This is a genomic window from Pseudomonas resinovorans NBRC 106553 (assembly GCF_000412695.1).
Classification (GTDB): domain Bacteria; phylum Pseudomonadota; class Gammaproteobacteria; order Pseudomonadales; family Pseudomonadaceae; genus Metapseudomonas; species Metapseudomonas resinovorans_A.
In genome coordinates this window covers 280489-393545 of sequence record NC_021499.1, presented here as the reverse complement: position 1 = coordinate 393545, position 113057 = coordinate 280489, and the positions used below count along the sequence as shown (strand labels likewise).

Sequence of the window (113057 nt, the reverse complement as noted above, 5' to 3'; positions counted from 1 at the left end):
AGCCCAACCTGGCCTTCTCCCACGACGTCGACGGCTACGGCCCGACCTTCAACGAAGGCAACAAATCGGTGAGCGTCGGCCTGGATGCCGACTATCTGTCCACCTACACCGCCAGCCTGAGTTACACCGACTTCTTCGGCGGCGACTTCAACACCAACACCGACCGCGACTTCCTCGCCTTCAGCGTCGGCGTGAGCTTCTGAGGCCCTTGCACATGAGAACGACCATGATCGATTCACGACTCCTGCGCGCCGGCTGCATCGGCCTCGGCCTGCTCGCCACCCAGGCGCTGGCCGCCGTGCCGGCCGACCAGGTCGCGCGCCTTGGCGCCGACCTCACCCCGATGGGCGCCGAACGGGCCGGCAACGCCGATGGCAGCATCCCTGCCTGGACCGGCGGCCTGGCCAAGGACGCCGGCCAGCGTGACGCCGACGGCTTCCTTGAAGACCCCTTCGCCGCCGACCAGCCGCTGTTCACCATCACCGCGCAGAACGCCGAGCAGTACAAGGACAAGCTCACCCCCGGCCAGCTCGCCCTGTTCAAGCGCTACCCGGACAGCTACCGCATCCCGGTCTACCCCACCCGCCGCTCCATTGGCCTGCCCCAGGGCTACCTGGACCTCACCCGCGAGAACGCCGCCAACACCCAACTGGTGGAAAACGGCAACGGCCTGCAGCACTACAAGAGCGGCGGCCTGCCGTTCGCCATCCCGCAGAATGGCCTGGAAGTGATCTGGAACCACATCGGGCGCTATCGCGGCCTGTCCTACCAGCGCATGGTGGTCCAGGCCTCGCCACAGGCCAACGGCGCCTACACGCCAAGCCTGATCAAGCAGCAACTGGCCTACCCGGTGGACCTCTCCGACTACGCCCCGCAGGAGATGGCGAACCTTCTCTACTTCTACCGCGAGGAGTTCCTCTCACCGGCGCGCCTGGCCGGCGGCGTGCTGCTGGTCCACGAGACCATCAACCAGGTGACGGAGCCGCGCATGGCCTGGCAATACAACGCCGGCCAGCGCCGCGTGCGCCGGGCCCCGCAGATCGCCTACGACAGCCCCGGCGCCGAAGGCATGCGTACCCTGGATGACTTCGACATGTTCAACGGCGCGCCGGACCGCTTCGACTGGAAGCTGGTGGGCAAGCAGGAGCTGTACATCCCCTACAACGCCTACAAGCTGGGCTCGCCCAAGCTGAAATACAGCGACATCATCAAGCCCGGCCACCTCAACCCCGAGCACACCCGCTACGAGCTGCACCGGGTCTGGCACGTGACCGCGACCCTGAAGCCAGGCCAGCGCCACATCTACTCACGGCGCGACCTGTACATCGACGAAGACAGCTGGCAGGCCGCCGAAGCCGACGCCTATGACGGTCGCGGCAACCTCTGGCGCGTTTCCGAAGGCCACACCAGTTTCTTCTACGACCAGCAGGTGCCGCTGTTCAACGCCGAGACCCACTACGACGTGCTGTCCGGGCGCTACGCGGTGAACGCGCTGTACAACGAACAGAAGAACGCCTACCAGTTCGACCTCGGCTACAGCCGCAAGCAGTTCACCCCCAGCGCCCTGCGCGCCACGGGCATTCGCTGACAACACCGGTCGCGCTCCAACTTGGCGGCCTTCGGGCCGCCTTTTTTCCTAGTCCTAGGTCCTGCGGTTCGCACAACCCGTAGGATGGGTTGAGCCTGCGATACCCATCAATCCGAACCGCATGGGTATCGCTCCGCTCAACCCATCCTACGATCCGTTGGGCCGTCCTTTCTCCGCACGGACGACCGCTCCGTCTGCCTCTGCAACTTCTCTTTACAGCAACAGGCCCGCTTCTTGCCTTACAGTCGGCCCCACCAGCGAACTCATCCGGGCCCGTACATGAAGTTGCACCAGCTCCGCGCCATAGTCGCGATCTGCGAAAGTGGCAGCATCCAGGAAGCCTCGCGGCTGCTGCACATCTCCCAGCCCGCCCTGTCCAAGGGCATCAAGGAACTCGAGACCGAGCTGGGCGTCCCCCTGCTGGTGCGCTCCAATCGCGGCATCACCCTGACCGAATACGGCGAGCGCCTGGTGCGACGCGCCCGGCTGATCCTCGAAGAAGTGCGCCGCGCCCGCGACGAGATCGAAACCCTCAAGGGGGTGATGGACGGCAAGGTGTCCATCGGCGTCTCGCCGGTGACCCCGGGCGCCCAGTTCATCACCAGCCTCAACCGCTACCGCAAGCGCTACCCCAAGGTGCAGGTGCAGATCCACGAGCTGCGCCCGTCGAAGCTGATGGAGGGCCTGCGCGAAGGCCAACTGGACCTGGTACTCACCTCGCTGCCGGCCAACCGCAGCAGCGACGGCTTCCACTGGACCGAGCTGTACGCCCAACCCACGGTGCTGGCGGTGCGCAAGGGCCATCCGCTGCGCCATGCCCGCTCCCTCGTCGAGCTGCGCGACCAGGAGTGGCTGCTGCAGGATTCCCTGGAGCAATCGCGGGTCGGCTGGATGTTCGAGACCTACCAGGTGGAGCCGCCGGAGCGGGTCATCGAGTGCGCCTCGGTGGTGCTGTTCTCCGAACTGGCGCTGAACACCGACGCGGTGAGCTACTGGTCGCTGCGGGTGCTCGAACACGTACGCAAGCTCGGCCAGGAGCTGGACATCGTCGACCTGGTGGAACAGATCCCGCCGATGAACATCTCCCTGGTCTGCCGTGACCAGGAGTTGATGACCCGCGAAGCCAAGGCGCTCACCGACGAGTTCATCTACGCCTACAAGAACCCCCAGGCCCAGCGCCTCTCCGCTTCCTGACCCCGCCAGCCCACGCCGCGCGGCACTCTCACGGGTGCGCGGCGGGTGCATAACCAAAGCTGATACGCATACCAAGAGGTGATTATCCCGCGCGCCTGGGCTCCGGCATGCTGCGCCCCATCCTGATCACGACAACAAGGGCAAACCATGCAGCTGATCCCGGAGATCCTGGCCTGGCAGGAGGAGTTCTCGCAGATTCGCCGTCAGATCCACCAGCACCCTGAACTGGGTTTCGAAGAATCCGCCACCGCCGCGCTGGTGGCCGGCTATCTGCGCCAGTGGGGCTACGAAGTCCATGAACGTATCGGCGGCACCGGCGTGGTGGGTGTGCTGCGGCAGGGCGACAGCCCGCGCAGCATCGGCATCCGCGCCGACATGGACGCCCTGCCGATAGCCGAGGAAAGCGGCGTTCCCCACGCCAGCCGCAACGCCGGCAAGATGCACGCCTGCGGCCATGACGGCCACACCGCCATCCTGCTCAGCGCCGCCCGCTACCTGGCCGAGACCCGCCGCTTCGATGGCACCCTGAACCTGATCTTCCAGCCCGCCGAGGAAACCCTCCAGGGCGCGCGGCGGATGATCGAGGACGGCCTGTTCGAGCGCTTCCCCTGCGACGCGGTGTACGCCCTGCACAACATGCCGGGGCTGCCGGTGGGGATGTTCGTCAGCCAGCCGGGAGCCATGAGCGCCTCCTCCGACGTGGCGACCATCCGCCTGGTCGGCGTCGGCGGCCACGGCGCCATGCCGCACAAGGCCCGCGACCCGATAGTCGCCGCCGCCGAGCTGGTGCTGGCCCTGCAGAGCATAGTCGCGCGCAACCTGCCGGCCGGCGAAGTGGGCGTGGTCACGGTCGGCGCGATCCACGCCGGCGACGCCCCCAACGTGATCCCGGATGTTGCCACCCTCAAGCTCAGCGTGCGCGCCACCAACCCGGACATCCGCGCGCTGCTGCGCCGGCGCATCAGCGAGATCAGCCAGGGCGTGGCCCTGGCCCACGGCATCGAACTGGGCCTCGACTACGACGAGCGCATCGGCGTGCTGGTCAACACCCCGGCGGAAACCGCCTTGCTGCAGCAGGTGGCGCGCGGCCTGGTGGGCGATAGGGCGGTGCTCACCAGCGTGCCCTCGGGCTACCTGGGCAGCGAGGACTTCGCCTCCATGCTGGAGGTGCGCCCCGGCTGCTACATGGTGCTCGGCAATGGCAACAGCGGCCCGAGCGGCTGCATGGTCCACAACCCCGGCTACGACTTCAACGACTCCGCCATCCCCTTCGGCGCCAGCCTCTGGGCGCGCCTGGTGGAAACCTACCTGAACGAGGCCTGAGCCATGAATGCCCCTTCCGACAACCGCCGCCCGCTGGTGGTTGCCCTGCTGATGGCCGTGATGGTCATCAGCGTGCTCGACAAGAGCATCTTCGCCTTCGCCGGCCCGCAGATCATCGACGAGCTGAAGCTTTCGCCCGAGCAGTTCGGCTTCATCGGCAGCGCCTTCTTCTTCCTCTACTCCCTCTCCGGGGTGCTGGTGGGTTTTCTCGCCAACCGCCTGCCGAGCCGCCACATCCTCGCCGGCATGTCCCTGGTGTGGATGGTCGCCCAACTGCTGACTGCGCTATCCAGCAGCTTCTTCGCCCTGGTGGCCAGCCGCATGCTGCTCGGCGCCGGCTGCGGACCGGGCACCGCGGTGACCCAGCACGCCTGCTTCAAGTGGTACGCGCCGCGCGAGCGGGTGCTGCCCTCGGCCTTGATCCAGGTGGCGCTGATGCTCGGTGCCATAGCCGGCGCCCTGTCGCTGCCGCTGCTGATCGAGCACCTGGGCTGGCGCATGGGCTACCTGCTCCTCGCCGCCATCGGCCTGGTCTGGCTGCTCCTGTGGCGGGTCTACGGCCGCGAGGGGGAACATGACGACGCCGAAGGCGAAACCGGCGGCGGCAACGCGCCCTACCGCCAGTTGCTGCTCAACCGCACCTTCGTCTTCATCACCCTGGCCGGTTTCTGCTGCTACCTGCCCACCGCGCTGATCTTCAGCTGGGTACCGGTGTACCTGCAGAAGGGCATGGCACTGACGCCGATGCAGTCCGGCTACGTGGTGATGGCCGCCACCGTCGGCGTGATCATCCTCAACCTGCTGGTTTCCGGCCTTTCCCAACGCGCCCTCAAGCGCGGCGCCAGCGTGCGCCTGGCGATGGTCATGCCGCCCATGCTGGCCTGCCTGGGCGCCGGCGTCGCCATGAGCCTGATGGGCTTCCTCGAGCAGGGCCTGGGCGCGACCCTGGCGCTGTACGTGGTGGGCGGCATCCTGGTGAACCTGCTGCCGACCTTCGCCAACAGTATCGTCGCCTTCATCGCCCCACCCCGTCAGCGCGGCAGCATGCTGGCCATCCACATCGGCCTGATGACCAGCGCCGGCATGCTCGCTCCCCATGTGGTCGGCCAGGCCATCGGCTGGGCAGGCGGCGACATCGCCAAGGGCTTCGAGCTGGCCGTCGGCCTGTTCGGCCTGGCCCTGATCGCCGGCGGCGCCCTCGGCCTGCGCCTGATCGACCCGGAACGCAGCCGCGCCCAACTCGCTTCCCACACCACCGAATCCGTCAACGCACCGGCCCCGAGCCAGGCCTGAGTCAGGAAATCCGCCCCATGCACAAACGCGTCCCCTCGCCCCAGCAGCGCCCCGAATCCATCGGCCTGCAACCAACCTGGCGCAACGCCGATGTCGAAGACGGCTTCTGCGTGGTCGCCGTCGGCGACATCATCATCACCCACGGCATCCGCGACAAACTCGCGCGCAAGTCGCCGGAGCTGCTCGAGATCCTCAAACGCGGCGACGCCGTGGTGGGCAACTACGAATGCACCGCCATCGACTTCAACACCTACGACGGCTACCCCGAGGCACTGTCCGGCTTCTCCTGGCTGATCAGCGATGCCGACGCCCCGGCGGACCTGGCCAGCATCGGTTTCAACCTGATGTCCCGGGCCAACAACCATGCCCTGGACTGGGGCGCGGCCGGCCTGCGCATGACCGACAGGCTGCTCGATGAAGCCGGCATCGCCCACGCCGGCACCGGTAACAGCCTCGCCGCCGCGCGGGCACCGGCCTTCATCAACACCGACAAGGCGCGGGTGTCGCTGATCTCCTATGCCACCACCTTCGAAGCCAATGCCCCGGCGGCCGACGGACTCGGCGTGGTGCCGCCGCGCCCCGGCCTGAACCCGTTGCGTACCACGCCCCACCGCCTGGTATCGGCGGAAGACTTCGCCGTACTCAAGCGCCTCAATGCCCAGGAGGCCTTCCAGGACCACTACCTGCTCAGGACCCTGCATGGCGAACACAGCGTGCACCTGGGGATGGCCCTGCACTACCGCGTCGACCCAAGCGCCGCGCCGGGCACCGTGCGCATCCACTACGAGTGCGACAAGCTCGATTCGGCCGACATCCTGCGCAACCTGCGCCAGGCCAAGCAGAGCAGCGACTTCACCATCGTCGCGCAGCACACCCACGAGCCGGACAACCAGTGCGTCGAGGTGCCCAACTACCTGCCGGCCCTGGCCCGCCAGCTGGTGGACAATGGCGCCGACATGCTCTGCGGCCACGGCCCGCACCAGATCCGCGGCATCGAGGTCTACAACGGCAAGCCGCTGCTCTACTCCCTGGGCAACTTCTGCTTCATGGACAACAGCATGCAGGTGATGCCCGCAGACAAGTGGGAAAGTCGCGAGTGGATGGCCGCCGAGGCCTTCGTCGGGCCCAAGGGCATCACGAACCCGCGCCTGACCACCCCGGCCGAGTTCCTCGAATGGAAGCGCGTGGTGGGCATCTTCAGCGAGCCAGTGTGGTTCGAGAGCGTGGTCGCCGAATGCCGCTTCAAGGCCGACGGCCGCCTCAAGGAATTGCTGCTGCACCCCATCGAACTGGGCTTCGACGGACGTGACGCCGAGCGCGGCATCCCGCGCCTGGCCTTCGACAACGACGACAACCAGCAGCAGGCCCGGCGCATCCTCGAACGCCTGCAGGCGCTGTCCGCCGAGTTCGGCACGCGGATCGAAATCGACACCCTGGAGATCGGCCAGCGTGTCAGCAGCGTCGGCCGGGTCGTGCTCGCCGACGCCTGATCGCCCCGCGCCGACCGGCGCCCGGCGCGGCAGCCCACCCGGCAGTCGCGCCCTCCTCGAACCTGATCCGTCGCCAGGCACCGGCCACAAGCCGGCGCTCGGGCACGGCCGCGACCGTGATTCGCCACGGGCGCCCCAGATGGAACCTGAACATGGACCTGAACTGCTTCTCCCACGACTACGCCGAAGCCCGCGGCAAGTTCCTCGAAATCTGTGGCCAGCGCGGCCTGGCCGTGGAATCCCACCTGCACCCGCTGCCAGGTCGAGACAACGAACAGCTGGCGCTGGATGCGGCCTTCAGCGGCCGGCCGGACGCCGCCAACCTGCTGGTGCTCAGCAGCGGCTGCCACGGCATCGAGGGCTTCTGCGGCTCGGCGGTCCAGATCGACCGCCTGCGCGACCAGGCCTGGGCCGAGCGCTGCGAGCGCGACGACCTCGCCGTCCTCTACCTCCACGCGCTCAATCCCTACGGCTTCTCCTGGTGGCGCCGAGTGAACGAGGACAACGTGGACCTGAACCGCAACTTCCTCGATTTCGACCAGCCCCTGGCGGACAACCCCGACTACCGCGCGGTGGCGCCCTGGCTGCTGCAGCCGGGCCCGCTGAACAACCTGCGCCTGCTCGGTTACGCCCTGCGCCACGGCAAGATGAGCCTGCAGGCGGCGATTTCCCGTGGCCAGCACAGCGACCCCCATGGGCTGTTCTTCGCCGGCACCCGGCCGACCTGGAGCAACACCACCTTGCGCGGCATCCTGCGCGAGCACGGCCAGCGCTGCCGGCGCATAGCCTGGATCGACGTGCACACCGGGCTTGGTCCCCATGGCGTCGGCGAGCTCATCTACAAGGGCTACCAGCGCCCCGAAGACATCGCCCGTGCCCGCCGCTGGTGGGGCCAGGAGGTGACCAACAGCGCCGAGGGCAACTCATCCTCCGCCAAGCTCAACGGCACCCTCGACCATCTGGTGATGGGTGAGTGCGCCCAGGCCGAGTACAACGGCCTGACCCTGGAGTACGGCACCCTGCCGGGGCGCAAGGTGTTGTCCGCACTGCGTGAGGAGCAGTGGCTGCAGAACCACCCGGACAGCGCGGCGCCGGTGCGCCAGCGCATCAAGCGGCGCCTGCGCGATGCCTTCTATCCGCAGCAGCAGGGCTGGAAGAAACAGGTACTGGAACAGGCCCGCGAGGTACTGGACCAGGCGCTGGCCGGACTGGCCAGTCCGCTGACCTGAGGAGCCGTGTCGACGCCGTCGCCCCGCCAACCGGGCGACGGCCATCACATCCCTCGATATTGGACTTTCCGCTGACTATCCATCCTGCCGGCCACCACGTTAATCTGGCCACATGCCATCATTGCGGATTCTCCTCATCGCCCTGCTCGCCTGCCTCGGCCCCGCCGCGCAGGCCGAACCGCTGCGCATCGTCAGCGAGCCCTGGGCGCCCTACATCTTCGAGGAGAACGGCCAGCCCCGGGGCCAGGATTACGAAGCCAGCGTTATCGTCTTCAAGCGCCTGGGCATCGACGTGCAATGGAGCCTGCTGCCCTGGAAGCGCTGCCTGGTGGAGCTGGAAAGCGGCCAGGCCGACGCGGTGCTGGACATCTTCCATACCCGCGAACGTGAAACCCGGATGGTTTTCCCGGCGGAACCGCTGTCGGAGGTGGAGTTCGTGCTCTTCCACGCCCGCCAGCGACCCTATCCCTTCGAGCGCCTGTCCGACCTGCGGGGCCTCAAGGTGGGCGTCTCGCCGGGCTACTGGTACGCGGACAAGGCCTTCCGCACCTCCCCGCTGTTCTTCCGCGAACCGGCGCCTACCCACGAGGCCAACCTCGGCAAGCTGGTGCGCGACCGCGTCGATCTGGTGGTCAACGACCGCCGCGCCGGTCGCTACCTGGTTCGCCAGATGGGGCTCGAAGCCGAGGTCGGCCAGCACCCGAAGGTGCTCAGCCGCGACCACCTGTACCTGGCGTTCCGCCGCCAGCCCGACCTCGAAAACCTGGCCCGGCGCTTCAGCGACGAGCTGCGGCGCTTCAAGCGGGAACCGGCTTACGCCGAGCTCCAGGCGCGCTACGCCGAACCGTCCGACGACAACTCTGGTAACCGTTGAGCACTGCAAGGGCTGTACATTGGCGCGGAGCTGTTATACTCGGCGCTTCGTCAGGCATACGCCCGGACGCTGAGCCACCCCTAGGCCAGCAGGACCGGTCGGGATCGCGCGCCAACGCCGCGATTTGAGTCAGACACGATCCCCCATCGGGCCAGCCCCTTAGAACTACACAGGATCTCCCATGTCCTTTGCTTCCCTCGGTCTCTCCGAGGCATTGGTCGGCGCCGTCGAAGCTGCCGGCTACGCCCAGCCCACTCCCGTGCAACAGCGGGCGATTCCCGCCGTGTTGCAAGGTCGCGACCTGATGGTTGCGGCCCAGACCGGTACCGGCAAGACCGCCGGTTTCGCCTTGCCCGTTCTGGAACTGCTGTTCCCCAACGGCCATCGCGACAAGTCCCAGCGCCATGGCCCACGCCAGCCGCGGGTACTGGTCCTGACTCCGACCCGCGAACTGGCGGCCCAGGTACACGACAGCTTCAAGCTCTACGCCCGTGACCTCGGCCTCATCAGCACCTGCATCTTCGGTGGGGTCGGCATGAATCCCCAGGTCCAGGCCCTTGCCAAGGGCGTGGACCTGCTGGTGGCCTGCCCCGGCCGCCTGCTCGACCTGGCCGGCCAGGGTAGCGTCGACCTCTCCCACGTGGAGATCCTGGTACTCGACGAAGCCGACCGGATGCTCGACATGGGCTTCATTCACGATGTGAAGAAGGTCCTCGCCCGACTCCCGGCCAAGCGCCAGAACCTGCTGTTCTCGGCGACCTTCTCGAAAGACATCGTCGACCTCGCCAACAAGCTGCTGCACGATCCCGAACGCATCGAAGTGACGCCGCCGAACACCACGGTCGAGCGTATCGAACAGCGCGTGTTCCACCTCCCGGCCAGCCACAAGCGGGCCCTGCTGGCGCACCTGATCACCGTCGGTGCCTGGGAACAGGTGCTGGTCTTCACCCGGACCAAGCACGGCGCCAACCGCCTGGCCGAGTACCTGACCAAGCACGGCCTGGCCGCCGCCGCGATTCACGGCAACAAGAGCCAGAACGCGCGCACCAAGGCCCTGGCGGACTTCAAGGCCAACGACGTACGCATCCTGGTGGCCACCGACATCGCCGCCCGCGGCCTGGACATCGACCAGTTGCCCCACGTGGTCAACTTCGAGCTGCCCAACGTCGAGGAAGACTACGTACACCGCATCGGCCGTACCGGTCGTGCCGGTCGTAGCGGTGAAGCCATCTCCCTGGTGGCGCCGGACGAAGAGAAGCTGCTCAAGGCCATCGAGCGCCTGACCAAGCAACGCATCCCGGACGGTGATACCCAGGGCTTCGACCCGGCCACCGTCGAGGCCGAGCGTCCCGAGGCGCGTCCGCCGCGTCCGGAGCGCCAGCCCCGCGCCGACAAGCCCAAGCGCGAATCCAGGGCCGCCGCGCCCCAGGCCTCTGGCGAAGCCAAGGAAGCCCGGGAACCCGCTGCCGAAGGCGCCGAAGACAAACCGCGCAAGAGCCGCAATCGCCGCCGTGGCAAGGGCAAAGGCACGGGCCAGGAAGGCCAACAGGGCCAACAGGGCCAACAGGGCCAGCAAGCCGGTGGCCCGCGCCAGTCGCAGCAACCGCAACAGCCCAAGCAACCGAAACAGGCCCGCCCGCCGCAACCAGCGCCAGATCGGGACCCTGAAGAGTTCCTCGATGACGACGTGGACAACTTCGGCAATCGCGCTGACTACGTCAGCCCCTACCCGCCCAAGGGCCAGGGCCGCAATCAGCGGCGCGGTGGCCAGGGCCAGGGTCAGTCCCAAGGTCAGGGTCAGCGTCAGCAAGGCCAGGGCCAACCGAGCCAGGGCCGCAGCGGCGGTGGCGAGAAAGGCCGCGGCCAGGGTGGCAACGGCCAAGGTCGTCAGGGTGGCCAGGGCGGTCAGAAGCAGGGCCAACAGCGCCAGGGCAAACCGTCGGCCAAGGGCCGTGGCAATGGCCAGCGCCGTGAAGACCAGCTGGTTTCCCGTGGCCGCGACGAGCCTGCGGTGCAAGATCCGCGCGCCAGCAACAAGCCGGCGCCGAAGATCATCATGAAAGAGTCCCGCACCGACCGTTACCCGACGCCGGAGCAGTTGGACGAGCTGCAACAGAGCAACCGCCCGCGCGGCGAGAAACCGGCATTGCTGACCCGCAATCGCTGAGTGCTCCGCTCAAGAAAACGCCGGCCCAGTGCCGGCGTTTTCGTTTCCGCTCGCAGGAACCCGCGCCCGCGATGGCTGGACGTCAGTCCGCCTACCGCTCGGGTAGGGTGAGCCACACCCTGTGGTCCATGCCAAGGCCTTGCGGGCAGAAAGCAGAACGCCGGCTCATGGCCGGCGTTCTGGGTACCGCTGGAAGGTGCGCTTAGGAGCGCACACCCTCGAAGGAGATGATCAGCTCGGCTTCCTGGGAAGCCGGGCCGAGGTCCTTCTGAATGTCGAAGTCCTTCAGCTTGATGCTGGTGGTGCCTTCGAAGCCGGCGCGGTAGCCGCCCCAGGGATCGTCGCCCTGGCCAACGAACTTGGCCTTGATCACGACCGGCTTGGTCACGCCGTTCAGGGTCAGGTTGCCGGTCACGTCGGCGGTACCCTGGCCGGTGGACTTGACCGCGGTGGACTCGAAGGTCGCGGTGGGGTTCTTGGCGACGTTCAGGAAGTCGCCGCTCTTGATGTGCTTGTCGCGCTCGGCATGGTTGGTGTCGACGCTGGCGGTCTTCAGGGTCACCTTGATCTTGCTGGCCTCGGGATTCTTCTCGTCGAAGCTGAAGGTGCCGTCGAAGTCCTTGAAGGTGCCGTAGATGTAGCTGTAGCCCAGGTGGCTGATCTTGAAGTTGACGAAGGCGTGCTGGCCTTCCTTGTCGATCACGAAATCGGCGGCCATGGCTTGGCCCGCGAACAGGGCGGCGCCCAGGGTCAGCGCAGCGAAGGTTTTCTTCAGCATCGGTGAATCTCCTTGTTGAGAGGTTGCAGCGTTATTTGGCGGCACGGCCCAGCATGCGGGTCAGGGTCGCGTCGCGGTCTATGAAGTGGTGTTTGAGCGCAGCCAGCGCGTGGATGCCGGCGAAGATCAACAGGCCCCAGGCGAGGTATTCGTGAATGGCGCCGGCGACATCTTCCTGGTCGGGGATGCTGGTCAGGCTGGCCGGCACCTCGAACAGGCCGAACACGGAAATGCCACGGCCATCGGCGGTGGAGATCAGGTAACCGGAAATCATCAGGGCGAACAGGCCGGCGTAGAGCGCCAGGTGGCCCAGCTTGGAGCCCAGGCGGGTCAGAGCGCCGTGATTGGGCAGGGCCGGCGGCGGCGGGCTGATGAAACGCCAGGCCAGGCGCGCCAGCATCACCAGGAAGAGCAGGATGCCGATGCCCTTGTGGATGTCCGGGGCGGTCTTGTACCAGCCGCTGTAGTAGTTCAGCCCGACCATCCACCAGCCGAGGGCGAACAGGCCGACGAAGACCAGTGCCACTCCCCAATGCAGAACGATACTGACCAGACCGAAACGGGAGGGGGAATTGCGCCATTGCATGCAGATAGATCCTGGAAAGAGGCGAGTGCCTGAAATGCGATTGATAAAGCCTAGCGGCAAATCTATCGAATTAAAGCGGAATTTTTCGCTTTGAAATATCGGGCAATACGATACTTATAACGAATCGGACTTTGCAGAATTTGGTCGAAGGAGGTGTCTGAAACTTCGTTTGACGCGGCCGAATGGCGCTTCGGAGGGTAACCGACGGCGAGAAACTCGCCGTCGGTGGGGGCTCAGTCGAGCAGGCGGGAGAAGAAGCCCTTCTTCTCGCCCTTGGTGGACGCCTCGGGCGCCGCCACGGGCTTGGCCTCGGCGACCGACTCGACCGGGCCAACGGTCTTGCCGGCCTTGAGGTCGATCACCTGTGCGGCCGCGCGCTGGCCGCTGCGCAGCGCGCCTTCCAGGGTGCCTGGGTAGAGCGCATCGGTGTGCTCGCCGGCGAATACCACGCGGCCCAGGGGCTGCTCCCACAGGCGCCAGTACAGGCTGATCTCGCCAGGGCCATAGGCCAGGTAGGCGCCGCCAGCCAGGGCGTCCTTGCCATAGCGACGCAGCTCGTAGCCCTTGAATTGCTCACGAGCGCCGGGGAAGTGCTTGTCGAAGCGGATCAGCACCTGGTCGACCACCTGGCGGTCGCCGAAGGCCTGCATCAGGCGCGCGTTGTCGCCGGAGAGGTTGATCAGCAGGTTGGCGCCGCCCTTGAGGGCCGGCTCGACCCAGAGCATGCCCAGCCCCTGGTCGCTGTAGACCTCGCCGGAAAGGCGGCTCTTGCCCCAGACCGGCTTCTTGAACTGCAGCAGCATCTGGTCGCGCCAGCCGTAGTTGATGTCCTTCAGGGCGCGCAATTGCAGGGCCGAAAGGGACGGGGCCAGGCTGATCTTGCCGAGTGCCGGCAGCGGCACGGCGAGCACCACGAAGTCGGCGCTGTAGCGGGTGTCGCCCACCTTCACGGTGACGCCGTCCTTTTCCTGCACGATGGCGGAAACGCGGGCGTTGGTCTTGATGGTCTTGACCTGCTTGGCCATGGCCTGGGCCAGGCCCTGGCTGCCGCCGGGCAGGCGCGCGGCGCGCATCTCGGTATCCGGCAGGCCACGGTAGACGCGGGCCTGCTGGGCGAGGTAGAGCAGCGACAGGCGCGAGGGCTCGTCATAGCGGGAGCGGATGCGCTGGTCCACCAGGGCCTTGGCGGTGGGCGGCAGGTTCAGCTTTTCCAGCCAGCGCGCCACGCTGATCGAGTCCAGGGTCTGCAGGGTGTGGTTGGCCAGCGGTTTGAGCGGGTCATCGATGGAGGCGGCCAGGTCGTCCAGGCTCTTGTCGAAGCGTTTCAGGCCCTCGACGGTGCTGGGCGCTTCTTTCTGCAGGTCGGCCTCGGAGAAGTAGCGGCCGTTCACCAGGTAGCCCGGGTTGCGCACGTAGTCCGGCGCGGGCACGGCCTTGAGCTTGTACTGGTCCAGGTAGTGGTAGAGCGTGGGCTGCAGCTTGGCGCTGCCGACCCACTCGCTGGCCGCGAGGCCGGAACGCCCGCCAATGCTCGGTTTGGCCTCCAGCAGGGTGACCTGCCAGCCCTTCGCCTGCAGTTCAACGGCCGACGTCAGGCCGGCCATGCCGCCGCCGATGACGATGGCCGTCGGCTGCTTGTCCTTGGCCAGCGCCGTCGCGCTGAGCCCCCCAACAATGATCAGCGCCAAGGCGCGCCAGGTTGCGGTCATGATGAATCTCCCCGGTGAAGCGGCATCGTTCGAAATTGGCGCGCAGGATACGCCAGCCCCGACAGCCGGGCCAGACGTGCCTTCCAAGCGGCCGGGGGCGTCCCGCTTGTCCGGGCTGGCCGCATTGCTTAGGCTTCGCCGATCGCTACTGGAGAACGACTCATGGGCCTCAACGCCGACTGGATGCAACGCGACCTTTCCGTGCTCTGGCACCCCTGCACCCAGATGAAGGATCACGAACGCCTGCCGGTGGTCCCCATCCGCCGTGGCGAGGGCGTCTGGCTGGAAGACTTCGAGGGCAAGCGCTACCTGGACGCCGTCAGCTCCTGGTGGGTCAACGTCTTCGGCCACGCCAACCCGCGCATCAACCAGCGCATCAAGGACCAGGTCGACCAGCTGGAACACGTGATCCTCGCCGGCTTCAGCCATGCGCCTGTCATCGAGCTGTCCGAGCGTCTGGTCAGCATCACGCCCAAGGGCCTGGACCGGGTGTTCTACGCCGACAACGGCTCGTCCGGCATCGAAGTGGCGCTGAAGATGAGCTACCACTTCTGGCGCAACCAGGGCCTGGAGCGCAAGAAGCGCTTCGTCACCCTGACCAACAGCTACCACGGCGAAACCGTGGCGGCGATGTCGGTGGGCGACGTCGCCCTCTTCACCGAAACCTACAAGTCGCTGCTGCTGGACACCCTCAAGGTGCCGAGCCCGGACTGCTACCTGCGCCCCGAGGGCATGTGCTGGGAAGAACATTCCCGCGCCATGTTCGCCCACATGGAGCGCACCCTGGCCGAGCACCACCAGGAGGTGGCGGCGGTGATAGTCGAGCCGCTGATCCAGGGCGCCGGCGGCATGCGCATGTACCACCCGGTGTACCTCAAGCTGCTGCGCGAGGCCTGCGACCGCTACGGCGTACACCTGATCCATGATGAGATCGCCGTGGGCTTCGGCCGCACCGGCACGATGTTCGCCTGCGAGCAGGCGGGCATCGCCCCGGACTTCCTGGTGCTGTCCAAGGCACTCACCGGCGGCTACCTGCCGATGGCTGCGGTGCTCACCTCCGATGCCATCTACCAGGGCTTCTACGACGACTACCAGACCCTGCGCGCCTTCCTCCACTCCCACACCTACACCGGAAACCCGCTGGCCTGCGCCGCCGCCCTGGCGACCCTGGACATCTTCGAAGAGGACCGCGTGATCGAGGCCAACCGCAAGCTGGCCATGCGCATGGCCACGGCCAGCGCGCACCTGGCGGACCATCCCCATGTGTCCGAAGTGCGCCAGACCGGCATGGTCCTGGCCATCGAGATGGTCCAGGACAAGGCCGGCAAGACGCCCTACCCCTGGCAGGAGCGCCGTGGCCTGAAGGTCTTCCAGCACGCCCTGGAGCGCGGCGCGCTGCTGCGGCCGCTGGGCAACGTGGTGTACTTCCTGCCGCCCTACGTGATCACCGAGGAGCAGATCGACTTCCTCGCCGAGGTGGCCAGCGAAGGCATCGATATCGCCACCCGCGATTCGGTCAGCGTGCAGGTGGCCACGGACCTGCACCCGAACCACCGCGATCCGGGCTGACGGGTACCACGGACGGCGCGCCAGGCCTTAAACTGCGCGCCTGTCCTCCCTTTGTCCGAATGCCCATGCGCCTCTCCCGCTTCTTCATCGACGCCCCCCTCACCCTCGGCCAGCAAGAGCTGCCCGAAGCCCAGGCCCACTACATCGGCCGCGTGCTGCGCCTGGCCGCCGGCGACGCCGTGCAGCTGTTCGACGGTTCCGGCCAGGAATTCCTCGGCGAACTGGTCGAGGTGGGCAAGAAGGCCGTGCGGGTCGAGCTGCGCGAAGCCTTCGCCGGGATGGCCGAGTCGCCCCTGCGGGTGCACCTGGGTCAGGGTCTGTCGCGGGGCGAGCGCATGGACTGGGCGATCCAGAAGGCCACCGAGCTGGGTGTGGCCGAGATCAGCCCCATCGTCAGCGAACGCTGCGAAGTGCGCCTTAAGGATGAGCGCGCCGACAAGCGCCTGGCCCACTGGCGCCAGGTGGCCAGCAGCGCCTGCGAACAGTGCGGCCGTTCGGTGCTGCCGGTGATCCACCCGCCAGTCACCCTGGCCGACTGGCAGCGCCAGGTCGAGGCCGACCTCAAGCTGGTCCTGCACCCGGTGGCCGGGCCCCTGGCCAGCCACGCCAAGCCGGGCAGCCTGGCCTTCCTGATCGGGCCCGAGGGTGGCCTGTCCGACACCGAGGTGGAGGCCGCAAAGGCCGCCGGCTTCCACGCCGCGCGCCTGGGTCCACGGGTGCTGCGCACCGAGACGGCGCCGGTGGTGGCGCTGACAGTGGCGCAGCAGTTGTGGGGAGATTTCTGACGCTTTACCTGCGAGGCGATGGGTTTCGCTTCGCTCTACCCATCCTACGGGAGCACCGTACCTCGTAGGATGCGGCGGGCGGAGTTCCGTTGAGCTTGCGATACCCATCGGCGGTAGTGGTTGGGGCGTGTCAGATCAGCCCGGCATCCGCCAGCAGCTGCTCCAGTGCCACCAGGTCGGGAACCTTGGCCACTTCCGTGCCCAGTTGCACCGCGTCCAGCTCCAGCGCCGACAGCGGCGCATCGGCCCGTCGCAGATCCTCTTCCACCCGCAGCGAGCGCGGGATGCCCTGCAGCACCAGGGCGATGAACTTGACGTGGGGACGGCCGCCCAGGGCGTTGAGCACGGCCACCCGCGCGCCGGAACCCACCTTGGCCTCGCCACCCGCGGCCGCCTCGAAGGACAGCAACGGCAGGCGCAGGTCACGCCAGGCCACCTGGCCCAGCAGCCACTCGGGCAGGCCGGACGCGGCCTGGGGCGCACGGTAGGGGATGAGTTCGGCCAGCGCCACGTTGGGCACCAACAAGGTACGGTCGGACAACGGCAGCAGCAGCCCGGTGAGGCTGCTGGTGTTGTTCTGGGTGGTAACGGCTTGGCTCATGGGTATTCCTGGGCTAATTGCACTGCGCGGCCAGATGCTCGACCAGCTTCGCCGCCAGTTCGCGCGGGTCGCCACTGAAACTGCTGTAGCCGCCTTCGCGCAGGCTGTCGGGCATGCTCGGGCAGACGCAGCTGGTGGCGCTCTGGGTCCAGATCAGGCCGCCCTGGCGGCGCAGGTAGGCGGCGGCGGCACTGCCGTCGCTGCCCATGCCGCTGAAGGCGATGACGCCGCATTGGGCGCCGAAATGCTGGGCCAGGTTGAGCATCGCCTGGTCGATGGACGGGCTGTAGGGTTCGGGCCAGGGGCGCTCGCCCACCAGCATGTTGCCGTCGTCGGCAAAACCGAGTTCACGGGCGATGGGCACCACCACCACTTCGCCGCAGCGCACGCAGTCGCCCGGACGCACCGGGTTGACGTGCCACTGGCTGTGGCGGCCCACGGCCTGGGGCAGCACCGACTCGAAGCTGGGGTCGATGTGCTGTGCATAGATGAAACCGATCGGCAGGCCGCCGGGCAGGGCATCCAGGAAGGCCTTGACCGCCGCCGGGCCACCCAGGGAAGCGGCCAGCAACCAGACCTGGCGAGCCGGCTCACCGGCCACCAGCGGGGTATCGGCAAGCGCCCGTGGCAGTTCCAGGCGAGCCGGACGTTGGGCTTCGGCGAGGAGAGTCTCGAGGCTCGGGCCGACGGCCACCGCCGGGTCGCCCACCAGCTTCTTCAGCTTGCCGAACAGGCGCCGTTCCCAGCGCGGGTAATGCTCGGAGTGGCGTTCCGGGGCATGCCCCTCACCGAACAGCACCGGAGCGCTGGCGTGTTCCAGCAGGCTGTCCACCAGGGGGGAGTCCTCGGACAGCGCCAGGTCCACCAGCCAGAGGTCCGCCGCGCAGGCCGCCAGGGCCTCTTCGTCCAGGCGGGCCGGGTCGCTGTTGAGTACCACCTGGTAACCATTGCCGGTCAGCGCCTGCTGCAGCACATGGCGCTGCAGCGAGGTATCGGCGAGCACGGCGATGCGTGCGGAAGTCTTCTCTGTCATGTCCGTTTGACCAGATGCTGGATGGTTTCGAGCAGCAGGGACTCCTGGTAGGGCTTGCCCAGGTAGTCATTGACGCCGATGGCCATGGCGCGCTCGCGGTGTTTCTCGCCGGTACGCGAGGTGATCATGATGATCGGCAGGTCCTTCAGGCGCTCGTCGTGGCGCACCAGGGTGGCCACTTCGAAGCCGTCCATGCGCGGCATCTCGATGTCGAGCAGCATGATGTCCGGGCGCTGCTCCTGCAGGAGGGTGATGGCATCCACCCCGTCCTTGGCGGTGAGCACGTTCATGCCGTTGCGTTCCAGCAGGCGGCTGGTGACCTTGCGCACGGTCACCGAATCGTCCACCACCATCACCAGCGGCGGACGCTCCACGTCCACTTCGGCCGGCAGCAGGTTGGCGCTGGCCGAGCGCAGCTGGGGCAGCGCCAGGTGTGCGTGGCGCGAACGGATGGTCGCCAGCAGGTCGAGGATCACCACGACGCGGCCGTCACCGAGGATGGTGGCGCCGGAGATGCCGTGGACCCCGGCGAACTGCGGGCCGAGGCTCTTCACCACGATCTCGCGGGAGCCCACCAGGGAGTCCACCTGGACGGCGACGGCGTGCTCGCTGGAGCGCACCAGGATCACCGGCAGCGGCAGGCTCTGGCCCACCAGCTTGGGATGCTGGCCGTTGTCCAGCAGGTCGCCAAGGTACTTCAGCTCGTAGTTCTGCCCGGCGTACTCGAAGCGCGGGGCGTCCGGCTGGTAGTAGGTCTCCAGCTCGTAGGGGGAAACCCGCACGATGCCTTCGATGGTGTTCAGCGGGATGGCGTAGAGGTCTTCGCCCGAGAGCACCATCAACGCGCGGTTCACCGACACGGTGAAGGGCAGGCGGATGAGGAAGCGGCTGCCCTCGCCCGGCGTGGAGTCGATGCTCATGGTGCCGCCGAGCTGCTTCACCTCGGAGTGCACCACGTCCATGCCGACGCCACGACCGGAGATCTGCGTGACCTTGTCGGCGGTGGAGAAGCCCGGCTCGAGGATGAACTGCAGCACTTCGTGATCCGACAGGTCGGAGTCGGCGTCCATCATGCCGCGCTCGATGGCCTTGCGGCGCACCGCTTCGAGCTTGATGCCGGCGCCGTCGTCGGCCAGGGTGAGGACGATGTCGCCGCCCTCGCGGCCGAGGTTCAGGCGGATGGTGCCGCTCGAAGGCTTGCCGGCCACGCGGCGCGCCTCGGGGCTCTCGACGCCGTGGTCGACCGCGTTGCGCAGCATGTGCTCCAGCGGCGCCACCATGCGTTCGAGCACGGTGCGGTCCATTTCGCCTTCAGCGTTGCCGACGACGAATTCCACTTGTTTTTCCAGCTCACTGGCCACCTGCCGGACGATCCGGCGCAGGCGCGGCACCAGGCGGTCGAAGGGCACCATGCGCGTGCGCATCAGGCCTTCCTGCAGCTCGGTGTTCACCCGTGCCTGTTGCAGCAGCAGGGTTTCCGCGTCGCGGTTCTTCGCCGCCAGGGTTTCCTTGAGGTCGAGCAAGTCGGAAGCGGACTCGAAGAGTGCCCGCGACAACTGCTGCAACTGCGAGTGGCGGTCCATCTCCAGCGGGTCGAAGTCCTCGTAGCCGGCACGCTCGGCCTCGGCCTGGTAACGGCTGAGGATCTGCGCCTGGGTCTCGGTGTCGAGGCGGCGCAGCTGATCGCGGACCCGCTCGATGGTGGCTTCCATCTCGCTGAGGGTGAAGCTGAAGTCGCTGACCTGCTGTTCCACACGGCCACGGAAGATCGAGGTTTCACCGGCCAGGTTGACCAGGCCTTCCAGCAGCTCCGCCGGCACCTTCACCAACTCCTGCGGCGCACGGCGGGCGGCGGCCTCATGGGCGGCTTCCTGGGCGCGGCGGACGAACGGCAGCACGCGTTCTTCGGCAACGCTGAGCGGCCGCACGCTGGCGGCGACAATGGGGCTGGCCAGCTGCGGCAGCTCCGGCTGGCTCGGCGCCGGGGGCGGCGTCGGCACGTCGTCGGCCAGGCTCTGGTCAAGCTGCTGGCGCAGTTCTTCCAGCTCGGCCTGCAGGCCTTCGTAGCCGGACTGCACGTCGAGGAACAGGCTTTCCGGCCAGGGTGCGCCCTGCTGCTGGGCCTCGATCAGGTGTTGTTCAAGATCATGGGCGAGATCGCCCAGGCGCTTCTGGCCAGCGAGGCGAGCACCGCCCTTGAGGGTGTGCAGCACCCGCAGCAGTTCGTCGATGTGGGCACCGTCCTCGCGCACTTCCTCCCAGCGGCCGATCGCGGCCTCCATGGATTCGAGCAGGTCGTCGGCTTCTTCCAGGAAGATATCGAGGATGTCGGCCTCGGCCACGGCGTCCAGGTCATCCTCGAGCGCCGGCTGCAAGCGCACGGCACTGGGCATGCTCAGCTGTTCGTTGGGATTGGCGCGCCAGCGCTGGATCGCCTCGATCAGCGCCTGGCCATCGGGCAGCGCCCGGCGCGCGCGCACCGCGTCGAGCATTTCGCTCAGGCGGTCCTGGCAGGCCTGGAGCAGGCCGAAGAGCGCCGGGCTGGCGCGCAGGCGGCCACCGCACAGGCCTTCATAGAGGAATTCCAGCTCATGGGCCAGGTCGCCGATGGGGCCGATCTCGGCCATCCGCGCACCGCCCTTGAGGGTGTGCAGATCCCGTTGCAGGGCTTCGAGTTCGAGGCTGTTGTCCGGGTCTTCGGTCCAGCGCTGCAGGGCGGCGCCGGCGCTGTCGAGGATGTCGAACCCTTCCTCGAGGAAGATTTCCACCAGCTCCGGGTCCTGGTCGCTATCGAAGGCCTGGATCTCGGGCATGGCATAGCCGGCCGGCTCTTCGGCGGCACCCATGTCGAGCATCTCGGCCAGGGGTAGTTCGGCGTAGGTTTCCACCGTGACGGGCGCCTGCACCGGGTCCTCGACCACCTGGGCGTCGTTGCTGGCGTCCAGCGGGGCATCGAGATCGAAGGAGGGCTCGTCGTCCTCCTCTTCCAACTCGGGAAGCGGCTGTACCACGGCGGCGGACAGGCTCTGCGCGCCACCCTGGCGGAAACCACGGATGTCCTGGATCAGTTGCAGCGGATCGGCCAGTGCGCGGCGCGCCTGGAGCTGTTCCAGCAACGCGGCCAGGCAATCGTGGCTCGCCTGCAGCAGGCCGGCGAGGCGCGGCGTGTAGTGATAGCGCCGGTCCACCAGGCCTTCGTAAAGGGATTCCAGCTCATGGGCGAGGTCGCCGATGGGGCGGATTTCGGCCATGCGCGCGCCGCCCTTGAGGGTGTGCAGGTCGCGCTGCAGGGCCAGCAGGGCCGGATTGTTGTCCGGCTCACCGAGCCAGCGCTCCAGGGCTTTGCCCGAGCTTTCCAGGATGTCCACCGCCTCTTCGAGGAAGATGGCCACCATCTCTTCGTCCAGGGTCTCCGGGACTTCATCCAGGTCGGACAGCTCGTCCGAGGCCAGGGCGCTGAGCTCCGGCAACTGGACTTCCTGCAACGCCGGGGGCTCTTCCACCAGCTCCGGCAGCGGCGGTACGGCCTCGACGTCGGCCGGCTTCCAGTCGAAGTCCGCGGCGTCCAGCTCCTCGATCTCCAGGTCGGGCGCGGCGTCCGGCTCGAGCAGGGCCAGGGCGGCCGGGTCGACGACTTCCTGCATCAGGTCGAGCAGGGCCCGCGCACGTTCCGGCTGGGGTGTCACTTCGAGCGCGGCGGCGACCTGGTCCATCATGCCGATCAGGGCTTCGTGGGCCGCCTCGGCCTCGCTGAAGAAGCGCTCGCTGACTGGCAGGCTGCCTTCGTCCACGGCGCCGTAGACGTCCAGCAGGGCTTCGCAGAGCTCTTCGATCTGCGGCAGTTCGGCCATCTCGGCGCCACGGCCGAGGGTGCTCAGTTCTTCCAGCAGCGCGCCCAGTTCCTGGCGTTCGGCCGGGTGCTCACGCCAGCGGCGCAGCAGGTCCTCGGCGTCCAGCAGGATATCCATGCCCTCGGCGAGGAACAGCGAGATCATCTGCGGATCGCGGGATTCGCCCTTGTCGTCGCGGCGGGCGGCGCTGGCGGCATCCAGACGGTCCTGGTGCAGCTGGGCGATGCGCTCCAGCAGCGCCTCGGTGCCGGCGATCGGCGCCAGCGGCGTGCTGTCCAGCTGGGCCACGCCGTGGCGCAGCTGGTTCAACGCCTCGCGCAGCAGTTCGGCCTCGGAAAGGTCGATGCTGAGCAGGTTGGTCTTGTATTCCTTGGCCAGTTTCTCCAGGGGTGTGGCGATCTCGGCGATCGGCAGGATGCCGGCCATGTGCGCGCTGCCCTTGAGGGTGTGCAGGGCGCGCTGCAGATCGTCATTGATCGACTGGGGCAGCTCCTGGTCGCAGGCCTTGAGGAAGCCCGCGAGGGTGTCCAGGTGCAGCTCGGCCTCGTTGCGGAAGATCTCCAGCAACTGCGGGTCCAGCGCTTCGCCGGACTCGGTGATGACGGCAATGTGCGGCTCGCCCGCGGGCTCGACGGCCTGTTCTGAACCCGGGGCTTCAGATTTTGGGAGGTTCAAGCCCTTGGCCAGGGCATGGGCCGTGGCGGCCAGTTGGTCGACGTCGTCACGCTGGCGCTGGGCCTTGGCGGCGTATTCCTCCACCAGTTCCGGCAGCAGCTCGACAACGTCCAGGACCACCTGGTGCACCGGCTCGTTGGCTTCGATGCTGCGGTCGATCACGCGGTTGAGCAGGTTTTCCACCGACCAGCTGAGCTCGCCGATGATCAGGGCACGGACCATGCGGCCGCTGCCCTTGAGGGTGTGGAAGGCGCGGCGCACTTCGCCCAGGGCATCGCGGTCGTTGCTGTCGGCCTGCCAACGCGGCAGGTACTGCCCGAGGGTTTCCAGCACTTCGCCGGCTTCCTCGATGAAGACTTCCTGCAGTTCGTCGTCGATCGGCTCTTCGTCGGCGGGCGGCGGCAGCAGGCTCGGCGGCACGTCACGGGCCGGCGGATTGAAGGCGGGGACCGGCGCCGCCATGACCTCGGCCAGGGACAATGGCCGCTCGACCACGGCCTCCGCGACCGGCTCCGGCGCACCGGGCAGTTCCACTTCCGGCAGGCCGAGTTCGGCCAGGGCCGCTTCGTCCCATTCCAGGGGCGCCGGCAGGTCTTCCAGGTTCAGCGCTTGCGGCTCGACGACCGGCGCGGCCTGCAGCTCCTCGAAGTCCAGGCTGGGCAGCGCTTCGAAGGCCTCCAGCGGCATGTCGAGGGCGGGCTGGTCGCCCGGCAGGGCCGGTGGCAGTTCTTCCAGGTCGGCCAGGTCGAAGCTCGGCAAGGGCTGGCCGTCGTCGAATTCCAGCGGCGCCTCGAGGCTGAGGTCGAGCAGTTCGCCATCGGCCGCCAACAGCATTTCGCTTTCCGGCGGCAGGCCCTCCAGTTCAGTCAGGTCGAGGCTGGGCAGGGAGTCGCCGTCAGCCGGCAGCAGTTCGGGCTGCGGTTCCAGCGGTAGCGCGGTGTCGAGCTCCAGCGGCGCATCCAGGCTGAGGTCGATGGACTCGGCAGGCGCCTCGATTTCCAGCTCGCCCAGGTTCCAGTTGTCGTCGGAGACCAGCAGCTCGCCCTCTTCGGCCGCAGCCTCGGGGGCGGCAACCGTCAGCGGCGCGTCCAGGCTGAGGTCGATGGATTCGGCAGGCGCAGCGATTTCCAGCTCGCCCAGGTTCCAGTTGCCGTCGGAGACGAGCAGTTCGCCCTCTTCGGCCGCAGCCTCGGGGGCGGCGACCGTCAGCGGCGCGTCCAGGCTGAGGTCGATGGACTCGGCGGGCGCCTCGATTTCCAGCTCGCCGAGGTTCCAGTTGTCGTCGGAGACGAGCAGCTCGCCCTCTTCGGCCAAGGCCTCAGGTGCCGCGACCGCCAGCGGCGCGTCCAGGCTTAGCTCGATGGGCTCGGCGGGCGTCTCGATTTGCAGCTCGTCCAGGCTCCAGCCATCGTCGGGCAGCAGCAGCTCGCCGTCAGCGGCGGCGGCAGTGGGTGCGGCCGCCAGCGGCGCATCCAGGCCGAGGTCGATGGACTCGGCAAACGGCCGGGCTTGCAGTTCGTCCAGGCTCCAATCGTCGTTGGCTACCAGCAGTTCGCCGTCATCGGCCAGCGCCACGGGGGCCACTGCAGGTTCCAGCGATGCGCCGAGGTCGAGATCGATGGGCTCGGCGGCGGATTCGAACTCGGGCATCAGCGCTTGCGGCTGGTCGTCCGGATCGAGGTGCTGCTGCAGCTCCGATTCCTCGGCGGCCAGCACTTCGATTTCCTGCAGCGGGTCCACCAGCAGGGCCGGCGCCTCGTCCTCGTCCACGCGGTCGAGGATGGAGGGCTTTTCCTGCAGCGGATAGCCCAGTGCGGCCAGGCTTTCCTCGGCCACGTCGAGGATCAGGTCGCCCTGGGAGGCATGGTCTTCTGAGAGGCGCTCGAGGTAGTACTCTACGCTGGTGATGGCATCGGCCAGGGTGTCCAGGCTCTGCCAGTTGGGTACGGCCTTGCGCGCCAGCAGTTGCTCCAGGATGTAGCGATTGCACGCGCCCAGCAGGGCAGCGGCGCGGGGCAGCGGGATCATCGCCAGGCCGCCACGGGCCTGGGTCAGCAGCTCGGGCACGCGGGCCAGGTGCTCGTGGTTCCACTGCGAAGCGATGAACTCGATGATGGCGTCCTTGGCCTGTTCCAGGCCATTGCGCGCCTCCTTGATCACCAGCTGGTGGATCTGCGCCACGTCGGTGGTGGGCAGGTGGCTCTCTTCCGCCCCGCCCTCGTCCGCCGGGCCGACCATGCCGGCCAGGGTGGCTTCGACGTAGAGCAGCGCGCCGGCCACGTCCATCAGCACAGCGTCGCTCGGCTCGCGCTGGCCGAGGGAGAGGCCGTGGATCACGTCGATCTGGTCGAGGATCACCTTGCGCGGCTGGCCGAAGCCGAGCACCGCCAGGGTGTCGGCGATCTGCTTGAGCGGCGCCAGCAGGGAATCCAGTTCGGCCACGCCGCTGCGGTCGCTGCGCACGAAGAGGTCAAGGCTGTCCTTGACCCGTACCAGCTCCTCGCACAGGGCGGTGACCACCGAGCGCATGGCGTCGCGGTCGGGGCCGGCGAGGCGGGCGCGCTCCTCGTCCACCACGGCGGTGTCGGGCAGCGCCTCGTCAAGGCGATAACGCTCCTTCAGGGCACGGATACGCGGCGACTGGGCCGGCGCCTTGGCCACGTAGAACAGCAGGTTCTTCACCAGGTCTTCCGGGGCCGCCTGGTTGAAGCCCTCGGCGCCCTGCTCCAGCAGGCGCTTGAGTTCCTTGTCCACCTGGCGCAGCAGATTGCGCACGGAGGAGCCATTGACCACCGAGCCGTTGGCCAGGCCTTCCACGAGGCCGGAGGCGATCTGCCAGAGCGGGCCGAGCGGCGCATCCTGGCAGAGGGATTCCAGGCGTGCGAAGACCCGCGCCATGTAGCCGAGGTTGGTGGCCAGGTCCTGGTTGCGGATGACCCCCACCAGCGCGGTCTGCAGCATCTGCCGCAGCTTGCGCAGCAGCACCGGCAGATCGGCGGTGCTCATGCGCGCCAGGCTGTCCATGGAGAGTGCCGGCATCACGCTGGAGAGGTCGGGGGCGAACAGGCTGGTTTCCGACAGCAGGTTGTCGCCGCGCGCGGCGCGCAGGTCGTTGAGCAGCGGCAGCAGGACCATCGGCAGGTCGCGGCGGGCGCTCTGGATGCGGTCGAGGTAGGGCGGCAGCTGCAGGATGGCCTGCATCAGCACTTCCATGGCCTCGCCACGGTTGGCCACGCGCCCCTCCATCAGGGCCTGGGCCAGACGCTCCATCTCTTCGGCGAGCAGGGCCGCGCCGTAGAACTCGACCATCTGCAGCGTGCCCTGGACCTGGTGGATATAGGTCAGGCAAAAACGCATGCGCGTCGGGTCCTGCGGGTTCTCGACGAAATCCTCAAGCGCTTGCCGCGCCTGCTTCAGGGTTTCCGCGATCTCGCCCTTGACCCACTCGAGGGCCACGTAGTCGTGCCGATCAGTCATAGCCGTCTGCTATCCCTTCCGGGTGAATGCCAGAACCTGTTCATTGGCCACCGGCTCGAGGTCCGGATGCTGCCAACCCACTACTTCACCTACGCCCAGTACCATCAGGCCTCCCGGTGCCAGGCGCTCGGCCAGGCGATTGAGGATTTCCCGGCGGCGCCAGCGGCGAAAATAGATCAACAGGTTCTGACAGAAAATTACGTCCATGCCGGACATTGGCGCCTTGGCCAGTTCCAGCACATTGAGCCGTGCGCAGCACACTCGCGCGGCGAGGCTCGGCAGCACCTTGTAACGACCATCGTCCTGGACCTGGAAGTAGCGTTCGGCGAGTTCCGCCTCCAGCTGTTCCAGGCGCCGGGCGCCATACAGGCCCTCGCGGGCCTTGGCCAGGGCGCTGAGGCTGATATCGGTGCCGGTCACGCCGAAGTAGTCCGGCTGCCCGGCATCGCTCAGGATCTGCGCCGCCAACATGGCCAGCGAATAGGGTTCTTCACCGCTGGAGCAACCGACGCTCCAGATCTCCAGAGGCCGCTCCAGACCCGCTCCGATACGCCCGCGCAGGTAGTCGGCGAGCAGCTCGAAGGAGGCCGGATGACGGAAGAAACGGGTCTCCTGCACGGTCAGCCGGTCCAGCAGGGTCGACCACTCCACCAGCCCACGCGGGCCATCGGTGACCTGGCGGTAGTAGCTGGCGTAGTCCTGTACCCCCAGCTCGCGCATGCGCGCGCTGAGGTTGGTCTGGAGGAAGGAACGGCGCTGGTCGTTGACCACCACGCCGGTGCGTTCCTCGAGCAGCTTCTGCCAGTCGTGGAATTCCGCCGTCGTCATGTCGGCCAGGGGTTTCAAGGCCCAGACGCCGCTCGGCTGCATGCTGTCGTCTCGCCCTTGATTCATGGCCGTCGTGCCGCGACCTCAGGCCGCGGCGCCTCCCCTGGTCAGGCTATGTCCTGGGCTTCCGGCAGCTTGAAGCCGGAAACCGACTTGCGCATCTCGCTGGCCATCTTCGCCAGGTTGCCGATGCTCTTCGCGGTGGCGGTGGTACCGGCGGAGGTCTGCGAGGTGATCTCCTGGATCACGTTCATGGTGTTGGAGATGTGACCGGCCGAGGACGCTTGCTGACGAGCGGCGTTGGAGATGTTCTGGATAAGGGCCGCGAGGGTCTTGGATACCTTCTCGATCTCTTCCAGGGCCACACCGGCGTCCTGGGCCAGGCGCGCACCGCGGACCACTTCGGAGGTGGTCTGCTCCATGGAGATCACCGCCTCGTTGGTGTCGGTCTGAATGGTCTTCACCAGGGCCTCGATCTGCTTGGTCGCGGCGGAGGAACGTTCCGCAAGGCGCTGTACCTCGTCCGCTACCACGGCGAAGCCACGGCCCGCGTCACCGGCCATGGACGCCTGGATCGCGGCGTTCAGGGCGAGGATGTTGGTCTGGTCGGCGATGTCGTTGATCAGGCTCACGATGTCACCGATCTCCTGGGACGATTCACCGAGGCGCTTGATCCGCTTCGAGGTGTCCTGGATCTGCTCACGGATGTTATCCATGCCGGTGATGGTGTTGTGCACCACTTCGTTGCCCTTGTTGGCGATGGCTACGGAACGTTCCGCTACCGCCGAGGACTCGGAGGCGTTCGCCGATACCTGGTCAATGGACACGGCCATTTCGTTGATCGCGGCGGAAGCGCCGGCGATTTCCTGGGCCTGGTGCTCGGAAGCCTCGGCCAGGTGCATGGCGGTGGCCTGGGTTTCCTGGGCGGCGGCGGCCACCTGCACGGCGGTCAGGTTGATGGTTTCAACCAGTTCGCGGAGCTGGTCGATGGAGTAGTTGATGGAGTCCGCGATGGCACCGGTGAAGTCCTCGGTCACGGTCGCGGCCACGGTCAGGTCACCGTCGGCGAGGTCGGCGATTTCGTCGAGCAGACGCAGGATCGCCGCCTGGTTACGTTCGTTCTTCTCGGCGGTTTCAGCCAGTCGGCTGCGGGTGCTCTGCACCATCACCAGGCCGATGAGCAGGACCGCGGCGAGTGCCAGGGCACCCAGCACGTAGCCGGCCAGGGTGTTCAGGCCACGGCCGCCGGCCAGGTTCTCGAAACCGGTGGTCAGGCCGGAGGCCTTGTCCAGCAGGGTCTGGGAGCCGGAGAAGATGGTGTTGGCGGATTCACGGACCTGAAACAGTTCGGGCGAGGTTTCGAGAATTTCGTCCACCGAGCCGGAGACGAATTCGAACAGTTCGGAAATCTCCTGCAGGCGCTCCAGGGCTTCGGTGTTGGTAACCTTGCTGATCTCCATCGCCGCGTTGCCTTCGAGCATGGCGTTCAGTACGCGGCCGAACAGGCTGGCGTCGCGGCCGAACATGTCGGCGGCCTGCACGGAGTCTTCGTCACCGGCCAGCACCTTGTTCACCGAGCCGAGGATACGTTCGGCCAGCAGCGACTGGCGCTGGGCCACGGAAACCTGGCTGGCGGGCGCGCCGCTTTCCAGGAGGATGTCGACCACTTCCTCGTACTCGACCTGCAGCTGCGGAATGGTCTCGGCCAGGGTGGCGGCTACCTGGTGCAGGGAGAGTACGGTCTGTTCGCTGGCCAGGATGGCGTCGGCGTTCTTGCGCAGGCTGTCCCAGTCCTTCTGCACGGCGTCCATCTCGACCTTCACGGCGGCGGGTGCCGGCGGCAGGCCAGTGGCGGCGTCACCTTTGAGCAGGTAGTTCCAGCGCGTCTCGAAGTCGTTGCGCGCGTCCTTCAGCAGGGCGAAGGCTTCGGCCTTGCCGGCCGCGGCTTCACTGGAGTTCTTGGCGATACGCTGGGACAGCACGCGCAGCTCGCCGGCGTGGCTGATGTATTCCTTGTCATAGTTCGCCTGGGTGTTGAGGTACGCGAAGTTCGCGAACAACAGCACGATGGCGATGATCAGGACTACGAAGAGCCCTGCGATCAGCGACGTACTGCGCACCCCGGAAAACAGATTGCCTGCGTTCAGTCTTTTCATTATCGGGCCCCCGCCTGGACCAACCACTTATTCCCATGTAACGCCAAAGGGCCGGCAAGAAGCCGGCCCAACCTTGAAGCCCGGGCCCGGGGATTTCCGCCCCGGTGACCGCCACGGAACGCCTCGCGTCCCGCGTAGAACCTAGACCGCCACCTCGAGGAACGCCTGGTGCTGGGCCAGCGCATGGGGGCTGAACACCAGCCAGGGCTGCTCGCGGTGGAAAACACCATGGATGAACGGCTGGATGCTGGCCTCCAGCGGAGGCAGCTCCTCGCTGAAGGCATCCACCAGGAAATGCTGCATGCCGAACACTTCGTCGACGATCAGACCGGCGAAGATCTCCTGGTGGTCCACCACCAGTACCCGGCGCTGCTTGCGCAAGGGCGACAGTTCGCCGCCGAAGAAACCGCACAGGTCCATGATCGGCAGCAGGCGGCCACGGACGTTGGACACGCCCTTGACCCACCCTTTCACGCCGGGCAAGGAGGTTTGGCGCGGCTCGTGGAGCACTTCGCTGACCTCGCCCATGGGCGCCACGAACAAGCGCTCGCCCATGCGGAAGCCGATACCGCTCCAGCTCTGCACCACCTCTTGCTGCGCAGGCAGGCCCGCCGCCAGCGCACGACAGCGCTGGTCGATCTCGAAGAGAAGCTGGAAGGGAGTCTGCGAATCCGACATGGCGACCGGCCTTGGCCTTTTCTAATAGTTATGCATCGGGGGTCCGGCGCGGCATTCAGCCGGCCAGAACCGAGTTCAGCGTCTTGAGCAGCGTGTCTTCTTCGATCGGTTTGGTCAGGTAGTCCTTGGCGCCCTGGCGCTTGCCCCAGACCTTGTCGGTTTCCTGATCCTTGGTGGTGACGATGATCACCGGAATGTGGCTGGTTTCGGCGTCCTTGGTCAGTTGACGGGTCGCCTGGAAGCCATTGAGGCCGGGCATGACGATGTCCATGAGGACGGCGTCCGGCTTCTCCTGGCGGGCCAGGGCCACGCCATCGGCGCCATTCTCGGCCTTGAGTACCTGGTGGCCGTGCTTCTCGAGCATGGCGGTCAGCTTGTACATCTCGGTCGGCGAGTCATCAACAATCAGAATACGAGCCATTGTGTTCCCCATACGGAAAGGCTTCACCGGCCTTCAGGCCGGACTTCAGGAGGCTTGCTCCACCGGGGTGAAATCGGGGACGTGAGTCTTGATCGCGCCGAGCAGCTCTTCCTTGCTGAAGGGCTTGGTGAGGTACTGATCGGAACCGACGATGCGACCCTTGGCCTTGTCGAACAGGCCGTCCTTGGAGGACAGCATGATCACCGGGGTGGACTTGAAAGCACTGTTGTTCTTGATCAGGGCGCAGGTCTGATAACCGTCCAGGCGCGGCATCATGATGTCGACGAAGATGATGTTCGGGTGGGAATCGGCGATCTTGGCCAGGGCATCGAAACCATCGACGGCAGTGATGACCTCGCACCCTACTTTCTTGAGCAGTGTCTCGGCGGTACGACGAATCGTTTTCGAATCGTCGATCACCATGACCTTCAAACCCTCGGAATGCTGTTCCATGTTCGCCCTACCATCGCCTCGGTGAGTCGTTATTCTGCTTTATATATGTGCCTGAGGCCCTGTAATCGACGGGCTGCGACCCAATCGTCGGGCCTTTTTAGCACAGTCTCCAGACGCAAGCTACACGGCCCCTGCATCTGCGATTCTTCCCATTCTCGGGAAGGTTTTTTCCTTGACCGCGATCAATGCCGGCGCCACCCTGAGCGCCTTATCCAACCGGCGCGCCACTGCTGGCGCGCCTCTTTGAAACCTGTTGCGGAGACCCCCCATGAGCGTTCGCCTCGGGATCGTCATGGACCCCATCGAGCAAATCTCCTTCAAGAAGGACAGCTCCCTGGCCATGCTGCTGGCTGCCCAGGAACGCGGCTGGTCGCTGTTCTACATGGAGCAGCAGGACCTCTACCAGAAAAACGGTGACGCTCGCGCTCGCATGCGTCCCCTGAAGGTTTTCCTCGACCCCGAACACTGGTTCGAGCTGGAAGACGAAACCGACGCCCCGCTGGCCGAGCTGGACGTGATCCTCATGCGCAAGGATCCGCCGTTCGACAACGAGTTCGTCTACTCCACCTATCTGCTGGAGCAGGCCGAGCGGGCCGGTGTGCTGGTGGTCAATCGCCCGCAGAGCCTTCGCGACTGCAACGAGAAATTCTTCGCCACCCTGTTCCCCCAGTGCACACCACCCACCGTGGTCACTCGACGAGCGGACATTCTGCGCGAGTTTGCCGAAGAACAGCGTGACATCATTCTCAAACCCCTTGATGGCATGGGTGGTTCCTCGATTTTCCGCCATCGCGCCGGCGACCCGAACCTTTCGGTGATCCTCGAGACCCTGACCCTGCACGGTCGCCAGCAGATCATGGCGCAGCGCTACCTGCCCGCGATCAAGGACGGCGACAAGCGCATCCTGATGATCGACGGCGAGCCGGTGCCCTATTGCCTGGCGCGCATTCCGGCCCAGGGCGAGACCCGTGGCAACCTGGCCGCCGGCGGCCGGGGCGAGGCCCGCCCGCTGTCCGAGCGCGACCGCGAGATCGCCGCCATCGTCGGCCCGACCCTGCGGGAGAAGGGCCTGCTGTTCGTCGGCCTGGATGTGATCGGCGAGCACCTCACCGAGATCAACGTCACCAGCCCCACCTGCATCCGCGAGATCGACAACGCCTATGACACCCGCATCGGCGCTCGCCTGATGGAGGCCATCGACGGCAAGCTGAAAGCGGCAGGTCGCAAGCGCCAAGCTTGACGCAGCTAACAGCTTGGCGCTTGCAGCTTGCAGGCTGCCGTCCCAGTTCGGCAGACTGCGCGGCTATCTGAGGCAAGCTGACTGGCGATGAACGCAGCCGTGAACTCCACTACCCTACCGTCCGCCGGCGTCCGCCCGGCGGACCGGCTGGGCTTTACCCTGTTTCTCGCCGCCGTGCTGCACGTGGCGCTGATCCTCGGGGTCGGCTTCACCGTTGCCGACCCGCAGCAGATCAGCAAGACCCTGGAAATCACCCTGGCCACCTTCAAGAGCGAGGAGCCGCCCAAGAAGGCCGACTTCCTCGCCCAGGCCAACCAGCAGGGCAGCGGCACCCTGGAACACAAGGCCAAGCCCAAGACCACCGAGCAGCCCCCCTTCCAGGACAAGGAAATCCGCAAGGCCACGCCGCCCGCCACACCGCCCCAAGCCCCCAGGAAGGAAGCGCCCAAGGCCGCCGTGGCGACCAAGAGCCCGCAACCGCAGAAAACCACCGTCAAGCGTGAGCAGACCCGGCCGCAGCCCGACGCCACGCCATCCACCACATTCGACAGCTCGCAGCTCTCCGCCGAAATCGCCAGCCTCGAGGCTGAACTCGACAAGGAGCGCCAGCTCTACGCCAAGCGCCCGCGCATCCACCGCCTCAACGCGGCCTCGACCATGCGCGACAAAGGCGCCTGGTACAAGGAAGAGTGGCGCAAGAAGATCGAGCGCGTCGGCAACCTCAACTACCCCGACGAGGCCCGCCGCCAGCGCATCTACGGCAACCTGCGACTGCTGGTGTCGATCAACCGCGACGGCACCCTGTACGAAGTGCAGGTCCTGGAATCCTCCGGCCAGCAGGTCCTGGACCAGGGCGCCATGCGCATCGTCCGCCTCGCCGCGCCCTTCGCCCCCTTCACCGGCGACCTGGCGGACATCGATCGCCTGGAAATCATCCGCACCTGGCGCTTCGAACGCGGCGACCGTCTGTCGAGCAATTGAAATCCCGCTCGCGGCCCCGTGAACCTGGCCGAGATGGCTGGGGGCGCGGGATGCACACGCTGCCAGCCTGCCGTCCACGGTCATTTTCATTGCCGTTTTTCCGACCCGCCGCAGATCGCCTGCCGGTTCCGGGAGCGGCAAGCGGGGATAGGCTCTAGGCTTCAAGCGTGGGCCGGCGAGCTGTTCAGCCACGGGTCAGCCTTGCCGCTTGAAGCCTGCCGTCTTAAGCCTGAAACTAGCCGACATGAAAAGCGCACCGAGCTACCTCAAGCACCACTTCCTGATCGCCATGCCGCACATGGCCGATCCCAATTTCGCCCAGACCGTCACCTACCTGGTGGAGCACAACGAGCAGGGCGCGATGGGCCTGGTGATCAACCGCCCCAATGGCCTCTCCCTGAGCGACGTACTCGAACAGCTGCGCCCGGACTACATGCCCCCGGCGCGCTGCCAGGGCCTGCCGATCTACGCCGGCGGCCCGGTACAGACCGACCGCGGCTTCGTCCTGCACCCGGCCGGCCACAGCTTCCAGGCCACCCTGGAACTGGGCGATCTGGCGCTCTCCACTTCCCAGGACGTGCTCTTCGCCATTGCCGATGGCAGCGGCCCGCAGCAAAGCCTGGTTGCCCTGGGCTATGCCGGCTGGGATGCGGGCCAGCTGGAAACCGAGTTGAGCGACAACGCCTGGCTGACCTGCCCGGCCGACCTGTCGATCCTCTTCGATACCCCGACCGAGCAACGCCTCTCGGCTGCGGCCGCACGCCTGGGGGTCAACCTCAGCCTGCTCACCGCCCAGGCCGGGCACGCCTGATGGCCGAGCCCAAACCGCTGCGCCTGCTGCTCGGCTTCGACTACGGCACCAAACAGATCGGCGTCGCCGTCGGCCAGGCGATCACCGGCCAGGCCCGCGAACTCAAGGTGCTCAAGGCCCAGAACGGCGTACCGGACTGGCAGCAGGTGGAAGCCCTGATCCGCGAATGGCAGCCCGACGCCATCGTGGTCGGCCTGCCGCTGAACATGGATGGCACGCCCAGCGACATGAGCGCCCGCGCGGAGAAATTCGCCCGCCGCCTGAACGGCCGCTTCAATATCCAGGTGTTCACCCACGACGAACGCCTGACCACCTTCGAGGCCAAGGGCCAACGCCTGGCCCAGGGCCAGCGCGACGGTTACCGCGAGCGCCCGGTGGACGCCCTGGCCGCCGCCCTGCTCCTTGAGGGCTGGCTGGCCGAGAACCCCTGATTCCAGAAAGCGAGGACCGCCGATGAACCTGCCCAATCCCGCCGAGCTGCTGCCGAGGATGGCCAGCGACCTGCAAGCCCACCTCAAGGCCCGCGCCATCACCGAGCCACGCTTCGTCGGCATCCGTACCGGCGGCGTCTGGGTCGCCCAGGCCCTGCTGGAGCAGCTGGGCGAGTCGGCACCCCTGGGCATACTCGACGTCTCCTTCTACCGCGACGACTTCACCCAGAACGGCCTGCACCCGCAGGTGCGCCCCTCCGAGCTGCCCTTCGAGATCGAAGGCCAGCATCTGGTGCTGATCGACGACGTGCTGATGAGCGGACGCACCGTGCGCGCCGCCCTCAACGAACTCTTCGACTATGGCCGCCCGGCCAGCGTGACCCTGGTGTGCCTGCTCGACCTCAACGCCCGCGAGCTGCCGGTGCGCCCCGACGTGGTTGGCGCAACCCTGTCCCTGGAGGCCAGGGAACGGGTAAAATTGCTCGGCCCCGCGCCGCTCACCCTTGAGCGCCAGGACCTCGCGTCACCCGCCTGATCCTTCCGAATTCCCGCAACCTTTCAGGGCCTGCCCCCATGCCGACAGACGCCAAGCGCCCGCTGCAGCTCAACGACCAGGGCCAGCTGCGCCACTTCCTCTCGCTCGACGGTCTGCCCCGCGAGCTGCTGACGGAAATCCTCGACACCGCCGATTCCTTCCTCGAAGTCGGCGCCCGTGCGGTGAAGAAAGTCCCGCTGCTGCGCGGCAAGACGGTGTGCAACGTGTTCTTCGAGAACTCCACCCGCACCCGCACCACCTTCGAGCTGGCGGCCCAGCGGCTGTCCGCCGACGTCATCACCCTCAACGTCTCCACCTCCTCCACCAGCAAGGGCGAGACGCTGTTCGATACCCTGCGCAACCTGGAGGCGATGGCCGCCGACATGTTCGTGGTGCGCCACGCCGACTCCGGCGCCGCCCACTTCATCGCCGAGCACGTGTGCCCGGACGTGGCCATCATCAACGGCGGCGACGGCCGCCACGCGCACCCGACCCAGGGCATGCTCGACATGCTCACCATCCGCCGCCACAAGGGCAGCTTCGAGAACCTCTCGGTGGCCATCGTCGGCGACATCCTGCATTCGCGGGTGGCACGCTCGAACATGCTCGCCCTGCGCACCCTCGGCTGCCCGGACATCCGCGTGATCGGGCCCAAGACCCTGATCCCGGTGGGCGTCGAGCAGTATGGCGTGAAGGTCTACACCGACCTCGCCGAAGGCCTGAAGGGCGTCGACGTGATCATCATGCTGCGCCTGCAGCGCGAGCGCATGCAGGGCGGGCTGCTGCCCAGCGAGGGCGAGTTCTACAAGCTCTACGGCCTCAGCACCCAGCGCATGGCGCTGGCCAAGCCGGACGCCATCGTCATGCACCCGGGCCCGATCAACCGCGGTGTGGAAATCGAATCCGCGGTGGCCGACGGCGCCCAGTCGGTGATCCTCAACCAGGTCACCTATGGCATCGCCGTGCGCATGGCCGTGCTTTCCATGGCCATGAGCGGCCAGGCCGCGCAACGCCAACTGAACCAGGAAGCCGAGGAGCTGAACTGATGCGTACCCATATCCTCGGCGCCCGCCTGATCGATCCGGCCAGCGGCCACGACCAGGTCACCGACCTCTTCCTCGAAGGCGGCAAGGTCAGCGCCATCGGCCAGGCGCCGGCTGGCTTCCATGCGGACAAGACCCTCGACGCCAAGGGCCTGGTGGCCGCCCCAGGCCTGGTGGACCTGTCCGTCGCCCTGCGCGAGCCGGGCTACAGCCGCAAGGGCACTATCGCCAGCGAAACCCTGGCGGCCGTGAGCGGCGGCGTCACCAGCCTGTGCTGCCCGCCCCTGACCCGCCCGGCGCTGGACACCCCGGCCGTGGCCGAGCTGATCCTCGACCGCGCCCAGGAAGCCGGCCATGCCAAGGTCTTCCCCATCGGCGCCCTGACCAAGGGCCTGGCGGGCGAACAGCTGTCCGAGCTGGTGGCCCTGCGTGACGTGGGCTGCGTGGCCTTCGGCAACGGCCTCGCCAGCTTCGCCAGCAACCGGGTGCAGCGCCGCGCCCTGGAATACGCGGCGACCTTCGACCTGACCGTGGTATTCCACTCCCTGGACGCCTCGCTCGCCGAAGGCGGCCTCGCCCACGAAGGCGCCACCGCCAGCTTCCTCGGCCTGGCCGGCATCCCGGAGAGCGCCGAAACCGTCGCGCTCGCCCGTGACCTGCTGCTGGTGGAGCAAAGCGGCGTGCGCGCCCACTTCAGCCAGATCACCAGCGCCCGCGCCGCCGAGATGATCGCCCAAGCACAGGCACGCGGCCTGCCGGTGACCGCCGACGTGGCCATGTACCAGCTGATCCTCACCGACGAAGCCCTGATGGACTTCTCCAGCCTCTACCACGTGCAGCCGCCGCTGCGCACCCGCGCCGACCGCGACGGCCTGCGTGAAGCGGTCAAGAGCGGCGTAATCTCGGCCATCGCCAGCCACCACCAGCCCCATGAGCCGGACGCCAAGCTCGCCCCCTTCGGTGCCACCGAGCCGGGCATCAGCAGCGTGGAACTGCTGCTGCCGCTGGCCATGACCCTGATGCAGGACGGCCTGCTCGACCTGCCCACCCTGCTCGCCCGCCTCACCGCCGGCCCGGCCCGCGCCCTGCGCCTGCCCGCCGGACGCCTGGCCGTGGGCGCCCCGGCCGACCTGGTGCTGTTCGACCCCGAGGCCTCCACCCTGGCCGGCGAGACCTGGAAGTCCAAGGGCGACAACTGCCCCTTCATTGGCCACTGCCTGCCGGGCCGGGTTCGCTATACCCTGGTGGACGGCCGGACCATCTTCCAGGCCTGACCCCCGCCCACGAAAAAGCCCGCCATTTGGCGGGCTTTTTTGTTGGTGGCCAGGAGCCGACCTTGGGGAAATCGCCATTCCCGGACACGCCACTCAGCAGGACTCTACGCAATTGCGCCGCTGCTTGGCGCGGTACAGGCCGTCGTCCAGGCGCTTGAGCAGGGGCCCGATCTCTTCCCCGGCACGCATCGCCGCCACCGAGAAGCTCGCGCTGAGCGCCTCGGGCAGTTCCGCATCGGCGCCCGCCACCAACAGTCGTAGCCGCTCCGCCAGGTGAGCGGCCGCCGCCAGGTCGGTATCGGGCAGCAGCACGATGAACTCCTCGCCGCCCCAGCGAGCGAAGCAGTCCTCCTCGCGCAACGCCGCCCGCAGGCTGCGGGCCACGGCTGCCAGGGCGCGATCGCCGACTGGGTGGCCGTGGTTGTCGTTGATCCGCTTGAAGTGATCCAGGTCGAACATCAACAGCGCGGTGGCATGGCCGTGGCGCTGGAAGCGCTGCCATTCGCCGTGCAGGTTGCGCTCGAAGTGACGGCGGTTGGACAGCTGGGTCAGGGGATCGGTCTCGCTCAGCCGGGTGGCCGCCTCCACCTGCTGGGCGAGGGCCTCGTTGGCCTGGCGCAGGGCTTCGGTACGCGCCGCCACCAGGTCCTCCAGGGTGCGGTTGAGGGCCAGCAGCTCTTCGTTCTTGCGCTGCAGTTCCAGGCTGGCCATCTTGCGCTGGTGGATATTGCGGTGGGCACCGATCATCCGGGTCGGCTGGCCGGTTTCGTCGAATTCGACGAAGCGGCCATGGTCGCTGACCCACAGGTAATTGCCGTCACGGCTGCGGCAGCGGTAGTCCTCGGCGTAGATCAGGCTGTCGCCGTCCAGGTAGGCCTGGAAGTTGCGCATCACCCGCTCGTAGTCGCCAGGGTGAATCACCGATTTCCAGGTATCCACGTCCTCCGGCAGGCTGTCGGGCGGGTAGCCGAGCATGGAGTACCAGCCGGGGCTGCGTTTGACGTGGTTGGTACGGATATTCCAATCCCAGATGCCGTCGCTGACGATATCCAGGGCGTAGCGCAGCGTGCGCTCGATTTCTTCGCGTGTGGTGCCGTAGTCCTGCATCTCGAGCTTGTCCATAAGCTTCCTGCGGGTCGGGGACCCGGTTGGGACTTGCGACGCCACGAACGCTTGCCCGTGGCTCAGGCCTGGATGGTCGCCGCCGGGTTGATCACGCGGCCGAGGCCGAGGTTGCGCAGGGCCAGGTGCAGCGAGCTGTGGATAACCTGCGGGTTATCGATGGTCATCAGCTGGGCGAGCAGCTCCTTGGCCTTGCTCATGGTGATCTGGCGCAGCAGCCACTTCACCTTGGGCAGGTTGGTGGCGTTCATCGACAGGCTGTCGAAGCCCATGGCCAGGAGCAGCACGGCGGCGGCGGGGTCACCGGCCATCTCGCCGCAGATGCTCACCGGCTTGCCTTCGGCGTGGGCGTCGTCCACCACCTTCTTCAGCGCCTGCAGCACCGCCGGGTGCAGGTAGTCGTAGAGATCGGCCACTCGTGGGTTGTTGCGGTCCACCGCCAGCAGGTACTGGGTGAGGTCGTTGGAGCCCACCGAGAGGAAATCCACCTGGCGCGACAGCTCCTTGGTCTGGTAGACCGCGGCGGGGATCTCGATCATCACGCCCACCGGGGGCATGGGGATGTCCACGCCTTCGTCGCGCACCTCGCCCCAGGCACGGTGGATCAGGTGCAGGGCTTCTTCGGTTTCATGGGTGCCGGAAATCATCGGCAACAGGATGCGCAGGTTGTCCAGGCCCTCGCTGGCCTTGAGCATGGCGCGTACCTGGACCAGGAAGATCTCCGGGTGGTCGAGGGTAACGCGGATGCCGCGCCAGCCGAGGAAGGGGTTGCTTTCCTTGATCGGGAAATAGGACAGCGCCTTGTCGCCGCCGATGTCCAGGGTACGCATGGTCACCGGCAGCGGATGGAAGGCGGCGAGCTGCTCGCGGTAGATGGCGAGCTGCTCCTTTTCGCTGGGGAAGCGCTCATTGATCATGAACGGCACTTCGGTGCGGTACAGGCCGACGCCCTCGGCGCCGCGCTCCTGGGCACGGGTCACGTCAGCCAGCAGGCCGGTGTTCACCCAGAGCGGCATGCGCTGGCCATCGAGGGTTTCGCAGGGCAGGCTGCGCAGCGCGTCCAGGCCCTTGACCAGCTGGCGCTCTTCCTCGACCACTTCGCTGTACTGCTTGCGCAGCAGGGCCGAGGGGTTGGTGAAGACTTCGCCGTGGTAGCCGTCGACGATCAACTCGATGCCGTCGACCTTCGAATAGGGCAGGTCGACCACGCCCATCACGGTCGGGATACCCATGGCGCGGGCGAGGATGGCGACGTGGGAGTTGCCTGAGCCCAGTACCGAGATCAGGCCCACCAGCTTGCCTTCCGGCACCTCGCCAAGCATCGCCGGGGACAGCTCCTCGCTGACCAGGATGGTGTTCTCCTGGTAGACCAGGTTCTGCTTGCGCTCTTCCTGCAGGTAGGCGAGCAGGCGGCGGCCGAGATCCTTGACGTCGGAGGCGCGCTCGCGCAGGTAGGCGTCGTCCATCAGCTCGAAGCGGGTGACGTGCTCCATCACCACCTGGCGCAGGGCGCCCTGGGCCCACTGGCCGGTGCGGATCACGCGCTTGACCTCCATGCCGATGGAGGCGTCGTCGAGCATCATCAGGTAGACATCGAAGAGCGCACGCTCTTCAGGGCGCAGCTGGGTCTCGAGCTTGCTGGACAGCCGACGCATGTCTTCGCGCACCGCCTCCAGGGCCTGCTTGAAACGCTCGACCTCGGCCTCGATGTCATCCACCGTGCGGTCGGGCACCACGTCCAGGTCGGCCGGCGGCAGCACCACCACGGCGGTGCCCACGGCGGCGCCGGGTGCGCCTGGCACACCGACGAACTTGGCTTCCTGGGTGCCCTTGCCCTGGCGGCCCAGGCCGCGGATCGAGCCGGTAGCCTCGGCGTGGGCGATAACGCCGGCGAGCTGCGCGCTCATGGTGACGAGGAAGGCTTCCTCGCCCTCATCGAACTGGCGGCGCTCCTTTTGCTGCACCACCAGTACGCCCATCACCCGACGGTGGTGGATGATCGGGGCGCCGAGGAAGGAAGCGAAGCGCTCTTCGCCGGTTTCGGCGAAGTAGCGGTAACGGGGGTGGTCGGCGGCGTGCTCGAGGTTCAGCGGCTCTTCGCGGGTGCCCACCAGGCCGACGAGGCCTTCGTTGGGGGCCATGCTGACCTTGCCGATGGAGCGCTTGTTCAGGCCCTCGGTGGCCATGAGCACGAAACGGTTGGATTCCGGGTCCAGCAGGTAGACCGAGCAGACCTGGCTGCCCATGGCCTCCTTGACCCGCTGCACGATGATCGCCAACGCCGCCTTCAGATCCTTGGCGGCGTTCACTTCCTGGACGATCTTGCGCAGCGTGTTGAGCATGGCTAGGCAGCCTTTCTTCGGGTCAGTCTTGCGCCAGGAGGCGCGGTGCTAGTTCCTTGAGGGCCCGGCGATAGACTTCACGCTTGAAGGTCACCACCTGGCCCAACGGGTACCAGTAACTGACCCAGCGCCAGCCATCGAACTCGGGCTTGCCGGTCAGGTCCATCCGTACCTTGTTCTCCTCCGACTGCAAGCGCAGCAGGAACCACTTCTGCTTCTGGCCAATGCACAGCGGCTGGCTGTTGGTACGCACCAATCGCTGGGGCAGACGATAGCGCAACCAGCCCCGGGTGCAGGCAAGAATCTTCACATCCTGCTGTTCCAGGCCGACTTCTTCGTTCAACTCGCGGAAAAGCGCCTCTTCGGGCGTCTCCCTCGGGTTGATGCCGCCCTGCGGGAACTGCCAGGCATCCTGGTTGATTCGCCGGGCCCAAAGCACCTGCCCGACATCATTGGCGAGAATGATGCCGACATTCGGGCGGAAACCATCGGAATCGATCACGGCACTCAACCTCGCAAACGCATGTTACGGCATTGTTCCATAAAGCCCGTAAATGCAGCAATGCGAGCCTTTCTCGCAATGGGCAGCCCAGGTGAAAGCCGCTATCCTGCCCGCCCCTATAGCCCGCCCGCAAGGAACCACGACGTGCGCCTGGCCCTCTTCGACCTCGACAACACCCTGCTGGCTGGCGATAGCGACCATGCCTGGGGCGACTACCTGTGCGAACGCGGCATTCTCGACCGGATTGCCTACAAGGCGCGCAACGATGAGTTCTACCAGGACTACCTGGCGGGCCGGCTGAACATCCAGGACTACCTGAATTTCAGCCTGGAGATCCTCGGCCGCACCGACATGGCGCAACTCGACCAATGGCACCGCGAGTTCATGCGCGACTGCATCGAGCCCATCGTCCTGCCCAGGGCCGAGGCCCTGCTGGCCGAACACCGCGCCGCCGGCGACAAGCTGCTGATCATCACCGCCACCAACCGCTTCGTCACCGCCCCCATCGCCGCACGCCTCGGGGTGGAAACGCTGCTGGCCACCGAGTGTGAAATGCACGATGGCCGCTACACCGGCCGCACTACCGACGTGCCCTGCTTCCGCGAAGGCAAGGTGACCCGCCTCGATCGCTGGCTCGCGGAAACCGGCCACGACCTGGACGGCAGCAGCTTCTATAGCGATTCGCTGAACGACCTGCCCCTGCTGGAGCAGGTGAGCCACCCGGTGGCGGTGGACCCGGACCCGAAGCTGCGCGCCGAAGCGGAGAAACGCGGCTGGCCGGTGATTTCCCTGCGTTGATCACAGCGCGCCCCTTGCCGGAGGGGGCCAGGACTGTAGGAGCGATTTCAATCGCGAAAGCAGGTCGAAGACCTGCCTGCCAAGGCGATCGCGAATGAATTCGCTCCTACCCGCCAGTACAAACCGCCTTAGAGCGGCTTGACCACCATCAGCACGAAGACGGCCACCAGCAAACCCAACGCCAGTTCCGCCAGGCGGAAGCGCCAAGCCATCTGCCCCGCCAGCTCGGCGTTGCGGCCCTCGCGCAGGGCCTGGCGCGCTTGGTTGCGGATACGCACCTGCAACCAGAGCAGCGGTAGCCAGCACAGCGCCGCCAGCAGATAGAGTCCCAGGCTCCACAGCAGCCAGCGCTGCCCCAGGGGCCAACCGCCCACCTTGGCCAGGGCCAGCCCGCTCACGGGCAGCAACAGGGCGGAACTGGCGACGAACCAGAGCTCCAGCCGCACCAGGGAGGTGAAGGTTGTGGCGATCTGCTGGAGGTCGCCGCTCTTCCAGGCCCGTCGGGCGAAGAACAGCCCGCCCAGCGCCGTGCCGAGGAGCACGGCGGCCAGCAGGCCATGGAGGGACTTGAGCAGGAGATAGAGCGTCATGCCCGGTACGCGCAGCCCGTCAGAGCGGCTTGACCAGCATCAGCGACAGCACTGCCAGGAACAACAGCAGGCCGACCAGGCCATAGGCGGCGCCAAACTTCAGGCTGCGGCGCACCGGCGCCGCGCTTGGTCCGGCTTCCGCCAGGACCTGTTCGCGCAGCCGCGCGACCCGGCCGAACAGCAGCAGCCAGGCGATGCAGCCGAACAGATAGAGGATCGCCCCGCCCAGCAGCCAGGTCTGGCCCAGCGGCAAGCCGGCCAGGTTGACCATCCACCAGCCACTGACCGGCAGCGAGACGGCGGCGACTATCAACAGCGGCACGCCGATCAGCAGGATGCGGCGCAGGCTCGAGCCGATCAGCGCGGCGTCGCCGGAACGGAAGTTGCGCCAGCCGTACCAGGCCAGGCCCGTCAGGCCGCCGAAGAACAGCAGCGTGGCCAGGCCGTGGAGGATGCGGAAGGTCAGGTAGTTTTCCATGGAACAGGTCCTTGTCAGCGTGGACGGCTGCCGGAAAGCCTAGCAGCCGCCCGTGTCCATAGCCTTCAGCCCAGGAACAGCTGGTAAGCCGGGTTGTCGCTCTCGTTCCAGTAGGGGTAGCCGATCGCATCCAGCGCTTCGCACACCTGCGGGCGCTCCTCGATCGGCACCTGCAGGCCGGCGACCACGCGGCCGTCGGCGGCGCCGTGGTTGCGGTAGTGGAACATGGTGATGTTCCAGCGCCCCCCCAGCTTGTTGAGGAAGTTGAACAGCGCACCCGGCCGCTCGGGGAACTCGAAACGGAACACCATCTCATCGCTGATGCGTGCCGCGTGGCCGCCAACCATGTGGCGGATGTGCAGCTTGGCCAGCTCGTTGTCGGTCAGGTCCAGCACCGGGAAGCCCTGGCTGCGCAGGTTTTCCACCAGCACCGCGCGCGGGTCGGTTTCCGGGTGGGTCTGCACGCCGACGAAGATGTGCGCCTCGGCGTCGGTGTTGTAGCGGTAGTTGAACTCGGTGATCTGGCGCTTGCCGATGGCCTCGCAGAAGGCCTTGAAGCTGCCCGGGCGTTCCGGAATGGTGACCGCGATGATCGCCTCGCGCTGCTCGCCCAGTTCGGCACGCTCGGCCACATGGCGCAGACGGTCGAAGTTGATGTTGGCGCCCGAATCGATGGCCACCAGGGTGTGCCCGCGCAGGCCTTCACGCTCGACGTAGCGCTTGATGCCGGCCACGGCCAGGGCACCGGCGGGTTCGGTGATGGAGCGGGTATCGTCGTAGATGTCCTTGATCGCCGCGCAGATCTCGTCGGTGCTGACGGTGATCACCTCGTCCACATGCTGCTTGCAGATATCGAAGGTGTGCTGGCCGATCTGGGCCACGGCGACACCGTCGGCGAACAGCCCGACCTGGCCCAGCACCACGCGCTCACCGGCGGCCATGGCGGCTTGCAGGCAGTTGGAATCGTCCGGCTCGACGCCGATCACCTTGACCTCGGGGCGCAGGTATTTGACGAAGGCGGCGATGCCCGCCACCAGCCCGCCGCCGCCCACCGGCACGAAGATGGCGTCCAGGCGTCCCGGGTGCTGGCGCAGGATTTCCATGGCCACGGTGCCCTGGCCGGCGATCACTTCCGGGTCGTCGTAGGGGTGGATGTAGACATAGCCCTTCTCGTCCACCAGCTTCAGCGAGTGGGCCAGGGCCTCGGGGAAGGCGTCGCCATGCAGCACCACCTTGCCGCCACGGGCGCGCACGCCCTGCACCTTCAGCTCGGGGGTGGTGCGCGGCATCACGATGGTGGCCTTGATGCCCAGCTCGCGGGCGGCCAGGGCCACGCCCTGGGCGTGGTTGCCGGCCGACGCGGTGACCACGCCACGCGCCAGTTCCTCGGGAGACAGCTGGGCCATCTTGTTGTAGGCGCCGCGAATCTTGAACGAGTAGACCGGCTGCAGGTCCTCACGCTTGAGGAGGATCTGGTTACCCAGCCGCTCGGTGAGCTGGCGGGCGGGCTGCAGCGGGGTTTCCACGGCGACGTCGTAGACGCGCGAGGTGAGGGTCTTCTTAACGTATTCTTCGAGCATCACGGCTTCACTGGCGGGCATTCCACGGATGGCCGGAGTCTACCGCACGGATTCGTCGGGCGACCACATGGTTCGCGGGGTTTAGCGGCTATAATCCGCGGCCTCGACACTCCTCCACTCGGACCTCCCCAGCATGACCCAGGACCAGCTCAAGCAGGCCGTCGCCCAGGCCGCCATCGACGTCATACTCCCCAAGCTCGATGAGAAGAGCATCATCGGCGTCGGCACCGGCTCCACCGCCAATTTCTTCATCGACCTGCTGGCCCAGCACAAGATGGCCTTCGACGGCGCCGTCGCCAGCTCCGAGGCCACCGCCCAGCGCCTGAAGGGCCACGGCATCCCGGTGTACGACCTGAACAGCGTCAGCGACCTCGAGTTCTACGTCGACGGCGCCGACGAGAGCAACGAGCGCCTCGAGCTGATCAAGGGCGGCGGTGCCGCGCTGACTCGCGAGAAGATCGTCGCGGCGGTAGCCAAGACCTTCATCTGCATCGCCGACGAGAGCAAGCTGGTGCCCCTGCTCGGCGCCTTCCCGCTGCCGGTGGAAGTCATCCCCATGGCCCGCAGCCATGTAGCCCGCCAGCTGGTCAAGCTGGGCGGCGACCCGGTCTACCGTGAAGGCGTGCTGACCGACAACGGCAACATCATCCTCGACGTCTACAACCTGCGGATCGACAGCCCGACCAAGCTGGAAGAGCAGATCAACAACATCGTCGGCGTGGTCACCAACGGCCTGTTCGCCGCCCGCCCGGCCGACCTGCTGCTGCTGGGCACCAAGGACGGCGTCAAGCGCATCAGCCTCTGAAGTCGCCTCCCGGCCTGCGGCAAACCGTCTAGATTTGTTGGCACGGCGCCTCTTGGCGCCGTTCACTGCCATCAACCAGGAGGTGCCCCATGGCTGGGAAGTTCCATCTGAAGAAGGCCAACGACGGCCAGTACCACTTCAACCTGAACGCCGGCAACGGCGAGACCATCCTCACCAGCGAGCTGTACAAGGCCAAGGATTCCGCCTTGAACGGCATCGAGTCGGTGCGCAAGAACGCCGTTCGCGAAGGCGCCTTCGAGAGCAAGACCGCCAGCAACGGCAAGTTCTACTTCGTGCTCAAGGCCACCAATGGCCAGGTCATCGGCCAGAGCCAGATGTACGCCAGCGCCGCAAGCGCCAGCGCGGGCATCGACTCGGTGAAAAGCAACGCCCCCGGCGCCAACCTCAACGACGAGAGCTGATCAGTCGCGAGCGTCCTTCTTGAACACATAGAAGAGGTTCGGCTCGCTGACCATGTAGAGGTTGCCGTCGTTGTCCATGGCCACCCCTTCGGCCTGCGGCACCGCCCGCTGCAGGCCATGCATGCCGCGCAACAGCGACAGGCTGCTGATCGGCCGGCCGTCGGAGTTCAGCTCCAGCACCAGCCGCGATTCGTCCGACAACGCCAGCAGGTGTCCGCTGCGGTCGTCGAACTGCAGGCTGGACAGATCGCGGACGAAAAGCCGCGCGTCGCGCTTGGGGTCGTCCACGACGTGCACGGCGAACGGCTTGTCCGGATTGGTATGGGGAAATCCGTGGATCTCGTAGATGCGCACCGGGTCGCGCTCCTTGGCCACGAACAGGCGCTTGCCTTCGGTGTCGTAGGCCAGCCCCTCGAAGCCCTTGTTACCGGACAGGCCGATGCCCAGGGACAGTTGCTGGGAGTCGGCGGCGTCGATGAAGGTCGTGTCCTCGTCCAGCCGCACCTTGACCAGGCGTTGCAGGCGCTCGTCGGTGATCACGTAGACGCCGGGGCTGATGTACTCGATGGCCTCCGGGTCGCCGAAGCCCACCAGCGGCACACGCCGGATCAGGTGGCCGTCCAGGGACAGCTCGACGATCTCCGGATGCTGGTTGGTGACGGTGAACAGGCTGTGGCGGTCCGGATCGTAGGTCAGCGCCGAGACGTCGTCGTCGAGCCCCTCGATGGCTTTGGCCTCGATCACCACCCGATAGTCGGGCAGCCAGATGGAACGATCCCGCCATTCGGAGGCGTGGCGCCATTCTTGCAGGCTGAACAGACCCCGCTCGAAGAGCCGGAACTGCTGCGCGACGACGCCGAGCACCACCAGCAGCAGCAACAGGAAGGCGGCAAGCAGCCGCCGCGGGGTCAGGAATGCACGCATCGTTCAGGACTCGGGGATTCAAGGTGCGACGAAGGATACAGAGCGCACCGGGGTTCTACCTGAATTGAAGCTTAAAGCCCGGGAACAGGGCATGGCAGGCGTTACAAAAAGGGACGGAACATGGCCACCTCGCTGCTACCGGAAGAACGCGCACTCACCACCCTGCACACCATCGCCCTGGCGGTGACCAATCTGGACCACGGCGGCACCGATCGCGAGCGCCTGCTGGAGGGCAGCGGCGTCGCCTGCGCCGACCTCGACACCCCCGACAAGCTGATCAGCCACGCCCAGGAGCTCCGGGTCTTCGCCAACGCCCTGGCCGCCACCCGCGATCCGGCGCTGGGCCTGTCGCTCGGCCTGCGCATGCACGTTTCGGCCTACGGCATCCTCGGCTACACCATGCTCGCCAGCCGTACCCTGCGCGATGCCCTGGTCCTCGCCCTCGGCCACTCGGCGCTGCTCGGCACCTACTTCAAGCTGAGCCTGGAGGTCGAGGGCCCGGAGGCACGCCTGGTGGCCGCCGGCTACCGCTACGCGCCGGAGCTGACGGTGTTCAATAGCGAGCTCTGCCTGACCTCGCTGCTCACCGTGCTGCAAGACCTGCTCGGCAGCCTGATCCGCCCGACGCGGGTGTGCCTGTCCTATCGACCGCCGCTGCACGCCGCCAGCTACGAACAGATGCTCGGCTGCCCGGTGGAGTTCGGCGCCTCCAGCAACGCCCTGTGCTTCGACGCCGCGCTGCTCGAGCGCGGCCTGCCCCTGGCCGACCCGGTGACCTGCCACTACGGCCTGCAGCAGTGCCTGAAGCTCGACGCCCAGCTCAACAGCCGCCACGACGTGCTGGACCAGATCCGCCAGCACCTGGCCGGCAACCTGCGCGAGTCCTGCGACCTGGACAGCGTGGCGCGCCAGCTGCACCGCTCCGAGCGCACCCTGCGCCGCCACCTGCAGCGCCTCAACACCAGCTTCCAGCGCCTGCTGGACGAGGTGCGCTACGACAAGGCGCGCCAGCTGCTGGTGCAGACCGACCTGCCCATCTACCTGATCGCCGAACAGCTCGGCTACAGCGAGACCGCCAGCTTCCGCCACGCCTTCCAGCGCTGGAGCGGGCAGTCGCCGAGCCTGTATCGCCGTTAGCCCTTGCCCATCGCCCCGTCACCACCGCCCCACAACTTGGCCGCAATTGTCTCCTTTTGACCTGATCTATCGTTCTTCTATGCTCCGAGCTACTGACAGAATCTGGGCAAACAAGGGCCTTTTCCCCTGAAGAAAGAAAAGCCCAATAAGAACAAACCCTTAGAGCTTGTGATCAGCATGACTAGCGCGATCAGTGTCGACCGTGTGTGCATGGAGTTCGGCGATCCGGGGCAGGGCGTGAAAGCCCTCGACGATGTTTCCCTGGAAATTCGCGCCAACGAGTTCTTCACCCTCCTCGGCCCGTCCGGCTGCGGCAAGACCACCCTCTTGCGGCTCATCGCCGGCTTCGAGCAGCCCAGCTCCGGCGCCATCCGCCTCTACGGCGAACCCATGCAGGGCCTCCCGCCCTTCCGCCGGCCGGTCAATACCGTGTTCCAGAGCTACGCCCTGTTCCCCCACATGACGGTGGCGCAGAACATCGCCTTCGGCCTGGAGATGCGCGGCCAGGGCCGTGACGAGATCGAACAGACGGTCAAGCGCATGCTGGAGCTGGTGAAGCTGCCGGATGTGGGCCGGCGCCGCGCCGACCAGCTCTCCGGCGGCCAGCAGCAGCGCATCGCCCTGGCCCGCGCCCTGGCCAACAAGCCCAAGGTGCTGTTGCTGGACGAATCCCTCTCGGCGCTGGACCAGAAGCTGCGCAAGGACATGCAGATCGAGCTCAAGCGCCTGCAGCACGAGACCGGCATCACCTTCATCTTCGTCACCCACGACCAGGAAGAAGCCCTGACCATGTCCGACCGCATCGCGGTGATGGATAAGGGCCGCATCCTCCAGGTCGGCACCCCCACGGAAATCTACGAGGCACCGCTGAACCGCACGGTGGCCGACTTCATCGGCGAAACCAACTTCCTCGAAGGCGAGGCGCTGGAACGTGGCGTGCTGCTGGCGGACGGGCAGTTGCTCAGCGCCTTCAGCCCCCGCAGCGGCGCCGTGACCCTGGCGATCCGCCCGGAACGCACCAGCCTCGACGAGCAGGGCAACCTGGTGGGCGAGATCGAGAACGTGGTCTATGTCGGCACCGACACCGTCTATCACCTGAACATCGCCGGCCAGAGCGGTTTCCGTGTCCGCCACCAGAACCGCAATGGCGCGTTGCAGGCCTACGCCGCCGGCGAGAAGGTACGGGTGCGGGTGCCGAGCGAAGCCATCCGGGTGCTCGCCGAATGAGCACCCTGCGCGCCCTGGCGGAACGCCGCCAACTGCGCCGACGCCTGCTGCTGACCAGCCCGGCCATGCTCTGCCTGTTGCTGTTCCTGGTACTGCCCCTGGGGATCATGTTCCTGGTGTCGGTGCTGGTGCCCGGCGACTACGGCGGCGTGAAGTGGGGGCAGTATTCGCTGGAGGCCTACCTCAACTTCCTCTACGAGCGTGATCTGGATGACGCGCTGGTGTTCAACACCGACTACCTGCAGATCTTCCAGCGCTCCTTCTGGCTCTCGGTACTGACCACCGTCGGCTGCCTGCTGATCGGCTTCCCCACCGCGCTCTACCTTGCGCTGCAGAGCGAACGCAAACGCAACCTGCTGCTGTTCCTGGTCACCGTGCCCTTCTGGACCAACCTGCTGGTGCGGGTCTACGCCTGGATCCTGCTGCTGCGCAACGGCGGTCTGGTGGATAGCGGCCTCGGCATCTTCGGCCTGTCCGACGGCGCCCTGGGCCTGCTCTACACCGACGTGGCGGTGGTGATCGGCCTGCTCTACACCTTCCTGCCCTTCATGGTGCTGCCCATCTACACCAGCCTGGAAAAGCTCGACTGGCGCCTGGTGGAGGCCGCCTTCGACCTCGGCGCCAACCGCTTCCAGGCGCTGAAGCGGATCATCGTGCCGCTGGCCATGCCGGGCATAGTCGCCGGCGCGATCCTGGTGTTCATCCCTTCGCTCGGCAACTACATCATTCCCGAGCTGCTCGGGGGCGGTAAGTCGCTGATGATCGGCAACCTGATCCAGCTGCAGTTCGGCGCCTCCCACAACTGGCCGCTGGGCGCGGCGCTGTCCTTCGCCCTGCTCGGCTTCGTGCTGCTGGCGATGCTGCTCTACAGCCTGCGCTTCAAGCAGGCCGCCGGCGGAGGCCACCCATGAATACGCAGAACCCGCTCTGGCGCTTCACCGGCGTACGCCCCACCGCCTGGCTGTTCTTCGCCTTCCTCTATGTGCCGATCCTGGTGCTGGTGGTGCTGAGCTTCAACGGCGGGCAATCGGCGACCATCTGGGAGAGCTTCAGCCTGAAGTGGTATTCAGTGGTGGCCAACGACCCGGAAATCGTCCGTGCGGCGAAGAACTCGCTGATCGTCGCCACCTTCGCCACCCTGATCGCCACGTCCCTGGCCACCCTGGCCGCCCTGGGCATGCGCGGTCGCGCCTTCCGCGGGCAGACGCTGATGAGCGGGGTGCTCGGCCTGCCGCTGCTGGTGCCGGAAATCGTCACGGCCGTGGCCACCCTGATGTTCTTCGCCTTCATTGGCCTGAAGCTCTCGCTGTTCACCATCCTCATCGCCCACGTGGTCTTCTGCATCCCCTTCGCCTACCTGCCGATCCGCGCCCGCCTGGAAGGCATGGACCCACGCCTGGCCGAGGCCGCCGCCGACCTCTACGCATCCCCCTGGAAGGCCTTCTGGAAGGTCACCTTCCCCTTGCTGATGCCGGGCATCCTCTCCGGCGCCATGCTCGCCTTCATCATTTCCATGGACGACTTCGTCATCACCTACTTCGTCGCCGGGGCCGGCGCAACCACCCTGCCGGTGTACATCTTCAGCTCCATCAGGATGGGCATCTCGCCGAAGATCAACGCCATATCCTCGATCATCCTCGTCATTTCCATAGCGTTCGTTGCATTGTCCTACTACGTCGGGCAGCGCAAGCGCTGACCCGAACCCGACCAGCAAGGAGCTTGACCATGACCCGTCGTACCCCGCTCGCGCTCGCCGTACTGCTCGCCACCGGCCTGGCCGGTTCAGCCCAGGCCGCAGGGACCCTGCACTTCGCCAACTGGTCGGACTACTACCCGCCGGAACTGCTGAAGAAATTCGAGCAGGACACCGGCATCAAGGCCACCCTGGACGCCTACGACAGCAACGAAACCCTGCTGGCCAAGCTCAAGGCCGGCGGCGGCGCCTACGACGTGGTGGTGCCGTCCGACAGTTTCATCCAGATCATGGTGCAGGACGGCCTGCTGCAGAAGTTCGACCACAGCAAGCTGCCCAACCTGAAGAACCTCAAGCCCAACTTCCAGAACCTCGACTTCGACCCCGGCCACGACTACAGCGTGCCGTACCTCTGGGGCACCACCGGCTACAGCTACGACAGCAAGCAGGTACCCGGCGGCACCCTCGAGGAGAGCTGGAAGCCCTTCTTCGAGCCGCCGGCCGAGCTGAAGGGCAAGGTGGTGGCGCTCAACTCCATCGAAGACCTGTACATCGCCGCCTCCCACTACCTGTCCATCGACCAGTGCACCGAGGACCCGAAGGACGCGAAGAAGATCCAGGACCTGCTGCTGCAGCAGAAGCCGCTGCTGGCCATGTACAACAGCGACGGCACCATCGAGCGCATGGCCGCCGGCGAAGTGGCCATGCACATGCAGTGGAACGGCGCCTTCCACCGCGCCCACGCTCAGCGGCCGAGCCTGGTCTACGTCTATCCGAAGGAAGGCATCCACGTCTTCATCGACAACCTGGTGATCCCCAAGGACGCCGTGAACGTGGCGGAGGCCCATACCTTCATCAACTGGATGATGCAGCCGGAGAACATCGCCGCCGCGTCCAACTTCGCCAAGTACAACAACGCCGTCGCCGGCTCGGACCAGTTCATGGAGAAGGAGCTGTTCGACGACCCGGCCATCAACACCCCGCAGGACAAGCTGGACCGCCTGCGGACCTTCAAGCTCTGCTCGCCCAAGGCCCTGAACCTGCGCAGCAAGGTGTGGACCAAGCTGAAGAAATGACCTCCACGCAGGATGGCTCGGGCGGCGATCCGCGAGCCCGCGATACCCATCGGGCCGGGCTGATGGGTATCGCTTCGCTCAACGCCATCCTACGAACAGCTCATCAATCCATTTGTCAGAAACGGGCCACATCGGCCATTGAAGTTGGCCATTTCGATCCCTTATTGACCCTTTGCAGGGTTCTGCCCCGGCCCCCCCGCTGACAGAATCGAAGCGCATGCCACTAGCGGGCGCCCCACAGGCGGGCGCCGATCCAACAAAAACAACGGCTAGAGAGATATGAAGATGTCCCGTGCAGATGCGCTTCACCCCGCCCTTCCCCGTTCCGTCCAGCGGACACCCCGACCCTCCCCTTACTGACTGCCCGCGCACAGCCGGATGCGCAACGGACCCGGCCTCGCACGCGCAGGGATGGCAAGCCTCGCGCCCCAGGCGCCGCCCAGCGGCGCGCAGTAACCCGGAGAGAACAACAATGTCCACCCCCACCCTCGGCAGCAGCCTGCCCGACGATTTCACCCACAGCGCCCAGGGCACGACCCTGCGCCGGATACTCGGGCTGCCCGCCCTGGTGTTCTTCGGCCTGGTCTACATGGTGCCGCTGACCATCTTCACCACCTACGGCGTGGTCACCGAGATCACCGGCGGGCGGACCGCCCTGGCCTACGTGGTGACCCTGCTGGCGATGATCTTCACCGCCCTGTCCTACAGCTTCATGGTCCGCCGCTACCCCATCGCCGGCTCGGCCTACTCCTACACCAGCCTGAGCTTCGGCCCCGGCGTGGGCTTCCTGGCCGGCTGGTGCCTGCTGCTGGATTACCTGTTCCTGCCGATGATCAACTACCTGGTGATCGGCCTGTTCCTCAATATCGCCTTCCCCGAGGTGCCCGCCTGGGTCTTCGTGGTCGGCTTCGTCACCCTGGTGACGGTGCTGAACATCCTCGGCATCAGTTCGGTGTCGGGCATGAGCAACCTGATCGTGGTTGCCCAGCTGATCTTCGTCCTGGTGTTCCTGGCCATGACCGGCAAGAGCCTGCTGGGTGGGCCGGTGGACTTCAGCGCGCCCCTCATCGGTGACGGCAGCCAACCGGGGCTGGCCCCCCTGATGGCCGGCGCGGCGGTGCTCTGCCTGTCCTTCCTGGGCTTCGACGCCGTGTCCACCCTGGCCGAGGAAGCCCGTGATCCGAAGCGCGACATCCCGCGTGCCATCGTCATCACCACCCTCAGCGCCGGCGTGCTGTTCTTCGTCCTGGCGTACCTGGCGCAGCTGGTGTTCCCCGGCAGCCAGTTCAAGGACGCCGACGCCGCCGCCAACGAGGTGATGCTCCAGGCCGGCGGCCAGTTCCTCTCCGCCTTCTTCACCGCCGCCTACGTGGCCGGCGCGGCGGGCTCGGCCCTGGCGTCCCAGGCCTCGGTGTCGCGCATCCTCTACAGCATGGGCCGCGACGGCATCCTGCCGCGTCGCCTGTTCGGCACCCTCTCGGAGCGTTTCCACACCCCGGTGGTGGCCATCCTGATCATCTCCCTGGTGTCCCTGCTGGCGGTGGTCATCGACCTCGCCACCCTGGCCTCGATGATCAGCTTCGGCGCCCTGGTGGCCTTCTCCGCGGTGAACCTGGCGGTGATCCGCACCTACCTGTTCAGCGGCCGCCCGCGCCAGCGGGGCGACCTCGCGCGCTACGGCCTGGTCCCGCTGATCGGCTTCGCCCTGATCGCCTGGCTGTGGACCAGCCTCTCGGGCCTGACCCTGGCCATTGGCCTCGGCTGGTTCGCCGTGGGCCTGGCCTACCTTGCGGTGCAGACCGGCGGTTTCCGTCGCCCCGCGCCCCAGGTGCAGTTTTCCGAACACGAATGAGCCATTGACCCGCGAGCCGAAAGGAGACGCTGATGCTGACCATCTACACCGACGACCACCACCTGCACCACGGCAAGCACGAGCTGATCGGTGGGCAGTTCACCCCCTGCTTCGAGAAGCCGAGCCGCGCCGACATGGTGCTGGACCGCGCCAAGGCGGTGAAACTCGGCGCGATCCAGGCGCCGACCGACTTCGGCCTGTCCCCGATCCTGAGGGTGCATAGCGAGGGCTTCGTGAACTTCCTGCAGAACGCCTGGAGCGACTGGCAGGCCAAGGGCCGCAGCCACGACATGCTGCCCATCGCCTGGCCGACCCGGCGCCTGCGTCAGGTGGAGCCCACCGATATCGACGGCCGCCTGGGTTACTACTCCTTCGACGCCGGCGCCCCCATCACCGCCGGCACCTGGCAGGCCATCACCAGCTCGGCCAACGTCGCCCTCTCGGGCCAGGCCGAGCTGCGCAAGGGCGCGCGCGGCATCTTCTCGCTGTGCCGGCCGCCGGGCCACCACGCCGCGGCCGACTACATGGGCGGCTACTGCTACCTGAACAACGCCGCCATCGCCGTGCAGGCGATGCTCGACGCCGGCGCCAAGCGCGTCGCCGTGCTGGACGTGGACTACCACCACGGCAACGGCACCCAGGACATCTTCTACGACCGCGCCGACGTGCTCTTCACCTCGATCCACGGCGACCCGCGCTTCGAGTACCCCTACTACCTCGGCTTCGCCGACGAGAAGGGCCTGGGTGCCGGCGCCGGCTTCAACTTCAACTACCCACTGGCCTCGGGTAGCGACTGGTCGGCCTGGAGCCTGGCCCTGCTCGACGCCTGCCGGCAGATCGCCGAATACGCGCCGGACGCCCTGGTGGTGTCGCTGGGGGTGGATACCTTCAAGGAGGACCCCATCTCGCAGTTCAAGCTGGACAGCCCGGACTACCTGCGCATGGGCGAGATCATCGGCAAGCTCTGCCTGCAGACGCTCTTCGTGATGGAGGGGGGTTACGCGGTGGAGGAGATCGGCATCAACGCGATCAATGTGCTGCAGGGCTTCGATAGCGTGGCCTGAGAGCGCTTTCTTGTAGGGGCGAATTCATTCGCCATGCAGACCGAAGGTCTGCCGGGAATCCCGCAGGGGGCTGCATTGCAGCCCTTGGCGAATATATTCGCCCCTACAGGTTCCGGGCCAACCGGTCAGTTCACCCGCTCGACGAACTCCACGTCGACCTCGCGGCCCATCAGGTCGCGGTCCACTTCGCCGGTGAGCTTGACGGTGGCCTTGTCGTCGATGGACATGGGCGGCCAGTCTTCGTCGTCGATCTCCACCTTCATGGTGCCGGTGGCGTCCTTGAACTCGTAGATATCGCCCTTGATGCGGCGGACGATCTGGCCCTGCAGCACCACAGGCGCGTCATCGGCGGCTTCCATGGCGGCGGCGACGGTGCTGATCTGGGTGGTGGCGCCGGGGCCGGTGTAGCTATTGGCCAGAACGGCGGTGGAAAACAGCGGAGCGGCCAGCAGGGCAAGGTATTTGGCTTTCATGGAAGTGATCCCGTTGATTGGTTGACGGGATCAGGCTACGACCGCTGGCTGAATCGAGGCTTAAAGGCGCCTTAAGCGAAGCTTAAAGAGGCGAACGCGTGTGTCGGGCCGGGTCGGCACTGGCCACCAGGTCCTTGCGGAACACGTAGAACAGGTTCGGCTCGCTGACCATGTAGATATCGCCGCTCTCGTCCATGGCCACACCCTCGGCGCGGGGGATGCGCCGGTCCAGGCCATTCATCCCGCCAAGCAGGCTGATGAAGCTCACCGGGTCGCCTTTCTCGTCCAGCTCCAGCAACAGGTTGGATTGGGCCGAGAGCACCAGCAGGTGGCCGGTGCGCGGGTCGATGCTCAGCGCCGAGAGATTGCGCATGCCCAGGCCATAGCTGGGCAGCGGACTCAGCATGTCGCCGAGGTTGTCGCTGCCATCGCTGCCGAGGCTGAACAGGGCCACCGGGCCACGCTCCTTGCCAAGGATCAGGCGACCCTTGGTCGGGTCCCAGGCGATGCCTTCGAAGCCCTTGTTGCCCGAGTCGGGGAAGCCCAGGTCGAATTCCGGCGTGCTGCCGGCGCGCAGTTCGCGGGTCTGCGGGTCCAGCTCGAAGATCGACAGGGTGCGGCGGCGCTCGTCGGTCACGGCCACATGGCCACCTTCCAGCACGGCCACGCCTTCGGGGTTGGAGAAACCCTTCAGCGGAATCTTGCGCAGTACATCGCCTTCGCGGCTCAGCTCGACCAGGGTCGGCGACTTGCCGGTGACGGTGAACAGGGTGCCGGTGACCGGATTGAAGGCCAGATCCGACGTCTCGCCCTCCTCCAGCCCCTCCAGTGGCTTGCGCTGCAGCACGGCGGTGTAACCCGGCAACCAGATGGCCTCGGCGCGTTGTTCCTGGCTCAGCTGCTGTTCACCCAGCCAGAGCAGGGCGCGGTCGTCCCAGTGCATGTAGCGGGTCAGCAGGGTGATGCCGGCAAGGGCGAACGCCAGGCCGAGCAGCGTTCGGCGGCGACGGAGGAAGGACGGGCGGTGGAACGGCATCGGTTACTACTCGACGATGAGGCCGATAAAGATATCCGGATGCCGGTGAAAGTTCCGTGAAACGCCCGGTTTCGGCTTGCCGGGTCAGATGACCCGGCTGTCGAAGGCGCTGTGGCCCACCAGTTCCAGCACCAGCTGGTCGCCCTGGTTCAGCGGGCCGACGCCCACCGGGGTGCCGGTGAGGATGACATCGCCCGGCTGCAGGCTGAAATGCCCGGCCATGTGCTGGATCAGCGGCAGGATGGGGTTGAGCATGTCGCGGCTGTTGCCGTCCTGGCGCACTTCGCCGTTGATGGTCAGGCGAATGCCGATATCGTCGAGCTGCTCCGGGGCGTCGCCGGGCACGAAGGGCGCCAGCACGCAGGCACCGTCGAAGCTCTTGGCGATTTCCCAGGGCAGGCCCTTCTCCTTCAGCTTGGCCTGCACGTCGCGCAGGGTCAGGTCAAGGGCCGGGGCGAAGCCGGAGATGGCGTCACGCACTTCTTCCTCGTCGGGACGGCGCGACAGCGGCTTGCCGATCAGCACGGCGATTTCCGCCTCGTAGTGCACCGAACCACGGTCCAGCGGAATGCTGAAGCCGCCGACCAGCGGCACGGTGCAGGAACCGGGCTTGATGAACAGCAGCGGCTCGGTGGGGACCGGGTTGTTCAGTTCCTTGGCGTGCTCGGCGTAGTTGCGACCGACGCAGACCACCTTGCCCAGGGAAAAGTGGATCGGGGTGCCATCGACGTACTGGTGCTGGTAGCTCATTGACCGACTCCTGAACGGTTCCATGCGAAACAGGCGGTGGATCGCTCCACCGCCTGCCTGCTCAATTGAAGATCTTGCCGGGGTTCATGATGCCGTTGGGATCGAACACGGCCTTGATCGCTCTCATCACCGCGATCTCGGGCTCGGAGCGGCTGTAGCCGAGGTAGTCGCGCTTGGTCATGCCCACGCCGTGTTCGGCGGAGATCGAGCCGTTGTACTTCTGCACGGTCTCGAACACCCACTTGTTCACGGTGGCGCACTTGGCGAAGAACTCGTCCTTGGACAGGTTGTCGGGCTTGAGGATGTTCAGGTGCAGGTTGCCGTCGCCGATATGGCCGAACCAGACCACTTCGAAGTCCGGGTAGTTGGATTCGACGATGGCATCGATGTCGTGGAGGAAGGCCGGCACCTTGGAAACCGTGACCGAGATGTCGTTCTTGTACGGCGTCCAGTGGGAGATGGTCTCGGAGATGTACTCGCGCAGCTTCCAGAGGTTCTGCAGCTGCTGCTCGCTCTGGCTCATCACGCCGTCCAGCACCCAGCCCTGCTCCACGCAGTGCTCGAAGGTGGCCAGGGCGTCGTTGGCGATTTCTTCCGAGGCGGCCTCGAACTCCAGCAGGGCGTAGAAGGGGCAGTCGGTCTCGAACGGGGCCGGCACGTCGCCACGGGCCAGGACCTTGGCCATGGCCTTGTCGGAGAAGAACTCGAAAGCGGTCAGGTCCAGCTTGCTCTGGAAGGCATGCAGCACCGGCATGATGGAGTCCAGGTCGGGGGAGCCGAGGACCATGGCGGTGAGGTTCTTCGGCGCGCGATCCAGGCGCATGGTGGCCTCGACCACGAAGCCCAGGGTGCCTTCGGCGCCGATGAACAGCTGGCGCATGTCGTAGCCGGTGGCGTTCTTGATCAGGTCGCGGTTCAGTTCCAGCAGGTCGCCGGCGCCGGTCACCACCTTCATGCCGGCTACCCAGTTACGGGTCATGCCGTAGCGAATCACCTTGATACCGCCGGCATTGGTGCCGATATTGCCGCCAATCTGGCTGGAACCGGCGGAAGCGAAGTCCACCGGGTAGTACAGGCCCTTTTCCTCGGCGAAGTTCTGCAGCTGCTCGGTGATCACGCCCGGCTGGCAGACCACGGTGCGGTCGAACTCGTTGAACTCGAGAATCTGGTTCATGTAGTCGAAGGCCACCACCACCTCGCCATTGGCCGCCACGGCGGCGGCGGAGAGGCCGGTACGACCGCCGGACGGAACCAGCGCCACCTTGTGCTGGTTGGCCCAGCGGACGATGGCCTGCACCTGCTCGATGCTCTTGGGGAAGACGATGGCGCTGGGGGCCGGGGCGAAATGCTTGGTCCAGTCCTTGCCGTAGGCCTCCAGGGACGGGGCGTCGGTCAGGACCTTGCCGGGTTCAACCAGGGTCTTCAGCTCTTCGATCAGGGCAGCGTTGGTCATCAGCGGAACTCTCAAATCATTCATGGTCGCCCTGAGAACGTTTCAGGTCGCAACCGAGCAAGGAAAAAGGAGATCATGCTAGCATACGCACCCCGCGAATCGTGCTCTACAGCCGATTTTCCGGGTAGCAGCCCGCGCTCCCCCACGGCCCGCTTCTGACATATTTACCGGGATACATAGGTACGCAGATGAGCAAGACCTCTCTCGAAAAGAGCAAGATCAAGTTCCTTCTTCTCGAAGGCGTTCACCAGAATGCCGTGGACACCCTGAAGGCCGCCGGTTACACCAATATCGAGTACCTCAAGGGCGCCCTCTCGGGCGACGAGCTGAAGGAAAAGATCGCCGACGTGCACTTCATCGGCATCCGCTCGCGCACTCAGCTCACCGACGAGGTGTTCGATTGCGCCAAGAAGCTCATTGCCGTCGGTTGCTTCTGCATCGGCACCAACCAGGTCAACCTGAGCGCAGCCCGCGAACGCGGTATCGCGGTGTTCAACGCCCCCTACTCCAACACCCGTTCGGTAGCCGAACTGGTGCTGGCCGAGGCCATCCTGCTGCTGCGCGGCATCCCGGAGAAGAACGCCTCCTGCCACCGCGGTGGCTGGATCAAGTCGGCGGCCAATTCCTTCGAGATCCGTGGCAAGAAGCTGGGCATCGTCGGCTACGGCTCCATCGGCACCCAGTTGTCGGTACTGGCCGAGGCCCTGGGCATGCAGGTGTTCTTCTATGACACCGTGACCAAGCTGCCGCTGGGCAACGCCACCCAGGTGGGCAACCTGCACGAGCTGCTGGGCATGTCCGACATCGTCTCGCTGCACGTTCCCGAGCTGCCCTCCACCCAGTGGATGATCGGCGAGCAGGAAATCCGCGCGATCAAGAAGGGCGGCATCCTGATCAACGCCGCCCGCGGCACCGTGGTGAAGCTGGACGCCCTGGCCGAGGCCATCAAGGACGAGCACCTGATCGGCGCCGCCATCGACGTGTTCCCGGTCGAGCCAAAGTCCAACGACGAGGAGTTCGAGAGCCCGCTGCGTGGCCTGGATCGCGTGATCCTGACCCCGCACATTGGCGGCTCCACCGCCGAGGCCCAGGCCAACATCGGCCTGGAAGTGGCCGAGAAGCTGGTCAAGTACAGCGACAACGGTACCTCGGTGTCCTCGGTCAACTTCCCCGAAGTGGCCCTGCCGTCCCACCCGGGCAAGCACCGCCTGCTGCACATCCACGAGAACGTGCCGGGCGTGATGAGCGAGATCAACAAGGTGTTCGCCGACAACGGCATCAACATCTCCGGCCAGTACCTGCAGACCGACGAGAAGGTCGGCTACGTGGTGATCGACGTCGACGCCGAGTACTCGGACCTCGCCCTCGAGAAGCTGCAGCACGTGCACGGCACCATCCGCAGCCGCGTCCTCTTCTGATAAGGGGCTGCTGCGCGTCGGCGATACCGAGCCGACAATGAAAAAGGGAGGCCTCGGCCTCCCTTTTTTGTGTCCAGCGTCTTTACTGCACGGTTACCGTGATCGATTCCGAGATCACCGGCGGGTCCAGCGGTACGTGGTTCTTGTCGCCCACCAGCAATTGCAGGCTGTGCTTGCCGGGCGGCAGGGTGACCTGGGTTTCGGTCTGGCCCTTGCCGAAGTGGCGGATGCTGTCGGTCATGGGCAGCGGCATGTCCATCGCCGGCAGTTCGGTGACATCGATCAGCAGGTGATGGTGGCCGGTGGCGGGCGAGTCCACGCCGGCCGGCGCGACACCCATGCCCTTGAGCCCGAACTTGACGGTGAAGGTTTGGCCGACGGTGGCGCCGTTGGCCGGTTCGATGAAGTACACCTGCGCGCCTTCAGGCGCCGGGGTACGGGGAACGGCCGCCAGGGTGGCGGTAGCGGTGCCCAGCAACAGGGCGCCCAGGCTCAGGAAAGACAAAGTCCTCATTACACATCTCCATGTTTTTGTGAGCCCGACACCTGACCCCATGCAACCAGCCAGGTTCCCCGCTGTCCGAGCAAGGCGTTGTAACCGCGTTTGACCAAGAACCATAACGAATCGAGGAAGCCCCCATGCGCCTGCTGCACTGCCTGCCCGCCCTGTTCGCCCTGCTGAGCCCCCTGGCGCAGGCCGAACTGCTCGACGACATCTGGGAACGTGGCAGCCTGCGCATCGCCCTGGAGGACAACAACCCGCCCTACAGCTACCAGGAGAACGGCAAGCTGACCGGCTTCGACGTGGAACTGGCCCGCGCCGTGGCGGCGGAGCTGAACGTGGACGCCGACTTCGTGGTGGAGGACGACGCCAGGATGCGCGAAGGCCTGCAAAGCGGACGTTACGACATCGCCCTTGAGCAGCTTGCGGCGCCGCAGCAGGAACAGGGACAGGAGGTGCTGGAGTTCAGCGAGCCCTACGCCTTCCCCCTGGCCGAGACCTCAGGTGAAAACGGCGTGGCGCAGCCCATGGCCATTGCCTTCCAGAAGGGCAACCCGGCCTTCCGCGACAGCCTCAACCGCGCCCTGATCAAGCTCCGGGGCGACGGCAAGCTCGGCGTGATGTCGGCGCGCTGGCTGGGCAAGGACCTGAGCCAGCCGCCGGCGGCCGCCTTGCGCTGACCCTCAGGTTGCGTCCAGCTCCGCCAGGCGCGCCGCCGCCTCGGCCAACTGCTCTTCGCTGAACACCTCGACCCCGCCCCGGCGCAGGGCCGCGGCGGTCACACCCTCACCGGCGACTCGCACGCCACTGAAACTGCCGTCGTAGTTCTCGCGATTGCCGCAGGATGGGCTGCGCGCCTTGAGCAGGGCGATACGGATGCCGTGGGCGGCCACCAGCTCCAGGGCGATGCGCGCCCCGGCGACGAATTCGGCGGTCACGTCCTCGCCGCCATCGGTGAGCACCGGCAGCTCGCCATCCAGCACCGCGGCGCCTCGACCCCCGGCGATTTCCGCTGGTGCGCGCGGAGTCGGCAGGCCGCCGGCCACCTCCGGGCAGAGCGGCACGATGCGCCCCTCGGCCTGCCAGCGCTGCAACAGGTCGAAGGGGCCGTGGGCACCGCCGTCATAGCGCACCCGCTGCCCCAGCAGGCAGCGACTGACGAGGATCTTCTGCATGTTCATCTCCACAGACTGACGCAGCGGATCAGTACGCCGCGCCGCGTCGACGGAACCAACCGGCCAGGGATAGCCGCTCGCGGCTGGCCGGCAATACCTCGTGGGGCAGATCGGCGGAGAGGAATACCACCAGGCCACCACCCTCGGGCTGCACGTCGTGCTCGCCCTCGGCCAGATGCAGGCGCAGGGCGCCGCCCTGCTCCTCTCGCCAGTCGTCATTCAGGTAGGCCACCACCGAGACCGCGCGCCGATCATCGTCGCGAAAGCGGTCCACATGCTTGCGATAGAAGGCGCCGGGCGGATAGAGGGCGAAGTGGCACTCGAAGTCCTCCAGCCCCAGGTAGAGCTCGCGGTTGAGTCGCTGGCGCAGTTCGTCCATCAACGCCAGATAGGCATCGCTGGCGCTCGACTGGCCGGGCTCCAGCCAGTGGATGCTGTCGCCACGCACGCCCTCGCGCAACTGCACGGTCTCGCCCCGCCCCACCGCGGCCGGCGCCAGGCTGCCGGCGGCGGCGCGAGCACGGCACTCCTCGGCCAGCCCGGCGACGAGTCCGGGGGGAAGGGCGAGGGATTGGTGGGACCAGCCCCGGACAGCCAGGTCGTCGGCGATCAGGGAAAGCAGGGGGCGTTCGGAGGGTGCATTCATGATGGCGGAATTCTACCAGCGCGTAGGGACTTGCCTACACGCAACAGAGAACTTTCCGATGTCTCGACAATAAAGCCCGAGTCCGTCGAGAATAGCCGCTCGCTCAACCCCGCACTGCCTGCCCGCCGCCACCGCCTTCCCCCGCCGAACCGATGCCGTACGAGTGGGTCCGATACGAACTGCGGACTGCTTTATCAAGGAGATTCCATGCGCCTGCTCGTCGCCGCCACACTTCTGCTGCTCGGCCTGCCCGTCCTGGCCGACGACCACGCCAGCCTCTACCAGGCGGCCGGCTGGCCGGAACAGCGCGCGCATTTCAACGATGCCCTCACGGCGGCCCAGCAGCGCTACCAGAAGACCCTGCCCCCGGCGGTGTTCCAGGCGCTGGTGGACAACAGCAATCGCCGCTTCCAGCCCGAGGCCATCGACCAGCGGGCCCAGGCCGCCCTGCGTGGCCAGCTCAACGACCCGCGCCCGGCCCTGGCCTTCTTCCAGTCGGCCCTGGGGCGCAAGATCATCACCGCCGAAACCCTGGCCACCCGCCGCGACCAGTTGGCGAAGAATGTGAACGGCCTGCCCCGCGTCGAAGCCGACGCGACCCGCCGCCTGCTGGTGCGCCACCTGGCCCAGGCACTGCCGGCCCGCGAAGCCGGCGCCGAAGTCAGCCTGGCCCTGGCCGGGGTCGCCGCCGACAGCCTCAGCCAGATGCTTCCCGGCCTGCTCGGCGGCGGCCAGGCCCAGGGCATGATCGACGGCCAGCGCCAGCGGCTGATGGAACAGATCGGCAATGACCTGGACAACACCCTGCTCTATGTCTATCGCGACCTGTCCGATCCGGAGCTGGAAGAGTTCGTCACCTTCGCCCAATCCACCGAGGGCAAGGCCTATTACCAGGCCGCCCTGGCCGCCGTGCGCGCCGGCCTCGCCGTGGGCCAGGACGCCAGCAACCTGGCGCCGGCCCAGCAAGGCATCTGAGCCCCGGCGAACACGAGGCCTCTCGTAGGATGGGTTGAGGCACGAAACCCATCGCTCGATGGTTGATGGGCATCCCTTCGCTCAAGCGGAACACCGCCCGCCACCTCCACGCGGTCATAATCCTGTCGGTGACCCGGTAGCCCGGATGCAATCCGGGGAAACGCCCGCCGGCCCTAGCCCAGGCGTTCCCGCAGGAAGCTGAAATACAGCTCCCGATAGACCGGCGCCTCGTTCACCAGGTGGTGCCCGGCGCCATCGAGCAACAGCACCTCGGGCTGCTGGAACTTCTCCTCCAGCACCCGCAGGTTGTGCCGCCAGTCCACCGTCATGTCGCCACCGCCCTGGATCACCAGGGGGCGCCGGCTGCTGCGCGCGGCGGACTCGATGCGCGGCACCCAGCGCGACAGCGCGCCGACCCAGGCGGTGGGCAGGGTCTTGGGTTGCAGCGGGTCCTTGTGGTGCACGAACTCGATGAACTCGGCATCGCTGGAGTTGACGCTGAAGCGGCGCGGGATCTCTTCGACGAAATGCCGCAGCAAGCGGTAGCTGAGTTTCGACCAGCCCCAGGAGCGCGGCCGTACCAGCGGGGCGAAGAGCACGGTCTCGCCCAGCTCCGGCCGTGGCGAGCCGGTCAGCAAGTAGTCCAGCAGGATGGCGCCGCCGGTGCTCTGCCCGGCCAGGTGCCAGGGTTGCGGCAGATCGAGGCTGGCGGCTTCACCCAGCAGGGCCTCGAGGGCGGCCTGGTATTCGGTGAATTCGCCGATGCTGGCCCGCGCGCCGCTGGACAGGCCATGCCCCGGCAGGTCGCAGGCGATCACCGCAAAGCCCATGCCCAGCGCCCAGTCCACCAGATGGCCGTACAGGCCCATGTGGTCGTAGTAGCCATGCAGCATGACCAGGCTGGCGCGGGGTTCCGGCGGCAGCCAGAGCTGGGTGACCAGGGTGTAGCCGGCCGCGTCGACGCTACCCAGGCGGGTGCTGGTGCCGGGATGACGCGCGGCGAAGTCTAGGTGGTAGAAGGCCCGATAGTTCTGCGACTGGCGCAGGTCGGCGGCGCCTGTGGCCAAGGGTCGCAACAAGGGGCGCAGGAGATCGGGCTGGAACTGGTCTGGCATCGGGCTTTCCCTGGATGAAGCGAAACTATCCACAGGACCGCGTCGGGTCCTGGTCGGCTGCCGATATTCTGCTGCCCGGCGCAACGTGGCAAGCTACGCGCCCCCGCACAGGCCCTTCACCATGCGTGCAGCGAATCCCAAGACCCTGTTCACCAGCCTCCTCCTCCTCGCCGTCGTCGGCGCCATCGTCCTGGCGTTGCGCTGGTATGAAACACGCTACGTGCGCCCCTTCAACAGCCAGGCCACGGTGTTTTCCGGCGAGCAACTGCGCCTGCCCGCCGACCTGGCCGGCCCCGGCCCGATCCGCCTGGTGCACTTCTGGGACCCCGCCTGTCCCTGCAATGCCGGCAACCAGCAGCACCTGGCCGAGCTGATCCAGCGCTTCGCGCCCCAGGGCGTGACCTTCCATTCGCTGCAGAAGCCCGGCAGCAAGGGCCAGCTGCCACCGGGCCTGGAAGCCTTGCAGCCGCTGGCCGAGGTGCCCGGCGCGGAGCAGCTCCCGGCGGTGCCCGCAGTCGGCATCTGGGACCGCGAAGGACGCCTGGCCTACTTCGGCCCCTACAGCGAAGGCGCGGTGTGCAACTCGGCCAACAGCTTCATCGAGCCCATTCTCGAAGCCCTGCTCGCCAACCGCCCGGTCCAGGCCGTCAGCACCCTGGCGTCGGGCTGTTTCTGCGCCTGGCGAGCCCCCTCCTAGGCGCGCTCCTAGTCCCGCTCCAGGCGCGCCCGATAGGCCTCCGGCGGCATGCCGTACCAGCGGCGAAACGCCCGGTAGAAGGGCGACAGCTCGGAATAGCCGCAAGCCTTGGCAACCTCGCGCATGGCCTTGCCCTCCCGCAGCAGCTCCACCGCGCGCACCTGCTGCACCGATTCGCGCACCAGACGCAGGTTGCAGCCCTGCTCGGCCAGGGCACGCTGCAGGGCACCCGCACTGTAGCCGAGCTCGGCGGCGCAGGCCGCCACCGAACAGTCCGCCTGGCCCAGGCGCACCCCCAGCAGATAGCGCAGGCGATTGAGCAGGTCGTTGCCGGCCAGCGCCTCCAGCTCCGCCTCGGCGTGCTGCCACAGCAGTCGGTGCAATTGCGGATTGGCGGTGCGCGATGGGCGCTTGAGCAGCGCCGCCGGGAACAGCAGGGCGTCGTGCTCGCAGCCGAACGCCGGCAAGAGGCCGAACAGCCGCTGGTGCTCGGTGATCCGCGCCGGCCGGCGATGGCGGAACTGCAGGCCGAGCAGGCGGAAGTCGCCATCGGTGATGAACCCCAGGAGCTTCACGAACAGCAGTGCCAGGCACTCCATCTGCTGGCGCAGGGAGGCGTAGCCCAGGTAGTTGAGGTCGATCACCAACCTCGCCTGGTCACCCTCCTCATGCAATTGAGCGACGAAACCGCCGGAAAGGATGTGCTGGAAGCGCTGGAAGCTCGCCAGCGCCTCCCCCAGGTCGCGGCTCGCCAGCAAGAGGTACCCCACCACATCGAGCAGGCGCGGCTTCATCGCCTCCCCCAGGTGCAGGCCGATGTCCGGGTCGCCGGTCAGCGTATCGGCGGCGACCCAGAACTGCGGTGCATCGTCGTGGCGCAGGCGACCGTCCACCGGTGGCGCAAGGCGACGGTGCTGGTTGATGCCGAGGTAGATCTGCCCGGGGTCCAGGCCGAGCTCCGCCAGGGCTTCGTAGAGCAGCCGGCGCAAGGTGGCGGAATGGGTCAGAGGCGTATGGGTGATGGTTTCGGACACGGCTGGCTCCACAATTGACCGAAGAGTTTCAGCTTGAGCACATTCGGTCAATGCCGGGGACGACAGGTCTAGGGAGAATGCCGCGACCATAACAAGGAGAAATGTTCATGAATCGCACCCTGACTGCCATTGCCGTCATCGTCGCTGCGGTGGCCGCCGGTGCCGCCTGGTACAGCGAGAGCAAGAAACCGCTGCGCGACGGCGAGCTGGCCCTGGCCCATCTCCAGGCCCCGGTGAGCGTGAGCTACGACGAGCGCGGCGTACCGCACATCCAGGCCGCCAACGAAGCCGACATGTACCGCGCCCTGGGCTTCGTCCATGCCCAGGACCGCCTGTTCCAGATGGAAATGCTGCGCCGCCTGGCCCGTGGCGAGCTGGCTGAAATCCTCGGCGCCCGCCTGGTGGACACGGACCGCATGTTCCGCACCCTGGGCATCCGCGCCCATGCCGACGAATACGCCCGCAAGATGGACCCGAACAGCCCGGCGACCAAGGCCCTGCAGGCCTACCTCGACGGCATCAACCAGTTCCAGGACAGCCGCCCGGCACCGGTGGAGTTCGACCTGCTGGGTATCGAGAAGCGCCCCTTCACCGTCGCCGACACCCTCTCCGTGGCCGGCTACATGGCCTACAGCTTCGCCGCCGCGTTCCGCACCGAACCGGCGATCACCTACGTGCGTGACGAACTGGGCGTCGACTACCTGAAAGCCTTCGATCTCGACTGGCACCCCGACGGCGTGATCGGCCAGCCCCTGGCCAAGGGCGACTGGCAGGACCTCAACCGCCTCGCCCAGCTCAGCCAGCAGGCCCTGGTCGAAGCCGGCCTGCCGCAATTCGAGGGCAGCAACGCCTGGGCCGTGTCCGGCAGCCACACCGCCAGCGGCAAACCGCTGCTGGCCGGCGACCCGCATATCCGCTTCGCCGTGCCGGCGGTGTGGTACGAAGCGCAGCTGAGCTACCCGGGCTTCGAACTCTACGGCCACCACCAGGCGCTGAACCCGACCGCCTCCCTGGGACACAACCGTCAGTTCGCCTGGAGCCTGACCATGTTCCAGAACGACGACGTCGACCTGATCGCCGAGAAGACCAACCCGGACAACCCCGACCAGGTCTGGTACCAGGGCCAGTGGGTGGACCTGGAAAGCCGCGAAGAGACCATCCAGGTCAAGGACGCCGAGCCGGTGAAGCTGACCCTGCGCCGCTCGCCCCACGGCCCCATCATCAATGACGCCCTGGGTGCGGCGGCCGGCAAGACGCCGATCGCCATGTGGTGGGCCTTCCTGGAAACCGAGAACCCCATCCTCGACGCCTTCTACCAGCTCAACCGCGCCGACACCCTGGACAAGGCCCGCGCCGCCAGCGAGAAGATCCACTCCCCCGGCCTCAACGTGATCTGGGCCAACGCCAGCGGCGACATCGGCTGGTGGGCCGCGGCGAAGCTGCCGCACCGCCCGGCCGGCGTGAACCCCTACTTCATCCTCGACGGCAGCACCGGCGAAGCCGACAAACCCGGCTTCCTGCCCTTCAGCGCCAACCCCCACGAGGAAAACCCGGAACGTGGCTTCATCGTCTCGGCCAACTACCAACCGCTGTCGCCCACGGGCGAGGCGATTCCGGGCTACTACAACCTGCCGGACCGTGGCCAGCGGCTGAACCAGCGCCTGGCCGAGCCCGGGGTGAAGTGGGATGTGCAGAACAGCCAGGCGCTGCAGCTGGACACCACCACCGGCTACGGCCCACGCCTGCTCGCACCGATCCTCGACGACCTGCGCGCGGCGGCCAGCGACGCCGAACGCCCCCTGGTGGAGCAGCTGGCCAACTGGCAAGGCGACCACCCGCTGGACTCCACCGCCGCCACCCTGTTCAACCAGCTCACCTATGAACTGGCCAGCGCCGCGATGCGCGACGAACTGGGCGACGCCTTCTTCGACAGCCTGCTGCAGACCCGCATCCTCGACTCCGCCCTGCCGCGCCTGGCCGCCGACCCGGCCTCGCCCTGGTGGGACGATCGCAAGACGCCGCAACGGGAAGGCCGCGCGGAAACCGTCAAGGCCGCCTGGCAGGCGAGCCTGGCGCACCTGAAGAAAACCTTCGGCGAAGACACCACCCAGTGGCAATGGGGCAAGGGCCACAGCCTGACCCACGCCCACCCCCTGGGCCAGCAGAAGCCGTTGAACCTGCTGTTCAACGTCGGCCCCTTCGCCGCACCGGGCGGCCACGAAGTGCCGAACAACCTGTCCCACCGCGTCGGCCCGGCGCCCTGGGAAGTGTTCTACGGCCCCTCGACCCGACGCCTGGTGGATATGGCCGACGCCGAACACGCCCTGGGTATCAACCCGGTTGGCCAGAGCGGCGTGCCCTTCGACCGCCACTACCGCGACCAGGCCGAGGCCTACATCCGCGGCGAGTACGTGCCCATGCACTTCGCCGAAGACGAGGTGAAGGCCAATAGCCAGGGGACCTTGGAGTTGGTGCCGGCGAACTGAAACAGGGGCGCCCCTCACCCTTCAGGGAGAGGGGCGCCCCTGGTGCTTTCAGGATTCATCCGGTCTACAGGTAACCGTAGGTTGTGGCTGAGCGGTGCGAAGCCCAACATCACGTGTCGAAACGTTGGGCTTCGCTACGCTCTGCGCCAACCTACCGAGCCCATAGATTCCGTGCCATATTCCCCGGACTGCATCCGGGCTACACCGGCATCACGGTCCTCAGACCTTCCCCAACGCCTGCGCCAGGTCCGCGCGCAGGTCTTCCACCTCTTCCACTCCCACCGACAACCGCACCAGCGAGTCGCCTATGCCCAACTCGGCACGGATCTCCGCCGGGATGCTGGCGTGGGTCATGATGCCCGGGTGCTCGATCAGGCTTTCCACGCCCCCCAGGCTCTCGGCCAGGGTGAAGATGCGCACGGCTTCGAGGAAGCGTCGGGTGCCCGCGAGGTCGGCCCGCAAGTCGAGGGAGATCATCCCGCCGTAGCCATGCATCTGCCGCCGCGCCAGCGCGTGCTGCGGGTGGGATTGCAGGCCGGGGTAGTAGACCCGCGCCACCTGCGGCTGTTGCTCCAGCCAGTAGGCCAGTTCCAGGGCATTGCTGCAGTGGCGCTCCATGCGCAGGGCCAGGGTCTTCACCCCGCGCAGGGTGAGGAAGGCGTCGAAGGGCCCGGCGATGGCGCCCACGGCGTTCTGCAGGAAGCCCAGGCGCTCGCGCAGCGGTTCACAACGGCTTTCGCCGGAAACGATGGCGATGCCGCCGATCACGTCGGAGTGGCCGTTGAGGTACTTGGTGGTGGAGTGCACCACCAGGTCGAAGCCCAGCTCCAGCGGGCGCTGGGTCCAGGGGCTGGCGAAGGTGTTGTCCGCCACCAGGATGATGCCCCGCCCCTGGCAGAGTTCGGCGATGGCTTCCAGATCGGCCAGGCGCAACAGCGGATTGCTCGGGGTTTCCACCCAGAGCATGCGCGTGTCGTCGCTGATCGCTGCGCCGATGGAGGCAAGGTCGCTGAAATCGACGAAGCTGAAGCGGTGCCCGGCGCTGGCCCGGCGCACCCGCTCGAACAGGCGGAAGGTGCCGCCATAGAGGTCATTGCTGGCGACGATGTGGGAGCCGGCGTCGAGCAGCTCCAGCACCGTGCCGATGGCCGCCAGCCCGGAGGCGAAGGCGAAGGCCTGGGCGCCACCCTCCAGGTCCGCGACGCAGCGTTCCAGGGCGAAGCGTGTTGGGTTGTGCGAGCGTCCGTAGTCCAGCCCCTTGTGCACGCCGGGGCTCTCCTGGGCATAGGTGGAGTTGGCATAGATCGGCGGCATGATGGCGCCGGTGCTGGGGTCGGGGGCCTGGCCGGCGTGGATCACACGAGTGGCGAAGGCGCGTGGGGTCGGATCGTCCTGCTGGCTCATGCCAGAGTCCTCCGCAGGTGGTTGAGCAGGTCGGAGCGGGTGATCAGGCCGTGGAAGCCGTCGGCGTCGGCGATGATGGCCACCAGGCCGCGGTCGAGCTCGGCCTGCAGTTCGGCCAGCCCGGCGCCGGGCGTCAGGGTCTCCAGGCGGGTGGTCATGACGCTCGCCACCGGCTGGCGGAAATGCGTGGCGTCGGCGTGCACGCCGAGCAGGATGTCGGACTCGTCGACCACTCCCGCCAGTTGCCCATCCTTGAGCACCGGCAGTTGCGACACATCCGCCAGGCGCATGCGCTGGAAAGCGGTGAGCAAGGTGTCGTCCGGCCCCACGCTGATCACCCTGCCATCCTCGAAACGCCGCGCGACTATGTCGCGCAGGTCGCCATAGCGTTTGCGTGCCAGCAGGCCCTGGTCGGTCATCCACTGGTCGTTGTAGACCTTCGACAGGTAGCGGGTGCCGGTGTCGCAGACGAAGCTGACCACCCGCTTGGGCGTCTTCTGCTCACGGCAGTATCGCAGCGCGGCGGCCAGCAGGGTGCCGGTGGAGGAGCCGCCGAGGATGCCTTCGTTGCGCAGCAGCTCGCGGGCGTGGCCGAAGCTTTCCTCGTCGCTGATGGAGTAGGCGTGGCGCACGCTGGAGAGGTCGGCGATGCCGGGGATGAAGTCCTCGCCTATGCCTTCCACCGCCCAGGAACCGGGCGTGCCGAGGGTACCGCTGCGCGTGTACTCGGCAACTATGGAGCCCACCGGGTCGGCCAGGACCATCTCCAGGTCGGGCTGGACCCGGCGGAAGTAACGGGTGAGCCCGGTCAGGGTGCCGGCCGAGCCGACGCCGACCACTATGGCGTCCACGTCCTGGCCGGTCTGCTGCCAGATTTCCGGGCCGGTGGTGCACTCGTGGGCCAGGGGGTTGGCCGGGTTGTTGAACTGGTCGGCGAAGAAGGCACCGGGGATCTGCGCCGCCAGGCGGCCGGCCAGGTCCTGGTAGTACTCGGGATGGCCCTTGCCGACGTCGGAGCGGGTGATGTGCACCTCGGCGCCCAGGGCCTTGAGGTGCAGCACCTTCTCGGTGGACATCTTGTCCGGCACCACCAGCACCACCCGGTAGCCCTTGGCGCGCCCCACCAGCGCCAGGCCCAGGCCGGTGTTGCCGGCGGTGGCCTCGACTATGGTGCCGCCGGGCTTGAGCCGGCCGTCACGCTCGGCGCTGTTGATCATGGCGACGCCGATGCGGTCCTTGATGGAACCGCCGGGGTTCTGGGATTCGAGCTTGAGGAAGAGGGTACAGGGGCCGGTGTCGAAGCGACTGACCCGAACCAGCGGCGTGTTGCCGATCAGGTCGAGCACCGCGGGGCGGACATCTTTGACACTGTTCATGGCGTCACCTCCTTGCGCGACCAGGCAGGGGGCGAAGCAGACGCCCCACGCAGGAACATAGGCCGCAAGGCGTGGGGCTGCCATGGGTTCCGACGAAGGGAAAAGGGATTGGCTGCACCCTGGCTGCCGCCTGCCCGCTGCCCGAGCCCCTTTCTGCGCGGGGCTCTTCAGGGAAACCCGGACAATTTCCCCACACAGGCACAGGCGGGACCTACAGCGTTTTGAGATGCGTCTTATTCGGTCGGCTCTTCCACCCCCAATAGACTCACGAGCTCATGCACCGAGGTGCCATCAATCCTGACGAAATCCGGGATGGTGAAGGAGAGCCGTATGACCAAGGACAGGCGTCGCCAGTTGGGTGCTGTGCTCGTAGCGGGTGTCCTGGCTAGCCAGGCGCTGGCGGCCGACGAGGACTTCACTGGAGCGGCGGTGGGTTCTTACCAGGAGCCTGGCCATTTGGCCAATCGCGACTATTCAAGCACCCAGCAAGTCGACAGCGTCGATCCATTTACCGGCGCATTGAAAATGCTCGTCCGGGACTTGCTGATACCTGGCAATGGCGGCCTGGATATCGAAGTCCTGCGCAATTACCAGAGCGTCACCAATGACCATGGCCCCTACAGCAACGGCTATCGCGAACGTACCCCTTTCGGCACCGGCTGGGACCTGCATTTTGGCCGTCTCTGGGTTTCCAGGACCTATGCCTACCTGAACCAGGCCGACAACAACCGTGGTTGCCAGATCAGCAACCGGGTCGCCTCCAACCTGAACCCCATCCTCGAACTACCGGACGGCTCCCGGCAGGTCCTGGCCAATGGCGACGGCCAGGATCACGCCTTCATTACCAAGGAACGCTGGATCGGCCGCTGTCTACCCCGGGGAATGAACAAGGGCGACGGCGGACTTATCGTGATCTCCCCGGCAGGGTTGAGGTACTTCTTCGACAAGAAGGGGACAGTTTCCCCGGACCAGCAGCTCCTCACCTACTTCGTGACCCGCATCGAAGACCCGGACGGCAACTTTCTTCAATTCGACTACAACATCGGATCCAACAACCTCTACGGCCGCCACCACCTACTGAAATCGATTCAGGCGTCCGATGGTCGCTCGGTGCATTTCACCTATCAGGACGAGGCGGGGACGAGACCTGTCCTCCATACAATCGTCGCCAACGGCGTGACCATCCGCTACTCGTACATCGATGCAAACATGGGAGTAGGCGCCAGGCCGCACTATCTGGAAAGCGTGAACTATCCCGACGGCACGCGCTGGTCCTACGCATACAACAATGCAAACAGCCTGGCCGGCACCGTACCGGGTCGCTTCTCCATGGCCAGCATGACGAGCCCGATGGGGCTGCGCACCAGCTATGCCTATGAGTTCCGGCAAATGGGCCCCAACCCAGCCGAGCGGCTCAACGTCATCAGCCGGCGGACGCTGTCAGGCATCCAGGGCGCCACGCCGGCCGAGCAGGTCTGGGAGTACCAGTACGCCAAAGGGCGAGCACCCAACAACGACCAGACGCTGGTCAAGGGGCCCTTGCAATGCATCGGTTATGAACATGTCGGGACGGACACCCTGGCCAACGGCGCGTCGGGTGTGAACCGTGGCCTATGGAGAGTCGGCGCACTGGTGCGCAAGTACACCGCAGCCCGTGCCGGCAGCGAGTGCGGGCCGGCCCTGCGCAGCGAAACCTACACCTGGACCAGCCAGGACATCTCAAGCCAGCACGAGATGCGCCGCTACAACCTGCTGGTGGAGGACCGCACCCGCGCCGCCCTGCTGGCCAGCAAGGTGATCGTCCAGGACGGCACCAGCTACAGCACGCGATACACCTACGACGCCTACGGCCAGCCTTTGACGGTGGCCGAGCAGGGCCAGCTTGCTCGCACCACCACCTACACCTATGTGCGGCCCGGGGGGCAGTGGATACTGGGCAAAGTGGCCAGCCAATCCATTTCCGGCATACCCGGCGCGATCACCAGCAGCTACAGCAACTCGGGACGCCTGACGCAACAGGCTCACTTTGGCGTGACCACCACCTATGCCTACACCTCGAACGGCGATCTGGCGAGCGTGGTCGACGCCAACGGCCGCAGCACCCGCCACGTTGGCTATTCCCGCGGCATTCCCGGCACCACTACCCAGCCCGATGGCGGCGTGATCCGTCGTACGGTCAACCCCACGGGGACCCTGGCCTCGATCACCGATCCTCTGGGCCGTGTCACGCGCTATGGCTACGACAGCATGAACCGGGTCACCGCGGTGACAATGCCCAAGGGTGGCGCCAGCAACCTCGCCATCAGCTATGCCTTTGGCGCCAACGGCGCCACGGAAACCCTGAGGCGCGCCAACTACAGCCGGGTCCGCCAATACAACGGGCTCGGGCAGCTGATCAGCCAACGTGAATCCGGCGGCACCGCGCCAATCGTGCTCGCCGCCACCTACAGGGCGGATGGCCAACAGGCGTCACAGTCCCTGCCCGGCTACAACCAGGCCAGCGGCAGCGTCCTCAGTTTCGATTACGACGGCCTTGGACGTCGAACCCTGTTACGCCACGCGGACGGCAGTTCGATCAGCACCAGCTACGGATCGGCGAATACCCAGACCCTGCGCGACGAACGCGGCAACGTCACGACATCGACCTATGCATCCTTTGGCGAACCCTCCGAGAAGTTGCTGACACGGACAGCTCAGCCAGGCGGCATCACCACGGCCTTTGGCCGGGACAACCTGGGACGGCTCCTGTCCATCGAACAAGGCGGGTTGGTTCGCCGCTACACCTACGACGCTCGCGGGTTCCTCGCCAGCGAGCTCAATCCGGAAACCCAGACAACGGTGTATGGCTACGACGCGGTGGGCAATCGCACCAGCCGCAAGGTCGGTGCGGCCGCGGCCGACACCTTCGGCTACGACGCCATGAACCGCCTGGTGCGCATCGCCCACTCCGGTAGCCAGACCTTCACCTTCAACTACGACCTGGCCGGGAGATTGCTTTCGCAGACTTCCTACCAGGGCAACACCTGGAACTACGCCTACGATGCCCACGACCTGCTGCTAAGTGAAAGCCTCGTCCTGACCAGCCCGGCGCGTACATTGGGCTTCCGTTACAGCTACAACGCCCTGGATAGCCTGCAGTCGATCACCTACCCCAGTGGCCTGGTGGTGGACTACGCCCCCGACGCCTACGGGCGTGCCACGCGAGCCGGCGCGTTCGCCAGCGCCATCGGCTATCACCCCGACGGGCAATTGAGCACGCTGACCTACGGCAACGGCCGCAGGCTGGCCGTGGCGGTGGACAACCGGCGCCTGCGGGTAACGGAACGGCAAGTGGGCGGGCCCGACCTGCCGATGCACCTGCGCTATGCCTACGACGCGGCCAGCAACCTCACGCAAATCTCCGACCTGCAAAACAGCGCCTACAACCAGACGCTCGGCTACGACGCCACCGATCGCCTGACCTCCGCCAGAGGCATCTGGGGCGCTGCGAGCTTTGCCTACAACCCGCGCGGCGACCTGACCCGGCACGCGCTCGGTGGCAGGACCATCGACTACGGCTACGACAGCCAGGGACGCCTGGCCAGCCTGGGCGGCTCAATGAACGCCCGCCTCAGCTACGACGCCCGCGGCAACACCCTCAGCGCCACCGGCCAGTACGGCTACGACCAGGCCAGCCGGATGACCTGGCTCTGCCTGTCGCCCCGCGCCGATTGCGCCACCGCACCTGATGAGCGCTACAGCTATGACGTCGCCGGCCGCCGGGTGACTACCACGGACACAAAGAGCGGCCTGCGGATCAGCGTCTACGGCAGGAATGGCCAACTGCTTCGCGAAGAAGATGCCAGCGGCGGGGTGAAGGAGTACATCCACATAGCCGGTCAACTGGTGGCCCACCGTGAGCAATGCTCCGACCGGGATAGCGATCTCGATGGCATGCCCGACTGCTTCGAGCAGCGGCTCGGTCTGGACCCCGCCGATCCTCGGGACGGCCGGTCGGACAGCGACGGCGACGGCCTGAGCAATGCGGATGAATACCGACTGGGCACCAAGCTGCGCAATGCCGACAGCGACAACGACGGCATGCCCGATGGATGGGAGTTCCAGCACAAGCTCAACCCCCTCGATCCAGCCGACGCCCATCTCGATGCGAACGGTGATGGCATCTCCAACTTGAACAGCTATTTGCAGGGAGTTTCTCCGCTCAAATCGAACTGGCCAGCCATGGTGCCCGTCATGCATCGAACGATCATAGGTAATTAGACCAACAACGTACGAGCTCTTGAGCGGGTACGTGAGATCGAACGAGCGAATCAGCCCCGGGTAATTACGGGTGAAATTGTAGAGACAACCACTCCAACGACTCAGTCAGGGAGACTGTAATGCGAACCTTATCCTTCATAGCTCTGATGGCGTTATCCACCATTGCACAATCCGCCGCGCTCTACTGCCCGGGAAAGCTCGCTCAGGTGATCGTCTATGGAAACGGAAATCTCATGATACTGAGCACCTGGCGAAGCGACTGGACAGTATTGTGCAACTTGAAAGGCACTCCATCCGTCGACTCGGTGACCTGCTCCCACTGGTCATCGCTCGCCGCCATGGCCTTCAAGGAAGGCTCGCAGGTCGGCGCCTACTACGACGTGCCCGCCGGAACGACCTGCGCAAACCTTCCAACCTATGCGCGTGCGCCTGTACCGGTCTATTTCAGGCTGATTACGCCTAAATAACCAATAAAGGACAGAGGAGCTTGTCATGGGCAGGGTCATCGCCTTTTTGCTCGGGGTCCTGCTGCTGGGCCCCGTACACGCAGCGACGCAGGTCTACACCACCTACTACCACAACGACCACCTGGGCTCGCCGGCCGCCGCCACCGACGAGCGCAATGAACTCCTCTGGCGCGCCCACTACCGCCCCTATGGCGAACGCCAGGAAAGCCCCGGGGACATCCCCTTCGGCAGCCCGGGCTATACCGGGCACGTACAGGACAGCAGCAGCGGCCTGGTCTATATGCAGGCGCGCTACTACGACCCGCAACTGGGGCGCTTTCTCTCGATGGACCCGATGGGACCGCAGGAGACGGTGCCAGGTAGCTTCAACCGGTATGCCTATGCACTGAACAATCCATACGGCTATAAAGATCCCGATGGTCAGTGGGCTATGGCGTTACTTGTAGGGCTGGATATTGCCCTGACAAGCCACGGCATCTACACGGAGTACCAATCCGGAGGAACAGACGCCGCGTTAGTCGAGGCCGGAAAGGCCGCTGCCGCGCATGTGATAGGCCTGGGGGTTGGGAACGTCCTGAGGCGTGGATATATTCTCGCAAAAGGCACAAAAACAACTGATAGCGCTGTTGACCTGTTTAGAAATGGGAGAACACCTAAAGCCAGCGAACTAAGAGATTTCGCTCAGAATCAAGGTTGGAAACCGACCCAGACAGACGGCGGCCCGCTAAAATTCATTGATGAAAATGGTATTACCCGCCTAACAATCAAAAAAGGAAGCTCTCGAGCACCTGGCAGCTCAAAACCTCACGTCGAATTCAAGGATCCAACAGGGCAAAGAACTGATCCACTTGGTAATCCTGTAGCCAGAAAAAGCCCTGACAACCATACTCAAATTGAATTTGATTTGTAGGTTAAACCATGAACTATTACGAACTCTCATCACTTAATAATATCTACCTTGAAGATAGCTACGTACTTGAAATAGAAGAAAAAGAAAACACTCTAATCTTCAAACTAGAAGCTGTTCTTACAGAAAACAACCCATCATACACGCCCCCAAGAGCCGGGGAACAATATTGCTACAGCAAAGCCACACTTGGATTTTATGGAATACATTTAATCAAGTGGCTTGAAAGGAACAGAAAAGAGTTTCCAGACAAAACCGAAAAAAATGATTATGGAAATATCGACATCTTCAGAATTGAAGATGGAACTTATATTTTATCCGGGGACTGGGGGGTTGTAGAAATTGACTGCGACAGCATCGAATTTAAGCTTGAAAAATTCTCGTAAGCACATTCAGGCATGAGGAATGTCCTGAACCAGGAACGACCATACCAATAAAAACTATAAATTGGTGAAATCTTCCAACAACCCAAAGCTCTCAGAAGATCATCATTAGCTTATCCCACCACAAAATAGAGAACATGCATAAAACGAGGAAGGACCTTCTCAGAACCATATCGCGCAACGGGCTCAAATCTAAAGTTTTGTGGTGGAGGCCAGTTACTAAAGCCATGCGCCCGACCCGCATTAATTATTGGAAGTACTTTAGCGCAAAGAGGTGACAACAGCCACCAAGTTAAACCAATTTAATTACCTGAACTCATATTTAAAAAAAGGGGACAGATCTATTTTTCAGAGCATCGACTCGGTCGACCTGCTCCCACTGGTCATCGCTCGCCGCCATGGCCTTCAAGGAAGGTTCGCAGATCGGCGTCTACTACGACGTGCCCGCCGAAACGACCTGCGCAAACCTTCCAACCTATGCGCGTGCGCCTGTACCGGTCTATTTCAGGCTGATTACGCCTAAGTAACCAATAAAGGACAGAGGAGCTTGTCATGGGCAGGGTCATCGCCTTTTTGCTCGGGGTCCTGCTGCTGGGCCCCGTACACGCAGCGACGCAGGTCTACACCACCTACTACCACAACGACCACCTGGGCTCGCCGGCCGCCGCCACCGACGAGCGCAATGAACTCCTCTGGCGCGCCCACTACCGCCCCTATGGCGAACGCCAGGAAAGCCCCGGGGACATCCCCTTTGGCAGCCCGGGCTATACCGGGCACGTACAGGACAGCAGCAGCGGCCTGGTCTATATGCAGGCGCGCTACTACGACCCGCAACTGGGGCGCTTTCTCTCGATGGACCCGATGGGACCGCAGGAGACGGTGCCAGGTAGCTTCAATCGGTATGCCTATGGCCTGAACAACCCGTATCGCTATGTGGACCCGGATGGGCGCAATCCGTTGCTCGTCTTGTTTGGAGGGGTGACAGTAGGCGCAGGGATGATGACCCACGCCGATTTCGCCAATGCTCCAGCAGAAGGCGAAGCTACCCAGAACCTGGGTACTCTGGACCATCTCGGAGCACTACCAGGCTTGCAGGGCTCCAAGGGGCGCAGTTTTCTTCGTATATCCAAGGACTCTCCCACAGTCGGAAAAGCTAGTTCAAAAGCTGTTAATGAACCGAGCGTGACGCAGGTTGACCCGAGAAACCTGATCCCGACGCAAACAAAGAATGAGATGTCTGGCTCACAGATAAAACGCCTGGAAAAAAGCATGAAGAAGGACGGATTTGATCAGAGCAAACCGGTAGACGTCTGGAAAAGACCGGACGGACGCCTCGAAATACAAGATGGACACCATCGAACCGAGGCAGCAAAGAAAGCCGAGCTAAAAAGCATACCAGTCAGAGTTTGGGAGTAACCATAACGATGAAACCAGCCTATAAAGCAGCCTTCCTAATACCATGCAATTCCAAAAAGACACTAAGCGAAGACGGCTGGATCATTGAATCCCCAATGAGACTAAGTAAATCCATAGCCGACACCATTTGCAAAAAACTAAAACTAGCATTCAAAGAATCTTATGAAAACTGCACCATCTATGAAGGCCATGAAATAAAGGCAACTGTTATTCATGATGAAAAAGGTGAAATTGAGCAAATTTATCTGCAGCTTTTCAGAAAAGACACAGAGACACTTAAAGAAGCACTCTCGAATACAACACCCGATGAAGTAGAGATCTTTATACCCTAACGAAATTTCCATTTTCATACGAAGAAAAGGGATAGACATATAACTCTGAACGGGACCTGATGGCGCTATATCCCTGGAGAAGCTTCTGGACTGTGTTCCTCGACCTCAAGGACACACCGACCGTCTAAATGCTCAGCACTTAATGACTCCGACGATCAGAAACCCAAACGCAAGGTAGGATTATCATGTGCATTACAGATAGGGAACTTGAAGAGATAGGCGCAAGGTGCAACTCTGCAACTCCTGGTCCATGGGTGTCTTTCATTGAAGGCAGGGACTACAGTGGTGGATCAAACTTCATAATGACTGGATCAAAAGGAAACCGCGGAGAAGACATAGAGCTAACCGGAGCAACCAGTTCCGATCAGGATTTTATCGCTCACGCCAGACAGGACGTACCCAAGCTCATTGATGAAATTAAAAGACTCAAAACCATTCTTGGAGCTACAGAATAAATAAACCAAGACTTCCCAAACCCACAACAAAGCACAACCTACAATTTCACTTGCAACAACTAGTGACGCAAAAAGAAAACGTAAATTAGAGCAAGAAAATTAAACATGCGCTTTTCTCGCCCACTTCTTCTTAAACTCCACGGAGAAAGCTTATGAGACGAACAACAAACCCACTAGACCCTAGCCAGGTATCAACTCGGGACGATTTTATAGCGTTCATTCTCAACATGAGGGATGACTTCAAGAGAAACCCTGATAGCTGGGAAAACCAAGATCTTGCAAATTTCCTAGAGGCTGTAGCTGCTTGGTCTGCAGAAATGGATACTTTCTATGCCAACCAAGAAAAGGAAGCCCCTAAAGATGTAAATTGGACGCTTTTTGCCGAAATACTCTTTGCTGCAAAAATCTACGAATAGCAAAACGCCGCAAACCAACAAAGACGAATGAACTGACTTTTCAGCGGCTATACGTCTCGCCTAGGGACCCGTTGGGGTCACAGGAGACAGTGCCGGGGCCGACAACAGAAACCGGTGGAATGAACGTCCGCCATCCCACCGATATCGACCCGGCAAATGGAATCAGCGCGCGTTGAGCACCGACACCTGGGTGTTCAAGGTCCAGAAGTCGTAGAGCACGCCGATCAGGAAGAAGCCGCCGGTGAGCAGGTAAAGGATGCCGCTGATCCACTTGCCCTGGTACATGCGGTGCACGCCGAAGATGCCGAGGAAGGTCAGCAGGATCCAGGCGACGTTGTAGTCGTACTGGCCGGCGTTGAAGCGCAGGCTGGCCTCGCGGTCCATGGACGGGATCAGGAACAGGTCGATGATCCAGCCGATGAAGAACAGGCCGAGGGTGAAGAACCAGATGGTCCCGGTCACCGGCTTGCCGTAGTAGAAGCGGTGGGAACCGAGGAATCCGAAGATCCAGAGCAGGTAGCCGATGACCTTGCTGTGGGTTTCCTGGCGGGCGTTCATGCTGCCTCCTGCAGGCTGTGGGTAATGGGGGGCGATGTCGTTGGGCCTAGCTGCGCTCGGCGCCAACCTACAGGCGTATGGAGTAGGAACGAAGAAGCCCGCCTAGGCGGGCTTGCTCGTGGGGCGATAGCTTAGCGGAAGCGGCGCCCGGGGTCTTCCTCGGTGACCTGCAGGGAGAGGCCGTCGCTCATGTGCTGCAGATGATCGCCGTCGGTTTCCGAGCCGAGCTTGATCAGCAGTCGCAGGTCGTTCGCCGAGTCGGCGTAGAGCAGCGCGTCCTCATAGGTGATCTCACCCTGGGAATAGAGGTTGTACAGCGCCTGGTCGAAAGTCTGCATGCCCTGCTCGGTGGAGCGTTTCATCAGGGCCTTGAGTTCGTGCACTTCGCCCTTGCGGATCAGGTCGGCGGCCAGCGGGGTATTGAGCAGTACCTCGATCACCGCGCGGCGGCCCTTGCCGTCGGGGGTCGGGACCAGTTGCTGGGCGACGATCGCCTTGAGGTTGAGCGAGAGGTCCATCCACACCTGTTGCTGCCGGTCGGCGGGGAAGAAGTTGATGATCCGGTCCAGCGCCTGGTTGGCGTTGTTGGCGTGCAGGGTGGCCAGGCACAGGTGGCCGGTTTCGGCGAAGGCCACGGCGTGGTCCATGGTCTCGCGGGACCGCACCTCGCCGATCAGGATCACGTCCGGCGCCTGGCGCAGGGTGTTCTTCAGGGCCACCTCGAAGGACTCGGTATCGATGCCCACTTCACGCTGGGTGACGATGCAGCTCTGGTGCTGGTGGATGAATTCGATCGGGTCTTCGATGGAGATGATGTGGCCGCTGCTGTTCCGGTTGCGGTGGCCGATCATCGCCGCCAGGGACGTGGACTTGCCGGTACCGGTGGCGCCGACGAAGAGCACCAGGCCGCGCTTGGTCAGCGACAGCTTCTTGAGGATTTCCGGCAGTTTGAGTTCTTCGATCGTCGGGATGGTGGTCTCGATCCGGCGCAGCACCATGCCCACCAGGTTGCGCTGGTAGAAGGCACTGACCCGGAAGCGGCCGATGCCTCGCGCGCTGATGGCGAAGTTGCACTCGTGGTTCTCGGCGAAATCGCGGCGCTGCTGCTCGTTCATCACGCCCAGCACGGTTTCCCGGGTCATTTCCGGCGACATGGGGTTCTTGGTCACCGGCATGATCTTGCCGTTGACCTTCATCGACGGCGGCACGCCGGCCGTGATGAAGAGGTCGGAACCGCCTTTTTCCACCATCAGGCGCAACAGTTTCTCGAATTCCATGATGTTCTCGCACGGCGCCGTTCAGGCGGATCAGAAGTTTTCCGGGCTCTTGGCCTTTTCCCGCGCGCTCTCGCGGCTGACCAGTCCCTTGCTCACCAGGCCCTTGAGGCACATGTCGAGGGTCTGCATGCCGAGCGAGCCGCCCGTCTGGATGGCCGAGTACATCTGCGCCACCTTGTCCTCGCGGATCAGGTTACGGATGGCCGGGGTGCCGATCATGATCTCGTGGGCCGCCACGCGGCCGCCGCCGATCTTCTTCAGCAGGGTCTGGGAGATCACCGCCTGCAGGGATTCGGAGAGCATGGAACGGACCATGGACTTTTCCTCGGCGGGGAACACGTCCACCACCCGGTCGATGGTCTTGGCCGCGGAGGTGGTGTGCAGGGTGCCGAATACCAGGTGGCCGGTTTCCGCGGCGGTCAGCGCCAGGCGGATGGTCTCCAGGTCGCGCATCTCGCCCACCAGGATGATGTCCGGGTCTTCACGCAGGGCCGAGCGCAGGGCTTCGTTGAAGCCCAGGGTGTCGCGGTGCACTTCCCGCTGGTTGATCAGGCACTTCTTCGACTCGTGGACGAATTCGATGGGGTCTTCCACGGTGAGGATGTGGTGGTACTTGGTGCTGTTCAGGTAGTCGAGCATGGCCGCCAGGGTGGTGGACTTGCCCGAACCGGTGGGGCCGGTGACCAGCACCAGGCCACGGGGAACGTCGGAAACCTTCTTGAAGATCTCGCCCATCCCCAGGTCTTCCATGCTCAGCACCTTGGAGGGAATGGTCCGGAACACGGCGCCCGCGCCGCGGTTCTGGTTGAAGGCGTTGACCCGGAAACGCGCGACACCGGGGACTTCGAAGGAGAAGTCGGTCTCGAGGAACTCTTCGTAATCCTTGCGCTGCTTGTCGTTCATGATGTCGTAGATCAGCGCGTGGACCTGCTTGTGGTCCAGGGCTGGCAGGTTGATCCGGCGCACGTCGCCGTCAACACGAATCATGGGTGGCAGGCCGGCCGAGAGATGCAGGTCCGAAGCGCCCTGCTTGGCGCTGAAGGCAAGCAGCTCAGTAATGTCCATGGGGCTCCCCAATTCCAAGCAAACGGTTTGCAGACCGCTGAATAGTCGCTGCGCGGGGCCAGCGGCGCTGGAAGCCGACCTGGCTGGCCGTGGCTCGCTACATTTTTCAGCGGCCTGTTAGAATGCCGCAGACCCCACTCAGGCCGGGCTGTAGAGCGCAGGTAATGTCCACGATAGCAGACAATATTGCAAAGGTTCGCGCGCGTATCCGTGAGGCGGCGCAAGCCTCTGGGCGAGAATTTTCCAGTGTCGGCCTGTTGGCCGTGAGCAAGACCAAACCCGCTGACGCCGTGCGCGAGGCTTTCGCCTGCGGCGTGGCCGACTTCGGCGAGAACTACCTGCAGGAAGCCCTGGCCAAGCAGCTGGAACTCGCCGACCTGGCGCTGACCTGGCATTTCATCGGCCCGATCCAGTCGAACAAGACCAAATCCATTGCCGAACATTTCCACTGGGTGCACTCGGTGGACCGCCTGAAAATCGCCGAACGCCTCTCCGCCCAGCGCCCGGCGGGACTGCCGCCACTGAACATCTGCCTGCAGGTGAACGTCAGTGGCGAAGCCAGCAAGTCCGGCTGTGCCCCGGAAGAACTACCCTCCCTGGCTGCTGCCGTGACCGAGCTGCCGAACCTGCGCCTGCGTGGCCTGATGGCCATCCCGGAACCCACCGAGGACCCCGCGGAGCAGCATGCCGCCTTTGCCCGCCTGCGCCAGTTGCAGGAGGCCCTGAACCCCGCCCTGGACACCCTGTCCATGGGCATGAGTCATGATCTTGAAGCGGCCATCGCTGAAGGTTCCACCTGGGTGCGGATCGGTACCGCATTGTTCGGCGCCCGCGACTACGGCCAGCCTACGCATTCATAAGGAAGCATTGATGAGCACTCCCCGCATCGCATTCATCGGCGCCGGCAACATGGCCGCCAGCCTGATCGGCGGCCTGCGCGCCCAAGGCGTCGCCGCCGCAAACATCCGCGCCAGCGATCCTGGCGCCGAGCAGCGCGAGAAGATCGCCGCGGAACACGGCATCAGCGTCGTGCAAAGCAACGCCGACGCCGTGCAAGGCGCCGACATCGTGGTCCTGGCGACCAAGCCGCAGGTCATGAAGACCGTCTGCGAGGCCCTGGCCCCGAGCCTGAAAGACGGCCAGCTGGTGGTCTCCATCGCCGCCGGCATCACCTGCGCGAGCCTGGCCGCCTGGCTCGGCGCGCGCCCGATCGTGCGCTGCATGCCCAACACCCCGGCGCTGCTGCGCCAGGGCGTCAGCGGCCTGTACGCCAACGCCGAAGTCAGCGCCACCCAGCGCGAACAGGCCGAACAGCTGCTGTCGGCCGTGGGCATCGCCCTCTGGCTGGAAGAAGAGAAGCTGATCGACGCGGTGACCGCCGTGTCCGGCAGCGGCCCGGCGTACTTCTTCCTGCTGATGGAGGCCATGACCGCCGCCGGTGAGAAGCTCGGCCTGCCGCGTGACACCGCCGAGCAACTGACCCTGCAGACCGCCCTGGGCGCCGCGCGCATGGCGGTCGCCAGCGATGTGGATGCCGCCGAACTGCGCCGCCGGGTAACCTCGCCCAACGGCACCACCGAGGCAGCTATCAAGACTTTCCAGGCCGGCGGCTTCGAAGCCCTGGTGCAACAGGCCCTGAACGCCGCCGACCGGCGCTCGGCCGAACTCGCCGAACAACTGGGCCAATAAGGAGCTCTCGATGACCGGACTCAACACCGCAGCCATTTATGTGATCCAGACCCTCGGCAGCCTCTACCTGCTGATCGTCCTGCTGCGCTTCATCCTGCAACTGGTACGCGCCGACTTCTACAACCCGCTGAGCCAGTTCGTGGTCCGCGCCACCAAGCCGCTGCTCAACCCGCTGCGCAAGATCATCCCCGGCTTCGGCGGCCTCGACATCGCCGCCCTGGTGCTGGCGATCCTGGTCCAGCTGCTGCTGATGGTCGTGACCCTGACCCTGATGGGCTACGGCATTGGCGGTTACCTGCTGCAGCTGCTGGTCTGGTCGATCATCGGCGTCACCTCGCTGTTCCTGAAGGTGTTCTTCTTCGCCCTGATCATCAGCGTGATCCTCTCCTGGGTCGCCCCGGGCAGCTACAACCCCGGCGCCCAGCTGGTGAACCAGATCTGCGAGCCGCTGCTGATGCCCTTCCGCAAGATACTGCCGAACCTCGGCGGCCTGGATATTTCGCCGATCTTCGCCTTCATCGCGCTGAAACTGCTGGATATGCTGGTAATCGGCAACCTCGCCGCCATGACCGGCATGCCGCAGATCCTCAGCCCCTTCCTCTGATGGGCTGGTTCCGCTGGGTGGGCGAGGACCTGGTCCTCGACTGCCACCTGCAGCCCAAGGCGAGCCGCGACGAGTTCGCCGGGCTGCACGGCGAACGCCTGAAGATCCGCCTCACCGCGCCGCCGGTGGAGGGCAAGGCCAACGCCCATCTCATGGCGTTCCTGGCGCAGGCCTTCGGGGTCGCCAAGAGCCAGGTGAGCCTGGAAAGCGGTGAACTGAACCGGCAGAAGCGGGTGCGCATCCAGCGCCCGCGAACCCTCCCCGACCTGCCCGGACTGACCGCTCGGCAGGCCTGACCGACCTTAAGGCGGGCGGCGTCTTTCCGGCGATTGACGGCCAACCTCCAGCGCGCATAATGCCCAGCAATGACAGGCTGGCACTCTGCCTTTACCTCATCCCGGAGCAGACCCCCGGATGGCGTGTTGCGACCGCCGGCCTCATCGCCAATCCGATTCGACGTTTTTCAATCCCGTACGCAGGATGCGTGATCACGAGGAGAGCCTGAATGAGCATGGAGCGTCTCAGTCAGCAAGTCGACGCCTACGTTGCCTGGAAGCGCGAGCTGCTGCGGGAGATCACCCGCTACAGAAGCTGGCTGGAACACAATCGGCTCAACTCCGACTCGCTCTCCACCAAGCTCGAACGCATCCAGCGCCTGCTCCGCACCGATCACATCACCCTGGCCTTCGTCGGCGAGTATTCGCGCGGCAAGACCGAGCTGATCAACTGCCTGTTCTTCTCCGAATTCGGCCAGCGCATGCTGCCGTCCCAGGCCGGGCGCACCACCATGTGCCCCACCGAGCTGTTCTTCGACCCACGCTCCGAACGCTCCTACATCCGCCTGCTGCCCATCGAGTCGCGCATGGCGGAAGCCAGCGTCACCCAATTCAAGCGCGCGCCACGGCACTGGGTGAACATCCCGCTGGACACCAGCGACCCGGACAACATGGTCCAGGCCTTCGCCCAGGTGGCACGGACTAAACCCATGCCGGTGGAACAGGCCATCCAGCTGGGCTTCCACCCCGACATGCTCGACCCCACCGGGCGCCCCGGCGAAGTGCTGGTTCCGGCCTGGCGCCACGCCATGGTCAACTTCGACCACCCCTTGCTGCGCCAGGGCCTGCGCATCCTCGACACCCCCGGCCTGAACGCCCTGGGTAGCGAGCCCGAACTGACCCTGTCGATGCTGCCCAGCGCCCAGGCCATCGTCTTCCTGCTCTCGGCCGATACCGGCGTCACCGCCAGCGACATGAGCGTCTGGCAGCAGCACATCCGCCAGCTGGACGAGGATACCCAGGCCCACCTGTTCGCCGTCCTGAACAAGATCGATGTGCTGTGGGACGACCTGGCCGGCGAGAACTTCGTGCAGAACGCGATTCGCCGCATCCAGGAAACCACCGCGCGCCAGCTGGGCATTCGCAGCGAAGAAGTACTGCCGCTGTCGGCCAAGCAGGCGCTGCTGGCCAAGGTCCGCAACGACGACGAACTCCTCGCCCGCAGCCAGGTGGGCGCCCTGGAGTCGCTGCTGTGCGAGCGCATCGTCACCCAGAAGGAACGCCTGATCGAAGACCAGGTGGCGCACCAGATGATGAGCCTGCTGCAGAACAGCCTGCACGTGCTCAACCTGCGCCTGGACAAGGTCCGTGAGCAGCAGACGATGCTCGACAACCACCAGCAGGACAACGGCCAGATGCTCTTCGAGCTGACCGCCCGCACCAAGGAAGACCACGCCCAGCACCACCGCCGCCTGCTGGGCCTGAAGACCAACCAGCGCCTGCTCAAGCGCCAGGGCGACGCCCTGCGCAACGCCGCCCGCACCGAGCGCCTGGAAGAACACCTGGCACAACTGCGTCGCGAGCTGACCGGCAGCTGGACCACGGTCGGCATCAACCAGAGCATCCTGCACTTCTTCCGCGCGGTGGCGGGCGACCTGCGCAGCCTGGAGCACGAGGCCGAGATGGCCAACAAGATGGTTTCCGCCATCTACCGCCGGCACAACGAAGAGAACCCGCTGCACGGGGTCGATGCGCCACAGTTCAACGTCCAGCGCTACCTGCGCGAAGTCGCTCAGCTGCGCGCCAAGGCCGACCAGTTCCGCCTGCATCCCAAGACCCTGCTGACCGAACAACGCCAGCTCGGCAAGCGCTTCTTCGACACCCTGGTGCAGGAAGTCATCGGCATGCACCATCGCCTGCGCCAGGAAGTCGCCCAATGGGCCGGCGACGCGCTGATGCCCTTGATGCAGCACACCCTGGAGCACAAGCAGCTGCTGGAGACCCACATGCTGCGGCTCAAGGCCCTGGCCCAGGAAACCCAGCTCACTCGCCAGCGCGGCCAGCAACTGGAGCGCTACACCGAGGAACTGGAGCAGCAGATCGCCCAGGCCAACGAGATGCTGCGCACCTTCCGCATGCCCTCGCCGATGCAGCGCATGGGCAAGGTGGTCAACCTGCCGCTGGCAACCCGCCGGCAGAGTGGCGGCGAATCCGCCTGAACGCCCGCAGAGCCTGAATATTCAACGCCTTAGCCGCCGCCCCCCCGCGCTTGCCGCAGGGGGCGGCGCTCTTTAGACTGGCGAGCTTCCCAAATCGAGAGCAGGGTCGCGATGCCCACCGCCATTCCCATGGATTCCGTCGGCCTGGTCAGCCCCCAGGTGCAGCGCTTCAGCGAGCCGCTGGCACTGGCCTGCGGCCGCAGCCTGGCCGACTACGAACTGGTCTATGAGACCTACGGCGAGCTGAACGAGTCCCGCAGCAATGCCGTGCTGATCTGCCACGCGCTGTCCGGCCACCATCACGCCGCCGGCTACCACAGCATGGAAGACCGCAAGCCGGGCTGGTGGGACAGCTGCATCGGCCCGGGCAAGCCCATCGATACGCTGAAGTTCTTCGTCGTCAGCCTGAACAACCTCGGCGGCTGTAACGGCTCCACCGGCCCCTCCAGCGTCAACCCGGCCACCGGCTCGCCGTTTGGCGCCGACTTCCCGGTGATGACGGTGGAAGACTGGGTCAACAGCCAGGCGCGCCTGGCCGACGTCCTCGGCATCCAGCAATGGGCTGCCGTGGTGGGCGGCAGCCTGGGCGGCATGCAAGCCATGCAATGGACCATCAGCTACCCGGACCGCGTGCGCCACTGCCTGGCCATCGCCTCGGCGCCCAAGCTCTCGGCGCAGAACATCGCCTTCAACGAAGTCGCGCGCCAGGCGATCCTCACCGACCCGGACTTCCACGGCGGCCACTTCCAGGACCAGGGCGTGATTCCCAAGCGCGGGCTGATGCTGGCGCGCATGGTGGGCCACATCACCTACCTGTCGGACGATGCCATGGGCGAGAAATTCGGCCGTGGCCTGAAGAGCGAGAAGCTCAACTACGACTTCCACAGCGTGGAATTCCAGGTGGAGAGCTACCTGCGCTACCAGGGCGAGGAATTCTCCGGGCGCTTCGACGCCAACACCTACCTGCTGATGACCAAGGCCCTGGACTACTTCGACCCGGCCGCCGCCCACGACGGCGACCTGGCGCGCACCCTGGCGGTGGCCAAGGCGGACTTCTGCGTGATGTCCTTCACCACCGACTGGCGCTTCTCCCCGGCCCGCTCGCGGGAAATCGTCGACGCCCTGAGCGCGGCGCGGAAGAACGTCTGCTATCTGGAAATCGACGCGCCCCAGGGCCACGACGCCTTCCTCATGCCGATCCCGCGTTACCTCCAGGCCTTCAGCAGCTACATGAACAGGATTGCGGTGTAACCCATGCGTGCCGACCTCGAAATCATCCAGGACTGGATCCCCGCCGGCAGCCGGGTACTCGACCTTGGCTGCGGCCGCGGCGAACTGCTGGCCTGGCTGCGCGACAACAAGCAGGTCACCGGCTACGGCCTGGAGATCGATCCGGAAAACATCGCCCACTGCATCGACCATGGGGTGAACGTGATCGAACAGGACCTGGACAAGGGCCTGGGCAACTTCGCCAGCAACAGCTTCGACGTGGTGGTGATGACCCAGGCGCTGCAGGCCGTGCACTACCCCGACCGCATCCTCCAGGAGATGCTGCGGGTCGGCCGCGAGTGCATCATCACCTTCCCCAACTTCGGCCACTGGCGCTGCCGCTGGTACCTGGCGCGCAACGGGCGCATGCCGGTGTCGGAGTTCCTGCCCTACACCTGGTACAACACGCCGAACATCCACTTCTGCACCTTCAAGGACTTCGAGCAGCTGTGCCGCGAGATGCAGGTGAAAGTCCTCGACCGCCTGGCCGTGGACCATGAGCACCGCCACAACCTGCCCAGCCGTGTATGGCCTAATCTGTTGGGTGAGATCGGCATCTATCGCGTCAGCGGTCCGGGCCTTGCGGACCACCGCGTCGCGGTCTGAACCAAAGGAGACCCAGCATGCGTCGACTAGCCCTGTTCCTTTTCGCCCTTTGCCTGGCCCTGCCGGCCGCCGCCGAGCGCAAGCAGACCTTCGGCGACATGGACGTGCACTACAACGCGTTCAATTCCAGCTTCCTGCAGCCGGACGTCGCCGCTGCCGTGGGGCTGATCCGCAGCAAGACCCAGGGCGTGGTCAACGTCGCCGTGCTCAAGGGCGGCAAGGCCAGCACCGCCAACGTCAGTGGCCAGGTGAAGAACCTGCTTGGCCAGGTCACCCCGCTGCAGTTCAAGCAGGTCAGCGAGGGAGAGGCCATCTACTACCTGGCCCAGTTCCCCTTCGGCCAGCGTGAAATGCTCAACTTCACCCTCAATGTCCAACGCGGAGATGAAGCGGCCCACAGCTTCAGCTTCGACCAGGAATTCTTCCCCGACGAATGATGCCCTTCAAAGAACTGGTGCTGGCCAGCCACAACGCCGGCAAACTCAAAGAACTCCAGGCCATGCTCGGCGACAGCGTGAAAGTGCGCTCGATCGCCGAGTTCAGCGAAATCGAGCCGGAAGAAACCGGCCTGACCTTCGTCGAGAATGCCATCCTCAAGGCCCGCAATGCGGCGCGGGTGTCCGGCCTGCCGGCACTGGCCGACGACTCGGGCCTGGCGGTGGACTTCCTCGGCGGCGCCCCCGGCATCTATTCGGCGCGCTATGCCGACGGCAAGGGTGACGCGGCGAACAACGCCAAGCTGCTCGATACCCTGCGCGACGTACCGGAAGCCGAGCGCGGCGCGCAGTTCATCTGCAGCCTGGCGCTGATGCGGCATGCCGACGACCCCCTGCCGATCCTCTGCGAAGGCCAGTGGCGCGGCAGCATCCTCTTCGAGGCCCGTGGCGAACATGGCTTCGGCTACGACCCGCTGTTCTGGGTCGCCGAATGCGGCGCCTCCGCCGCCGAACTCTCCCCCGCCGACAAGAACCGCCTCAGCCACCGCGCCCGCGCCATGGCCTTGCTCAAGCAGCGGCTGGGGATATGAAAGGCACCGCCGCGCACCTGGCGGCCGGAAGCACGGGCTTCCAGCTGCCGCCCCTGGCGCTCTACGTCCATATCCCCTGGTGCGTGCGCAAATGCCCCTACTGCGACTTCAACTCCCACGCCGCCGGCCCCGAGCTGCCTGAAGAAGCCTACATCGACGCCCTGCTCGCCGACCTCGAGCAGGACCTTGGCCACGTGCATGGGCGCGAGCTGACCTCGATCTTCTTCGGCGGCGGCACGCCCAGCCTGTTCAGCGCCAACGCCCTTGGCCGGCTGCTGGATGGCGTGGAACAGCGGGTGCCCTTCGCCCGCGACATCGAGATCACCCTCGAAGCCAACCCCGGCACCTTCGAGCAGGCCAAGTTCGCCGCCTACCGCCAGCTCGGCATCAACCGCCTGTCCATCGGCGTGCAGAGCTTCCAGGAAGACAAGCTCAAGGCCCTGGGCCGCATCCACGATGGCAGCGAAGCCGTGCGCGCCGCCGACATGGCGCGCAAGGCCGGCTTCGACAACTTCAACCTGGACCTGATGCACGGCCTGCCGGAGCAATCCATCGAGGACGCCCTGGACGACTTGCGGATCGCCATCGCCCAAGGGCCGACGCACCTGTCCTGGTACCAGCTGACCATGGAACCCAACACGGTGTTCTGGAACCAGCCGCCCGAGCTTCCCGAGGACGACATCCTCTGGGATATCCAGGAAGCCGGCCAGGCGCTGCTGGCCGAGCACGGCTACGCCCAGTACGAAGTCTCGGCCTACGCCCGCGACAACCAGCAGGCGCGGCACAACCTCAACTACTGGGCCTTCGGCGACTTCCTCGGCATCGGCGCTGGCGCCCACGCCAAGCTGAGCAGCCCGGAAGGCCGCATCATCCGCAGCTGGAAGACCCGCCTGCCGAAGGATTACCTGGACCCGGCCAAGCGCTTCCAGGCCGGCGAGCGGCACCTGGACCAGGACGAACTGCCCTTCGAATTCCTCATGAATGTGCTGCGCCTCACAGACGGCGTGCCCGCGGAGCTGTTCACTCAGCGCACCGGCATGGCGCTGACCGACCTGGCGGCGGCACGCGGTGAAGCCGAGACCCATGGCTTGCTGCTGAAGGACCCGTCACGGCTAGTGGCCACCCGTGAAGGCCAGCTGTTCCTCAATGACCTGCTGCAGCATTTCCTGCCTTGACGAGCTACCTGCGGATTTGGAATCGTCTGCCCTCGAACGCAACCGCTAAGGACCCTGGATGGAAGTCGTACTGGACCTGATCGCCACCCTCTCGCGCTGGAGTCGCGGCCACCTCAGCGATATCGCCCTGGCCATCATGGCCACTATCCTGGTGCTGTTCGGCCCCTCCCTGAACGCCTGGGTGCAGCAGCGCATCGGCAGCCTCAACTTCATCTTCCGCACCCTCCTCTTCGTGCTGCTCTGCGCGGTTGGCTACGGCCTGGCGATGATCTACGTCACGCCCTGGCTGGCCAAGGGCCTGGGTTACTTCAACAACTACACCCTGGCGCCCGTCCTGCTACTAGTCTTCTTCGTGATTGGCGTGATCGCCGATCGCAACTGAGGCCGTGCCTTTCTTTGGCGGCCGCGGCCGCCAACCAGGGAGCACGTCCATGAAGCCGATCAAACACCTCTACCTGCACTTCCAGGACGGCCAGCGCCTGGCCCTGCGCTTTCCCCAGGTGTCCGCCGACCCGGTGGAGGTCGCGCGCAATCTGCGCCGACAGCTGGAGTCGCCCTTCCTCAGCATCGAAGTGGATGGCGACCTGCTGCTGATCCCCCGCGAAAGCATCAAGTACATGCAGATCAGCCCCGCACCGCCGGCCCTGCCGGAGGCGACGGTAATGGGTGCCGAGCTGATCAACTGAGGCGACATGGCGCCGCCCGGGTGGACCACGCTTCATCGGTCCACCATTCGCGCTCCCCCGTGGCTCCGATGGTGGATGGAAAAGCGCCATCCACCCTACGCGCCACGCGACCGCGAAATCGCCCCCCACAAAGCACCCGCCCATTAAAAAGCCGCCCCGAGGGGCGGCTGGGATTGGCCAGGCAGGCCGGAATCAGTTGCCTTCGCGCCGCAGCGCCTGGGGAGTGAAATCCCTCGGGCTGAGCGGGGCGTTGAAATCATACATGGGTTCGTTGTTGTCGAGACCATCGACGAAATACCGTTCGCCCTGGAAATCGTAGATGGTTTCCAGCGTACTGCCGAACATCGGTACATCGTAGTAGCTGATCGGGTGGCTTTCCTGCATGCCGCTCAGGTTCCCTTCCTTGTCGTAGAGGTCCACGGCGAGGATCTGCCAGCTGTCCTCGTCCAGGTAGAAACGACGCTTGGCGTAGGGATGGCTGAAGCCCTTGCGCAGGGTCGCTTCCACCACCCAGACCCGGTGCTGTTCATAGCGCAGCAGGTCGGGGTTCACGTAGCCGGGCTTGAGGATCTGCTCGTAGGGTACGCCCCGCTGATGCACCGCATAGCTGTTGTAGGGCACCAGCATTTCCCGCTTGCCCAGCAGCTGCCACTCGTAGCGGTCCGGCGCGCCATTGTAGGAATCCACCACGTCGGCGGTCGCCAGGCCGTTGGTGTCGGGTTGCAGGGTGTCGTAGGCCAGCATCGGCAGGCGACGCACGCGACGCTCGCCACGGTTGAAGCGCCAGGCCTTGCGGATCGACAGCACCTGGTCGAGGGTCTCCTGGACCACCAGGGCCGAGCCGGACAGCTTGGCCGGCGCGACCACGCGGTACTTGTAGAAGAACAGGGTGTTCTCCAGGTTGGCCGGGGTCATGCCGTCGCGGCCGTAGACGAAGTAGATGTCGCGTTCCAGCTTGAGCAGGTTGTAGCTGCCGTTGTTGAGGACAGCCGCCTGGTTGGTGGTGAAGTGAATCTGCTCGCCACGGTAGCGCAGGATGTGGTTCCAGATGGCTTCCAGGCCGTTGGCCGGGATCGGGAAGGGCACGCCCGCGGCCACGCCTTCCACCCCGTTGCCGCCCGCGATCAGGCTGCCGTTCACGGCGTTGAAGCGAGTGGCGTCGTAGATACGTTGCGGCGCCGCGGCGCTGCGGTGAGTCGGGAAGACCCGCAGACGATAGTCCGGGTGCGCCTGCAGCAAGGCCTTGTGTCCCGGGGTCAGCAGTTCATCGTACTGCCCGAGGTTGCCACCATCGATGACGAAGAGCGGGGCCTCGCCGGCAAACGGATCGGGATGATGCATGCCCGGCTGGTAGTCGGCGGGCGGGGTGGCGAGGCCGCCGTCCCAGGCCGGGATGGTGCCTGAGGCGTTGCCGGCGCGCTCGCCGCCGAGCGGGGTGAGGTCCTGCCCGAGTCTGGCGGCCTGGTTGGCGTCGACCTTGGCCTGGGCTTGCAGGGCGCAGCCGGCCAGGAGCAGATATCCGAAAGTTTTCAACAACACAGCCTTCTCCCCAACGACGCACATACCGCTACGTCGCTCTTATTCTTATGGCGCCAGCCCAGGGGCCGGCGTTGCTATGGTCGGATCAGGTGAGGTGCCGGGTGGTCCCGGTCTAGTCAGGTGTGCCGGTGCGCCGCCCCGCGGCGCAGCCGGTCAATCGATGCGCTGGAACTTCAGGTCCCAGACGCCGTGCCCGAGGCGTTCGCCGCGGCGCTCGAACTTGGTCACCGGGCGCTCTTCCGGACGCGGGACATAACGACCGTCCGCCGCCAGGTTGCGGTAGCCCGGGGCGACATTCATCACTTCCAGCATGTGCTCGGCGTAGTGCTCCCAGTCGGTGGCCATGTGCAGCACGCCGCCGACCTTGAGTTTCTGCCGCACCAGCTCGGCGAACGCCGGCTGGACGATGCGCCGCTTGTGATGGCGGGACTTGTGCCAGGGATCGGGGAAGAACAGCAGGACGCGGTCCAGGCTGGCGTCGGCGACGCAGTCGCGCAGCACTTCCAGGGCATCGCAGCTGTACACGCGAATATTCGACAGGCCCTGGGTCATGGCGCCATTGAGCAGGGCGCCGACGCCCGGCCGATGTACTTCGACGCCGATGAAGTCCTGCTCCGGCGCGGCCGCGGCCATCTCCAGGGTGGCGTGACCCATGCCGAAACCGATTTCGAAGGTGCGCGGCGCGCTGCGGCCGAACAGGGCGTCGAAGTCCCGCAGGCCATCGCCCAGTTCCAGGCCGAACTGCGGCCAGCCCTGGTCGAGGCCGCGCTGCTGGCCTTCGGTCATGCGCCCGGCACGCATCACGAAACTCTTGATCTCGCGGCGGTGGCGCGTTTCGTCGGCGGCGGCCGGCGAGCCCTGTTCTTCAATCATGTTGCAAAAACCTGTCTGTAAAATTCAGAGCCTGCTCACGATCCGGTGCACGGGTGCGCAGCGGATCGTGTAGGTAATTAGCGGATCAGGCCGTCCAGCGGGGAGGACGCGCTGGCGTAGAGCTTGCGCGGCATGCGCCCGGCCAGGTAGGCCAGGCGACCGGCGACAATGGCGTGCTGCATGGCCTGGGCCATCATCACCGGGTTCTGCGCATGGGCGATGGCGGTGTTCATCAGCACCGCCTCGCAGCCCAGCTCCATGGCGATGGTGGCGTCGGAGGCGGTGCCTACGCCTGCATCAACCAGCACCGGGACCTTGGCTTCCTCGAGGATGATGCGCAGGTTCCAGGGGTTGCAGATGCCCATGCCGGAGCCGATCAGGCCAGCCAGGGGCATCACGGCGATGCAGCCCATCTCGGCCAGTTGGCGGGCGATGATGGGGTCGTCGCTGGTGTAGACCATGACGTCGAAGCCGTCCTTGACCAGTTGCTCGGCGGCCTTGAGGGTCTCGACGACGTTGGGGAAGAGGGTCTTCTGGTCGGCCAGTACTTCCAGCTTGACCAGGTTGTGGCCATCCAGCAGTTCGCGGGCCAGGCGGCAGGTGCGCACCGCTTCCTCGGCGTTATAGCAGCCGGCGGTGTTCGGCAGGATGGTGTACTTGTCCGGGGAGATCACGTCCAGCAGGTTCGGTTCGCCCGGATTCTGGCCGATGTTGGTACGGCGCACGGCCACGGTGACGATCTCGGCGCCGGAGGCTTCGATGGCCTCGCGGGTCTCGTCGAGGTCCTTGTACTTGCCGGTGCCCACCAACAGACGCGATTGATAGGTACGGCCCGCGAGGGTAAAGGGCTTGTCGATCGGCGTGTGGCTCATGCTGGACTCCTGGCGGGCAGAGGGGATTGCTTGATGCGCGGAATGGGTGCGGCGGGTGGAGCGGCGGGCCTGGGCGACTAGCCGCCACCGATGGCGTGGACCACCTCGATGCAGTCGCCTTCGGCGAGGGCCGTGGTGGCGTGCTGGCTGCGCGGCACGATGTCGAGGTTGAGCTCGACCGCGACGCGGCGGCCGGTCAGATCCAGGCGGGAAATGAGGTCCGCGACGGTCTGGCCGTCGGGCAGCTCGAAGGGTTCGCCGTTCAACTGAATGCGCATGACGGGTCGGTCACAACTGGAAATGGGGTCGGCATTCTAGCCCGATAGCCGCGCGGTACCAAGGCTAAAGGACACCATTCGTCCCGCAAATCTGACGCAAGAGTCAGGTAAGCGACTTCCAGGCCGCCAGCCCCAGGCACAGCCAGCCGGCGAGGAATGCCAGACCGCCAAAGGGGGTGACGATGCCAAGCTTGCCGATGCCCGACAGGGTCAGCAGGTAGAGGCTGCCGGAGAACAGCAGGATGCCGAGGGCGAAGAAGCCACCGGCCAGGTTCACCAGGCGCCCTGGCGTGTGCAGCGCCAGCAGGGCCACGCCGAACAGGGCCAGGGCGTGGATCAGTTGGTAATGCGTGCCGGTCTGGAACACCGTCAGGTATTCGGGGGTCAGCCTGCTCTTCAGGCCATGGGCGGCGAACGCACCGAGGGCCACACCGGTAAAACCGGCAAATGCGGACAACAGCAGGAACAGGCGCGCCATGATGACTCCAGACAGGGGATGGACGGCCGCTATAATGGCTCGCAAATTTCCCCGGGCCAAGCCAGCATGTTCAGCACCATCCGCCGCCGACTGTTCAAACTGCTGCTCTGGTTCGCGGCCGCCTCCGTGGTGCTGGTGATCCTGTTCCGCTGGGTGCCGCCGCCGGGCTCGATGCTGATGGTGGAACGCAAGATCGAGTCCTGGTTCAGCGGCGAACCCATCGATCTCAAGCGCGACTGGGTGCCCTGGGAAAAGCTGCCCACCGACCTGAAGGTCGCGGTTATCGCCGCCGAAGACCAGAAGTTCGCCGAACACTGGGGCTTCGACGTCCCCGCCATCCGCAAGGCCCTGACCCACAACGAACGCGGTGGCTCCATCCGTGGCGCCAGTACCCTGAGCCAGCAGGTGGCGAAGAACCTGTTTCTCTGGTCGGGCCGCAACTGGCTGCGCAAGGGGCTGGAGGTCTGGTTCACCGGCCTGATCGAGCTGTTCTGGCCGAAGCAGCGCATCCTCGAGGTCTACCTGAACAGCGTCGAATGGGGCAATGGCGTCTTCGGCGCGGAAGCGGCGGCGCAGCGTCACTTCGGCGTGCCCGCCGCACGACTGTCACGCCAACAGGCGGCCCTGCTCGCGGCGGTGCTGCCCAACCCGCGCAAATGGAGCCCTGCGCGGCCGACCAGCTACGTCGCCAACCGCGCCGCCTGGATTCGCCGGCAGATGAACCAGTTGGGCGGTGGCGAGTACCTGCAGAAGCTCTGATGCCGGGCATTACCCTAGGTTGTGGCTGAGCCGTGCGAAGCCCAACATCGCTGCCTGTTCGGAAGCGAAGCGTTGGGCTCAGTGCTTCATCGCCTCGCGGGGTACCAGGTGCAGCAACTGCAGCTGGTTTTCCAGCAGATGCGCGCTGAGGCCCTGCTGGGGATAGATCCAGGCCTCGCCCTCACCGGTGCGCAGGCGCAGACGGGGCGCACCGATGCTGGCGATCAGACGCGCCGCCGACACCTCGGCCATGGGCACCATGTTCAACACCGCCACCCGATGCCCGCCCAGCTGCGCCAGCAGCTCGGGGCTCAGCGGTTGCTCATCGGTGCCCTTGCCCAGGGACTTGGCCAGGCTGGCGCGCTCGCTTTCGCTGAGCTGCAGATCCGCCTCGAGGCGCCAAGCGCCCTCCTCACGATCCTGCTCGGAACGGAAGACCAGGCGCGGGCCTTCGGCACGGGGCTGCAACCAGAGCTCGCCCGGCGCCACCTCGGCCAGCTGCGCCAGGGTCAGGCTCTCGTCGGCCAGGGGATTGATCACCGATTCCTGCCACTCCACCAGCCAGGGCAGCGGTTCGGAACGGTCGGACTGGCGACTCATCCACAGCGCCAGGGAAAAGAACAGCACGGCGACCGAGGCGAACAGCAGCCAATGGCTGGAGCGCAGGGGCGGCAAGGGCATGGCGTTTTTTCTCCAGACAGCAAAAAGCCGCACCGAAGTGCGGCTTTCCTGCGGTTTCTGCGTTACGCCTGAATGAAGCCCTTGAGCTTGTTCATGGCGTTCTTCTCCAACTGGCGAATACGCTCGGCGGAGACGTTGTACTTGGCCGCCAGGTCGTGCAGCGTCGCCTTTTCCTCGGCCAGCCAACGCTGGTAGAGGATGTCGCGGCTGCGTTCGTCCAGACCACCCAGCGCTTCGTGCAGGTTGGCGGTGGAGCTGTCGCTCCAGTCGGCTTCCTCCAGCTGGCGTGCCGGATCGTAGCGGTGATCTTCCAGGTAATGTGCCGGGGCCTGGAAGGCCGTGTCGTCGTCGGCTTCCGCCGCCGGATCGAACGCCATGTCCTGGCCGGTCAGCCGGCTTTCCATCTCGCGCACTTCGTGGGGCTCGACACCCAGGGTGTTGGCCACCGCATGGACTTCATCGTTGTTCAGCCAGGTCAGACGCTTCTTCTGGCTACGCAGATTGAAGAACAGTTTGCGCTGCGCCTTGGTGGTGGCGACCTTGACGATCCGCCAGTTGCGCAGGATGAACTCGTGGATCTCGGCCTTGATCCAGTGCACCGCGAAGGACACCAGGCGCACACCCATCTCGGGGTTGAAGCGCTTGACGGCCTTCATCAGGCCCACGTTGCCTTCCTGGATCAGGTCGGCCTGGGCCAGGCCGTAGCCGGAATAACTCTTGGCGATGTGCACGACGAAGCGCAGGTGCGCCAACACCATTTGCCGAGCCGCTTCCAGATCTTGTTCATAGAAGAGGCGTTCGGCCAGTTCGCGCTCCTGCTCGACAGTCAGCAGCGGGATGCCGTTGACCGCATGCACGTATGCCTCCAGGTTCGCACCGGGGGCCAGGGCATAGACAGGTTGCAGGGAAGTGGTCATGCGAATCCTCCGATTCACTAAAGCTCGCGCAGTGTAGCACTGGCCTATCTGACTGCAAGGGGGTGTAAAAGTTTCCTTACAGCCCTCGCAAAGCTGCGGGAACTGGCGCCTTTTAGCGGGGAGCCAGCTCGCTCAGGTGACGGGCGACGGCCAGCCAGGCGCCAATGTAACCCAGCAGGACAGCCCCCAGAAGCAGGGATAGACCATCGGACAATGGCACTCCGCCCAGGGCGAAATCACTGCCGTAGAGACCGGCCAGACGCACCACGGCGTCGTTCAGCCAGTCCAGGCCGAAGGCCAGCACCAGCCAGGCCAGCAACCCGGCGCCGGTGCCATAGAGCGCACCCATATAAAGGAAGGGGCGACGCACGTAACTGTCGGTGCCGCCAACCAGTTTGATCACTTCGATCTCGGTACGGCGGTTCTCGATATGCAGACGAATGGTATTACCGATGACCAGGAGCAACGCCAGGATCAGCAGCACCGCCAGGCCGAAGACAAAACGCTCGCCCAGCTTGAGGATCGCCGACAGCCGCTCGACCCAGACCAGGTCCAGCTGGGCCTGCTCGATGCCGGGCAGCTCCGACAGGCGCTGGCGCAGGGCCTCCAGGCCAGCCTTGTCGACTTCCTTGGGCGTAACCAGGACCACGCCCGGCAGGGGGTTCTGCGGCAGCTCCTTGAGCGCCTCGCCCAGGCCGGATTGCTGCTGCAGCTCGGCCAGGGCCTGCTCGCGGCTGATCCACTCGGCCTCGGCCACATCCGGCATGCCGGCGATCTCGTCGCGCAGCTTCTGCCCCTGGGCCTGGTTGGCGTCCATCTTCATGAACAGGGAAATCTGTGCGGCGCGCTGCCAGGAACCGCCCAGCCGCTCGACGTTGCTGAGCAGCAGCGAAAGGCCCATGGGCAAGCTCAGGGCGATGGCCATCACCAGGCAGGTGAAGAAGCTGCCGACAGGCTGGCGACCCAGCCGGCGAAGGCTGTCCACCAGGCTCGCGCGGTGGCTTTCCAGCCAGGCGCGCAACAGGCTGCTGAAGTCCGGGCCGTCGTCGCCCTTCTCCGGCGACTCGACGTTCCGAGGCGAGGCGCCGACGCGTTCGGCAGGCTTGGGCGGCGGCATCTGCTTGGCGCTCATCAGACCGCCTCCCCGTCGCCGATCAGTCGGCCGCGTTGCAGGGTAAGCAGGCGATGGCGCATGCGCGCGATAAGCGCCAGGTCGTGGCTGGCGATCAGCACTGTGGTGCCCAAGCGATTGATGTCCTCGAATACGCCCATGATCTCGGCGGCCAGGCGCGGGTCCAGGTTACCCGTGGGCTCGTCCGCCAGCAGCAGGGCCGGGCGGTGCACGACGGCGCGGGCGATGCCGACGCGCTGTTGCTGGCCGGTGGACAGGTCGGCCGGGTAGAGCTCGGCCTTGTCCGCCAGGGACACGCGCTCCAGCGCCACGCTCACCCTTTTTGCGATCTCGGGCTTGGAGAGGCCGTGGATCTGCAGCGGCAGGGCGACGTTGTCGAATACGCTGCGGTCGAACAGCAACTGGTGGTTCTGGAAGACCACACCGATTTGCCGCCGCAGGAAGGGGATCTGCGAATTGGTGATGGTCGACAGGTCCTGCCCGGCCAGCAGCAGCTTGCCGGTGGTGGGCCGCTCCATCGCCAGCAGCAGGCGCAACAGGGTGCTCTTGCCGGCGCCGGAGTGGCCGGTGACGAAGAGGAACTCGCCGCGACGCACGCGGAAGCTCAGTTCGTGCAGGCCGACGTGGCCATTGGGATAGCGCTTGCCGACCTGCTCGAATCGAATCATGCGGACTCCCGCTCGGCGAAGAGGGCCTTGACGAAGGCGTCGGCCTCGAAGGTACGCAGGTCGTCGATGCCCTCGCCAACCCCGATGTAGCGGATCGGCAGGCCGAACTGCTTGGCCAGGGCGAAGATCACCCCGCCCTTGGCGGTGCCGTCCAGCTTGGTCAGCGCCAGGCCGGACAGGTTGACCGCCTGGTGGAACTGCTTGGCCTGGTTGATGGCGTTCTGCCCGGTGCCGGCGTCCAGCACCAGCAGCACTTCGTGGGGAGCCGTCTCGTCCAGCTTGCCGATCACGCGGCGCACCTTCTTCAGCTCTTCCATCAGGTTGTCCTTGGTGTGCAGGCGACCGGCGGTGTCGGCGATCAGCACGTCGACGCCACGGGCCTTGGCGGCCTGCACGGCGTCGAAGATCACCGAGGCGGAGTCGGCGCCGGTGTGCTGGGCAATCACCGCGATGTTGTTGCGTTCGCCCCAGACCTGCAGCTGCTCCACCGCGGCGGCACGGAAGGTATCGCCGGCGGCCAGCATGACTTTCTTGCCTTCCTGCTGCAGCTTCTTGGCCAGCTTGCCGATGGTGGTGGTCTTGCCGACGCCGTTCACGCCGACCACCAGGATCACGTAGGGCACACGGCCGCCGTCGATCTTCAGGGGCTGCTCCACTGGGCGCAGCAGTGCGGCCAGTTCGTCCTGCAGGGCCTTGTAGAGGGCGTCGCTATCGGCCAACTGCTTGCGCGCGACTTTCTGGGTCAGGCTCTGGACGATGGCACTGGTGGCTTCCACGCCGACGTCGGCGGTCAGCAGGCGGGTTTCGATTTCGTCCAGCAGGTCGTCGTCGATGGCCTTGCGGCCGAGGAACAGGCTGGCCATGCCCTCGCCCAGGCTGGCGCTGGTCTTGGACAGCCCTTGCTTGAGGCGGGCGAAGAAACCGGCCTTGGCGGGCTCCGACGGTGCGGCGGGAACGGCGGCGTCCTCGACAACCGCAGGTGCGGCTGCCGGCTGTTCGGCAACCACCACAGGTGCAGGTGCAGGTGCAGGTGCAGGTGCAGCAGGCTCGGCGACCGTTTCGGCACTCACCGGAGCGGGTGCGGGGGCGGGAACCTGCGCAGGAGCGGGCATCTCGATCGGAGCCGGGACGGGCTCGACAACCGGGGCTGCGACTACAGGGGCTGTGACTACGGGCGCCTCGACCACCACGGGTGCGGGTTCGGGAGCCGCAGGCGCAGCCTCGGGAAGCACAACGGGAGCGGGAACCGGCTCGGCGCGCTGTTCAACCGCCGGCTCGGCAGCGGGAACCGCTTCGGGCGCGGCGGGAGCGTCGGCCTCGACAGGCAGCACCGGCTCCTGGGGAGCGACGGAGGCAGTTTCCTGGGGCTTCTTGCGCAGCCAGCCGAACAAGGATTTCTTTTCCCCGGCCTGCGCCGGAGCCTTCTTGTCGTCGTTGGAACCAAACATGGGTCGATTGCATCTCAAAGGAGCGACCGTGCTGGCTCTGTGCCGGCCAGCTTCGCCGCCCCGGGAAAGGATGGGGTATCCTAGCACCTCTTCGCCCGCAGGCGGTACGCCCGCCGGGGCCGTCCGACAGGTCAAAAACATTGATGAAAGCCATGGTCCGACAAGCTGTCAGCTTGCTCTGTTGCGCTCTCTTTCTGCCCGTCCTGGCACTGGCAGCAGACACCCAGCCCACCCACGAGTTCACCCTGGACAACGGCCTGAAGGTCGTTGTCCGTGAAGACCACCGCGCCCCAGTAGTCGTCACCCAGCTCTGGTACAAGGTCGGCTCCAGCTACGAGACGCCCGGCCAGACCGGCCTGTCCCACGCCCTCGAACACATGATGTTCAAGGGCAGCCGCAAGCTCGGCCCCGGCGAGGCCTCGCGCATCCTGCGGGAGCTCGGCGCCGAGGAAAACGCCTTCACCAGCGACGACTACACCGCCTACTACCAGGTACTGGCCCGCGACCGCCTGGCCGTCGCCTTCGAGCTCGAGGCCGACCGCATGGCCAGTCTCCGGCTGCCCCTGGAGGAGTTCACCCGCGAGATCGAGGTGATCAAGGAAGAGCGCCGCCTGCGCACCGACGACAAACCCAGCGCCAAGGCCTTCGAGCGCTTCAAGGCGATGGCCTACCCGGCCAGCGGCTACCACATCCCCACTATCGGCTGGATGGCTGACCTGAACCGCATGAAGGTCGAGGAACTGCGCCACTGGTACGAGTCCTGGTACGCGCCGAACAACGCCACCCTGGTGGTGGTGGGCGACGTCACCGTGGACGAGGTCCGCAAGCTCGCCGAGCGCTTCTTCGGCGATATCCCCCGCCGCGAAGTGCCGGCGGCCAAGCAGCCACAGGAACTGGCCACCCCCGGCGAACGCCGCCTGACCCTGCATGTGCGCACCCAGCTGCCGAGCCTGCTGATGGGCTTCAACGTGCCGAGCCTGGCCACCGCCAAGGACGCCCGCCAGGTCCATGCCCTGCGCCTGGCCTCCGCCCTGCTCGACGGCGGCTACAGCGCTCGCCTGGCGAGCCGCCTGGAGCGCGGCGAAGAGCTGGTCAGCGGCGCCTCCGCCTGGTACGACGGCTTCACCCGTGGTGACAGCCTGTTCGTCATCAGCGCCACGCCCAACGTGCAGAAGGGCAAGACCCTGGAGCAGACCGAAGCCGGTATCTGGCGCCAACTGGAGGACCTCAAGAACACGCCGCCCAGCGCCGAGGAACTCAAGCGCGTACGCGCCCAGGTCATCGCCGACCTGGTCTACCAGCGCGACTCCATCACCAGCCAGGCCACCACCATCGGCCAGCTGGAAACCGTCGGCCTGTCCTGGAAACTGATGGACCAGGACCTCGCCGCCCTGGAAGCCGTCACCCCGGCCGACATCCAGGCCGCCGCCAAGACCTTCTTCACCCGCGACCGCCTGAGCGTCGCCCACATCCTGCCCGAGGAAGCCAGCAATGAGTAAGCGCAAAGGTCTGACCCTGCTCGGCCTGGCCCTGATCGCCCTGCTCGGCGCCCTCGCCTTCGTCGCCTATCGCCTGGACAGCACCGCCAGCGCCGAGACCGCCGCACCGGCGCCGGCCCAGGGCCTGCAATCCCTGGCCGAGCTGAACGGCAACGCGCCCAGCCGCCGCACCCTGGACATCCAGAGCTGGACCACCGCCGAAGGCGCCAGGGTGCTCTTCGTCGCCGCCCCCGAACTGCCGATGTTCGACCTGCGCCTGACCTTCGCCGCCGGCAGCAGCCAGGACGGCGCCACCCCGGGCCTGGCCACCCTGACCAACGCCATGCTCAACGAAGGCGTGGCCGGCAAGGACGTCACCGCCATCGCCGAGGGCTTCGAAAGCCTGGGCGCGGAGTTCGGCAACGGCGCCTACCGCGACATGGCCATCGCCAGCCTGCGCAGCCTGACCGCCGCCGAACAGCGCAAGCCGGCCCTGGAGCTATTCACCCAGGTAGTGGGCGCGCCGACCTTCCCCGAAGACTCCCTGGCGCGGATCAAGAACCAGATGCTCGCCGGCTTCGAGTTCCAGAAGCAGAACCCCGGCAAGCTCGCCGGCCTGGAACTCTTCGAGAAGCTCTACGGCACGCACCCCTACGCCCACCCCAGCGAAGGCAACGAGAAGTCCATCCCGGGCATCAGCGTCGCCCAGCTGCGGGACTTCCACCAGAAGGCCTACGCCGCCGGCAACGTGGTGATCGCCCTGGTCGGCGACCTTTCCCGCGCCGACGCTGAAGCCATCGCCAACCAGGTCTCCAGCGCCCTGCCCAAAGGCCCAGCGCTGGCCAAGATGCCCGTACCGGAACCGCCCAAGGCCGGCCTCAGCCACATCGAGTTCCCGTCCAAGCAGACCCACCTGATGCTGGCCCAGCTCGGCATCGACCGAAACGACCCGGACTACGCGGCGCTCTTCCTGGGCAACCGGATCCTCGGCGGTGGCGGCTTCGGCACGCGGCTGATGGAAGAAGTGCGCGAGAAGCGCGGCCTGACCTACGGCATCAGCTCCGGCTTCACCGCCATGCAGGCGCCGGGCCCCTTCATGATCGGCCTGCAGACCCGCGCGGAAATGAGCCAGGGCACCCTCAAGCTGATCCAGGACATCGTTCGCCAGTACCTGGCCGACGGCCCGACCCAGAAGGAACTGGATGACGCCAAGCGCGAAGTCGCCGGCAGCTTCCCGCTGTCCACCGCGAGCAACGCGGACATCGTCGGCCAGCTAGGCGCCATCGGTTTCTACGGCCTGCCCCTGAGCTACCTGGATGACTTCATGGCCAAGGTCCAGACGCTGGACACCGCCCAGGTCAAGGCCGCCATGGCCAAGCACCTGGACCCCGACCAGTTCGTCATCGTCACCGCCGGTCCGACCGTCACCCAGAAAGATCTGCCGCCCCCCACCGACAAACCCGCCGACATGCCCAGCGGCGTACCGGAGCACTGATGCGCAAGCCAACCCCCAGACCGGCCAAACCAGGCCACGGCGGCCAGGGCCAATTGCGCATCATCGGCGGCGAATGGCGTTCGCGGCGCTTCGCCTTCCCGGACGGTCCCGGCTTGCGCCCCACGCCGGACCGGGTGCGCGAAACCCTGTTCAACTGGCTGGCGTTCCATGTGGAAGGCGCGCGGGTACTCGACCCCTTCGCCGGCAGCGGCGCGCTCTACCTCGAGGCGCTCTCCCGTGGCGCCGCCGAGGGCCTGGCGCTGGACCTCAACCCGGACTCGGTAGCCGCCCTGCGCGGCACCCTGGGCGTATTGCGCTGCGACCGGGGCCAGTTGCTCCAGGTCGACGCGCTGCGTTACCTGGACACGCAATCGCCCAGCCCCTTCGACCTGGTGTTCCTCGACCCGCCCTTCAACCAGGGCCTGCTGCAGCCGGTCTGCGAACTACTGGAACAGCGCGGCTGGCTGGCACCCCGCGCCTGGGTCTATACCGAAAGTGAGAACGCGCCCTCGACGCTGGGACTGCCCGGAAACTGGCGCCTGCACCGCGAGAAGAAAACCGGCCAGGTCTACTACGCCCTCTGGCAACGCGAGGCCGGGAACAGCGCCAACGCCTGACCAACGGCCACACCGATGAAGCCAATCCACGCCCCGGTGACCCGCCGCACCAGCTTCCAGCCCGCCTGGTGGCTGCCCGGCCCGCACCTGCAGACCCTCTGGTCGCCCTTTTGCCGCACGCCGCCGCATCTCTCGCGGCGGCGTGAGCGCCTGTGGCTGGAGGATGGCGACTTCCTCGACCTCGACTGGCACGGCCCTCACGAGGCCGATGCGCCGCTGGTGCTGGTACTCCATGGGCTGACCGGCTCGTCCAGTTCGCTCTACGTGCTCGGCCTGCAGCGCGAACTGGACGCACGCGGCTGGGCCAGCGTGGCCATCAACTGGCGCGGCTGCTCGGGCGAGCCCAACCTCCTGCCACGGGGCTACCACTCGGGCGTCAGCGAGGACCTGGCGACCGCCATCCGCCACCTGAAGGCCACCCGGCCGCTGGCACCGCTCTATGCGGTGGGCTACTCCCTGGGCGGCAACGTGCTGCTCAAGCACCTGGGCGAAACCGGCGACGACTGCGGCCTGCAAGGCGCGGTGGCGGTCTCGGTGCCCTACCGCCTGGACCAGTGCGCCGACCGCATCGGCCTCGGCTTCTCGAGGGTCTACCAGGCGCACTTCATGCGCGAGATGGTGGCCTACGTGAAGAACAAGCGGACCCTGTTCAGCCACCAGGGCCAGCCGGAACACCTGTCGACCATCGAGCGCCTGGGCTCGCTGGACAACCTGCGCACCTTCTGGGATTTCGACGGCCGCATCACCGCGCCGCTGCACGGTTTCAGCGACGCTCACGACTACTACCGACGCGCCTCCAGCCGCTACTACCTGGGCGGCATCCGCGTCCCCACCCTGCTGATCCAGTCCAGCGACGACCCCTTCGTGTTCCGCCACAGCCTGCCGGAAGCCCACGAACTCTCGGCCAGCACACGCATGGAACTCCATGCGCACGGCGGCCACGTGGGCTTCGTCGAGGGATCACCGCAGAAACCCGCCTACTACCTCGAGCGGCGGATTCCGGACTGGCTGGAGGTTTGCCGCTAGTTCTTGTACGAAAAGTCGTCGAGCGAAGGTCAGGCAAGGCGAAATCGGCCGAAGAAGCGCAGTTTACGCGTTGTAAATGAGCATTCTGAGGCCGATTTCAACGCAGCATCACCGAGCGCAGGCACTTTTCGTACAGAACCTAGTTCGGCACCACCTGGTCCAGGGGCACGTACAGCTTCTCGTAGAGCTCCTTCACCGCCGGCCGCACCTCGGGCGCCAGGTAGCCGCCCTCCAGCGCCAGCACCTGGTAGATGCCCCGACGCAGCAGGTCCTGGCTGATGTCGGCGCCTTCCCCCCGGGTGGTGCAGAGGAAGCGCACCCAGGAAGTGACGATGATCCAGCTGTTGAGGGTCAGGGCTTCCACCTGGGCGGCGTTCATCAACATGATCCCGGCGCTCACGAAGCCCCGGTAGATAGCCTGGGCGTGGTCCAGGCAACGCTGGGCGAACAGCCGGTAGCGCGCGGCCAGCTCGGTGTCGGACTCCAGCAGGTGCTCCAGGTCGCGGTGCAGGAAGCGGAAATCCCACATGGCCGCCAGCAGCGACTCCAGGTAGAAGGTCTTGTCCTCCACCGTCACCTCGCGCCCCTCGGGCAGGCGCAGGAAGCTATCCACTCGCGCCTCGTAGAGGGCGAACAGCTCGGCGATGATCTCCTGCTTGTTGCGGAAGTGGTAATAGAGGTTGCCCGGCGACATGCCCAGGTGCGCGGCGATGTGGTTGGTGGTGACGTTGCGCTCGCCCTGGGTGTTGAACAGCGCAAGGCTCTCCAGAACGATGCGGTCGCGGGTTTTCGGTCGTTGGGCCATCAAGCGGTAGTTCCTGCAATCGGTGGGGCGCGGCGAGCGGTAAAGGTACACCGCGCGGCCGCCTGGAAACACCCGGCGTCGTCCGGAACACGTCGTCCAGCCATTGATGGGGCCACGGCCGGGCGCGTCGGTGAGCAAGTTGTTTGACAGGCTAGAGTAATTGCTCTAAAAATCCAGCGACACTACAACAACCGAGCTTCGCCGCCTCCATTTTCGTGGAAGCGGACGACTCTCCCGGAGCCCCCGAGGAATCGCGCCATGGTCGCCGACATTGCTTACCTGCAACAGAGCCAGCAACAGATCAGCCAGCTGGATACCACGTTCCAGCGCCAGCGCGATGCCTTCCGCGCCAACCCCATGCCCAGCGCCGAACAGCGCATCCAATGGCTCGACTCCTTGCGCGAACTGATCCACGCCGAGCAGAAGTCGCTGATCGACGCCATCTCCCAGGACTTCAGCAATCGCTCCGCCGACGAGACCGTGCTGGCCGAGATCATGCCCAGCCTGCATGGCATCCACTACGCGGCCAAGCGCCTGAAAAAGTGGATGAAGCCATCGCGGCGCAGCGTCGGCATGGCCTTCCAGCCGGCGTCGGCCAAGGTGGTCTACCAGCCCCTGGGCGTGGTTGGCGTCATCGTGCCCTGGAACTACCCGCTGTACCTCGCCATCGGCCCGCTGGTGGGCGCCCTGGCGGCGGGTAACCGGGTGATGATCAAGATGAGCGAATCCACCCCGGCCACCTCGCAACTGCTCAAGGACCTGCTGGCGCGGATCTTCCCCGAAGACCTGGTGGCAGTCAGCCTGGGCGAGGCCGAGGTGGGCGTGGCCTTCTCCCGCCTGCCCTTCGACCACCTGCTGTTCACCGGCGCCACCAGCATCGGCAAGCACGTGATGCGCGCCGCCGCCGAGAACCTGACCCCGGTGACCCTGGAGCTGGGCGGCAAGTCGCCGGCCATCGTCTCCGCCGACGTGCCGCTGGCCGACGCCGCCGAGCGCATCGCCTTCGGCAAGACCCTCAATGCGGGCCAGACCTGCGTCGCGCCGGACTACGTGCTGGTGCCGGAAGACCGCGTCGAGGGCTTCGTCGAGGCCTATCGCCAGGCGGTGCAGGGCTTCTACCCGAAACTGGCGGACAACCCCGACTACACCGCGATCATCAACGAGCGCCAGCTGGGCCGCCTGAAGGGCTACCTGGTCGACGCCGAGGCCAAGGGCGCGCGCCTGGTGCCGCTGTTCCCCGAGGCCCAGGGTCGTCGTCTGCCGCACACCCTGGTGCTGGGCGCCAACGACGAGATGAAGCTGATGCAGGAGGAGATCTTCGGCCCGCTGCTGCCCATCGTCCCCTACCGCCGCATCGAGGACGCCTTCGCCTACATCAACGACCGTCCGCGCCCCCTGGCCCTGTACTACTTCGGCTACGGCAAGGCCGAGCAGCAACGCGTGCTGCACGAGACCCACTCCGGCGGCGTGTGCCTGAACGACACCCTGCTGCACGTCGCCCAGGACGACATGCCCTTCGGCGGCGTGGGCCCCTCCGGCATGGGCCACTATCATGGACACGAAGGTTTCCTGACCTTCAGCAAGGCCAAGGGCGTGTTCATCAAGCAGCGCTTCAATGCCGCGAAGATGATCTATCCGCCCTATGGCAAGGCCATCCAGAAACTGGTCTTCAAACTCTTCGTCCGCTGATACGGGCCTTCGCAGGCAGATAACAAGAATGAGCGAAACCACCCTCGACGCGCCGGGACTTTCCCGGCGCAACCTGCTCAAGGTCGGCATCGCAGGCACGGCCTTCCTGGCGACCGCCGGGGTCGCCGCCAGCCTCAGCGGCTGCTCGGCCAGCACGCCTGGCACGGGCTTCGCCGTGCTGCGCGACTCCGACCTGCCGTTCCTGCGCGCCCTGCTGCCGGTGATGCTGGAAGGCGCCGTGCCCACCGGGAAGATGGCCGGCGCCGTGGACGGCACCTTGCAGAGCATCGACTACGCCGTGCACCGCCTGTCGCCGGAAATGCTCAAGCTGACCCAGCAACTGTTCGACGTGCTCGCCCTGCCGGTTACCCGCGGCCCGCTCACGGGCATCTGGGGCAGCTGGGACAAGGCCAGCGCCCAGGACGTCCGCGACTTCCTCGACCGCTGGGAAAACAGCTCCATCGGCTTGCTGAAGATGGGCCACGCATCGCTGCTGCAACTGGTGATGATGGCCTGGTACGGCCGACCGGAGTCCTGGGCCCACTGTGGCTACCCCGGTCCGCCACTGATCTGATCCGTGCCTACAACGACAAGAACTCGCCCGAGACCCTGACATGCCTGTACCCGATCTCTTCGCCGAGGGCCTGGCCCGTGGCTGGAAAACCCACAATGGCTCGCGCCTGCAGCAGGACCTGACCCTGGAGGCCGACGTCGCCATCATCGGCAGTGGCGCCGGTGGCGGCACCACGGCGGAAATCCTCAGCGCCGCCGGCTTCAAGGTGTTGCTGATCGAGGAAGGCCCGCTGAAAACCAGCTCCGACTTCAATCTGCATGAAGCGGAGGCCTACCCGGCCCTCTACCAGGAAGGCATAGGCCGCATCAGCAAGGACGGCGCCATCACCATCCTCCAGGGCCGCGCCGTTGGCGGCACCACCCTGGTCAACTGGACCTCCAGCTTCCGCACGCCGGACCCGACCCTGGACCACTGGGCCCGGGAGCACGGGGTCAAGGGCCTGTCGGTGGCCGAGATGGCGCCCTGGTTCGAGAAGATGGAGCAACGCCTGGGCGTCGCTCCCTGGGCTATGCCACCGAACGCGAACAACGACGTGATCCGCCAGGGCTGCGAAAAGCTCGGGCTGCACTGGAAGGTCATCCCGCGCAACGTGCGCGGCTGCTGGAACCTCGGTTACTGCGGCATGGGCTGCCCGACCAACGCCAAGCAGTCGATGCTGGTCACCACCATTCCCGCCACCCTCGACAAGGGCGGCGAACTGCTCTATCTCGCTCGCGCCGACAAGCTGCTGATCGAGGGCGACAAGGTGACCGGTATCGAATGCCTGGGCATGGACGAGCGCTGCGTGGCGCCCAATGGCCGCAAGATCAGGGTCAAGGCACGCCACTACGTGCTCGCTGGCGGCGGCATCAACAGCCCCGGCCTGCTGCTGCGCTCCAACGCTCCGGACCCCCACGGCCGCACCGGCAAGCGCACCTTCCTGCACGTGGTGAACTTCTCCGCCGCGCAGTTCGACCGGGTGATCAACCCCTTCTACGGCGCGCCACAGTCGATCTATTCCGACCATTTCCAGTGGGACGACGGCGCCACCGGGCGCATGTCCTACAAGCTCGAAGTGCCGCCGCTGCAACCAGCGCTCACCGCCACCCTGCTGGGCGGTTTCGGCGTCGACAATGCCCTGCGCATGGAGCAACTGCCCCACACCAACGTGATGCTGGCGCTGATGCGCGACGGCTTCCACCCGGACAGTGCCGAGGGCACGGTGGAGCTGCGCGGCGACGGCAGCCCGGTGCTCGACTACCGCATGACCGATTACACCTGGGATGGCATCCGCCGGGCGTACCATGTCATGGCCGAGATCCAGTTCGCCGCCGGCGCCCGCGCGGTGTTGCCGATGCACAGCGACGCCGACTTCGTGAAGACCCTGGCACAGGCACGCGACCTGATCGACGGCCTGCCGCTCGAGCTGTATCGCGCGCGCCTGGGCAGCGCCCACGTCATGGGCGGTTGCGCCATGGGCGAGGACCCGAAGCAGGCGGTGGCCGACAGCCTGGGCCGTCATCACCAGCTGGCCAACCTGTCGATCCACGACGGCTCGCTGTTCCCCACCAGCATCGGCGCCAACCCGCAGCTGTCGGTCTACGGCCTCACCGCCAAACTGGCCAGCGCGCTGGCGGAACGGCTAGGCAAGGCATGACGGGTGCCCAGCGCCAGGAAGGGAACCTGCACGGGTTCGGCTCCGACCTGCCGATAGTCGCCCGCAGGTTGAGCGCACTTCTTGGCCGCTGGAGTTCGCTGCGCTACCATCCCAGTCCCTTTCGGTCCCCTGCCAGGACGTCGCGATGAACCGAGTGTTGTATCCGGGCACTTTCGACCCCATCACCAAGGGTCACGGCGATCTGATCGAACGCGCCTCGCGCCTGTTCGATACCGTGATCATCGCCGTAGCCGCAAGCCCGAAGAAAAATCCGCTGTTCAGCCTGGAGCAGCGTGTCGAACTGGCCCGCGAAGTCACCAAGCACCTGCCGAACGTCGAGGTGGTGGGCTTCTCCTCGCTGCTGGCGCACTTCGTCAAGGAGCAGAACGCCAACGTGTTCCTCCGTGGCCTGCGCGCGGTGTCGGACTTCGAGTACGAGTTCCAGCTGGCCAACATGAACCGCCAACTGGCGCCTGACGTGGAGAGCATGTTCCTCACCCCGTCGGAGCGCTATTCGTTCATCTCCTCGACCCTGGTGCGGGAAATAGCGGCCCTGGGCGGCGATATCAGCAAGTTCGTCCATCCGGCCGTGGCCGAGGCCCTGGCCCAGCGCTTCAAGCGCTGACCTCAGGATCTGCTGCGCGTCGGAGCGGCTCGCGAGATCCTGTAAAGGCCCCAGACCGTGATCGGCGCGTGCGTCGATCACGGCAATCCGGCACAATTCCGGCTATTTTCTGTTTAAGGCCGCCGCTGCCTGGCGACGGCAGGAGTTGTTCCCCATGTCCCTCAAGATCACCGACGACTGCATCAACTGCGACGTCTGCGAACCCGAGTGCCCGAACGGCGCGATTTCCCAGGGCGAAGAGATCTACGTGATCGACCCCAACCTGTGCACCGAGTGCGTCGGCCATTACGACGAGCCCCAGTGCCAGCAGGTCTGCCCCGTCGACTGCATTCCACTGGACGAGACCCATGTCGAAAACAAGGATGAGCTGATGCAGAAGTACCTGAAGCTCACCGGCAAGGCCTGAGCCATGGGCCGCCCGGTAAGCGGCTTCCACCGCCGCAGCGCGATCCTCGCGACGCTGCTGGTGCTCTGCGCGGGCGCGCTGCAAGCCGCCGAACCCGGCCGCGCCGCAGTCGCCACGCCCCATCCTTCGGCCACGGTGGCCGGCCTGGAAACCCTCGCCCAGGGCGGCAACGCCTTCGACGCCGCCGTGGCCATTAGCGCCGCCCTGGCGGTCGCCGAGCCCTATGGCTCGGGCCTGGGTGGCGGCGGCTTCTTCCTGCTCCGCAAGGCCGGCGACAAGCCCACCTACGTCTTCCTCGACGCCCGCGAACGCGCGCCCCTCTCCGCCCATCCGCGCCTGTACCTGCGCGATGGCAAGGTCGATCCGGCGCTGTCCCTGGACGGCCCGCTGGCCGCGGCCATTCCCGGCCTGCCGGCGGCCCTTGCCGACCTCTCCGGCCGCTACGGTCGCCTGCCCCTGGCCGACAGCCTGACGCCGGCTATCCGCCTGGCCCGCGATGGCATCTCGGTGGACCGCATCTACCGCGATCGCGCCCTCATGCGTTTGTCGTCCATGCGCGACGATCGCGAAACGGCGCGGCTGTTCCTCGACCACAAGGGCGACATCCCGGAGGAATTCAGCCTGCTGCGCCAACCAGAGCTGGCCAACACCCTGGAGCGCATCGCCCGCTACGGCAAATCCGGCTTCTACAGCGGCCTGACCGCCGAGAAACTGGTGCGCGGGGTGAACGCCGCCGGCGGTATCTGGAGC

General features: G+C 65.8%; 107 protein-coding genes (2 of these 107 only partly in view). 64 read left to right on the top strand and 43 right to left on the bottom strand.

Annotation, left to right across the window (positions count from 1 at the left end; all coding sequences use genetic code 11):
- From PCA10_RS01785 to PCA10_RS01745, 9 genes are all read left to right on the top strand, one after another.
- Positions 1-203, top strand: partial view of a DUF1302 domain-containing protein gene (locus PCA10_RS01785; protein WP_016490306.1) — the 3' portion only. The gene continues 1627 nt to the left of window position 1, outside the view; 203 of the gene's 1830 nt are visible here — the last part of the coding sequence; its start codon lies off the left edge, out of view; the stop codon is at positions 201-203.
- A gap of 11 nt (positions 204-214) precedes the next feature.
- Positions 215-1588: a DUF1329 domain-containing protein gene (locus PCA10_RS01780; protein ID WP_041770101.1), complete on the top strand. Its 1374-nt coding sequence runs from the start codon at positions 215-217 to the stop codon at positions 1586-1588.
- A 279-nt stretch (positions 1589-1867) separates the two neighbouring features.
- On the top strand, positions 1868-2782 hold the full coding sequence (locus tag PCA10_RS01775; RefSeq protein ID WP_016490304.1) for a LysR family transcriptional regulator: 915 nt from the start codon (positions 1868-1870) through the stop codon (positions 2780-2782).
- Between the two features lie 147 nt (positions 2783-2929).
- Positions 2930-4105, top strand: coding sequence for a M20 aminoacylase family protein (locus PCA10_RS01770; RefSeq protein WP_016490303.1), 1176 nt, complete (start codon positions 2930-2932; stop codon positions 4103-4105).
- A 3-nt stretch (positions 4106-4108) separates the two neighbouring features.
- Complete coding sequence (locus tag PCA10_RS01765; protein WP_016490302.1) at positions 4109-5398, top strand: MFS transporter; 1290 nt, start codon at positions 4109-4111, stop codon at positions 5396-5398.
- Positions 5399-5415: 17 nt separating this feature from the next.
- Positions 5416-6888 carry a CapA family protein gene (locus PCA10_RS01760; protein WP_016490301.1) on the top strand — a complete coding sequence of 491 codons (1473 nt, stop codon included), beginning with the start codon at positions 5416-5418 and terminating at the stop codon, positions 6886-6888.
- Positions 6889-7040: 152 nt separating this feature from the next.
- Positions 7041-8117, top strand: coding sequence for a M14 family metallopeptidase (locus PCA10_RS01755; RefSeq protein ID WP_016490300.1), 1077 nt, complete (start codon positions 7041-7043; stop codon positions 8115-8117).
- A 112-nt stretch (positions 8118-8229) separates the two neighbouring features.
- Positions 8230-8991 (top strand): substrate-binding periplasmic protein, encoded by a 762-nt coding sequence (locus PCA10_RS01750; protein WP_016490299.1) that lies wholly within the window; start codon positions 8230-8232, stop codon positions 8989-8991.
- Positions 8992-9172: 181 nt separating this feature from the next.
- Complete coding sequence (locus PCA10_RS01745) at positions 9173-11158, top strand: DEAD/DEAH box helicase (RefSeq protein ID WP_016490298.1); 1986 nt, start codon at positions 9173-9175, stop codon at positions 11156-11158.
- A gap of 202 nt (positions 11159-11360) precedes the next feature.
- On the opposite strand, the gene PCA10_RS01740 is transcribed toward PCA10_RS01745, so the two are convergent.
- The 3 genes from PCA10_RS01740 to PCA10_RS01730 form a co-directional block, all read right to left on the bottom strand.
- Entirely contained in the window at positions 11361-11936 is a 576-nt protein-coding gene (locus PCA10_RS01740; protein ID WP_016490297.1) for a YceI family protein, read from the bottom strand.
- Between the two features lie 31 nt (positions 11937-11967).
- Positions 11968-12522, bottom strand: coding sequence for a cytochrome b (locus tag PCA10_RS01735; protein WP_016490296.1), 555 nt, complete (start codon positions 12520-12522; stop codon positions 11968-11970).
- A gap of 233 nt (positions 12523-12755) precedes the next feature.
- Positions 12756-14231 carry a flavin monoamine oxidase family protein gene (locus PCA10_RS01730; protein WP_016490295.1) on the bottom strand — a complete coding sequence of 492 codons (1476 nt, stop codon included), beginning with the start codon at positions 14229-14231 and terminating at the stop codon, positions 12756-12758.
- Between the two features lie 162 nt (positions 14232-14393).
- Here PCA10_RS01730 and PCA10_RS01725 point away from each other — a divergent pair, with 162 nt between their 5' ends.
- Positions 14394-15800, top strand: coding sequence for an adenosylmethionine--8-amino-7-oxononanoate transaminase (locus tag PCA10_RS01725; protein WP_016490294.1), 1407 nt, complete (start codon positions 14394-14396; stop codon positions 15798-15800).
- Positions 15801-15865: 65 nt separating this feature from the next.
- Positions 15866-16585, top strand: a complete 720-nt coding sequence (locus tag PCA10_RS01720) for a 16S rRNA (uracil(1498)-N(3))-methyltransferase (protein WP_041770100.1) — start codon at positions 15866-15868, stop codon at positions 16583-16585.
- A gap of 130 nt (positions 16586-16715) precedes the next feature.
- On the opposite strand, the gene PCA10_RS01715 is transcribed toward PCA10_RS01720, so the two are convergent.
- The 8 genes from PCA10_RS01715 to pilG form a co-directional block, all read right to left on the bottom strand.
- Positions 16716-17186, bottom strand: a complete 471-nt coding sequence (locus PCA10_RS01715; RefSeq protein WP_016490292.1) for a chemotaxis protein CheW — start codon at positions 17184-17186, stop codon at positions 16716-16718.
- 13 nt (positions 17187-17199) lie between these two features.
- A complete protein-coding gene (locus tag PCA10_RS01710; protein ID WP_016490291.1) occupies positions 17200-18219 on the bottom strand; it encodes a chemotaxis protein CheB in 1020 nt (339 codons plus the stop codon).
- Complete coding sequence (locus PCA10_RS01705) at positions 18216-26222, bottom strand: Hpt domain-containing protein (protein WP_016490290.1); 8007 nt, start codon at positions 26220-26222, stop codon at positions 18216-18218. The genes PCA10_RS01710 and PCA10_RS01705 overlap by 4 nt, the downstream gene beginning before the upstream one ends.
- 9 nt (positions 26223-26231) lie before the next feature.
- Positions 26232-27092, bottom strand: a complete 861-nt coding sequence (locus PCA10_RS01700) for a protein-glutamate O-methyltransferase (protein WP_016490289.1) — start codon at positions 27090-27092, stop codon at positions 26232-26234.
- Positions 27093-27157: 65 nt separating this feature from the next.
- On the bottom strand, positions 27158-29206 hold the full coding sequence (locus PCA10_RS01695) for a methyl-accepting chemotaxis protein (RefSeq protein ID WP_016490288.1): 2049 nt from the start codon (positions 29204-29206) through the stop codon (positions 27158-27160).
- A 141-nt stretch (positions 29207-29347) separates the two neighbouring features.
- Entirely contained in the window at positions 29348-29884 is a 537-nt protein-coding gene (locus tag PCA10_RS01690; RefSeq protein ID WP_016490287.1) for a chemotaxis protein CheW, read from the bottom strand.
- 55 nt (positions 29885-29939) lie between these two features.
- Complete coding sequence (gene pilH / locus PCA10_RS01685; RefSeq protein ID WP_016490286.1) at positions 29940-30305, bottom strand: twitching motility response regulator PilH; 366 nt, start codon at positions 30303-30305, stop codon at positions 29940-29942.
- 45 nt (positions 30306-30350) lie between these two features.
- Positions 30351-30758, bottom strand: coding sequence for a twitching motility response regulator PilG (gene pilG / locus PCA10_RS01680; RefSeq protein ID WP_003455569.1), 408 nt, complete (start codon positions 30756-30758; stop codon positions 30351-30353).
- A gap of 268 nt (positions 30759-31026) precedes the next feature.
- On the opposite strand from pilG, the gene gshB reads away from it, so the two are divergent.
- The 7 genes from gshB (at position 31027) to PCA10_RS01645 (ending at position 37073) form a co-directional block, all read left to right on the top strand.
- Positions 31027-31998: a glutathione synthase gene (gene gshB, locus PCA10_RS01675; protein ID WP_016490284.1), complete on the top strand. Its 972-nt coding sequence runs from the start codon at positions 31027-31029 to the stop codon at positions 31996-31998.
- Positions 31999-32085: 87 nt separating this feature from the next.
- Positions 32086-32979 (top strand): energy transducer TonB, encoded by an 894-nt coding sequence (locus PCA10_RS01670; RefSeq protein ID WP_016490283.1) that lies wholly within the window; start codon positions 32086-32088, stop codon positions 32977-32979.
- 244 nt (positions 32980-33223) lie between these two features.
- Entirely contained in the window at positions 33224-33790 is a 567-nt protein-coding gene (locus tag PCA10_RS01665) for a YqgE/AlgH family protein (RefSeq protein ID WP_016490282.1), read from the top strand.
- Positions 33790-34221: a Holliday junction resolvase RuvX gene (ruvX, locus tag PCA10_RS01660; RefSeq protein ID WP_016490281.1), complete on the top strand. Its 432-nt coding sequence runs from the start codon at positions 33790-33792 to the stop codon at positions 34219-34221. Before PCA10_RS01665 ends, ruvX begins: the two co-directional genes overlap by 1 nt.
- Positions 34222-34243: 22 nt before the next feature.
- Entirely contained in the window at positions 34244-34756 is a 513-nt protein-coding gene (pyrR, locus tag PCA10_RS01655) for a bifunctional pyr operon transcriptional regulator/uracil phosphoribosyltransferase PyrR (protein WP_016490280.1), read from the top strand.
- A gap of 38 nt (positions 34757-34794) precedes the next feature.
- A complete protein-coding gene (locus tag PCA10_RS01650; RefSeq protein WP_016490279.1) occupies positions 34795-35802 on the top strand; it encodes an aspartate carbamoyltransferase catalytic subunit in 1008 nt (335 codons plus the stop codon).
- Complete coding sequence (locus tag PCA10_RS01645) at positions 35802-37073, top strand: dihydroorotase (RefSeq protein WP_016490278.1); 1272 nt, start codon at positions 35802-35804, stop codon at positions 37071-37073. The genes PCA10_RS01650 and PCA10_RS01645 overlap by 1 nt, the downstream gene beginning before the upstream one ends.
- A gap of 93 nt (positions 37074-37166) precedes the next feature.
- Here the strand turns inward: PCA10_RS01645 and PCA10_RS01640 are convergent, their stop codons facing one another.
- From PCA10_RS01640 to PCA10_RS01630, 3 genes are all read right to left on the bottom strand, one after another.
- Complete coding sequence (locus PCA10_RS01640) at positions 37167-38195, bottom strand: sensor domain-containing diguanylate cyclase (RefSeq protein WP_016490277.1); 1029 nt, start codon at positions 38193-38195, stop codon at positions 37167-37169.
- A gap of 62 nt (positions 38196-38257) precedes the next feature.
- Entirely contained in the window at positions 38258-40537 is a 2280-nt protein-coding gene (gene ptsP, locus PCA10_RS01635; RefSeq protein WP_016490276.1) for a phosphoenolpyruvate--protein phosphotransferase, read from the bottom strand.
- Positions 40538-40559: 22 nt separating this feature from the next.
- Positions 40560-41039, bottom strand: coding sequence for an RNA pyrophosphohydrolase (locus PCA10_RS01630; RefSeq protein ID WP_041770489.1), 480 nt, complete (start codon positions 41037-41039; stop codon positions 40560-40562).
- Between the two features lie 144 nt (positions 41040-41183).
- On the opposite strand from PCA10_RS01630, the gene PCA10_RS01625 reads away from it, so the two are divergent.
- The gene (locus PCA10_RS01625) at positions 41184-41837 is read left to right on the top strand and encodes a histidinol-phosphatase (RefSeq protein ID WP_016490274.1); all 654 of its coding nucleotides are present in this window, start codon (positions 41184-41186) and stop codon (positions 41835-41837) included.
- 128 nt (positions 41838-41965) lie between these two features.
- Here the strand turns inward: PCA10_RS01625 and PCA10_RS01620 are convergent, their stop codons facing one another.
- The 3 genes from PCA10_RS01620 to ilvA form a co-directional block, all read right to left on the bottom strand.
- A complete protein-coding gene (locus PCA10_RS01620) occupies positions 41966-42427 on the bottom strand; it encodes a DUF2269 family protein (RefSeq protein ID WP_016490273.1) in 462 nt (153 codons plus the stop codon).
- Positions 42428-42446: 19 nt separating this feature from the next.
- Positions 42447-42905, bottom strand: coding sequence for a DUF2269 family protein (locus PCA10_RS01615; protein ID WP_016490272.1), 459 nt, complete (start codon positions 42903-42905; stop codon positions 42447-42449).
- A 65-nt stretch (positions 42906-42970) separates the two neighbouring features.
- Positions 42971-44485 carry a threonine ammonia-lyase, biosynthetic gene (gene ilvA / locus PCA10_RS01610; RefSeq protein WP_041770488.1) on the bottom strand — a complete coding sequence of 505 codons (1515 nt, stop codon included), beginning with the start codon at positions 44483-44485 and terminating at the stop codon, positions 42971-42973.
- 133 nt (positions 44486-44618) lie between these two features.
- Here ilvA and rpiA point away from each other — a divergent pair, with 133 nt between their 5' ends.
- Together rpiA and PCA10_RS01600 are read left to right on the top strand one after the other, a co-directional pair.
- Positions 44619-45290 carry a ribose-5-phosphate isomerase RpiA gene (gene rpiA / locus PCA10_RS01605; RefSeq protein ID WP_016490270.1) on the top strand — a complete coding sequence of 224 codons (672 nt, stop codon included), beginning with the start codon at positions 44619-44621 and terminating at the stop codon, positions 45288-45290.
- Between the two features lie 89 nt (positions 45291-45379).
- Positions 45380-45712, top strand: coding sequence for a YegP family protein (locus PCA10_RS01600; protein ID WP_016490269.1), 333 nt, complete (start codon positions 45380-45382; stop codon positions 45710-45712).
- On the opposite strand, the gene PCA10_RS01595 is transcribed toward PCA10_RS01600, so the two are convergent.
- Entirely contained in the window at positions 45713-46636 is a 924-nt protein-coding gene (locus PCA10_RS01595) for an SdiA-regulated domain-containing protein (RefSeq protein WP_016490268.1), read from the bottom strand. It abuts the gene before it with no gap.
- A 120-nt stretch (positions 46637-46756) separates the two neighbouring features.
- On the opposite strand from PCA10_RS01595, the gene PCA10_RS01590 reads away from it, so the two are divergent.
- The 7 genes from PCA10_RS01590 to PCA10_RS01560 all read left to right on the top strand — a co-directional run bounded on the left by PCA10_RS01590 (position 46757) and on the right by PCA10_RS01560 (position 54685).
- Complete coding sequence (locus tag PCA10_RS01590) at positions 46757-47773, top strand: AraC family transcriptional regulator (protein WP_016490267.1); 1017 nt, start codon at positions 46757-46759, stop codon at positions 47771-47773.
- 177 nt (positions 47774-47950) lie between these two features.
- Positions 47951-49000: an ABC transporter ATP-binding protein gene (locus PCA10_RS01585; protein WP_016490266.1), complete on the top strand. Its 1050-nt coding sequence runs from the start codon at positions 47951-47953 to the stop codon at positions 48998-49000.
- Complete coding sequence (locus tag PCA10_RS01580; RefSeq protein ID WP_016490265.1) at positions 48997-49911, top strand: ABC transporter permease; 915 nt, start codon at positions 48997-48999, stop codon at positions 49909-49911. Before PCA10_RS01585 ends, PCA10_RS01580 begins: the two co-directional genes overlap by 4 nt.
- Positions 49908-50696, top strand: a complete 789-nt coding sequence (locus tag PCA10_RS01575; RefSeq protein WP_016490264.1) for an ABC transporter permease — start codon at positions 49908-49910, stop codon at positions 50694-50696. Before PCA10_RS01580 ends, PCA10_RS01575 begins: the two co-directional genes overlap by 4 nt.
- Before the next feature lie 29 nt (positions 50697-50725).
- Positions 50726-51769, top strand: a complete 1044-nt coding sequence (locus PCA10_RS01570; protein WP_016490263.1) for an ABC transporter substrate-binding protein — start codon at positions 50726-50728, stop codon at positions 51767-51769.
- A gap of 472 nt (positions 51770-52241) precedes the next feature.
- A complete protein-coding gene (locus PCA10_RS01565) occupies positions 52242-53621 on the top strand; it encodes an APC family permease (protein WP_016490262.1) in 1380 nt (459 codons plus the stop codon).
- A gap of 32 nt (positions 53622-53653) precedes the next feature.
- Positions 53654-54685 carry a histone deacetylase family protein gene (locus tag PCA10_RS01560; RefSeq protein WP_016490261.1) on the top strand — a complete coding sequence of 344 codons (1032 nt, stop codon included), beginning with the start codon at positions 53654-53656 and terminating at the stop codon, positions 54683-54685.
- A gap of 125 nt (positions 54686-54810) precedes the next feature.
- Here PCA10_RS01560 and PCA10_RS01555 read toward each other — a convergent pair whose 3' ends face one another.
- From PCA10_RS01555 to PCA10_RS01540, 4 genes are all read right to left on the bottom strand, one after another.
- Positions 54811-55158, bottom strand: a complete 348-nt coding sequence (locus PCA10_RS01555; protein ID WP_016490260.1) for a NirD/YgiW/YdeI family stress tolerance protein — start codon at positions 55156-55158, stop codon at positions 54811-54813.
- A gap of 82 nt (positions 55159-55240) precedes the next feature.
- The gene (locus tag PCA10_RS01550) at positions 55241-56194 is read right to left on the bottom strand and encodes an SdiA-regulated domain-containing protein (protein WP_016490259.1); all 954 of its coding nucleotides are present in this window, start codon (positions 56192-56194) and stop codon (positions 55241-55243) included.
- Positions 56195-56278: 84 nt separating this feature from the next.
- Positions 56279-56944: a fumarylacetoacetate hydrolase family protein gene (locus PCA10_RS01545; protein ID WP_016490258.1), complete on the bottom strand. Its 666-nt coding sequence runs from the start codon at positions 56942-56944 to the stop codon at positions 56279-56281.
- Between the two features lie 61 nt (positions 56945-57005).
- Positions 57006-58397 carry an FAD-binding oxidoreductase gene (locus PCA10_RS01540; RefSeq protein WP_016490257.1) on the bottom strand — a complete coding sequence of 464 codons (1392 nt, stop codon included), beginning with the start codon at positions 58395-58397 and terminating at the stop codon, positions 57006-57008.
- A 188-nt stretch (positions 58398-58585) separates the two neighbouring features.
- On the opposite strand from PCA10_RS01540, the gene serA reads away from it, so the two are divergent.
- Complete coding sequence (gene serA / locus PCA10_RS01535) at positions 58586-59815, top strand: phosphoglycerate dehydrogenase (protein WP_016490256.1); 1230 nt, start codon at positions 58586-58588, stop codon at positions 59813-59815.
- Positions 59816-59897: 82 nt separating this feature from the next.
- On the opposite strand, the gene PCA10_RS01530 is transcribed toward serA, so the two are convergent.
- Entirely contained in the window at positions 59898-60329 is a 432-nt protein-coding gene (locus PCA10_RS01530) for a DUF4399 domain-containing protein (RefSeq protein ID WP_016490255.1), read from the bottom strand.
- 125 nt (positions 60330-60454) lie between these two features.
- On the opposite strand from PCA10_RS01530, the gene PCA10_RS01525 reads away from it, so the two are divergent.
- Positions 60455-60997 (top strand): transporter substrate-binding domain-containing protein, encoded by a 543-nt coding sequence (locus PCA10_RS01525; RefSeq protein ID WP_016490254.1) that lies wholly within the window; start codon positions 60455-60457, stop codon positions 60995-60997.
- Positions 60998-61000: 3 nt separating this feature from the next.
- Here PCA10_RS01525 and PCA10_RS01520 read toward each other — a convergent pair whose 3' ends face one another.
- The gene (locus PCA10_RS01520) at positions 61001-61492 is read right to left on the bottom strand and encodes a 2-thiouracil desulfurase family protein (RefSeq protein WP_016490253.1); all 492 of its coding nucleotides are present in this window, start codon (positions 61490-61492) and stop codon (positions 61001-61003) included.
- Positions 61493-61520: 28 nt separating this feature from the next.
- Complete coding sequence (locus PCA10_RS01515) at positions 61521-62138, bottom strand: 2OG-Fe(II) oxygenase (protein ID WP_016490252.1); 618 nt, start codon at positions 62136-62138, stop codon at positions 61521-61523.
- A gap of 207 nt (positions 62139-62345) precedes the next feature.
- On the opposite strand from PCA10_RS01515, the gene PCA10_RS01510 reads away from it, so the two are divergent.
- On the top strand, positions 62346-63113 hold the full coding sequence (locus tag PCA10_RS01510; protein ID WP_016490251.1) for a hypothetical protein: 768 nt from the start codon (positions 62346-62348) through the stop codon (positions 63111-63113).
- 173 nt (positions 63114-63286) lie between these two features.
- Here the strand turns inward: PCA10_RS01510 and bipL are convergent, their stop codons facing one another.
- Positions 63287-64228 carry a phospholipase BipL gene (gene bipL, locus PCA10_RS01505; RefSeq protein WP_016490250.1) on the bottom strand — a complete coding sequence of 314 codons (942 nt, stop codon included), beginning with the start codon at positions 64226-64228 and terminating at the stop codon, positions 63287-63289.
- A gap of 121 nt (positions 64229-64349) precedes the next feature.
- Here bipL and PCA10_RS01500 point away from each other — a divergent pair, with 121 nt between their 5' ends.
- Positions 64350-64925, top strand: coding sequence for a DUF6436 domain-containing protein (locus PCA10_RS01500; RefSeq protein ID WP_016490249.1), 576 nt, complete (start codon positions 64350-64352; stop codon positions 64923-64925).
- 8 nt (positions 64926-64933) lie between these two features.
- Here PCA10_RS01500 and PCA10_RS01495 read toward each other — a convergent pair whose 3' ends face one another.
- Positions 64934-65959, bottom strand: coding sequence for an AraC family transcriptional regulator (locus tag PCA10_RS01495; RefSeq protein WP_016490248.1), 1026 nt, complete (start codon positions 65957-65959; stop codon positions 64934-64936).
- A 107-nt stretch (positions 65960-66066) separates the two neighbouring features.
- On the opposite strand from PCA10_RS01495, the gene PCA10_RS01490 reads away from it, so the two are divergent.
- The gene (locus PCA10_RS01490) at positions 66067-68445 is read left to right on the top strand and encodes a penicillin acylase family protein (protein WP_016490247.1); all 2379 of its coding nucleotides are present in this window, start codon (positions 66067-66069) and stop codon (positions 68443-68445) included.
- A gap of 219 nt (positions 68446-68664) precedes the next feature.
- Here PCA10_RS01490 and PCA10_RS01485 read toward each other — a convergent pair whose 3' ends face one another.
- Positions 68665-69849 carry a trans-sulfuration enzyme family protein gene (locus tag PCA10_RS01485; RefSeq protein ID WP_016490246.1) on the bottom strand — a complete coding sequence of 395 codons (1185 nt, stop codon included), beginning with the start codon at positions 69847-69849 and terminating at the stop codon, positions 68665-68667.
- On the bottom strand, positions 69846-71225 hold the full coding sequence (locus tag PCA10_RS01480) for a pyridoxal-phosphate dependent enzyme (protein WP_016490245.1): 1380 nt from the start codon (positions 71223-71225) through the stop codon (positions 69846-69848). The genes PCA10_RS01485 and PCA10_RS01480 overlap by 4 nt, the downstream gene beginning before the upstream one ends.
- Positions 71226-71555: 330 nt before the next feature.
- On the opposite strand from PCA10_RS01480, the gene PCA10_RS01475 reads away from it, so the two are divergent.
- The 8 genes from PCA10_RS01475 (at position 71556) to PCA10_RS29425 (ending at position 79861) form a co-directional block, all read left to right on the top strand.
- Positions 71556-75485 carry an RHS repeat protein gene (locus tag PCA10_RS01475; protein WP_016490244.1) on the top strand — a complete coding sequence of 1310 codons (3930 nt, stop codon included), beginning with the start codon at positions 71556-71558 and terminating at the stop codon, positions 75483-75485.
- 119 nt (positions 75486-75604) lie between these two features.
- A complete protein-coding gene (locus tag PCA10_RS01470; protein WP_016490243.1) occupies positions 75605-75952 on the top strand; it encodes a hypothetical protein in 348 nt (115 codons plus the stop codon).
- Between the two features lie 25 nt (positions 75953-75977).
- Positions 75978-76862 (top strand): RHS repeat-associated core domain-containing protein, encoded by an 885-nt coding sequence (locus PCA10_RS29170; protein WP_016490242.1) that lies wholly within the window; start codon positions 75978-75980, stop codon positions 76860-76862.
- Between the two features lie 8 nt (positions 76863-76870).
- The gene (locus PCA10_RS29435; RefSeq protein ID WP_016490241.1) at positions 76871-77245 is read left to right on the top strand and encodes a hypothetical protein; all 375 of its coding nucleotides are present in this window, start codon (positions 76871-76873) and stop codon (positions 77243-77245) included.
- Positions 77246-77794: 549 nt separating this feature from the next.
- Positions 77795-78658, top strand: coding sequence for an RHS repeat-associated core domain-containing protein (locus PCA10_RS29165; RefSeq protein WP_016490240.1), 864 nt, complete (start codon positions 77795-77797; stop codon positions 78656-78658).
- A gap of 8 nt (positions 78659-78666) precedes the next feature.
- A complete protein-coding gene (locus tag PCA10_RS30100) occupies positions 78667-78990 on the top strand; it encodes a hypothetical protein (protein WP_016490239.1) in 324 nt (107 codons plus the stop codon).
- A gap of 185 nt (positions 78991-79175) precedes the next feature.
- On the top strand, positions 79176-79445 hold the full coding sequence (locus PCA10_RS29430; protein ID WP_016490238.1) for a hypothetical protein: 270 nt from the start codon (positions 79176-79178) through the stop codon (positions 79443-79445).
- A 152-nt stretch (positions 79446-79597) separates the two neighbouring features.
- Positions 79598-79861, top strand: coding sequence for a DUF7660 family protein (locus PCA10_RS29425; protein WP_016490237.1), 264 nt, complete (start codon positions 79598-79600; stop codon positions 79859-79861).
- A gap of 162 nt (positions 79862-80023) precedes the next feature.
- Here PCA10_RS29425 and PCA10_RS01450 read toward each other — a convergent pair whose 3' ends face one another.
- From PCA10_RS01450 to pilT, 3 genes are all read right to left on the bottom strand, one after another.
- Positions 80024-80419 carry an NINE protein gene (locus PCA10_RS01450; RefSeq protein ID WP_016490236.1) on the bottom strand — a complete coding sequence of 132 codons (396 nt, stop codon included), beginning with the start codon at positions 80417-80419 and terminating at the stop codon, positions 80024-80026.
- 131 nt (positions 80420-80550) lie between these two features.
- A complete protein-coding gene (locus PCA10_RS01445) occupies positions 80551-81696 on the bottom strand; it encodes a PilT/PilU family type 4a pilus ATPase (protein ID WP_016490235.1) in 1146 nt (381 codons plus the stop codon).
- Positions 81697-81726: 30 nt separating this feature from the next.
- Positions 81727-82761 carry a type IV pilus twitching motility protein PilT gene (pilT, locus tag PCA10_RS01440; RefSeq protein ID WP_016490234.1) on the bottom strand — a complete coding sequence of 345 codons (1035 nt, stop codon included), beginning with the start codon at positions 82759-82761 and terminating at the stop codon, positions 81727-81729.
- Positions 82762-82925: 164 nt separating this feature from the next.
- On the opposite strand from pilT, the gene PCA10_RS01435 reads away from it, so the two are divergent.
- The 12 genes from PCA10_RS01435 to PCA10_RS01380 all read left to right on the top strand — a co-directional run bounded on the left by PCA10_RS01435 (position 82926) and on the right by PCA10_RS01380 (position 92311).
- On the top strand, positions 82926-83621 hold the full coding sequence (locus PCA10_RS01435; RefSeq protein ID WP_016490233.1) for a YggS family pyridoxal phosphate-dependent enzyme: 696 nt from the start codon (positions 82926-82928) through the stop codon (positions 83619-83621).
- A gap of 10 nt (positions 83622-83631) precedes the next feature.
- Positions 83632-84450: a pyrroline-5-carboxylate reductase gene (gene proC, locus PCA10_RS01430; RefSeq protein WP_016490232.1), complete on the top strand. Its 819-nt coding sequence runs from the start codon at positions 83632-83634 to the stop codon at positions 84448-84450.
- Between the two features lie 10 nt (positions 84451-84460).
- Entirely contained in the window at positions 84461-85054 is a 594-nt protein-coding gene (locus PCA10_RS01425) for a YggT family protein (protein WP_016490231.1), read from the top strand.
- Positions 85054-85350 (top strand): DUF167 domain-containing protein, encoded by a 297-nt coding sequence (locus tag PCA10_RS01420; protein WP_016490230.1) that lies wholly within the window; start codon positions 85054-85056, stop codon positions 85348-85350. Before PCA10_RS01425 ends, PCA10_RS01420 begins: the two co-directional genes overlap by 1 nt.
- A gap of 209 nt (positions 85351-85559) precedes the next feature.
- Complete coding sequence (locus PCA10_RS01415; protein ID WP_016490229.1) at positions 85560-87548, top strand: dynamin-like GTPase family protein; 1989 nt, start codon at positions 85560-85562, stop codon at positions 87546-87548.
- Positions 87549-87659: 111 nt separating this feature from the next.
- Positions 87660-88799: a homoserine O-succinyltransferase MetX gene (metX, locus tag PCA10_RS01410; protein ID WP_016490228.1), complete on the top strand. Its 1140-nt coding sequence runs from the start codon at positions 87660-87662 to the stop codon at positions 88797-88799.
- Between the two features lie 3 nt (positions 88800-88802).
- Positions 88803-89423 carry a methionine biosynthesis protein MetW gene (gene metW, locus PCA10_RS01405; protein ID WP_016490227.1) on the top strand — a complete coding sequence of 207 codons (621 nt, stop codon included), beginning with the start codon at positions 88803-88805 and terminating at the stop codon, positions 89421-89423.
- A 17-nt stretch (positions 89424-89440) separates the two neighbouring features.
- Entirely contained in the window at positions 89441-89860 is a 420-nt protein-coding gene (locus tag PCA10_RS01400; protein WP_016490226.1) for a DUF4426 domain-containing protein, read from the top strand.
- Positions 89857-90450, top strand: coding sequence for an RdgB/HAM1 family non-canonical purine NTP pyrophosphatase (gene rdgB / locus PCA10_RS01395; protein WP_016490225.1), 594 nt, complete (start codon positions 89857-89859; stop codon positions 90448-90450). The genes PCA10_RS01400 and rdgB overlap by 4 nt, the downstream gene beginning before the upstream one ends.
- On the top strand, positions 90447-91625 hold the full coding sequence (hemW, locus tag PCA10_RS01390; protein WP_016490224.1) for a radical SAM family heme chaperone HemW: 1179 nt from the start codon (positions 90447-90449) through the stop codon (positions 91623-91625). The genes rdgB and hemW overlap by 4 nt, the downstream gene beginning before the upstream one ends.
- Before the next feature lie 58 nt (positions 91626-91683).
- Entirely contained in the window at positions 91684-92007 is a 324-nt protein-coding gene (locus PCA10_RS01385; protein WP_016490223.1) for a DUF3392 domain-containing protein, read from the top strand.
- A 49-nt stretch (positions 92008-92056) separates the two neighbouring features.
- The gene (locus PCA10_RS01380; protein WP_016490222.1) at positions 92057-92311 is read left to right on the top strand and encodes a hypothetical protein; all 255 of its coding nucleotides are present in this window, start codon (positions 92057-92059) and stop codon (positions 92309-92311) included.
- A gap of 192 nt (positions 92312-92503) precedes the next feature.
- On the opposite strand, the gene PCA10_RS01375 is transcribed toward PCA10_RS01380, so the two are convergent.
- The 5 genes from PCA10_RS01375 to PCA10_RS01355 form a co-directional block, all read right to left on the bottom strand.
- Complete coding sequence (locus PCA10_RS01375) at positions 92504-93847, bottom strand: DUF1329 domain-containing protein (RefSeq protein ID WP_041770485.1); 1344 nt, start codon at positions 93845-93847, stop codon at positions 92504-92506.
- 156 nt (positions 93848-94003) lie between these two features.
- Positions 94004-94723, bottom strand: coding sequence for a tRNA (guanosine(46)-N7)-methyltransferase TrmB (trmB, locus tag PCA10_RS01370; protein ID WP_016490220.1), 720 nt, complete (start codon positions 94721-94723; stop codon positions 94004-94006).
- A gap of 77 nt (positions 94724-94800) precedes the next feature.
- Positions 94801-95595 (bottom strand): thiazole synthase, encoded by a 795-nt coding sequence (locus tag PCA10_RS01365; RefSeq protein ID WP_016490219.1) that lies wholly within the window; start codon positions 95593-95595, stop codon positions 94801-94803.
- A gap of 77 nt (positions 95596-95672) precedes the next feature.
- Positions 95673-95873, bottom strand: coding sequence for a sulfur carrier protein ThiS (thiS, locus tag PCA10_RS01360; RefSeq protein WP_016490218.1), 201 nt, complete (start codon positions 95871-95873; stop codon positions 95673-95675).
- Between the two features lie 103 nt (positions 95874-95976).
- Positions 95977-96351: a DUF423 domain-containing protein gene (locus tag PCA10_RS01355; protein WP_016490217.1), complete on the bottom strand. Its 375-nt coding sequence runs from the start codon at positions 96349-96351 to the stop codon at positions 95977-95979.
- 66 nt (positions 96352-96417) lie between these two features.
- Between PCA10_RS01355 and mtgA the strand changes: the two genes are divergently transcribed.
- Positions 96418-97110 (top strand): monofunctional biosynthetic peptidoglycan transglycosylase, encoded by a 693-nt coding sequence (mtgA, locus tag PCA10_RS01350; protein WP_041770484.1) that lies wholly within the window; start codon positions 96418-96420, stop codon positions 97108-97110.
- Between the two features lie 78 nt (positions 97111-97188).
- Here mtgA and PCA10_RS01345 read toward each other — a convergent pair whose 3' ends face one another.
- From PCA10_RS01345 to ftsY, 5 genes are all read right to left on the bottom strand, one after another.
- Positions 97189-97791: a hypothetical protein gene (locus PCA10_RS01345; protein WP_016490215.1), complete on the bottom strand. Its 603-nt coding sequence runs from the start codon at positions 97789-97791 to the stop codon at positions 97189-97191.
- A gap of 62 nt (positions 97792-97853) precedes the next feature.
- On the bottom strand, positions 97854-98708 hold the full coding sequence (gene rpoH / locus PCA10_RS01340; RefSeq protein ID WP_016490214.1) for an RNA polymerase sigma factor RpoH: 855 nt from the start codon (positions 98706-98708) through the stop codon (positions 97854-97856).
- Between the two features lie 112 nt (positions 98709-98820).
- Entirely contained in the window at positions 98821-99840 is a 1020-nt protein-coding gene (gene ftsX, locus PCA10_RS01335) for a permease-like cell division protein FtsX (RefSeq protein ID WP_016490213.1), read from the bottom strand.
- Complete coding sequence (gene ftsE / locus PCA10_RS01330) at positions 99840-100508, bottom strand: cell division ATP-binding protein FtsE (protein WP_016490212.1); 669 nt, start codon at positions 100506-100508, stop codon at positions 99840-99842. The genes ftsX and ftsE overlap by 1 nt, the downstream gene beginning before the upstream one ends.
- Positions 100505-101956 carry a signal recognition particle-docking protein FtsY gene (gene ftsY, locus PCA10_RS01325; RefSeq protein WP_041770093.1) on the bottom strand — a complete coding sequence of 484 codons (1452 nt, stop codon included), beginning with the start codon at positions 101954-101956 and terminating at the stop codon, positions 100505-100507. The genes ftsE and ftsY overlap by 4 nt, the downstream gene beginning before the upstream one ends.
- Before the next feature lie 143 nt (positions 101957-102099).
- Here ftsY and PCA10_RS01320 point away from each other — a divergent pair, with 143 nt between their 5' ends.
- The 4 genes from PCA10_RS01320 to PCA10_RS01305 are packed head-to-tail and all read left to right on the top strand — an operon-like array spanning position 102100 to position 106572.
- Positions 102100-103455, top strand: a complete 1356-nt coding sequence (locus PCA10_RS01320) for a M16 family metallopeptidase (protein WP_041770091.1) — start codon at positions 102100-102102, stop codon at positions 103453-103455.
- The gene (locus tag PCA10_RS01315) at positions 103448-104929 is read left to right on the top strand and encodes a M16 family metallopeptidase (RefSeq protein ID WP_016490208.1); all 1482 of its coding nucleotides are present in this window, start codon (positions 103448-103450) and stop codon (positions 104927-104929) included. Before PCA10_RS01320 ends, PCA10_RS01315 begins: the two co-directional genes overlap by 8 nt.
- The gene (gene rsmD / locus PCA10_RS01310) at positions 104929-105546 is read left to right on the top strand and encodes a 16S rRNA (guanine(966)-N(2))-methyltransferase RsmD (RefSeq protein WP_016490207.1); all 618 of its coding nucleotides are present in this window, start codon (positions 104929-104931) and stop codon (positions 105544-105546) included. Before PCA10_RS01315 ends, rsmD begins: the two co-directional genes overlap by 1 nt.
- 15 nt (positions 105547-105561) lie before the next feature.
- Entirely contained in the window at positions 105562-106572 is a 1011-nt protein-coding gene (locus PCA10_RS01305; RefSeq protein WP_016490206.1) for a hydrolase, read from the top strand.
- Between the two features lie 139 nt (positions 106573-106711).
- Here the strand turns inward: PCA10_RS01305 and PCA10_RS01300 are convergent, their stop codons facing one another.
- The gene (locus PCA10_RS01300) at positions 106712-107377 is read right to left on the bottom strand and encodes a TetR/AcrR family transcriptional regulator (protein ID WP_016490205.1); all 666 of its coding nucleotides are present in this window, start codon (positions 107375-107377) and stop codon (positions 106712-106714) included.
- Between the two features lie 258 nt (positions 107378-107635).
- Here PCA10_RS01300 and PCA10_RS01295 point away from each other — a divergent pair, with 258 nt between their 5' ends.
- From PCA10_RS01295 to ggt, 6 genes are all read left to right on the top strand, one after another.
- Positions 107636-109066 carry a coniferyl aldehyde dehydrogenase gene (locus tag PCA10_RS01295; protein WP_016490204.1) on the top strand — a complete coding sequence of 477 codons (1431 nt, stop codon included), beginning with the start codon at positions 107636-107638 and terminating at the stop codon, positions 109064-109066.
- Between the two features lie 28 nt (positions 109067-109094).
- Positions 109095-109640, top strand: a complete 546-nt coding sequence (locus tag PCA10_RS01290) for a hypothetical protein (RefSeq protein ID WP_016490203.1) — start codon at positions 109095-109097, stop codon at positions 109638-109640.
- A 40-nt stretch (positions 109641-109680) separates the two neighbouring features.
- Positions 109681-111276 (top strand): GMC family oxidoreductase, encoded by a 1596-nt coding sequence (locus PCA10_RS01285; protein ID WP_016490202.1) that lies wholly within the window; start codon positions 109681-109683, stop codon positions 111274-111276.
- A gap of 145 nt (positions 111277-111421) precedes the next feature.
- Positions 111422-111901, top strand: coding sequence for a pantetheine-phosphate adenylyltransferase (coaD, locus tag PCA10_RS01280; RefSeq protein WP_016490201.1), 480 nt, complete (start codon positions 111422-111424; stop codon positions 111899-111901).
- Between the two features lie 154 nt (positions 111902-112055).
- Positions 112056-112307 carry a YfhL family 4Fe-4S dicluster ferredoxin gene (locus tag PCA10_RS01275; protein WP_016490200.1) on the top strand — a complete coding sequence of 84 codons (252 nt, stop codon included), beginning with the start codon at positions 112056-112058 and terminating at the stop codon, positions 112305-112307.
- A gap of 3 nt (positions 112308-112310) precedes the next feature.
- Positions 112311-113057: the 5' end (the start) of a gamma-glutamyltransferase gene (gene ggt / locus PCA10_RS01270; protein WP_016490199.1), read on the top strand. It continues 963 nt past the right edge of the window; the window shows 747 of its 1710 coding nt (coding positions 1-747); its start codon is at positions 112311-112313; the stop codon falls past the right edge of the window.

Coding starts and splice junctions, on each gene's coding strand:
- PCA10_RS29435 (WP_016490241.1), top strand. CDS start 76,871: ATGAACTATTACGAACTCTCATCACTTAATAATATCTACCTTGAAGAT.
- PCA10_RS29430 (WP_016490238.1), top strand. CDS start 79,176: ATGTGCATTACAGATAGGGAACTTGAAGAGATAGGCGCAAGGTGCAAC.
- PCA10_RS01475 (WP_016490244.1), top strand. CDS start 71,556: ATGACCAAGGACAGGCGTCGCCAGTTGGGTGCTGTGCTCGTAGCGGGT.
- PCA10_RS01585 (WP_016490266.1), top strand. CDS start 47,951: ATGACTAGCGCGATCAGTGTCGACCGTGTGTGCATGGAGTTCGGCGAT.
- PCA10_RS01470 (WP_016490243.1), top strand. CDS start 75,605: ATGCGAACCTTATCCTTCATAGCTCTGATGGCGTTATCCACCATTGCA.
- PCA10_RS01715 (WP_016490292.1), bottom strand. CDS start 17,186: ATGAGCCAAGCCGTTACCACCCAGAACAACACCAGCAGCCTCACCGGG.
- PCA10_RS01620 (WP_016490273.1), bottom strand. CDS start 42,427: ATGACGCTCTATCTCCTGCTCAAGTCCCTCCATGGCCTGCTGGCCGCC.
- PCA10_RS01645 (WP_016490278.1), top strand. CDS start 35,802: ATGCGTACCCATATCCTCGGCGCCCGCCTGATCGATCCGGCCAGCGGC.
- PCA10_RS01400 (WP_016490226.1), top strand. CDS start 89,441: ATGCGTCGACTAGCCCTGTTCCTTTTCGCCCTTTGCCTGGCCCTGCCG.
- PCA10_RS01365 (WP_016490219.1), bottom strand. CDS start 95,595: ATGAGCCACACGCCGATCGACAAGCCCTTTACCCTCGCGGGCCGTACC.
- bipL (WP_016490250.1), bottom strand. CDS start 64,228: ATGCCAGACCAGTTCCAGCCCGATCTCCTGCGCCCCTTGTTGCGACCC.
- thiS (WP_016490218.1), bottom strand. CDS start 95,873: ATGCGCATTCAGTTGAACGGCGAACCCTTCGAGCTGCCCGACGGCCAG.
- PCA10_RS01665 (WP_016490282.1), top strand. CDS start 33,224: ATGAAAAGCGCACCGAGCTACCTCAAGCACCACTTCCTGATCGCCATG.
- PCA10_RS01555 (WP_016490260.1), bottom strand. CDS start 55,158: ATGAAAGCCAAATACCTTGCCCTGCTGGCCGCTCCGCTGTTTTCCACC.
- PCA10_RS01590 (WP_016490267.1), top strand. CDS start 46,757: ATGGCCACCTCGCTGCTACCGGAAGAACGCGCACTCACCACCCTGCAC.
- PCA10_RS29165 (WP_016490240.1), top strand. CDS start 77,795: ATGGGCAGGGTCATCGCCTTTTTGCTCGGGGTCCTGCTGCTGGGCCCC.
- PCA10_RS01510 (WP_016490251.1), top strand. CDS start 62,346: ATGCGCCTGCTCGTCGCCGCCACACTTCTGCTGCTCGGCCTGCCCGTC.
- PCA10_RS01490 (WP_016490247.1), top strand. CDS start 66,067: ATGAATCGCACCCTGACTGCCATTGCCGTCATCGTCGCTGCGGTGGCC.
- PCA10_RS01275 (WP_016490200.1), top strand. CDS start 112,056: ATGTCCCTCAAGATCACCGACGACTGCATCAACTGCGACGTCTGCGAA.
- PCA10_RS01520 (WP_016490253.1), bottom strand. CDS start 61,492: ATGCAGAAGATCCTCGTCAGTCGCTGCCTGCTGGGGCAGCGGGTGCGC.
- PCA10_RS01615 (WP_016490272.1), bottom strand. CDS start 42,905: ATGGAAAACTACCTGACCTTCCGCATCCTCCACGGCCTGGCCACGCTG.
- PCA10_RS01380 (WP_016490222.1), top strand. CDS start 92,057: ATGAAGCCGATCAAACACCTCTACCTGCACTTCCAGGACGGCCAGCGC.
- PCA10_RS01315 (WP_016490208.1), top strand. CDS start 103,448: ATGAGTAAGCGCAAAGGTCTGACCCTGCTCGGCCTGGCCCTGATCGCC.
- PCA10_RS01560 (WP_016490261.1), top strand. CDS start 53,654: ATGCTGACCATCTACACCGACGACCACCACCTGCACCACGGCAAGCAC.
- PCA10_RS01295 (WP_016490204.1), top strand. CDS start 107,636: ATGGTCGCCGACATTGCTTACCTGCAACAGAGCCAGCAACAGATCAGC.
- rpiA (WP_016490270.1), top strand. CDS start 44,619: ATGACCCAGGACCAGCTCAAGCAGGCCGTCGCCCAGGCCGCCATCGAC.
- PCA10_RS01770 (WP_016490303.1), top strand. CDS start 2,930: ATGCAGCTGATCCCGGAGATCCTGGCCTGGCAGGAGGAGTTCTCGCAG.
- PCA10_RS01285 (WP_016490202.1), top strand. CDS start 109,681: ATGCCTGTACCCGATCTCTTCGCCGAGGGCCTGGCCCGTGGCTGGAAA.
- PCA10_RS01700 (WP_016490289.1), bottom strand. CDS start 27,092: ATGCAGCCGAGCGGCGTCTGGGCCTTGAAACCCCTGGCCGACATGACG.
- PCA10_RS01725 (WP_016490294.1), top strand. CDS start 14,394: ATGGGCCTCAACGCCGACTGGATGCAACGCGACCTTTCCGTGCTCTGG.
- ilvA (WP_041770488.1), bottom strand. CDS start 44,485: ATGCTCGAAGAATACGTTAAGAAGACCCTCACCTCGCGCGTCTACGAC.
- PCA10_RS01740 (WP_016490297.1), bottom strand. CDS start 11,936: ATGCTGAAGAAAACCTTCGCTGCGCTGACCCTGGGCGCCGCCCTGTTC.
- ftsY (WP_041770093.1), bottom strand. CDS start 101,956: ATGTTTGGTTCCAACGACGACAAGAAGGCTCCGGCGCAGGCCGGGGAA.
- ftsX (WP_016490213.1), bottom strand. CDS start 99,840: ATGAGCGCCAAGCAGATGCCGCCGCCCAAGCCTGCCGAACGCGTCGGC.
- PCA10_RS30100 (WP_016490239.1), top strand. CDS start 78,667: ATGAAACCAGCCTATAAAGCAGCCTTCCTAATACCATGCAATTCCAAA.
- PCA10_RS01290 (WP_016490203.1), top strand. CDS start 109,095: ATGAGCGAAACCACCCTCGACGCGCCGGGACTTTCCCGGCGCAACCTG.
- PCA10_RS01480 (WP_016490245.1), bottom strand. CDS start 71,225: ATGAACAGTGTCAAAGATGTCCGCCCCGCGGTGCTCGACCTGATCGGC.
- PCA10_RS01640 (WP_016490277.1), bottom strand. CDS start 38,195: ATGGACAAGCTCGAGATGCAGGACTACGGCACCACACGCGAAGAAATC.
- PCA10_RS01355 (WP_016490217.1), bottom strand. CDS start 96,351: ATGGCGCGCCTGTTCCTGCTGTTGTCCGCATTTGCCGGTTTTACCGGT.
- trmB (WP_016490220.1), bottom strand. CDS start 94,723: ATGATTGAAGAACAGGGCTCGCCGGCCGCCGCCGACGAAACGCGCCAC.
- rsmD (WP_016490207.1), top strand. CDS start 104,929: ATGCGCAAGCCAACCCCCAGACCGGCCAAACCAGGCCACGGCGGCCAG.
- PCA10_RS01705 (WP_016490290.1), bottom strand. CDS start 26,222: ATGACTGATCGGCACGACTACGTGGCCCTCGAGTGGGTCAAGGGCGAG.
- PCA10_RS01545 (WP_016490258.1), bottom strand. CDS start 56,944: ATGAGCTACCAGCACCAGTACGTCGATGGCACCCCGATCCACTTTTCC.
- PCA10_RS01550 (WP_016490259.1), bottom strand. CDS start 56,194: ATGCCGTTCCACCGCCCGTCCTTCCTCCGTCGCCGCCGAACGCTGCTC.
- PCA10_RS01670 (WP_016490283.1), top strand. CDS start 32,086: ATGAACGCAGCCGTGAACTCCACTACCCTACCGTCCGCCGGCGTCCGC.
- PCA10_RS01765 (WP_016490302.1), top strand. CDS start 4,109: ATGAATGCCCCTTCCGACAACCGCCGCCCGCTGGTGGTTGCCCTGCTG.
- pilG (WP_003455569.1), bottom strand. CDS start 30,758: ATGGAACAGCATTCCGAGGGTTTGAAGGTCATGGTGATCGACGATTCG.
- pyrR (WP_016490280.1), top strand. CDS start 34,244: ATGAACCTGCCCAATCCCGCCGAGCTGCTGCCGAGGATGGCCAGCGAC.
- PCA10_RS01445 (WP_016490235.1), bottom strand. CDS start 81,696: ATGGAATTCGAGAAACTGTTGCGCCTGATGGTGGAAAAAGGCGGTTCC.
- mtgA (WP_041770484.1), top strand. CDS start 96,418: ATGTTCAGCACCATCCGCCGCCGACTGTTCAAACTGCTGCTCTGGTTC.
- ruvX (WP_016490281.1), top strand. CDS start 33,790: ATGGCCGAGCCCAAACCGCTGCGCCTGCTGCTCGGCTTCGACTACGGC.
- PCA10_RS01650 (WP_016490279.1), top strand. CDS start 34,795: ATGCCGACAGACGCCAAGCGCCCGCTGCAGCTCAACGACCAGGGCCAG.
- PCA10_RS01730 (WP_016490295.1), bottom strand. CDS start 14,231: ATGACCGCAACCTGGCGCGCCTTGGCGCTGATCATTGTTGGGGGGCTC.
- PCA10_RS01565 (WP_016490262.1), top strand. CDS start 52,242: ATGTCCACCCCCACCCTCGGCAGCAGCCTGCCCGACGATTTCACCCAC.
- PCA10_RS01450 (WP_016490236.1), bottom strand. CDS start 80,419: ATGAACGCCCGCCAGGAAACCCACAGCAAGGTCATCGGCTACCTGCTC.
- PCA10_RS01435 (WP_016490233.1), top strand. CDS start 82,926: ATGTCCACGATAGCAGACAATATTGCAAAGGTTCGCGCGCGTATCCGT.
- PCA10_RS29170 (WP_016490242.1), top strand. CDS start 75,978: ATGGGCAGGGTCATCGCCTTTTTGCTCGGGGTCCTGCTGCTGGGCCCC.
- PCA10_RS01300 (WP_016490205.1), bottom strand. CDS start 107,377: ATGGCCCAACGACCGAAAACCCGCGACCGCATCGTTCTGGAGAGCCTT.
- PCA10_RS01735 (WP_016490296.1), bottom strand. CDS start 12,522: ATGCAATGGCGCAATTCCCCCTCCCGTTTCGGTCTGGTCAGTATCGTT.
- gshB (WP_016490284.1), top strand. CDS start 31,027: ATGAGCGTTCGCCTCGGGATCGTCATGGACCCCATCGAGCAAATCTCC.
- PCA10_RS01750 (WP_016490299.1), top strand. CDS start 8,230: ATGCCATCATTGCGGATTCTCCTCATCGCCCTGCTCGCCTGCCTCGGC.
- PCA10_RS01540 (WP_016490257.1), bottom strand. CDS start 58,397: ATGACCAACGCTGCCCTGATCGAAGAGCTGAAGACCCTGGTTGAACCC.
- proC (WP_016490232.1), top strand. CDS start 83,632: ATGAGCACTCCCCGCATCGCATTCATCGGCGCCGGCAACATGGCCGCC.
- PCA10_RS01345 (WP_016490215.1), bottom strand. CDS start 97,791: ATGCCCTTGCCGCCCCTGCGCTCCAGCCATTGGCTGCTGTTCGCCTCG.
- PCA10_RS01755 (WP_016490300.1), top strand. CDS start 7,041: ATGGACCTGAACTGCTTCTCCCACGACTACGCCGAAGCCCGCGGCAAG.
- pilH (WP_016490286.1), bottom strand. CDS start 30,305: ATGGCTCGTATTCTGATTGTTGATGACTCGCCGACCGAGATGTACAAG.
- metW (WP_016490227.1), top strand. CDS start 88,803: ATGCGTGCCGACCTCGAAATCATCCAGGACTGGATCCCCGCCGGCAGC.
- PCA10_RS01420 (WP_016490230.1), top strand. CDS start 85,054: ATGGGCTGGTTCCGCTGGGTGGGCGAGGACCTGGTCCTCGACTGCCAC.
- serA (WP_016490256.1), top strand. CDS start 58,586: ATGAGCAAGACCTCTCTCGAAAAGAGCAAGATCAAGTTCCTTCTTCTC.
- coaD (WP_016490201.1), top strand. CDS start 111,422: ATGAACCGAGTGTTGTATCCGGGCACTTTCGACCCCATCACCAAGGGT.
- PCA10_RS01385 (WP_016490223.1), top strand. CDS start 91,684: ATGGAAGTCGTACTGGACCTGATCGCCACCCTCTCGCGCTGGAGTCGC.
- PCA10_RS01760 (WP_016490301.1), top strand. CDS start 5,416: ATGCACAAACGCGTCCCCTCGCCCCAGCAGCGCCCCGAATCCATCGGC.
- hemW (WP_016490224.1), top strand. CDS start 90,447: ATGAAAGGCACCGCCGCGCACCTGGCGGCCGGAAGCACGGGCTTCCAG.
- PCA10_RS01595 (WP_016490268.1), bottom strand. CDS start 46,636: ATGCGTGCATTCCTGACCCCGCGGCGGCTGCTTGCCGCCTTCCTGTTG.
- metX (WP_016490228.1), top strand. CDS start 87,660: ATGCCCACCGCCATTCCCATGGATTCCGTCGGCCTGGTCAGCCCCCAG.
- PCA10_RS01515 (WP_016490252.1), bottom strand. CDS start 62,138: ATGAATGCACCCTCCGAACGCCCCCTGCTTTCCCTGATCGCCGACGAC.
- PCA10_RS01580 (WP_016490265.1), top strand. CDS start 48,997: ATGAGCACCCTGCGCGCCCTGGCGGAACGCCGCCAACTGCGCCGACGC.
- pilT (WP_016490234.1), bottom strand. CDS start 82,761: ATGGACATTACTGAGCTGCTTGCCTTCAGCGCCAAGCAGGGCGCTTCG.
- rdgB (WP_016490225.1), top strand. CDS start 89,857: ATGATGCCCTTCAAAGAACTGGTGCTGGCCAGCCACAACGCCGGCAAA.
- rpoH (WP_016490214.1), bottom strand. CDS start 98,708: ATGACCACTTCCCTGCAACCTGTCTATGCCCTGGCCCCCGGTGCGAAC.
- PCA10_RS01575 (WP_016490264.1), top strand. CDS start 49,908: ATGAATACGCAGAACCCGCTCTGGCGCTTCACCGGCGTACGCCCCACC.
- PCA10_RS01570 (WP_016490263.1), top strand. CDS start 50,726: ATGACCCGTCGTACCCCGCTCGCGCTCGCCGTACTGCTCGCCACCGGC.
- PCA10_RS01500 (WP_016490249.1), top strand. CDS start 64,350: ATGCGTGCAGCGAATCCCAAGACCCTGTTCACCAGCCTCCTCCTCCTC.
- PCA10_RS01780 (WP_041770101.1), top strand. CDS start 215: ATGAGAACGACCATGATCGATTCACGACTCCTGCGCGCCGGCTGCATC.
- PCA10_RS01695 (WP_016490288.1), bottom strand. CDS start 29,206: ATGAAAAGACTGAACGCAGGCAATCTGTTTTCCGGGGTGCGCAGTACG.
- PCA10_RS29425 (WP_016490237.1), top strand. CDS start 79,598: ATGAGACGAACAACAAACCCACTAGACCCTAGCCAGGTATCAACTCGG.
- ptsP (WP_016490276.1), bottom strand. CDS start 40,537: ATGCTCAACACGCTGCGCAAGATCGTCCAGGAAGTGAACGCCGCCAAG.
- PCA10_RS01710 (WP_016490291.1), bottom strand. CDS start 18,219: ATGACAGAGAAGACTTCCGCACGCATCGCCGTGCTCGCCGATACCTCG.
- PCA10_RS01775 (WP_016490304.1), top strand. CDS start 1,868: ATGAAGTTGCACCAGCTCCGCGCCATAGTCGCGATCTGCGAAAGTGGC.
- ftsE (WP_016490212.1), bottom strand. CDS start 100,508: ATGATTCGATTCGAGCAGGTCGGCAAGCGCTATCCCAATGGCCACGTC.
- PCA10_RS01720 (WP_041770100.1), top strand. CDS start 15,866: ATGCGCCTCTCCCGCTTCTTCATCGACGCCCCCCTCACCCTCGGCCAG.
- PCA10_RS01525 (WP_016490254.1), top strand. CDS start 60,455: ATGCGCCTGCTGCACTGCCTGCCCGCCCTGTTCGCCCTGCTGAGCCCC.
- PCA10_RS01320 (WP_041770091.1), top strand. CDS start 102,100: ATGAAAGCCATGGTCCGACAAGCTGTCAGCTTGCTCTGTTGCGCTCTC.
- PCA10_RS01485 (WP_016490246.1), bottom strand. CDS start 69,849: ATGAGCCAGCAGGACGATCCGACCCCACGCGCCTTCGCCACTCGTGTG.
- PCA10_RS01305 (WP_016490206.1), top strand. CDS start 105,562: ATGAAGCCAATCCACGCCCCGGTGACCCGCCGCACCAGCTTCCAGCCC.
- PCA10_RS01425 (WP_016490231.1), top strand. CDS start 84,461: ATGACCGGACTCAACACCGCAGCCATTTATGTGATCCAGACCCTCGGC.
- PCA10_RS01745 (WP_016490298.1), top strand. CDS start 9,173: ATGTCCTTTGCTTCCCTCGGTCTCTCCGAGGCATTGGTCGGCGCCGTC.
- PCA10_RS01415 (WP_016490229.1), top strand. CDS start 85,560: ATGAGCATGGAGCGTCTCAGTCAGCAAGTCGACGCCTACGTTGCCTGG.
- PCA10_RS01530 (WP_016490255.1), bottom strand. CDS start 60,329: ATGAGGACTTTGTCTTTCCTGAGCCTGGGCGCCCTGTTGCTGGGCACC.
- PCA10_RS01690 (WP_016490287.1), bottom strand. CDS start 29,884: ATGTCGGATTCGCAGACTCCCTTCCAGCTTCTCTTCGAGATCGACCAG.
- PCA10_RS01600 (WP_016490269.1), top strand. CDS start 45,380: ATGGCTGGGAAGTTCCATCTGAAGAAGGCCAACGACGGCCAGTACCAC.